44 protein-coding genes and 3 pseudogenes are annotated in these 85,487 nt (G+C 59.4%); 29 read left to right on the top strand and 18 right to left on the bottom strand.

Going from position 1 to position 85,487, the window contains the following annotated elements; translation table 11 throughout:
- Positions 1-562: 562 nt before the first annotated feature.
- Positions 563-829: a hypothetical protein gene (locus tag FJ404_03335; GenBank protein ID MBM3821917.1), complete on the top strand. Its 267-nt coding sequence runs from the start codon at positions 563-565 to the stop codon at positions 827-829.
- On the opposite strand, the gene FJ404_03330 is transcribed toward FJ404_03335, so the two are convergent.
- Both FJ404_03330 and FJ404_03325 read right to left on the bottom strand, forming a co-directional pair.
- Positions 818-1,369, bottom strand: a complete 552-nt coding sequence (locus FJ404_03330) for a hypothetical protein (protein MBM3821916.1) — start codon at positions 1,367-1,369, stop codon at positions 818-820. The two genes, FJ404_03335 and FJ404_03330, sit on opposite strands and share 12 nt — an antisense overlap.
- 1,104 nt (positions 1,370-2,473) lie before the next feature.
- Complete coding sequence (locus FJ404_03325; GenBank protein ID MBM3821915.1) at positions 2,474-8,824, bottom strand: tandem-95 repeat protein; 6,351 nt, start codon at positions 8,822-8,824, stop codon at positions 2,474-2,476.
- 870 nt (positions 8,825-9,694) lie between these two features.
- On the opposite strand from FJ404_03325, the gene FJ404_03320 reads away from it, so the two are divergent.
- The 6 genes from FJ404_03320 (at position 9,695) to FJ404_03295 (ending at position 38,920) form a co-directional block, all read left to right on the top strand.
- Positions 9,695-27,271 carry a hypothetical protein gene (locus FJ404_03320; GenBank protein ID MBM3821914.1) on the top strand — a complete coding sequence of 5,859 codons (17,577 nt, stop codon included), beginning with the start codon at positions 9,695-9,697 and terminating at the stop codon, positions 27,269-27,271.
- Entirely contained in the window at positions 27,268-30,987 is a 3,720-nt protein-coding gene (locus FJ404_03315) for an HYR domain-containing protein (protein MBM3821913.1), read from the top strand. Before FJ404_03320 ends, FJ404_03315 begins: the two co-directional genes overlap by 4 nt.
- A 510-nt stretch (positions 30,988-31,497) precedes the next feature.
- Positions 31,498-35,628 carry a hypothetical protein gene (locus tag FJ404_03310; GenBank protein MBM3821912.1) on the top strand — a complete coding sequence of 1,377 codons (4,131 nt, stop codon included), beginning with the start codon at positions 31,498-31,500 and terminating at the stop codon, positions 35,626-35,628.
- 92 nt (positions 35,629-35,720) lie between these two features.
- Positions 35,721-36,038 carry a hypothetical protein gene (locus tag FJ404_03305; protein MBM3821911.1) on the top strand — a complete coding sequence of 106 codons (318 nt, stop codon included), beginning with the start codon at positions 35,721-35,723 and terminating at the stop codon, positions 36,036-36,038.
- A gap of 33 nt (positions 36,039-36,071) precedes the next feature.
- Complete coding sequence (locus tag FJ404_03300; GenBank protein ID MBM3821910.1) at positions 36,072-36,563, top strand: cyclic nucleotide-binding domain-containing protein; 492 nt, start codon at positions 36,072-36,074, stop codon at positions 36,561-36,563.
- Positions 36,564-37,531: 968 nt separating this feature from the next.
- A complete protein-coding gene (locus FJ404_03295; protein ID MBM3821909.1) occupies positions 37,532-38,920 on the top strand; it encodes an aspartate aminotransferase family protein in 1,389 nt (462 codons plus the stop codon).
- 13 nt (positions 38,921-38,933) lie between these two features.
- On the opposite strand, the gene FJ404_03290 is transcribed toward FJ404_03295, so the two are convergent.
- From FJ404_03290 to FJ404_03265, 6 genes are all read right to left on the bottom strand, one after another.
- A complete protein-coding gene (locus FJ404_03290; GenBank protein ID MBM3821908.1) occupies positions 38,934-39,641 on the bottom strand; it encodes a DNA alkylation repair protein in 708 nt (235 codons plus the stop codon).
- Between the two features lie 1,218 nt (positions 39,642-40,859).
- The gene (locus tag FJ404_03285) at positions 40,860-42,161 is read right to left on the bottom strand and encodes an MFS transporter (protein ID MBM3821907.1); all 1,302 of its coding nucleotides are present in this window, start codon (positions 42,159-42,161) and stop codon (positions 40,860-40,862) included.
- Positions 42,162-43,562: 1,401 nt separating this feature from the next.
- Positions 43,563-45,101: a hypothetical protein gene (locus FJ404_03280; GenBank protein ID MBM3821906.1), complete on the bottom strand. Its 1,539-nt coding sequence runs from the start codon at positions 45,099-45,101 to the stop codon at positions 43,563-43,565.
- Between the two features lie 1,274 nt (positions 45,102-46,375).
- On the bottom strand, positions 46,376-47,866 hold the full coding sequence (locus FJ404_03275; GenBank protein ID MBM3821905.1) for a sulfatase: 1,491 nt from the start codon (positions 47,864-47,866) through the stop codon (positions 46,376-46,378).
- Between the two features lie 39 nt (positions 47,867-47,905).
- Positions 47,906-49,297 (bottom strand): adenosylmethionine--8-amino-7-oxononanoate transaminase, encoded by a 1,392-nt coding sequence (bioA, locus tag FJ404_03270; protein ID MBM3821904.1) that lies wholly within the window; start codon positions 49,295-49,297, stop codon positions 47,906-47,908.
- An 82-nt stretch (positions 49,298-49,379) separates the two neighbouring features.
- Positions 49,380-50,831, bottom strand: coding sequence for a DUF1501 domain-containing protein (locus tag FJ404_03265; protein MBM3821903.1), 1,452 nt, complete (start codon positions 50,829-50,831; stop codon positions 49,380-49,382).
- A gap of 276 nt (positions 50,832-51,107) precedes the next feature.
- Here FJ404_03265 and FJ404_03260 point away from each other — a divergent pair, with 276 nt between their 5' ends.
- From FJ404_03260 to FJ404_03205, 12 genes and pseudogenes are all read left to right on the top strand, one after another.
- Entirely contained in the window at positions 51,108-51,554 is a 447-nt protein-coding gene (locus FJ404_03260) for a flagellar assembly protein FliW (protein ID MBM3821902.1), read from the top strand.
- A gap of 24 nt (positions 51,555-51,578) precedes the next feature.
- Complete coding sequence (csrA, locus tag FJ404_03255; protein ID MBM3821901.1) at positions 51,579-51,869, top strand: carbon storage regulator CsrA; 291 nt, start codon at positions 51,579-51,581, stop codon at positions 51,867-51,869.
- 15 nt (positions 51,870-51,884) lie between these two features.
- Complete coding sequence (locus tag FJ404_03250) at positions 51,885-52,166, top strand: hypothetical protein (protein ID MBM3821900.1); 282 nt, start codon at positions 51,885-51,887, stop codon at positions 52,164-52,166.
- Between the two features lie 123 nt (positions 52,167-52,289).
- Entirely contained in the window at positions 52,290-53,228 is a 939-nt protein-coding gene (locus FJ404_03245; GenBank protein ID MBM3821899.1) for an NAD(P)-dependent oxidoreductase, read from the top strand.
- The gene (locus tag FJ404_03240; GenBank protein ID MBM3821898.1) at positions 53,221-53,973 is read left to right on the top strand and encodes a glycosyltransferase; all 753 of its coding nucleotides are present in this window, start codon (positions 53,221-53,223) and stop codon (positions 53,971-53,973) included. Before FJ404_03245 ends, FJ404_03240 begins: the two co-directional genes overlap by 8 nt.
- 7 nt (positions 53,974-53,980) lie before the next feature.
- Positions 53,981-55,037: pseudogene (locus tag FJ404_03235) on the top strand (kinase).
- On the top strand, positions 55,034-55,450 hold the full coding sequence (locus tag FJ404_03230) for a hypothetical protein (protein MBM3821897.1): 417 nt from the start codon (positions 55,034-55,036) through the stop codon (positions 55,448-55,450). The pseudogene FJ404_03235 and the gene FJ404_03230 overlap by 4 nt, the downstream one beginning before the upstream one ends.
- Before the next feature lie 30 nt (positions 55,451-55,480).
- Positions 55,481-55,906, top strand: a complete 426-nt coding sequence (locus FJ404_03225) for a hypothetical protein (protein MBM3821896.1) — start codon at positions 55,481-55,483, stop codon at positions 55,904-55,906.
- The gene (locus tag FJ404_03220; protein ID MBM3821895.1) at positions 55,903-56,826 is read left to right on the top strand and encodes a transketolase; all 924 of its coding nucleotides are present in this window, start codon (positions 55,903-55,905) and stop codon (positions 56,824-56,826) included. Before FJ404_03225 ends, FJ404_03220 begins: the two co-directional genes overlap by 4 nt.
- Positions 56,827-56,859: 33 nt before the next feature.
- Positions 56,860-57,378 (top strand): NAD-dependent epimerase/dehydratase family protein, encoded by a 519-nt coding sequence (locus tag FJ404_03215; protein MBM3821894.1) that lies wholly within the window; start codon positions 56,860-56,862, stop codon positions 57,376-57,378.
- On the top strand, positions 57,375-57,812 hold the full coding sequence (locus tag FJ404_03210; protein ID MBM3821893.1) for an NAD-dependent epimerase/dehydratase family protein: 438 nt from the start codon (positions 57,375-57,377) through the stop codon (positions 57,810-57,812). The genes FJ404_03215 and FJ404_03210 overlap by 4 nt, the downstream gene beginning before the upstream one ends.
- A 73-nt stretch (positions 57,813-57,885) precedes the next feature.
- The gene (locus tag FJ404_03205; protein ID MBM3821892.1) at positions 57,886-59,829 is read left to right on the top strand and encodes a hypothetical protein; all 1,944 of its coding nucleotides are present in this window, start codon (positions 57,886-57,888) and stop codon (positions 59,827-59,829) included.
- A 64-nt stretch (positions 59,830-59,893) separates the two neighbouring features.
- On the opposite strand, the gene FJ404_03200 is transcribed toward FJ404_03205, so the two are convergent.
- Together FJ404_03200 and lysA are read right to left on the bottom strand one after the other, a co-directional pair.
- Positions 59,894-60,784, bottom strand: a complete 891-nt coding sequence (locus FJ404_03200) for an SMP-30/gluconolactonase/LRE family protein (protein ID MBM3821891.1) — start codon at positions 60,782-60,784, stop codon at positions 59,894-59,896.
- A gap of 64 nt (positions 60,785-60,848) precedes the next feature.
- Positions 60,849-62,147, bottom strand: coding sequence for a diaminopimelate decarboxylase (lysA, locus tag FJ404_03195; protein MBM3821890.1), 1,299 nt, complete (start codon positions 62,145-62,147; stop codon positions 60,849-60,851).
- Between the two features lie 497 nt (positions 62,148-62,644).
- On the opposite strand from lysA, the gene FJ404_03190 reads away from it, so the two are divergent.
- Positions 62,645-63,517: an ABC transporter substrate-binding protein gene (locus FJ404_03190; GenBank protein ID MBM3821889.1), complete on the top strand. Its 873-nt coding sequence runs from the start codon at positions 62,645-62,647 to the stop codon at positions 63,515-63,517.
- A 34-nt stretch (positions 63,518-63,551) separates the two neighbouring features.
- On the opposite strand, the gene FJ404_03185 is transcribed toward FJ404_03190, so the two are convergent.
- Positions 63,552-64,685 carry a phosphatidylserine/phosphatidylglycerophosphate/cardiolipin synthase family protein gene (locus FJ404_03185; GenBank protein ID MBM3821888.1) on the bottom strand — a complete coding sequence of 378 codons (1,134 nt, stop codon included), beginning with the start codon at positions 64,683-64,685 and terminating at the stop codon, positions 63,552-63,554.
- Positions 64,686-64,876: 191 nt separating this feature from the next.
- On the opposite strand from FJ404_03185, the gene FJ404_03180 reads away from it, so the two are divergent.
- Positions 64,877-67,024, top strand: coding sequence for a DUF255 domain-containing protein (locus tag FJ404_03180; GenBank protein ID MBM3821887.1), 2,148 nt, complete (start codon positions 64,877-64,879; stop codon positions 67,022-67,024).
- A 288-nt stretch (positions 67,025-67,312) separates the two neighbouring features.
- Positions 67,313-67,681, top strand: a complete 369-nt coding sequence (locus FJ404_03175) for a hypothetical protein (GenBank protein ID MBM3821886.1) — start codon at positions 67,313-67,315, stop codon at positions 67,679-67,681.
- 684 nt (positions 67,682-68,365) lie between these two features.
- On the opposite strand, the pseudogene FJ404_03170 reads toward FJ404_03175, so the two are convergent.
- The 5 genes and pseudogenes from FJ404_03170 to FJ404_03150 all read right to left on the bottom strand — a co-directional run bounded on the left by FJ404_03170 (position 68,366) and on the right by FJ404_03150 (position 75,790).
- Positions 68,366-69,499 (bottom strand): annotated as a pseudogene (locus tag FJ404_03170) (hypothetical protein).
- A gap of 127 nt (positions 69,500-69,626) precedes the next feature.
- Positions 69,627-71,231 carry a Pyrrolo-quinoline quinone gene (locus FJ404_03165; protein ID MBM3821885.1) on the bottom strand — a complete coding sequence of 535 codons (1,605 nt, stop codon included), beginning with the start codon at positions 71,229-71,231 and terminating at the stop codon, positions 69,627-69,629.
- 157 nt (positions 71,232-71,388) lie between these two features.
- A complete protein-coding gene (locus FJ404_03160; protein ID MBM3821884.1) occupies positions 71,389-72,468 on the bottom strand; it encodes a hypothetical protein in 1,080 nt (359 codons plus the stop codon).
- A 10-nt stretch (positions 72,469-72,478) separates the two neighbouring features.
- A complete protein-coding gene (locus FJ404_03155; protein ID MBM3821883.1) occupies positions 72,479-73,819 on the bottom strand; it encodes a DUF1501 domain-containing protein in 1,341 nt (446 codons plus the stop codon).
- Entirely contained in the window at positions 73,820-75,790 is a 1,971-nt protein-coding gene (locus tag FJ404_03150) for a DUF1553 domain-containing protein (protein ID MBM3821882.1), read from the bottom strand.
- A gap of 161 nt (positions 75,791-75,951) precedes the next feature.
- Between FJ404_03150 and FJ404_03145 the strand changes: the two genes are divergently transcribed.
- The 4 genes and pseudogenes from FJ404_03145 to FJ404_03130 all read left to right on the top strand — a co-directional run bounded on the left by FJ404_03145 (position 75,952) and on the right by FJ404_03130 (position 78,714).
- Positions 75,952-76,347, top strand: a complete 396-nt coding sequence (locus FJ404_03145) for a hypothetical protein (protein ID MBM3821881.1) — start codon at positions 75,952-75,954, stop codon at positions 76,345-76,347.
- Complete coding sequence (locus FJ404_03140; protein ID MBM3821880.1) at positions 76,313-77,173, top strand: hypothetical protein; 861 nt, start codon at positions 76,313-76,315, stop codon at positions 77,171-77,173. Before FJ404_03145 ends, FJ404_03140 begins: the two co-directional genes overlap by 35 nt.
- Positions 77,174-77,600: 427 nt before the next feature.
- Positions 77,601-78,254, top strand: a complete 654-nt coding sequence (locus FJ404_03135) for a phytanoyl-CoA dioxygenase family protein (GenBank protein MBM3821879.1) — start codon at positions 77,601-77,603, stop codon at positions 78,252-78,254.
- Between the two features lie 97 nt (positions 78,255-78,351).
- Positions 78,352-78,714, top strand: a pseudogene (locus FJ404_03130) (hypothetical protein).
- Positions 78,715-78,978: 264 nt separating this feature from the next.
- Here FJ404_03130 and lpxA read toward each other — a convergent pair.
- Positions 78,979-79,755, bottom strand: coding sequence for an acyl-ACP--UDP-N-acetylglucosamine O-acyltransferase (lpxA, locus tag FJ404_03125; GenBank protein ID MBM3821878.1), 777 nt, complete (start codon positions 79,753-79,755; stop codon positions 78,979-78,981).
- Positions 79,756-79,762: 7 nt separating this feature from the next.
- Complete coding sequence (locus FJ404_03120) at positions 79,763-81,115, bottom strand: bifunctional UDP-3-O-[3-hydroxymyristoyl] N-acetylglucosamine deacetylase/3-hydroxyacyl-ACP dehydratase (GenBank protein MBM3821877.1); 1,353 nt, start codon at positions 81,113-81,115, stop codon at positions 79,763-79,765.
- A gap of 211 nt (positions 81,116-81,326) precedes the next feature.
- On the opposite strand from FJ404_03120, the gene FJ404_03115 reads away from it, so the two are divergent.
- From FJ404_03115 to FJ404_03105, 3 genes are read left to right on the top strand one after another with little or no spacing between them, the layout of a single operon-like run.
- Positions 81,327-82,433 carry a peptidase gene (locus tag FJ404_03115; GenBank protein MBM3821876.1) on the top strand — a complete coding sequence of 369 codons (1,107 nt, stop codon included), beginning with the start codon at positions 81,327-81,329 and terminating at the stop codon, positions 82,431-82,433.
- Between the two features lie 53 nt (positions 82,434-82,486).
- Entirely contained in the window at positions 82,487-83,704 is a 1,218-nt protein-coding gene (locus tag FJ404_03110; GenBank protein ID MBM3821875.1) for an N-acetylglucosamine-6-phosphate deacetylase, read from the top strand.
- Positions 83,705-83,731: 27 nt separating this feature from the next.
- Complete coding sequence (locus tag FJ404_03105; protein MBM3821874.1) at positions 83,732-84,688, top strand: acyltransferase; 957 nt, start codon at positions 83,732-83,734, stop codon at positions 84,686-84,688.
- Positions 84,689-85,487 lie beyond the last annotated feature (799 nt).

Below are 85,487 nucleotides of genomic sequence, written 5' to 3'. Positions count from 1 at the left end.
AGTGCCAAGGAACTCGTCTCGCTGCCGACCGCCCCCTGAAGGCGGGTTGTGTTCCAGACTTTGGAAACGCCTGCGTTGCAAATCAGGCACTTACGCATCCCAATGCCGCCCAGTTGCGAAAGACAGGCTAGACGACAAGGTCGTCGACCGGGAGCGACCCAAGCCGCACCAATTGCTGAGCGACGATGGCTTCCAACTATTCCGGTGGCGTCGCCTGCTTGGGCGGAGCGAAGCCATAAAGGCAAATCCCCGACTTTCGGGAGGACAGTTTATCGGCAAGGGAAGTCTTCGTGGTGTTTCAAATCGCTGGCCTGCCGGTCAACCGCCCAACGTCGCGGATCACCGATGCCGCACCGGGGGTGTCCAGAAAGAAACCGAGGCGTCATCGCGGCGTTCAGAGCATCTGCTTGGTTCGGCGATCGGCGCGCCCAGCCCTCGGGAAACTCCGAGTCCCTCCCTGGACGCACCGTTGGGACTGAGCACTCGACGACTCGATGCACTCTCAGCGACCTTCGCGTCCTTTGCGTGAGGAACCTCATCAGCCTCACCCAAAGGTTGCAAGGTGCGCGAAGGAAGAAGTGCGAACGTCACTCGCAAGGACAATTCGCTCACCGACGCCGAATCGAATTCTCCCGAGATGATGATCGAACTGTTTTGCCGTCGCCCGGTCAAGTCGGCGGGAGGCCTTCGACACGACCACACCACCATGAACTCCCACCCGCTCTTCGCTCTCGTCATCGACTTCGATCGCTCCGATCAGAAGTCCGACCTCCATTTTATCCGCACCGCCTACTTCCCATCTTTGTTAGGCGACGATTCATGCATTTGACAGAGTCTTTTTTATCCTCATAAAACACGGTTCGCACATCCCATGGGTAAGGGTCGGGAGGTAAGAATGTTCGAATAGTCGCAGCCGACGCGCGGCCTCTTCAACCTCGACCCAAACACCGTCTACCTCGATCGCGTTGCACCAGGCGCACATGCGCAACAGAGATTCCGAGGGGCCTGCGCGATGCTGAAGCAGCGCTTGCGTCGCGCGGGTTTCCTCGGAAATCGTGCGCGTTCTGAACTCCACGCCCCCATCCTCGACGGAAACGACAGTCAGTTCCAACTTGCGGCGGCAGGCGGGTGAGTCACAGCGAAAGGAGAACCGGATCGAGCGGTCGTCCCTCACCCTTTCAATTACTTTTTCATACAAGTGACGGGTCGTCGGGTCACTAATGAAATCCCAAATGGGGCGGTGGAGCACCGCAGCCGTGAGGGCTGCATTGCCTTCATTGGCTGCAGCAAACTCGTCATACTGCTTGTTCGTGAAGCAGATTTTGTCTGCTGCGTTCACTCGGTAAACAATGTCATTGTTTGCGAACATGCGGACTGATCTTTGCACGTTTGATGAACGATGTGTGGTCGCCGAACGACCCCATAGAGGCTATCCGAAGGGGTTCGCCGCTGGCGAGGTAAGCGGAGCGAGACTCACACCTCGCCAGTGGTGAACCACTTCACCGCCGAATCGTATTTTCCAGAAATGATGATGGAGCTCTTTGGACATCCTAGGCCATGGTCCGATCTGGTTTCGCGCGCCGGCAGGCCAAGTCTGCCCACGACAAGTCGCCTGAACGACGGCGTGTCTCGGCGAAGATTAGGGCGAAGCCGGAGGAGGCTTTAGCGACCGGCCTGCCGGATGCGCTTGGTCCGCTCGCGACTCCTCAGACACCATCTCTGCTGCGATGACGACTTTTCTCCATGGCCGTCGCCCGGTCAAGCCCATGGGAAGCCCTCAACACGAGCACTCCACCATGGACTCCCATCCACTCATCGCTCTTTTCATCGGCCGCGATCGCTCTGATCTGAAGGCCGACTTCCATCTAATTCACACCCCCTCTGTCACCGTCACCAAACCAATCATCGACACGTCCCCGGAGGTCCTTCACGACGGGTTGGCCAAGCCGCGCGCTGCTTGGCCGCAACAGCGTGATCAGGGACTCATTTAGAGGATACATGACGGCCAGGGTGGGTCTGCCATTTCGAGCGAAGGCGGGTCAATCCATTCAACCGCTGACACCAGCATGGAAAGACTTATCGCACCTTCGTCCCTAGTTGAATTGTGAGAGGCGACCCCTTGCGCGCACCGCCCGGGACCCACGAGGCGGACGGACAGTTCTCACGGAGGCATAGAGACACGGAGAGAAAGCATCCGAAGCCTGTGTCACTTGCGGGGTCACCGGTTCAAGCGTGCTTCTCCATCTCCGAAACATCTTGGCTCCGTGAGGGCCTTGAGGGTTACGCTGTTGACGAACAGCCTAAGGGCGCCTCGGAAGAATTCCGCTCCGTCCTTTGCGTCCTTCGAGAGATCTCTGCGTGATGAAAAGCGAAATGACTCACGCCAAGGAATCTTCAAGATTTCTGTCCCCGGGGACCATCCCATGGTCAGGATGCTGTTTCCAATCTCGCGTCTGGTAACAGCTTGAGCCTGTCACCGGGTATCGTTTCTCGGGCGCACGCGGAAGAACTGTTGTTGTGTCTCCGGCACGGCGACCCAAGGCTGCCGCGCTGAAGGGAGTGGGGTCCAGGGGCCGTCCAGGGATGGAGCCGACTCGAGGATCATGTTTTCCTCCCACTGGAGGGCGAAACCCTGCTTTCCTGTGAGGGGGTTGATAGGATTGATGGAAATCTGGGGGCATACGACGGTGACAAAGAAAGAGCAGGTCTGTCTCTTTCCGTTCTCGTCCAAAACACATTTGACCTTTGTTTTCCCGAGGGGAAACACACTGCCTGATGGCGGGTTGCATTCGACCGGGACCTTGGTTCCGCAGGGGGTCGAGGCGAAGGCGTCGAAGAAGACTTGGGCTCCGCTGCCCTTATTGCAAGTGACCATCCGATCGTTGGGGCACTTGATGGTGAGCGCTCCGGTGTCCACCACTTTGAGCAGGGTGGTGCAGGTGGCGGTGTTTCCCGCTGCATCGGTGGCCGTCATCACGATGAGGTGCTCCCCGATGCCGACGAATGTTCCCGGGCTGGGCGTTTGGTTGAGCACCCGCACGGTGGGCAACGGACAATTATCCTTGACCTCGGTCTTGGGACGGAGATCCGGCACCTGGGCTCCGCAGACGACCTGGCCGGTCGTGATGGCGACGCCGGTTCCCACCGAGACAATCACTTCGTCCGGACAGGTGACGGTGGGCGGAGTGAGGTCGCCGAAATGAAGTCCACCCGGATATCCATAAGAATCGTAGAGATCCCATCCATAGACAATCACTCCGAAATCCAAGGTGGCTTCCATCGCGTGGGCGCCGGTGGGAATCGCGACTCGTGCCCAGGAAAGTCCGCTCCCGGGGATGGCGGCGAAGGCGGCCACCAGCGGAGCCCCGTTCAGTTTGATGGCGAGTCCCGTGGGAGCGACGATGTTGATGTAGTGCGAGCCGAAGGGCGCTCCGGCGGTGCAAATCATGTGGTCCTTCGAGAAGAACTGCGTCGCCGGAACATGGATCATGAAGGGGTCGGCGTCGACCACGTCGTCCGCGTCCGAGCTGTTCGCGAACTGGGAGACGAGCACGGGTTTGTCGGAGGCGATGCGCGCGGGGGCTGAGGGATGAATGACTTTGGATTGCCCACGGTTGAGCTGCGCCAGGGGAGCGCCGTTGAGGAATACCGAGGTCTTGTCTTGGGCGGCCAGGATGCGGACCGTGTCGCCTCCGGATCGTGTGGCCAGGGGCGTGACGACGTAACTCTTGGCCCAGGCATTGAGCGGAGCGGTTTGTTCAACGAGATAATCGCAGAACATTTCCGTTTTGGAATCCACATTGGCGCATTGATGTCCGCTGAAGAGCGCGATGGGCTTGTCAGACGAAACCAGGGTCCCGGAAAGATCCGTAGTGGCGTCATGAGGATCTCGCAACTGGTAAGTGTCGCCCTCGTTCAGGATGAGTTCGAAGGGTTCGCCTTTGGGATAGCCGAGCAGGGAAGTCGAGGGCGTGATGATCACTCGTGTCTCGTCTTCGGTGGCCACGATGGCGAATTGGGTGCCGTTGAGCGCGCTCACTCCCTCGTGCACGTTCCCATAGCCGCTGACCATGTATTCGGTTCCGATCACGCCCAAGGGCAGCGCCAGGAATCCGTCCGTGGTATGCTTCCGATGGCTGTATCCATACACCGCAACCGGATCGGATGAGACGATATGGACGCCCTTTTTCCTGACGACGTCGACGTCCTCACCGAGATCGGACCCGGCGGGCAGGGTGATCTTGACCGACATGCTGGCCGGGATGGTGAAGGGCTGTTTGAAGTTGATCCGGTGATTGAAAGTGACTTCGCCGGTCGTGCCGGGTTCTCCGACGATGCAAAGGCTCACGGGTGAACTCGGGGACGGATGAGGGTTATAGTTCCCGGGGAAGGTCACCCAGAAATCATCGCCTTTGTTGCTCAGGTCGCAGCCCTGGCTCTTGAGGCTCACGCGGTAGTCCTCCACTTCACCGTCGAGGGCGGGTCCGAGGAAACGTAACTTGCCGGTGGAAGAGAACCGGAACCGGGCGTAAGAGGATCCAGAACGGGCACTCGGTGGAACATTGAACGACAACTTGTTGGCGCCGGCCGTGAGCATGGCGCTGTTGAAAATCTGCTCGCCTTGATCGGCCCAGGTTTTATTCCGGTTGAAATCGAGCCACGCATCAAGGCGTCCTGGTTTGGAAGCGATGACGAGAATTTCGGCGGTTTGGCCGGCCACGATCGGTGTTTTGAATTCCACACCATCTTCGTCGTCGATTGAGGCAGGATTGGCATCATCGCCTTTGGCGTCATTGGCCGGTTGCCCATCTGATTCGGGATCGACCGATTTACCGAGGAAGAAGCCCGCCAGGATGGCGTGTCGGGCGCCGTTTTGGGAAAGCAGAGTCGGGTAACCGCCGCCCACGGTGGCCGCTAGCACGGTGGGGGCATCGCCAAAGTCCAATTTCAATTCTGTCGTGGTTCCCACGGCGAACCGATGATCTTCCACCTCGCCATCTTGAGCGAGTCCTGTGGTAGCCAACCCGCCTTTTCGGCTGAGTCGGAATCGAGTGAAGGCGTCTCCGGTCTTCGCCTCCTTGGGAACTTGGAAAGTGAGAATGTTGGCACCGACGGCCAGGGTTTGGGCGGAGAAGATCCGTTCACCAGGCTCGCTCCAAGTTTGATCGCCATTGAAGTCCACCCACGCGTCGAGGCGGCCACCTTCTTTCGACGTGTCGGTTAGGGTGACTCTGATTTGGGCGCTTTGGCCGGGAACGAGGGGTGAGGTGAGAAGTTCCACACCGTCCTCATCGTTTCCATTGCCGGCCAGGTCGTCCCCGGTGGCCAAGGAGTTGGGTTGTCCGTTCGCTTCGGAATCGGCGCGCGTTCCCAGCAGAAATCCCGGCACGAGCCCGTGACGGGCTCCATTCGAGGTTATCAAAGTGGGGAAGGCTCCCCCCTGTTCTTTGTCAGGCGCGTCGCCGAAATCCAATGACACCACGTTGATCGTGGCGGGAGGACTCGACACACTGCCGGCGCTGTTGCTGACTTTGACCGTGTAGTGGCCCGCTTGCTGGGCCTGGGCTGAACGCACAAGGTAAGCAGGTTCGATCGCGCCCGGGATTTCGATGTTGTTGAAGAACCATTGATACTGGAGTGGAGCTGTGCCGGTGGCGTTGACAAACAAGGTGATGGATTCACCGGCGAGAACGTTCTGGCTGGCAGGGCCATCGACCAATTTGGGCGCGACCACCCCGACCGACACGTTGATGGTGAAAGTGTCCGAACCGGTCAACTGGCCGTCGCTGACTTTGACGGTGACGATGGCGGTTCCGGGGCTGTTGCCGGGAGGCGTGACGAGGACGGTGCGGGAAACGCCCGATCCTCCCAGGACCACGGCGGAAACCGGAATCAAGGCCGGATTGGAGGTGTCCACACTCAGGATCAAATCCTCGGCCGGAGTCTCGACGTCTGAGATCGTGAAGGGGATGGCCCCGCTGTTGTTTCCGGTTTGCACCTGGGCATCCGGGATGTTGGAAATCGTGGGAGCGTCATTCACCGGGTTCACGGTGATTTGGAAGGATCGGGTGGCCGAGCCCGTGCCATCGCTTACGGACACGGTCAGCACGGCGGCGCCATTTTGATTGGACGTGGGAGTGGCCTTAAGGGTGCGTTCTGATCCAGAACCACCGAGCGTGAAACTGCCGGGGGGGAACAGTGTGTTGGAGCTCGATCCGACAGAGACGGTCAAGCTCGCCGCTGGCGCTTCAGCGTCGCTGATGGAGAACGTGAGGGTGGGGGTGGAAGCGTCCTCGTCGATCGTTTGATCGGAAATGCTGGAAATCGCGGGGAGGTCGTTGACGGGGTTTACCGTGATCAGGAAGGAGTCCGAGGCGGACACGATTCCGTCGCTGACACTCACCGTGATGGTGGCGGAGCCGGATTGATTGGAGGCGGGTGTCGCCGTCAAGGTGCGGTTTGCCCCGGAACCACCGAAAACGACACTGCCTGGAGGAAAGAGGGTGGCCGAACTGGAAATGAAGCTGAGGATGAGGCTTTTGGCGGGCGTCTCGGCGTCCCCGATCGTGAAGGGTATGACCCCGGTCGGTGTGTCCTCGTTGACCGATAGATCCGGAATATTCGAAATCGTTGGCAAGTCGTTGACGGATCCCACCAAGAGGACGAAAGAGTCAGACGCCGAAGCGCTTCCATCACTGACGGTCACCGTGATCGTGGCCACACCAAATGCACCACTGGCAGGCGTGACGGTGACCGTGCGGCTGGAACCGGAGCCACCGAAGACGATGTTGGCCGGGGGAACGAGAGCGCCATCGCTGGACGTGGCCGAAAGGGTCAAGCTTGCGGCGGCGGTTTCAATGTCATTGACGGTGAAGGCAAGGGCGCCCGTGTTGGAGTCTTCGTTGATGGATTGATCGGCGATGTTGGAAATCGTGGGTGGATCGTTGACCGGATTCACGGTCACATTGAAGGCGGTGCTGGCCGTGGTCGTGCCATCGCCCACGGTGAGCACGATGTTCGCTGATCCGGAAGCATTGAGGGCCGGCGTGAGGAGCAAAGTTCGAGTGCCGCCGCTCCCGCCAAACACGAAACTGGACGGCGGGAATAGCACGCCATCGCTGGAGGTGCCGGTAAGGGTCAAGCTTCCGAGGGGAGTCTCCAAATCGGTCAGGGTAAAGGTCAGCGGTCCCAACGCGGTATCTTCGTTTGTGGTCTGATCGCCGGTTCGGGAAATGGTGGGAGCGTCGTTGACCGGTTTCACGGTCACGACGAACGTGTCGGTGCTTGATGCGCTCCCGTCACGCGCGGTGAAGGTGACGTTGACGACGCCATTTTGGTTCAGGGCCGGCGTGAGGGTGAAGGTGGCTCCCGTTTTGGCGAGAGTCACGCTGATGTTATTGTCAGGCAGGATGGTTTGGTTGGACGAGCTTGGAGTGACGGTGATGACGGGAGAGTCCACATCCGTGACCGAAAAGCTGACCGGGCCCAGGCTCGAGTCTTCATTGAGGGATTGATCGGCAATGGGGGTAATGACCGGTGGATCGTTGACGGCATTGACAGTATAATTGAACTCCTGGCTTCTGCTGTTGCTACCGTCGCTGACGGTGACCGTGATCAGGGATGAGCCGGAGGCATTGAGCACCGGGGTCAACGTCAGCGTGCGGCTCGTGCCCGAACCGCCGAAAACAATCCCGGAATTCTGAATGACGGAGGTATTGGCCGAAGTCACACTCAAGACCAAGCTGCTGGCGGGCGTTTCGAGGTCATTAATCGTGAAAGCAATGGGGCCCAAAGGGGTATCTTCGTTCCCTGTTTGGCTGGACAACCCTGTCACGGTTGGGGGGTCGTTGACGTTGTTCACCACAATCGTAAAAGAGCGGCTCGAAGAGGCTGCTCTATCGCTGGCCGTCACGGTGATGATGGCCGTTCCGAATTGGTTCGCGGCAGGGGTGGCGATCAGCCCCAATGCCGTGGTGGTGAAAAATACGACGCTGCCCGATGGGAAGAGAACCGGGTCCGAAGATGAGGCGGTGAGGATCAGCGATCCGATGGGCGATTCCGGGTCGGAGATGGAAAGCCCGATCAACCCCGTACTGGTGTCTTCTTTGATGGTTTGGTCTTCGATGCTGCCCACGGAAGGTGGGTCGTTCACGGCATTGACGGTGACCACGAAACGGTCTTGGACGGAAACGGTCCGGTCGGATACGGTGACCAGAATATCCGCTGTGCCGCTCTGGTTCAGGGCAGGGGTAAGGGTGAGGGTTCGGAGGGCGCCGCTGCCACCGAGAACGATGCTTGAATTGGGGATGAGGGTGGTGTTGAGGGATACTGCGGTTACGTCCAAAGAAGTTGCCGCCGTCTCCACATCTCCCACGGTGATGTTCAATGGGCCCAATGCGGTGTCCTCATTCGTGGTCTGGTCGGGGGTAGCGGAAATCGTCGGCGGGTCATTCACTGCGGTGACCGTGAGGACGAAAACTTCGGTGTCTGTGCCAAACCCGAGGTCGTCGGCGGTGATGGTAATCTTGGTCACTCCGAACGCGTTGGCAATGGGGGTCACGGTGACGGTGCGACTGCCTCCAGTTCCTCCGAAAACGATGCCGGCGGAATTGACGAGCGCCGGATTACTCGAAGCACCGCTCAGCGTGGGCGCTCGGGAGACGAAACTCGTAAGGTTAAAGGCAATGGCGCCGGTGTTGGCATCTTCGGCGATGGTGCGATCCACAATGGCGGAAATGATAATGGCCTGGAGCGAGATCGCGCCCTGGAAGATTACCAGGACCAGAACTAGGAGCCGGTAGACGGGGAAAACGATCGACTTCATCGAGGGTAAGAATAGTGAGGGGACGCGGTTTGGTGCGATGGAAACGTCGATCGCCGAACCTACAGAATTTTCACGAGGGTTATATCCGAAGGCTCAACGGAAAGCGAGCAAAGTCTTGAAGGAAGGAAATTTTTTTGGGCTGAATGGTTTGAGGTTTGACTTTGGATGTGGAATTTGATTCCAATCTCGGCCACGTCATTGATGCCCGGTCCAACACAAAGAAGTATTTCGTTGGAAATCCTGGAGCCTCGAGTTCTTCTCTCGGCTGAGGTTGGGCTATTAGCGGCTGAGTTCATCCCCGCTCAGGACCAGCCGATCCCCCCCTCGCAGGCCGTTTCGCTTTCCGTTCCTTCGGTCATTGGAGGTGAAATCGCTCCGGGTAGTCCAGCGGCATCCTTGGAGAAAATCTTCGGAAGCTTGGCCGTTGATGCGGCTGAGTTTTCGGCTGAGGAGTCGACTGACGCACCCTCCTCGGACAATCCTGATTCCGATGCTTTGGAGCGTCCAACCAAGGGGGCAGATGAAGGTATCTTTGGTTCACATGATCCCAAAACGGACATAGATCCTATTGGCCCTATTTCCATCGTCGCTTCAGAGACTCAAAATTCCGGACCTTCGTCGAGCATGGATCGAGTCGGAGGGGGCGGGATTGTCGCTGGGGGTTTTCATGATGGGGAGGTGGATCCGTTAGATCGCGGACAAGTTTTGCAACCGAGGAGCGATCCTCCGGAAGCGTTAGTTTTTCTCACCGAACGGTTGGTGGAGACACTGAGAGCTGCGAATGGTCCGCCTCAGGTTCAGGAGGGTTTGCAGAATCAAGTGAGGCTTCTAAAGGATGGAGAGATCCTTAAAGGCTCGGGTCAAAGTTCTTTGAACTTGATCAATGAGTCTGGCGTTCTCGCGCCCGGCTTTTCCCCTGGGGTCAGCAATTTTTCCAATTTTACGCAAGGTGTTGATGGCGTGTTGGAAGTGGAAATCAATGGCTGGAATGCAACCAACGCGCCAGTCGTTTACGATCAGGTTATTGCTTCGGGGAATGCCAGTTTGAACGGCAAGCTAACGATTTTACTTTCCGGGTTTACCCCGGTGGTGGGGCAAACATTCTCGATTGTTAAGTGGGGCGGAGTTAGGGTGGGGGAATTTTCCAAGTATTTCGGGACCACGATTCCTGGCAACAACCAACTGGCCCTTGTCCCGGAATACGATGATTTGGCGAAGGAGGTTCGGTTACGGGTCGTGAATACCCAGTTTGTCGTTCCCCAGGTCGAGAACGCACTCAACGATGTTGCCAACCTCGTCCAGAACCTTCTCAATGTCAGCCTCCCGGGTGAAAAGGAGCTAGGGCTGATTGGCCGTCCTATTGATGACCTGATCAACGCCAAGAACGCGATCCAGAATACCATTGCCAACGAAATTGGCAGCTTCGTCAATTCCCTGCCAACGCAGGCCCAGGTCACCCAGAAGTTTGAGGAATTGGATGGTGAGACGTTTGGGAATTTCCAGGTGCTGGTCGATTCCGTCTTGGGTCATTATTCCAAGCCCGGCGACCCGATTGTTTTCTATTCATGGGATCTGAAGATCATCATCAAAGAGGTCGAGTTGACGGCGTTGCTGGCGGATGGGTTGAATGAGGTGTTCGACATTGTTTTCGGTCCGGGGTCCAAGCTGACTCTCGAAAACACGGTCGAGCTCGACCTCACCATCGGGTATGACAGCGCACCCGGAATTCCAAGTCCTTTCGTTGATTTCAGGTCGGTCACCCTGAGGACCAAGGCGATCGCTGAAGGATTAGATCCTCTCCAGCTCATTCCGCCCTGGTTGGTCGGGAATCCGTTGGTCAATGTGGGGATGACCGGGGATGTCATCTTTGAGGCTTTTCTGACGTTTCAGGTGGATCCCAATCTTCCCGCGAACCCGGCGCTGACCTCTCCCGGGCCTGGTCATTGGCTGGCGGTCAATCCTCCAACCTTGCCCACTTTCGACAAGTTTGTGACGGTCAAAGGGAGTTCCCTGGATGCCACGCTGGTTTTGAACGCTTCCTTGAACGACCCCGTCAATTTGTGGGCTCCGTTCACCTTTGCCAAGTATGAAGGGGTTCACACGTTGCGCATCGTCGATCCAGATTTGTTTGATAGCGTGGATCCGGATCTGACGCTGATCATCGACGGTAAGCTGAAGGTCTTGAATCAAGAATTGAAAGGGGTGTTCACACTTTCCAAGGCGGGAGCCAGCACGGATATCGCGATCGATGCCGATGTTTCCAAATTGGATCTCAATATTTTCATGGGAGGTGGCCAGCCGATCCGGATTCTGAAGGCAACCGGGCAAGGGAACTTCCTCTTGAAAGGGAACGGAGATATGGCCGGGGAAATGGCCCTGACGATTGCCCCCGGCAATGGACCTGATTTGCCGAACATCGACAATCTGTCGGGAACGTTCAAACTGACCTTCAACAAGGCCAACACCCCGATCTCGGTCCCGCTGCCAGGAAATCAATCCGTGCTGATTCCGGGAGGAGGGCCCTACTATCGAATTGATGGGACCAACGTCGCTCTCGACTTGGGGATTCCGGACCTCGTCTTGCGCGCGAGCAAGTTCACCTTCGAGCCGAATGACGCCACCCCGGCCAATTTGGCTGATAACGAGCGAGATGTCGTCGTGGCAGTGGAGGGGCTTTCCTTTGACTTCGTATTGCCCGGGAACAATAAGCTCGTCAGCGTCACCAACGGCGCCGGTGTGCTGTTGATGACGAAAGTGGCGGGCGAGTCGGGCATGGTCGCCCAGATTACCTCGGCCAATGTGGCGGTGGATATCGTGGGGTTGGCGGGATTGACCGGGCAGTTCAGTGTGGGATTGAACGACTTCAATGTGCCGTTTTCAAGGCAAGTCAAAGTGCTGGGGACGACGAAGAATCTTAATCTCCCCAAAGGCAAATTTCTGAGAGTCGAGGCCACCAATGCCGCGTTGAGCTTGTTGGCGGGTCAAATGGGGGACGCCTTGACCCTCTCGGGCAATTTTGCCTTTGAGCGGCAGGAGGATCCGGACTTGGGCAAGTTCGTGACCATCGCTTTCAGCAATGTGTCGCTTCCTTTCCTGGATGGGGTCGATCAGCAGGTTTTGGTTCTGGACCAGATTTCGGGCATTTTTGTCAGCACCGATCAAGGGATCGCCGGTGAGGCCTCGGTTGGCAATTTCACTTTTGGAGCTCCCGGGGTGTTTAGTTTTACGACCAATCCAAACAGCGTCATTGGATTACAAATCAACACGACCACACAGGCCGTCAATCGCACCGTCATGCTGGGCGGCCAGAGCGTGAACTTGAACGTTGACATCGGCCCATTCATCAGGTTCCGCATGTTGAGGGTTAACCTGACGGTGGCGGACTTCGATGTGATTACCGGCGATTTCGGTGTCGAGCGGCGCCAGGCCGTGTCAGGGCAGGAAATGCTGACCGTCGCCGCGCGCAACGTGGATTTTAATTTGGGTCCGGTGGAGCCGTTCTTCGACATCCGGGATGGTAATGGGCTGTTTGTCATTAATAATGGCCAGTTTGCCGGCGCGGCTGAAGTGGTGGTGGATGTCATCAGCATTCCTTTTCTGGTCCTGGACGACGGGGATCCCGCCCCGGGCATCAAGTTGAGCTTCAATTTCAACAACAACGCGCTGAATGCGATCAATCAGGTGTTTGATTTCAGCGGGGCGTCCTTCTCCGGTGCTCCACCGGCACCACCCAGCCCGAGCTTCGCCCCGGCCCGTGAAGGCGCAGGACGATTTGCATTGGCGGATGACCCGCCCTTGCCTGTTCCGATTCCGATGGGGCAGGTGCCTTTGAGCATTCCCGCCGGTGACTTTTTCGAGGTCAAAGGGCCGCTCAGCATCGGGTTCAACGCTGGAGGAGGCGCCCAGAAACTCTCGGGTGTGTTCACTTTCACCAATGTCGATGCCAATGGTCAGAAGTTTCTCGGGGTTAAGGCTGAAGACTTGAGGCTGCAGATCAAAGCCGGGACGAAGGAAGTCATCTCCTTCCGCGAAGGGGCAGGGCAGTTCGCCATCAATCAGGTGGGATTCGGTGGGAAAGCCTCGTTGAAGTTTGAGTCGGGAATGATCGAGGTTGGCGGGGACATTGCCCTGGAAGTGAACACGACAGGGGGTCTATTCCAAGCCACGGAAGGCGGATACAATATTGTTCTAGCCACTCCGAACTACCTCAAGATTACGGTCAACGGTTTTATTGCCGTCGGTCCAGGTGCTTTCAATTTCAATTTCACCATCACGGTGGATTTTGCGGCCAACACCGTGATTTTCAGCGAAGTGGGCGCCTTGCCCGCGAACTTCCTGGTCAAGGTCGAATCCGATGGCGACATCATCCTGGGACCCGGTCTGCCCGATCTCCCTGACTTTTCCTCACTGGGCGAAGGCGACTTGCTGCCGATGGTCAAGCAGTTCATCAATTGGCTGGATCAGTTCCGGAATTCCTCCGTTTTCGACCTCCAGATTCCCTTCACCGGCGGCAAGAATCTTGGCGACGTGCTGGATTACGCCAATTGGTTCATTGCGAATGTTTATCCCAAGGTCGCCAGTGTGGAATTGCGGCCTGTGGCCGCTTACACCGACGCATCAGGAGCTCCACTGCCCCTGGCTCAGTTGCCCCTGGCTGGAAGTTACCCGGCCTTCAGTTTCAGCCTCCAGGTAGGCAAGTACGCGGCAGGATCCAACGAACCGGTTGTGATTGCGATGCCGGCCGGAGCGTTCGCGAATACGGCTCAGTTAGCCTCGAATCTTCATGCGAAAGTTTCGGCGGCGACGGGCGGGAAGGTCGTTGCCCGGGTGAACAAAAACGGCCAGCCGGTGTTCGCCTTGAGCGACGGTGAGATGCAGAAGCATTCGACTCTGGTTCTGACTTTCACCGGCGCGAATCATCCCCTGCAAAAAATGGGTTTCCGGACGAATCAGAACGCCGTGGAAGTCGAACGGGGCGCCATTGGTGACATGATCCAAGCGATTGGCGGCGCCCTGCTGGGGGTGAGTCCGCCACCCCTCGACCCCAACAGCAAGATGGTCTCATTCAACGCGACCATCAATAAGACGCTGCCGCTTTTCAATCTGCCCTTCAAATTTGGTGAGAACCTGGGTTTGATTGCCGAAGCCTCCCTCAACGGCAGTCTGAGCGCCTCGGCGCAACTGGGATTGAACCTCACGGTCGGGTTCGATTTCAGCGCGGTGGAAGTCCCGATGATCTTGTCCTCCCCGCTCGTTCCCATTCCTTCCAACGGCCGCCTCTCCGCAGACGCGCATTTCAGCGTCTTCCTCAATGGGGACACCATTGGAATTCCGATCACGCTCGCTTCCGCGGATACCGCCGCGTTCACCCGGATGGAACATCTGGTGAACTACGTGAACCAGAAATTCGGCGAGAAGAACTACCTCGGCCAGCCGCTCAACAAGTGGATCATTGCCCGCAAGGCCGCTCAGAGCATCGTGTTCATGGCGTTGCAGGAGGACTTGGACGGCGATGGGCATTTCGACAAGCTCAATGAGGACGACAACAACAACGGCAAGCTTGACGCGGGTGAGGACGATGATGGGGACGGCCGGCTCGACCTCAATGAGGACGCCAACAACAACAAGATTCTTGATGTTGGGGAAGACAAGGACGGAGACGGCATCCTGGATTCCGGGGAAGACCTCAACGGTGACGGGTCGTTTCAGAATCGGCTGGGAGTCATCAACCTGCTCGTCCTGGTCTCGCTCGCCAACGATCCGGCGGCCACCGAAATGGGGATTGGAACCGATCGAATTAATCTGGGTGGATTCGAATTTCTTGGCAGCGCGGCCAAGTCGTCGCTGAAAGGCCTCTTCATCGACAACGCCGAATTTTCGGCAACCTTGGACATCAACGGTCCCGCCACGGGGAAGGTTCGGATTGGCTTCCTTGATGTTGACATCAAACCCGGCAGTGGATTCCAAACCTCCCCGGACATCGGGCTGAGTCTGAAGATCAAGAACGGGGCGAACGGACAGACCCGCTTCTACATTCCGGAACTGATGAACGGGTTGTCCTCGCTGGATAACCTGGTCGCTGATCTTGAGATTACGGGAGGATTTTCGGCGCAGCTCAAACTCGGGATTGACCCGGCGCTGGGCTTGATTCTCCCGAGTGACGCCAACATCGGCATCCTCGTGCCGGACATCAAGAACCTGGCCTACAATCCGGAGCCTTATGCTCCAGGGAAGACGGGACTGTTCCTCACCTACACAGGGCTGAACGGTGTCCAGAATTTCAGCGACATCGGTTTCTTGCAGATCTTGCAAGCCCTCCGAGCCATCGTTTCCACCTTGTCCGAGTTTGAGGAGTTTGGATTCCTCAGCCAGGAGATTCCCTTCATCGAGATCAGCCTGGCAGACATGCTGAAGTGGGCGGAGAAGATTGCAGACGTCGTGGATGGAGTCGCTTCAGGCAACCCGAAGAGCCTTCAGAAGATGGTCGGCATCTTCCAACAGAAGATCGAGGAACTCTTCCACATCAACGGACGCAATCAGAACATCTTCAAGATCTTGGTGGAAGACACACCCAGCCCGGTGCCCACCGTGGTGTCGGGCAACGTGGAGGCTTTGTTCAATCCGGCTGGCGAACGAAACGGACTTAAATTCAAGGCCAACGGCACGGGTCTGGCCAATGCCCGCATTCAGATTGTGGGAAGCACCGAAGCGAGCGGGGGGCAGGCGCTGGCTGACTGGAATGCCGCGACCAAGGTGCTCACCATCAAAATCGATTCGGGAGCCACCACCGCCGATGTGATTCTGACGAAAGTCAACGCCCTGGGATCTCCCTGGACGGTGTCCCTCACGGAGGGGTTGGGCACTGGCTTCGTCCATCGCACCGCGATCAAGGTGCATCTCAATTTTACCACGGGCTTTGGCAAAACCATTCCCCTCCAGGTGAACTTGCAGAAACTGGTGAGCAAGATTGCCGGTGATAACAGTCCCGCCGCGGAGATTCTCTCCCAAGTCACCAGCTTCATCCATATCGAGGGCGATGGGCTTTTGACCGTGGGAGCCTACGCCGGAGTCGTCGTGGATTTCGGACTCGATATCACCAATCCCAAGGGCATCAAGCCATTTATCTACGACACCACCAAGGCTTCTTTGAAGCTGGAAGTTCTGGGAACCGGACTTGAGTTTGAAGCCTCCTTGGGATCCGTGGTTGGAATCTTTGTGCGCGACGGCTCGGTCACCCTCGACGCCGATGGGGATCCTGACACCGAAGGCAAAGCCGAACTCTCTATTGGATTCAAGGATAACAATGGCGACAATCGACACTACTTCAACGAGGACCTTTTCGATCCCGAGAGCTTTGGCATTACGGCCCGAGCGGGGTTGACGGCAGACCTCCCCATCTTCGCCCCCCTTGAAAGCAAACCGCTCGGCAGTGACGCGGATGCCGATGGGAACGGGTATCCCGACAACCATCTGGTGGTGGATATTCCGGATCTCGTCCGGCTTTTCTTCCCGGATCAGGCGAATAATCCGACCGCGACCGTCCAAGTTCGCGGCAATCACAACGATTTCATTGTCAGCACTTCCGATTTGGCCAAGGACAAATTCAAGGTTGCCTTGATCCACAACCCGGCGGTTGCTCCAAAAGCGAATTACGACGCGGGCAGCAACACGCTGAATTTGACCCTGAACAGCGGGGTCACGACGGCCCAGCAGATGATCACGGCGATCAACTCGCAAGCGCCCACCTTCACGGCGGTGGCGACGGCGGATGATGATGGCCAAGCAGCCACCACGACCAACAATTCGACGGGCAAGCTGGCCAAGACCACCATTTCGACCCCGGACTTCAGCCAGCTTTTCAACAATCTGGATTTGTGCGCGATCCTTGATGCCAGCGCCGGGCTGTTCCTTGATGGCTTGGACAGCGCGTTGAAGTTCATTCAGGACGGTCTGAACGACGCCGTGGGCGATCTCGATCTGCCGTTGATCGGGGACGGGCTGGCGGGAACCGCCAACTTCATCCAGGATTTCCGCGAGGGCTTGCTGGCGGACTTGCGCAACGCCATTGCTCAGAACGGAGGCAGCGCGATTGAGACCATCAAGAGCGCTTTGAAGCAGGTCATTTGGAATATCCTGGGCAAACCGGGAGCGGACCTGCTGGTGGATCCGGCCACCGGAGTTCCCTTGGAAACCTTCCAGCAGATTGATATCGAGCTCGATTGCGACAACGGGCTGGAGGTCAATTTGCGGCTGCACAAGGCCTTGTTCAGTTTGGACACGGGGGACGCCTTGAATATCGATGTGGGTGTTCCCGGGTTTGGACTTGAACTCGATGGCAGCCTGCAGTTGCAACTCGCTTTCGACTTCAAGTTCGGATTTGGACTTAACAAGAAGGACGGATTCTACTTCGTCACCTCCGGCACCCCCAGCCTGCCCTCGGTCAATATCAACGACGTCAATAGTTCAGCGAAATCGACGGGCGCCGAACTCTTCTTGGGCTTCAGCATTACTCCGAAGATCGCCGGCAGCGCCCAGCTCTTCTTCCTTCAACTGGATGTGAAGGACTTGGGAAGTTTCTTCAGAGGTGGTTTTGAGATCGACCTGAAGGATCCCAATAACGACGGCAAACTGACCTGGGCCGAGCTTTCCTCTCCAGGACTGGATTTTGGCAAAGTCTTCGTTCCCAAGCTTGGCGCGGAAGCCAACGTGGATTTGCAGGCCGCGTTGAGTTTTGGCGGAAACGCGAATTTCCCGAGAGTGCTCGCCAATTTCCACCTCGACTGGAGCTGGGACCTCAACGAAGGGCAGCAAGGACCCAATGTCTCCATCGACGAGATCTACCTCGATCTGGGTTCTTACATTTCCGATTTTCTGGGGCCGGTCTTGGGAAAGATTCGTGAATTCGTACAGCCGGCGGATCCGATTCTGGAAATGGTGACCACCCCGCTTCCGATCATCAGCGATTTGCTGGGCAAGCCGATCACCTTCCTCGACCTGGCGGAGGCGTTCGGTTACCTCGATCCCGGAACTCGGAAGTTCATTGAGGTCATCAAGCAGGTTGTCGACATCATTCAGTTGGTTGGAAACTACGACGGCAAGAGCCTGCTCATTCCGATGGGAGCGTTCGAGATGATCGCAGACATTGGGGGAGGCAAACCCAAGGTCAATCCGGCGGGTGAGCTGTTCGGGAATTTTCAGCAGGATTTGGAATCGATCCAAAATGCCAATCCGGGCGTGGGCGGGACGGAGACGAGCGATACCATTGGGTTTATGGGCAAACTGGATGCTTCGGTGTTCCATTTCCCCATTTGGGATAACCCGGCGGAGATCTTTGGATTGTTCACCGGCGAAGCGGTGCGTCTGATCGAGGTGCGGCTGCCGACCTTCAAGTTCGAATTTACCTACGTTCAGAAGATCCCCATCTACGGGCCTTTGTATGCCCGGTTCGGCGGCACGGTCGGCGCCGAGCTTACCTTTGGGTTTGGCTACGACACCTTCGGGATTCAGAAATTCATCTCATCGGCGGAGAAGAACGTCCTGGATATTTTTGACGGCTTTTACATCATCGATTTTGACGAGGCAGGGAATGAGCGTCCCGAAATTCGGCTTTACGGTGAGATTTTCGCAGGAGCCTCCATTAACCTGGGCGTGGCAGAGGCGGGAGTCGAGGGTGGCGTCCGGGTCACGGTCGATTTCGACCTGAATGACTTCAACGACGACGGACGCATCCGGATCAGCGAGCTCATCGCCCTGGCGGAGATCGATCCGCTTTGCCTCTTCAATATTCACGGCAAAGTGGATTTGTTCCTCCGTGCATTCTTGCGAGTCGATCTGCTGCTCTTCTCAATCGAAGCGGAATGGGAGTTCCTCACCGTCACCCTGTTTGAATTCGAATTCACCTGCCAGTTGCCGGTCCCGGCCAGCAAGAGTGGGAGCACCCTGACGTTGCATATCGGTGATGACGCCGATAAGAGGCTCGCGCTGGACACGAAGGACGGTGCCGAGCGATTTATAGTCAAACACATCGCTGACGAGGCCGAAGGCGAGACCGTTGAAGTCAATTGGGAAGGCTTCGTGGAGGAGTTTAAGGGGATCAAGAAGATCTATGTGAAGAATGCCGGGGAAAAGAATGACTATATCGATCTTCGCGGCACGACTTCATCCGTGGATATTCGGCTAGGGGAGGGGAGTGACACCCTGTTGTTAGGAAGCGGAGGCGGATTCGTGGATGGCGGCACAGGCAACGACACCATCACGGGTGGAGGCACGGGCTTGGAGATCCGCGGCGGCGCCGGGGCGGACACCATCCTGGTTTATGGCAAGGCCAGAGTTTACGGAGATGACGGCGCGGATAAAATCACCGGCAGCGATGACGACGACACCCTTGACGGCGGGGAAGGCGCCGACACGATCTTATCAGGCGCGGGCAACGACGTGATCGAGGGCGGAGGGGGGAACGACTATATCGACGCGGGGTTGGGCAACGACATCGTGAAGGGGGGCGATGGAGCCGATGAGATTCTCGCCGGGGACGGCGATGACGTCGTCCGGGGCGGCGGTGGCGACGATCTCATCCTCGGCGGTTCCGGCCACGACGTCTTGATCGGCGACAACGGGAACGACCAGTTGTTCGGGCACAGCGGCATTGATTTGCTCGTGGGTAGTACCGTCAAGTCCTGGACACCCAACTGGGTATCCAACACAGCCCAAATCCTGGCCAGTGGGGTGAACCTGGAGGATATCGGATATCAGGATGATCCGGTTCAGTCGGACGATGATTTCATCATTGGCGGAGGGAATTACGACTTCCTGTTCGGGGGGCGGGGGGATGACTTCCTTTTCGGTGGCAATTTCTTCGTGAGCGGGCAGAGCGAAGTCATCGAGGAAGATGACAATGACTTTGCGGATGGCGGGACAGGGAACGATCAGTTGTTTGGGGATGACGCCCAAGGAAAGACCGGCGACCGGGACACCGGCATCGCCGTGCGTTCGGTGGTGTGGCTGGACATGAACGGCAACAGCATTCGGGACGAAGGTGAACAAGGCGTCGCCGGGATCATGGTCCAAATCTTTTCTCAATCCGATCCCAGCTTCGCCGACAAGACGACCACCAAGGAGGACGGATCCTTCAAGTTTACCGGACTGGATCCGGATAAGTACTGGCTCAAGTTCACCACGCCTTACAACACGGTGACGGGCAAGGGGCTGAAGTTGGTGACACCCAATGCCACAGGGAATGAGAATGCCGATAGCGATGCCGTTCCCATCAATGCGGCTAATCCGCACATTGGGCTCACGCCGACCTTTCAATTGCATGTGAACCAGACGCTGAGCACCATGAGCGCCGGGGTGATCGGCGAGGTGGTGCTGGCGATCGCTGAATCCTCCGTGGATGAAGGGGCCAGCGCGACCGGGGCCATGCCATTCTCGTTGAGTCTTTCCCGCGCGGTCCAGTCCTCCGTTTCGGTCCGATTCCGCACCTTTGACGCCACCGCAAAGTCCACCGGTGTTCATAAGGATTTTGTGGCCGTAGATCAGATCATCACCTTCGAGCCTGGAGAAAGAAACAAGACGGTCTCGGTCCCGATTTTGGGCGACACGATGTACGAAGGACGCTTTGAGCAGTTCAGCGTCATGCTCAGCCAGATCAGCTTCCCGAACCAGGACCCGGTCTTCTTCCAAAATGGCGGCCAGGCCAGTTTTACGGTGATCGGCACGATTGTGGGCGACGACGCTCCGCCCGAGTTGAGCATCAGCGATTACGTCGCCGAGGACAAAGCGAACAAGCCTGCGGTCGAAAACACACCGGCCACCTTCGTCGTACGGTTGTCGAATCCGAGCCATGATGTCGTCACCGTGAACTGGCAGACCGTGGACGCGGCAGCTTTCGAGGCTTCCGGCCAAGACCATTATGCCAGCACGGGCCTGGATTATCTTCCTGGAGGCGGAGTGCTGGTTTTCCTGCCGGGCGAGGTCGAGAAGTCACTTAAAGTGACCTTGTTGCAAGATTCGGTGGACGAGTACGAGGAACGATTCTTCGTGGAGCTGTACAACGCCCAGAAGGCGCTGCTGGCGGACAAGCACGGTGTGGGTGTGATCGCGGACGATGACGGTCCGGTGCGCGCCTTCCTGGCGTTGGATCCCATTTACCAAGTGGACGGTCTGCCCAATAAGACACGCGTCTTTGAAGGGGGAGCGGCCATCTTTGAGGTCAGGTTGCTCAATCCCAGCGAGAAGGACGTGTATGTGACGTACGCGAGCAATCAAGGCACCGCCGTTTCCGCCCTGCCTTCCCTGACGATGTTGTTAACCCAGGAGCGTCCGGACTTCATCTTCGCGCCGGATCCCAGTGCCCTGCCCAAGGACCAGAAGTTGCATTTCAAGCCTGGTGAAACCGTGAAGCATCTCCTGGTCGAGACGTTGAATCAGGATCTCCATCCGGAAGGCGTCGAGACCTTCTTCATCAATTTGACGGCGGCCGAAAATGCAGTCATTACCCGCAATCACGGTATTATTGAAGTCGTGGACAACGACTCGGGTTTGGAGGGCAACCATCCCATCAGCTTCGCGAAGACGAACTTCTATGTGCACGAGTATGAAGATTTCGCCGAAATCACGCTGATCAAGAGCGCGGGTGTTGGCGCCGCCACGGCAGTTTTCAATACTCAGGACATCACCGCCACCCATCTCGAAGATTACGAAGGCGGCACTTATATCGTGTCCTTCGCGCCTCACGAGTTCGTCAAGACCGTCGCGATTCGCGTCGGCAATTTCGACGATCACAAGTGGGAGGGCACGGAGAAGGTGGCGTTGAGCATGAGGGGCTTTACGGGCAAGCCCGCCAGTGCGGCGCCTTTCAAGGCCACGCTCCACATCTTGGACAATGAGAACAAGCCCGGAGTCTACCTCGTTGAATCCGAGGTTGAAGTGACGGAAGGGAACAATGTCAAAGTGGTGTTTCACCTGCGTTCCACCGACAATCTGACCGACATCAAGGTCTTCTATAAAACGGTAGATCTGACGGCGTTTGATGGTTTGGATTACACGGGCAGCACCGGCTCCGTTGTCTTGTTCCCCGAAATCGACGCCAACTATTCCTACGGCCAAATCGAAATTTTGGTGAAAAACGACGTTGCTCTCGAAGCTCCTGAGAACTTCGGCCTCTGGTTGACGGGCGTCGAACACGCAGAGTTACTGCAGACCAAGGGCATCGCCACCATCCGCGACGACGAACAAGACGAGGTGAAGGGCTATGTGTTCCTCGACGCCAATGGCAATGGATTCTTCGATTTCAACGAACGCGGCTTGGAGGGTGTGATCGTCGCGATCAGCGATGGAGACAACAATCTCTTTGAATTCGCGGAAACCGATCACGATGGCCTGTATATCGCGCATGCCTCGCAAGGAAAACTAGTGATCCAGGTCATCGAAAGCACCTTGACCATCAAAGATCCCAGCCAGACTGAGAAAAAGTTTTACTCTGGATTCATTCTGACCACCGACAATGATTCGCAGACGATTAACTTCCTGGGGGGTAGCGGATTGGAACTTTTTGAGCCGGTCGGTTACAAAACCAAGGGATTGCGCCTGGGGCGAGTTGATAATCCCGAACCCGTGGGGCGGGGAGGAACGGATGACACCCTGTTTGGCGGCCCCGGGAACGATCATATCGACGCCGGAGCGGGAGACGACCATGTGGTCGGGGGGCATTGGCAGACCGCAACGAACCACTGGTCGCCGATCAACCAAGGTGTTTACGATGCCAAGATTCGCGCGCTGGACCCGCTCAATCCTCCGCCCGGCCAGCAATATGAATGGTTGCGTCCATTGAACGGATTGATTTTCGACGTGAAAACGGCGGGCATGGGCAACAACGCCACCGTCTCAGGCCAGGTTTGGCTGAAGGACGGGGCCTTGCCGTTGATCCCCTACGGGGGCATGAACATCAATCTGTTGGATGACAAGGGCAACATTGTGGACACCGTGAAGTCCAGCGTGGCGATCAATGGCAATTATGCGTTCAACGGCGTGTTTCCCGGCAAATATCAACTCGAGTTCGGTCTGCCCCCGGGATATTCGACCGCGTCGGCTATCGATCCGGATGATTTCCGATCCGCCGTGTTCGATCTCAACGACACCCCCGCCAATCCTGACTTCAGTCTCAACGTGACCATCGAGAAGGGTCCGCAAGTGCCGGCGTCGGACGTGGTGGTGTTCCACAAGCCGGTCTATTCCGTGGGCCAGGCGGATGAGGACAGCCTCGCGGTCATTAAACTGGTGCGAGGGGAGGCAACGCGCAGGGAAGCGGTTGTCCTGTGGACGGAAGAACTTGTAGGCCCGAACGCGGCAAAGGAGAATGAGCATTACAAGCCAATCCGGAGGGTCGTGAACTTTGAGATCGGACAGTTCGAACGCACCCTTTCCATTAAAATTCTCGCCGCTGGGGAAATTGAGGAATGCAAATCCGTGGTTTTGCGCCTGAACCTCTACACGGCTCCGGGCGAGAAACTGGCGCAGGCTCCCCTTTACATCAAGGATGTGGCCGGAGCCATTGAGGACAATGACACCATTCAGGCTGGGGACGACTGGGATCTGATTTTGGGTGACTCGGGCTACATCCCACGGCACCTGCACCCCGGACGATTCTTGCAACCCGCCCCGGATGATCCAGCCCCACCTCCGGTTCTGAACCCTTACAACGAGCTCATTTTCTCCGGCGGTCCGGGTGATGACTCCATCGACGGGGGACGAAACATTGATCGCATCTTCGGCCAGGGCGGAGAGGATTTTATCACCGGGGGTTACGGCCTGGACATCATTGATGCCGGATTGGGCAACGACTTCATCGCCGTCAGTTGGGGCGACGATATCATCGAGGGAAGTTTCGATCGTGACATTTTGGAGGGAACGCGCGATGCGCATCACTCTGTGCAGCGAGGCGCCGGACCCGGCGGGGCTGATCTCCTGCACTTTGACCTCCCGGGAATCAACTTGGACACCACCATCACCTTTAAGGGCATCGAACACCTCAAGTTGGTGGGCGGCGTGGCGAGCAATCTCTTCACGCTGACGAATTGGAGCGGTTCGGCTGAAATCTTCGGCTTTTTCGGCGACGACCGGATTCTGGTTGATCACAATACCGACATGAAGCTGAAGGACGGAGTGGGCGAGTCCCTCACGCTCCTCTCGCCCGTGGCAAAATTCATTCTTCCAGAGATTTCGACCGCAGACGCCTCCGAGGATGGGCCGACGAAATCATTGATCCTGGCCAACGAGACCTCAGCTCCATTGTCCGACATGATTGGCGTGAGTCCCGCGAAGACCGGACTTGGGTTCCAGCAGATCGGGAAGTATCTCAATGGCCACGATCGATCGAGTCTGACACTCGGGAATGGCTCCCTCTATGTGATTACCGGGGTGGAGAGCGCGCACTTGGTCGGCGGTGCTTCCGACAATGTGCTGGATGCGTCGGGGTATTCCGGCGACGTCACCTTCCAGGGCAAGGGTGGCAATGACGAGATGATCGGTGGCAAGGGAGATGACGTATTTGTTTTCACGAATGCCGACACGGGAGTGGATACGGTCACGGGCAATGGCGATGGCGCGTCCGCCGCCTCGGACAAGGGATTTGACACCCTGGATTTCACCGCATTGAGCCACAATCTAACCGTGGACGTGCATATTCTGAACGTCGCCCGGGAGGTTTGGTTGGGGGGGCCGCTGTCTCTCATCTTCGGGGATGAGGATATTGACGCCCTGCTGGGAGGAAGCGGCGACGACCTCCTGATCGGCAACGCGCGAGACAATGTGCTATTGGGAGGGCTGGGGAACGACCGTCTTGAAGGCCGGGAAGGAAGTGAGACCTATCGTTTCGATGCCGACTTGCCATGGGGGGTGGAAACGATCGTCGAGAATCTCGGCGACCCGGGCCGCGATGTGCTGGATTTCTCCCTGACGAGCGGTGTGGCGGTGAATGTCGACTTGAACTCGCTGGCTCCGCAGCCGGTGGGTGGATTGACCCTGGTTCTTGGGGCAGGTGGTTTTGAGGAGATTCGGGGAGGGGACAAGAACGACACTCTCAAAGGTAACTCGGAATCGAATACCTTTTACGGGGGACCAGGGGACGACACGCTGATTGGGCGTGAAGGCGATGACATTTTCCATCCCGGCGCCGGATTCGACACGATCGGAGGCGGTGAGGGCGTGGATCTCTTGATCGAATCCGGTAATGTCCACTTCGTCCTCAACAACGCGAACCTCTTCAAGAGCAACGGCGAGATCGAATCACTCAATTCGGTTGAAGCGGCGGAGTTGAAAGGGGGCGAAGGGTCGAACACGTTCAATCTCACCGGCTGGAGTGGCAGCGCGAAGATTACCGGGGTCGGGCTTGGTGCAGACCAATTCCTCATGCAAGCCGCCGGGGACTTCAAGTTGCTGAACTTGGGCGCATCGGATGTCCGTGTCGAATTGGATCGCGCCGCTGTTGACGGAGTGGCCGATCAGGCATTCGAGTTGCTGGGCATCGAGAGGGTGGAGCTTACCGGCGGGGCCACCGACGATCTGATGGACGCCTCGGCATTGAGCCTGAATCCTCAAAGCCAGCCCAGGATCATGGTGACGCTCAAAGGCGGGGCCGGGAACGACACCCTGATCGGTTCGCCATGGGCCGATACTCTGAAGGGAGGAGAAGGCGATGATGTTCTGTCGGGTGGAACGGGGGATGATGTTCTCGATGGCGGAGCCGGCACCGGCGACAAAATTGACATCGTCAAAGACGCAAAGCTCTTCGTGCTGGTCAACAACGCGATCGTCATCGATGACGATCCGTTGACTCCGGAATCCGAGTTCGACCAGGTCGCTCAGGTGGAATTGATCAAAGTGACCGGCGGTCCGGGCGACAACGTCTTCGATGTGACCGGCTGGACGAACGGGCCTATTACCATCGATGGCGCGGGACAGATTTTCGGGGACACGGTGAAGCTGGAAGGGGACCATGATTTTACCATCACCGACGCGGGCATTCTCCTGGCGGGCGGTGCGGGACAGGTTGTTTTTACCGGCATTGAGCGCGCGCTGCTGACGGGGGGCGACGGCGACAACGTGCTGGATGCGCGAGGATACTCGGGGCAAGCGGTTCTCTTCGGCATGAATGGAAATGATGTGCTCTATGCTGGAACAGGGATCCATGCGCTTGCTGGTGGCGACGGCGCGGACACGCTGGTCAGCGGCCCCGGCAACTCAATTCTGCACGGCGGAGATGGAGACGATCTCTATGTCTTCGACGCCGACAGCGCCTTAGGACTTGATGTGCTTGCCGATTCGGGGGGCACCGACACCCTTGATTTCGGGAGCACCACCACCCTGGGAATCGCGTTGAACTTGGCGTCCAACGCGCTGCAGGTGGTGAACGCCCATTTGCAGCTTCAGTTGCCGGGACCGGCCTGGGTTGAAAATGTGAAGGGAAGCCAGAACAATGACTCCCTCACCGGAAACGATTTGGATAACGTCCTTGAGGGGAACAAGGGAGTGGACACCCTCAACGGAGGCCTCGGGAAGGACCGCCTCGAGGGCGGGGATGAAGCGGATGTTCTGGACGGGGGCGGAGGGGATGATTTTCTCGTCGGCGCGGGAGGAAATGATCAGCTCAATGGCGGGTTGGGAAATGACATATTCGAATTCGATGCCGATGACAACCTGGGCAGCGATTTCCTCGCGGATGATGGCGGCTTGGACACGATTACCTTCGCCAAGACTGAATCGAGAAGCGTCACGTTGAATCTTGGAGTCTTCGTCCCGCAGCCGGTGACGCCGAATTTTACGCTGCAGATCATCGGTCCGTTCATTGAGAGCGTTGTGGGTGGAGCCATGGCGGACACCCTGACTGGAAACAACCTGAACAATTTCATCATGGGCGGCGGCGGTTCGGACCTGCTGGATGGCGGCTTGGGCATTGATATCGTCCGTGAAACGAGGGATGCGGATTTTGTTCTGACCAATACCCAGCTCAAGATCGGTTCTGAAGTCGATACCCTGGTGGGATTCGAACAAGCCCTTCTGACCGGTGGTTCCAGTAACAACACGCTGGATGCTTCCGGGTTCGCCGGCCGGGTTGTATTGTCAGGCTTGGGCGGGGTGGACACGCTCATTGGGGGTTCGTCGAACGACATCCTGATCGGCGGGGACGATGCGGATTATCTCGAGGGCCGTGGCGGGTTTGATATTCTGCTGGGGGGCAAGGGTAACGATTTCTATCTCTTCAATCTTTCGAACATGCTGGGGATTGATTCGATTTTGGAAGCAGACGGCGAAGGGGTGGACACCCTGGTCGGGTTCAATCCAGGGCAGGTCAATCTTGCGAACAATGGCGTTCAGGTGATCAGTCCGAACCTGAGCCTCGTGTTGTCGAATCTCAACGTGGAGTTGTTGCTCCTCAGTCTGACGCCATGAAAACGATTCGGCACTTTTGCGGGTTCCTGCTGGCTTGGGCATCGCTGGCGTGGAGTGTCGAGGTTCAGGGGCAGCTTCGATTTGTGACCGTGGTGCCCGCGGCCGCCAACACGACGTTTGCGGATGAGGATGGAGATTTTCCCGCTTACATCGAGATTCGGTCGCTGGAAACCGGCATCCTCTCCGGCCATTATCTCACGGACGACCCAAAGGTTCCGAATAAGTGGCAGTTTCCGGCGGGGTATGCGCTGACCTCAGGCCAGACTTTGCGGCTGTTCGCCTCGGGTAAAGACCGGCGTCCCGCCGGGCCGAACGGAAAGCTGCACACCAATTTCGGCTACGATTGCAGCGTGCCTTACTCGGGATTGTTTACGATTCAACTGGCCCAGGCCCACACCTTCAGTGATCCGACCAATCGATGTTTCTGCAACGGGCTGCAACTGCTCCAGAAGGGAGCCGTGGCCCGGACGCTGATTCCAACCAACAACATGGGCATGGATTGGGTGCTCGCCAGTTTTTCGGATAAGCATTGGATTCGCGGAGTGACTGGAGTGGGGTTTGATGTCGGGGAGAACCCGTTTCGACAACAGGTGATTTTGCACCACACCTTCGACAAACCCGACCTCAATGCCACTCAGGTTCTGGATAAGAGCGGACCGTTGCTGCATCATGGCACGATGGTCGGGGGGGTTAGCCAAGGGGCCGGACGCATTGAAGAGGGATTCGGGTTTTCAGGGGATGCCGGGGACCAAGTCAGGGTCGCGAATCACGTGGAACTGGATCCCGGGGCCGGTTCGTTTACGGCCGCGATTTGGTTTCGCCCCACGCGAGAGCAGGCGAGCACCGTCGGGCAGACCTACACGGAAGTGATGGTTTCGAAGCAACCTGCCGGGGCGGCGACAGCGCTGCCTTCGGGATGGCGCATCTATCGCACGCAAGCCTCCACTTTCGTTCAGGTTGTGAGTCCCGCGGGTGCCAAGACGATCACTCTGGGTCCCACCGCCCCCAACACGTGGCATCATGCCGCACTCGTTGTGAACCGAAGTGCCGGGCAGGTCGTGGGTTACTTGAATGGGAAAAGAATCGGGATGGCCGCGTTGACTTCGCAAGCATTGGACACGATTGTCAGCCAGGCGGACCTCTTCGAGGGCAGAGATCTGGCCGGTCAGTTTCCTTATACAGGCCAGTTGGACGACTTCATCATTTGGGGAAAGTCACTGGAGGATTCGCAGGTTGAAGCGGTTTTTGCCGCAGGGATGCAGGGGTTGTCGGTTTTGGACGAGGATTTCAATGCGGGACCGGGTCCAGGCCAGCTTTATAGCGGTTTGATCGGGACCGACGTGCGTGTTCCCATGCGAGGCAAGAATGCTTCGGCCTTCATCCGGGTGCCGTTCAATGTGCCCGTTTCGCCCTCGCTGGCGACGGGCTTGAAACTGAGAATGCAATATTCCGACGGGTTCATCGCCTATTTGAACGGGGCTGAGGTGGCGAGGCGGAACGCGCCGGAAAACACGACGTGGAATAGCAAAGCTCCAATCGATCGACCGGATGCCGAGGGATTGGTGGCGGAAGACATTGATTTGAGCGATTACCTCGGTGTTCTGAAATCCGGCGGAAACGTGCTGGCATTTCATGGATTGAGCCATGATTCCAACGCCCGGCGATTCCTGATTCTCCCCACGCAGCTCTGCTTGGAATATGATCGGGGAGCCACCGGCGGTGATTGTGCCAAGCGGACGAATGGCAGGGACTTTTGGATCGCCTTTCCCGAAAACTACGCGCAGGAACCCGACACGCCCCTTGCCTTGAGTTTGATCATCGCGGGCCCACCCAAGACCGTGGGGGTGGTGGATCTTCCTGGATACTCGATTTCGGGTTTCCCAAAGAGTTTTTCCATCCCCGCGGAGGGCTCCCTCACCGTCGCGATTCCCTCGGTGCTGGAATTGAGAGGACCCGAGCAGATCGAGCACAAAGCGATTCGTGTCACGGCTTCCGCGGAGGTCGCCGTTTACGGGACAACTCGGATGGATTACACGACGGACAGTTTTTTGGCGCTGCCGGTGAAATGTCTGGGTTTGGAATATTGGATTTCGGCTTATCCGAACGTTTTTAACGGCATTCCGATTTTGAACGGCACGCAATTTGCCATCGTCGCGGTAGCCAACAACACAGAGGTAACCATCACGCCTTCCGGCAAGGTCGGTTCGCACCCGGCGGGAACTCCGTTTGTCGTCAAATTGAAGCGGGGTGAGACCTATCAATTGCGGAATGAGAACGGCAAGCCCGCCGATCTGACGGGAACCCGCCTTGTCGCCAACAAACCCATCTCGGTATTTGGGTCGCACCGCTGCGCCAATGTCCAATCGGTGAATCAATTCTTTTGCGACGTGGTTGTCGAGCAGTTGTTGCCGGTCAATTTGTGGGGGACCAGCTATCTGGTGGCTCCTCTGGCGACCCGCCTGGGCGACACGCTGCGCATCCTTTCGGCGGAGGATAAGAATCTCGTGACCTTGGCGAGCAGCGACGGAAATCAGAGTTTCAATCTCGACCGGGGTCAGTTCAAAGATGTGTTCATCAAATCCGCAACGCGTGTGAATGCGCGCGGGCCCGCTTTGGTGACCCAGATTTCATCCAGTTCGGACTTCGACCACGTGGTTCACGCCGATCCTTTCACGACCCTGATACAGCCGGTGGAGAGCTGGTTCTTTGATTACCGAATCCAGACCCCCAAGGCGGTGGATTTCGAGGCCAACTATGTCAATATCGTGGCCCGCAATTTGACGGAGCTGAACAGCACGACCCTCAATGGTCTGGGATTGGGGGCGTGGAATCCCGCGGACATCACCAAGGGAAGTTTTGTGGGTGGGGGGGCGGTCTATGCGCAGGTTCGGTTGCAACCGGCCACCGCCTATTTCATCCGCGGGAAAGGGCCCATCGGGCTGACAGGATACGGTTTCTCCGAGTTCGATTCGTATGGTTATCCGGGTGGAATGGAATTCACGAACTTCGATGGGCCGCTCATGAGTTGTCCGCCGGAGGTCACTTTGCACTGTCAGAAGCCGGTGAATTCAACCACGGGACAGTCGCCATGCGTCGCGTCGACGCCGGATTTCGTGTCGTCCATGGACTTTTTTGACGACTGCACGCCCGTGAACCGGCTGAAGATCACTCAGTCCCCGGCGCCAGGGACACCGCTGCCGATCGGCAAACATCAGGTGGTGGTTTCGGCTTCGGACTCCAGCGGCAATTCCACTCAATGCGTGGTGGTCGTCACCGTCGAGGGACCCTGGGAGGAGAAAAATTTTGGCGCTTCCACGGCTTCCAATCTTTCGCTGAAGAGCACGGTTTGGGGACCGGAGGCGGATCCGGACGCCGACGGCATTCCCAACGCGATCGAGCAAGCCACGGGAGCGGACCCAAAACTCAAGACGACGGTCTTGGATATCTTGAAACTCTCAATCGCCACGGAGGGGGGTGTTCAGTTCCTGAAGGTATCCTACAAGCGCCCCATAGGTGGGAATGGCATCGAACTGGTGTTGGAAGGTCGCACGGATGCCGAGGGAGCCGATTGGAAATCAGGTCCGGACATCTTCCAATTCTTGGGCGATGAGACGATCCCCATGGGAGCTTACGAGCAGGTTTTCTACAAGGCGGTTGAAACCGTTGGGAAGCTGGCGGAGCAGCTTTATTTCGTTCGATTGCGAACCGGACCGTGAGGAGCTTTTGAGCAAGGGTGGAGGGCGGTTGATGAAAGACGGTGTAGTTTGAAGCTTCAGACCTCCGAATCTCGAAGCGGAGGGAAGGGTGGGGAGTGGAACGAAAATGAGCCGGGAAGAGGAGGTCTTGGACTTTTCGGGGACGGCAGGGAGGGTTTGCTCTTCCAACAAACCTCGCACCTTGAACATGCCAAGCGCCCATGCCATCACATCCTGGAACGGCGTAAACGCCGCGCTCCTGATCGCCCGATGGGTTCCACTCGCTTTGATGCGTAAGAATACACCAGGACAGGCATGTCGAGCACCTCAAGCATCCCAACGGGATTCCGTCCGTGAGCCCAAGGTTGCGAGGAACGAGCTACCTTGGGTCACGGTTCGCCCATGGAAACCAAACCCAACGAGGTTGTGATGAAAACCTATTTCTGTTTGGCAGGTTAAAGCCACAACCGCGTTGCGGTTGAATTCATTCCAAGCGGCAGGAATTCCTTTCCAGGTTCGAGGAGTTGCCGGATGGTAGGAGTCATGCACGAGATGCGCGTCGCAACGGTGTCCTGCCTTCGTGAGGAGGACTCCGACTCGGACTTGAGTCCGCGGAACAAATCTGCCCGGGGAGGCCTGAGTTGGTTTCGAGTGTTCGCGTGGAGTTGGGTCCTCCTTCTCTTTCTGAGTTTTGATGATTACGCCGGGGTTTATCCTGGCGCGGGCGGCGCGCAAACTTTCGAGTATGCCGATGGCACAGGCGAACTTTCGGATGGTTCCTCGGTGACTGTGGAACGGAGGGATGGTGGGGCGGCGGTTCTCGGCAAAGTAGTGAATCGCGCTTTATGGCTCTCGCACCGGAGTGTGGAACATAGCGCTGCGGCGTTTCGACTGCCCGTGCTCGATCCCAACGGAGTGATGCGCTCTTTCGAATTGAGCTGCACGATCGGGATGAATCGTCCCGACGATCAGGAAACAGGGGAAGGGTGGTCCATCAGTTTGGGAAAATTGCCTCTCGACGCCGGCACAGGCGAGGGCGGATTCGCGCCCCTGCCGGGTGGGATGACGCTGGCTTTCGACCCTTTCGACGAAGAGACGGGGAACTCAGCCATCGTCGTCTCGGTTGGGGGCGTGCTCGCGGCCAAGTTTCCGCGGGTCTTCGTTTACGAGATGCTCTTCCGACCGCTTTCGATCCGGTGGGACGAGTTTGGATTGGATGTCACCTACGATGGGAAAGTGGTTTGCAGTGATTTGGTGCTGCCGGGGTTTAATCCGCGGCTCGGAGACCAATTCGGTTTCACGGCTCGCACAACGACTCGGACGATGGACTTGGCCATCGATAACCTGCGGGCGACGACTCAAGTCGTGCCGGTGGTGGACCGGGGAGGTCCCATCGTATCCGAACTCGCGGCGGTCAACTCGGATTTTGAGGATGAATTTGCGAAAACGCCTTCCTGGTTCGAGTTGCTCAACGGGTCGGAGTCGAGTGTGGACCTGACCGGTTGGTTCGTGACGGATTCCCGGTCCAACCTCACTCGTTGGAAAATACCGAGTTTGGTGATGTCGCCTTACAGCTACCAGGTGGTGTTCGCGTCGGGCAGAAACCGCAGTCTGGCTACGAATCGTTTTCTGCACGCATCCTTTGAGCTGTCTCCTCAGGGTGGGTTTCTGGCGCTGGTGCGGCCTGATGGGCAGACCATCCAGAGTTTCATGGAGTATGGGCCACAGGATCGAGGTGCCAGTTTTGGGGAGCACGCGAATTCGAGGCTGCGAGGCCATATGTTCCCCCCGTCTCCAGGGGCCGTTAATGTGTCAATACCTCAGGAAAAGGGATTTGCTCCCGAAGTTCAGTTTTCCCACGCCGGGGTACTTTTGGATTCAGCGGTCCACTTGGTCCTTGAGTCCTCTCCTGTTCCTGGATTGGTCATTCGCTACACCTTGGATCGAACAGAACCCGGTCCGTCCTCGGCGATTTATTCAGGGCCGATCGCACTTCAGCGGTTGACCATGGTGCGTGCCCGGGCTTACGCGCCCGGATACTTGCCGGGCAGGATCACGGGGAGAACTTTTGTTTTCTTGGACGAAACATTGACCCGCTATAACGGAAGCGAGCGAGTTTTCGACTCGAACCTGCCGCTAGTGTTTCTCGAATCGTTTGGTTTTGGAGTGGACGGATCGAGTGGTGGTTCGAATCCATTCCGACCGGTCTATGCCGTGGTGTTGAGTCCTGACCCTGTGACCGGGCGGGCTTCATTAAGAGGACCGCCGGATTACGCGGGTCCGGCGGGAGCGCACGTGCGTGGTGAAAGCTCTTCCGGCTTTGGCCAGAAGAGTTATGCCTTGGAGTTGCGGGACGAAGAGGGAAAGGATTTGGATGCTTCCCTGGCGGGCATGCCGGAGGAATCGGATTGGATTCTTTACGGTCCCTGGAGCGAGAAGACCTTGATGCGGAACAAGCTGGTGTTCGATTGGATGCGAAGCATGCGCGGACAGGATGGGACGGCGATGCGGACGCGTTTTGTGGAGCTCTTTTTCCATCAATCCAACCCGGCGAGCGGCAAGGTGGGTTATGGGAGTTACCGGGGCATCTATGTGCTGATGGAGAAAATGAAGCGCGGGAAGGATCGGGTTCCATTGGAGAACTTGAATTCGAAGACGACCGATCCTGAATTGATTACAGGAGGATACATTTTTCGAAAGGACAAGGAGGATCCCGTCAAGACGCGCTGGACCACGCCGAGGTTCAACATGCCGTTGCAAAGTTTTGATCCGGATCAGATCAATCCCGCTCAGCTCAATTATCTGAGAGGATTTTTGTCCTCGTTTGAAACGGCTTTGATGGGGTCCAATTTTCGTGACAGCACTGCCGGGTATCGGGCTTATCTAGACCCGGACACCTTCATCGACGCCCAGTGGATGCTCGAGGTGGCCAAGCAGGTGGACGGATACGTTTTCAGCACGTATTTCCACAAGGATCGCGCGGGCCGGTTGCGATCCGGGCCGTTGTGGGATTTCAATATTTCCCTGGGCAACGCGGATTACGCCACCGGCGATCGATTCTCGGGATGGCTCTACGATATCGCGGGCGGAGTGGGGCAGAATTATTATCCGAGGTTGCATAACGACCCGGAGTATCGACTTGCGCATTGGGACCGGTATTGGGAATGGCGGCGGGAAATCCTCTCCGAGGAACGGATTACCTCGACCATCGACGGATACATGAAGACGCTGTTGGACGGCTATGAGGGAGCCATCAGCAATCGGGCCCCGGCGAACATCCAAAACCCCGTGGCTCGCCATTTCAGGCGCTGGCCTGGTTTGGGCGTGAGGGATTGGCCTAATCCAGCCGCGGCCACAACCTTGAGGACGTGGCAGGCTGAAGTGGGTTATATGAGGAACTGGCTGCGGCAGAGGTTGGAGTGGCTCGATGATCAAAGCCTTCGCACGTTAAACACCGTGCTTCGTCCGCCGCAACCCAGTCGAAGGGGAGGCATTCTTGACGCGCCTGTGGAGATTTCGATCTCTCCATTTCAACGTGTGGCGGCTGGAGTGCAATACCCGCAAGGAACGATTTACTACACCCTGGATGGATCGGATCCGCGTCGTCCCGGCGGCGTGGTGTCCCCGGCCGCTACGCGATACAGCTCCCCGATCTTGCTGGATCGCTCGCGCGTGCTCAAGGCGAGGACCTTGGTTCAGAATCAGTGGTCTCCGCTGCTGGAGGAAGCGTATCTGGTCGGGCCTGTTCCCGCGAAGCGGGGGAACGTTGTTATTTCTGAACTGATGTTTCAACCCGCAGAACTGAGTGAGGAGGAGAAGCGCGCGGGACTGGTTGAAGCCTCTCAATTCGAGTTCCTGGAGTTGATGAATGTGTCGGTCCACACGGTCGATCTGAAGGGGGTTTCGTTGACCAAGGGCGTTTCGTTCGCCTTTGATCACGCCGCCGCGGGTGCTCGATTTCTCGGCCCGGGAGAATCCCGTGTGCTCGTAGCCGATCGGCGCGCTTTTGAGATGAGGAATCCGCACGTTCCGGCGGGAAACATTCTGGGGCAGTACGCGGGGCGGTTGGACAATGGAGGTGAGACTTTGATCTGGAGGGACGCCCGTGGGGAAGTGATCCAGGAGTTTCAGTACAATGACACCAGTTTATGGCCAGACGAGGCTTTGGCCGAGGGCAAGAGCTACGTCATCAAGCATCCCAAAGCGGGGGATGATTGGAACAACCCTGGGAGCTGGACCGCGAGCGCAAGATCGGGAGGAACGCCGGGAGTGTCCGGCACGGGATCTCCCCGATTTCAAGGTGAACCGGCGCGGGATGGTGATGGAGACGGGGCCACTGATTTGACGGAGTTTCTCTCCGGCACGGATCCGGAGAATCCCCATTCGCGAGACTCTGTTCAGGCCGTGGTTGTCCGGGTGGACGGCTTGCCTCATCTTGAATTGAGATTCGTGAGGCAACCGGGAATTCAAGGCGTGCGAATGGTTTGGGAGCACAGCTTCGACCTGTCCACCTGGTCATTGGCTGGCGCGGGGTTGAAACTGGCGGCCACAACCCCCTTGCCGGATGGAAGGGTGATGGATGCTTTTCGGGCGTCCGTCGATGCGTCCCCGGCTCCGGGAGCCCGCGCCGGTTACTGGCGCCTTCGGTTTGAGCTGGAGTAGAGGGGGGCTCGAAGGATCCCGCAAAATCCGGTGCATCCTTCCCAAGCTTTGGGAGGTGGCGGATACGGCTCGGTGGAAGGCTGCGGGCGGATATGAAACATGTGATCGACACGTGCGAAGCCCTTGGTTGCGTTCAGTTGAATGGCGAGACTTTCGAACTGGTGGCGGAGGCCCAAGCCATGCATGACGAACCGGGTCGCAGGCTTCTGGTGGAGCTCAAGTCATTCTTGCGGCCGGTTAGTTTGACGGCGAAGGAACGTCACGTCCGTGCCGACTGGCTGCCGGCAGATCACACCGTCAACGAGTCGGCGGAAGCCGGAGAATGCCGCGAAATGACCCGTGACATTTTCAGCCGTTGGGTGCGCAAAGTGCGGGAATCGTCCCCGGCGCTGCACGCGGTTTTACACTGAAATACACGATGGTCGTGAGCATGGAGCAGTCCTATGGAATCGAAAGGCCCCCCAATGAAAACCATGGCGGAAAGAATCGCGCAGCATCCGTTCTGCGCAGGGATGGATGCCCGGCTATTGCAAGAACTGGCCACCGGTGCGCGCGAAGCGAAATTCCCACCCAATCACGTTCTGTTTCGGCAAGGCGAGCCCGCGAGTTCCTTCTACCTCATTGAGAGTGGCAGGGTTTCCGTGGAAGCTCACCAACCCGCGGACGGGACGGTCACGATTCAAAATGTGGAAGCAGGCGAAGCCCTTGGGTGGTCGTGGCTTTTTCCTCCGTTCGCCTGGCAGTTTCAAGCGCGTGCATTGGAACCCGTCCAGGCTTTGATTTTGAACGGAGGACATTTGCTCGTGACCGCGGAACGCGATCATGAGTTCGGTTATGAGCTCATGAAGCGAGTGGCGAGGGTCGCGATGCGCCGGTTGCATGCCGCACGTCAGCAGTTACTGGCTCGGGAAGTGGAGTCGGCGCTGGACGGGTAGACTCAGACCGCATATTTCATGAACGGGACGCCCGGTGAGGACACCGGGCCTACAAACACAGAGGCAGGCGCGATTGTAGGCCGCGTGCCCTCACGCGGCACACTGTCGCGGATTCAAGCTCAGTATGAATTATCCGGATCAGACCTCCTGACCTCGAAGCGGAGGGAAGGGGGAGTGGAACGACAATGAGCCGGGAAGAGAATCCTTAGAACGACAGTTGTGCGAGGCAAAGATTTGAAAAGGCCTGGATGAGAAAGACATAACGAAGCACGAGGCCTATCCTTGATGGATCTGGTGAGTGAATCGAATTGGCTTTATCGCCAGGACCTTGCGAGGATTCATGAAGGGCAATTGCCGTTTTGAAGTTAAACCCTTTGCAACCGACGTAACGCAACTCAAACTCGTCCGGCCAAGAATCCCGAAGGGATTCCGTCCCGGAGCCCAAGGTTGCGAGAAACGAGCTACCTTGGGTCACGGTTCGCCCATGGAAACCAACCCCAACGGGGTTGTGACGAAAACCTATTTCCGTTTGGCGGGGTAAAGCCACAACCGCGTTGCGGTTGAATTGAATTCCAAACGGCAACCCAAGGTAGCTCGTTCCTCGCAACCTTGGGCTGGAGGACACAATCCCTTTGGGATTGAAGGCGGGCTTGCTTACCTAACCGAAACGATTCTTCCGATCTCCTGACCTCATCTACCGCCAAGCGGGCTCAACCCGATTCCACGACAGGTCAGGAGTTCTGAGATTGGGGAGGTTGTTTCCAGAAGTTGCCGTGCGTCCCGATGTTGTTGGTAGGGCGGGCCTGTCCCAGCCCGCCGCCCACTGGATGCAAAACATCATGCTCCGGCGGCGCGCCGGGACGGACGCGCCCTACCTGCATCACCGGCAACATCGGGATGCGCCGCAGAAGTTGCGGGGTTGACTTCCAGACTTGCCAAGCCTGGGTGGGATTCGGAGGGTTCGGCGTATGCACACCGAATCGTTTGCTGAGCTCCAGTCGGCGCATGTCATGCAGTGCTGGTCGCGGCAAGGGCAGGCGCGTCCCATCCCCGTGGCCAGTACCTCCGGTTGCTGGATCACGACCGTGGAGGGGCGGCGCATCTTCGATCTGCGCAGCGCCCACGAGTGCATCAATTTGGGATTCAACCATCCTCGCGTGTTGGAGGCCATGCGGCGCCAGATGGAGTCCGTGGTGTATGTCACGGATGATTTTGCCACGGAGCCCACCGCGGCTTTGGCGGCGGAATTGGCGCGGTTGACTCCAGGTTCACCTCGCAAGCGGGTGTTTTTTTCACAGAGCGGAGCCTCCGCGGTGGAAGCGGCGATCAAGGGCGCCCGCATGTTTCGATACGCGGAAACTTTTGGAACCCCTCCCTCGCATACGGACGCGTCGCTGCCGTATCCCTTTCCTTACAAAATTATTTCCCGCTATCGATCCTGGCATGGGTCGTCTTTCGGTGCCTCCTCCGCCAGTGGTGACCCACGCCGCTGGTTTTTGGAGCCGGCCGCCGCGCCAGGATTTGTGTTCGCTCCCGAGGCCGGAGATTACCGGCCTTACTTTGGTGAAGGAGCGGAAGGCGTCGAACGGCATTTGCAGTATCTCGATTACATGGTGGAACAGGAGGGAGGGAATGCCCGGGTGGCGGCCTTTCTGATCGAGCCTGTGGTGGGAAGCAACGGCATCATTCCTCCACCGGCCGGATATTTGCACGGGTTGCGGGACTTGTGTGATCGATGGGGGCTGCTGCTGATCGCCGATGAAACGATGACCGGCCTGGGAAGGACGGGCAAGTTTCTCGCGATCCAGCACGACGAGGTGGAGCCGGACATCATCGTGATGGGAAAGGCGCTTGGGGCCTACTGTCCTTTGGCCGCAACGATTTTCAGTGAGAAGGTCTCCAGGGTGTTCGAACGGCACATCTTCGGCCATGGGCTGAGCTTTTCCGGCCACGCGTTGTCCTGCGCGGCCGCTCTGGAGAGCCTCCGCGTGCTCTTCGAGGAGCGACTCGTGGAGCGGGCGGAGGAGTTGGGGCGCTACCTCGGGGAACGATTGCGAGCCATGGCGAGTCGGCATCCTTCCGTCGGTGATGTCCGCGGTTTGGGGCTTTTTTGGACCCTTGATTTGGTGAAGGACCGCAAGAAACGAACGCCGCTACGGCGGGCCACGGAGAAGTACCTGCCCACCGTGATGCAAGACATCTCCCGGTTTCTCCTTGAAGAACGCCGCATCTACGTGCCGTCGGACAAATTTGGCATTTGGGTTGTCCCGCCTCTCGTGGTCACGCGGGATGAAATTGATTTCATCGTCGAAGGCATCGACGCGAGTCTGGCGTTGGCGGATGCAGCTTTGGCCTGATCCGCACGATTCCCTAGCAACGCGTGGTCTTGCGTTTCGGCGCGATGGGCGCTCCTCGCCGGGACTTCAGAATGTAACTTTCCGCGTCGGGCACCTGACAGTCGGTCTGGCCCATGTCCACTTCCACCTGACCGATCTTGCGCGCGGTGGCGAGGGCCTTGTCACCCAATGGCTGCACGTAGGTGCCGACGCAGATCACGAAATGATTCATCGCGTAGCGGACCCGGTTGGGCGCGGTCTTGATGGACTTCGCGCATCGGTCGAGCGCGGCGGAGAGTTCCTTGATCGGAAGGCGTTCATCGGGCACGGTGGCCAGAACCGAACCCAGCGTGGACCTGCCCGCGATCGCGACGCATTCCTTGGGTGAGTCGATCCATTGGCTGGCGATTTCGACGGCCAAAGGGTGCTCGGCGGCGAACCACGCGACGGAATATCCGGCAATCATATGCCACGTCGCGCCGGACGCCCATCGGTCGAGTTGCTGGCGCGTCATTCGCGAGCCGTCGGCGATGAGGCCCGCCAGGTACATGGCGTCTGAATTCCCGGTGGCAAAAAGTTCCAGCGCGAGTTCCTGCCGGCCCTTCAGCTTCTTTTGCAACGGTTTGAGATCGCCAATGCGGACACCGAAGAGGGGCTCAGCGGCACCGTGACGCAGGTAGGTGCGCTTGCATTGGGGATTCGCCTTCGCGGCGAGCTCCTTCATCACGTCGTCGAGGTTCATCGCGCTGGACATGGGAGGATTCTGCCCGGGTTTCTCACTTTCGGCAAATCTTGAGGCCGAAGGGACGAGGGGCTCCGGATCCAGAGGAAAAACACGTTCAGAGGACATGGACCATTTCCGTTTTTCCCATCATGAACTCGGATTGGTCCAGCCTCAAGCCGCAGTCGCGCCCATAAAGGCCAGGCGGATACTGGCCCGGCTCCCTTGCGTAGGTTCAATGATCCTGCGATCAAGAACTCGCACGAGCTGCGAACAACCGGACCATCCCGAAGTGGTCTGTCGTGTGGCGCAGGCTACCCCGCCTGCCGTATGGCCGACGGCCCGTCGGCCCTGTGGGCCGGCGGGTGAAGAACGAGGCGATTCCATGCTCTCCACGCGCCGGGTTCCCTTCGTCGCCCCGCACGCTGGGCAGCCTGCGACACAGCAGACAGGGCTGTCTGCGGTAGCACGACAACCCGGTCACCGACATCCTCTGGATGTACGGATGGATCACCTTGTGTATCCACCTCAACTTTCGGCAGGTCTTTGCCAGTGAAGCTTTTGCGCATCTCGGCGCTGCTGAATTGCCGTTTCTAGCAAGAAAACTCCGCCGGGTCGGGGTGCGGAATGGTGAGGAACTTGGGCATCAAGTTAGTTGGGAGTCGGAGCTCAATCCTCACTTACCAGACAGCACACCTCTTTCTTGAAGCGACGAGGCGATATCTAAGACCGCCACGCCCCAGAGCGATGCGACGCAAAGCCAATTCAAAACTATGCGAGTGGAATTGGGATCCGAACGCGGAACAGCAGGAACAGCCATACTGCTCGCCAGCTCATAAATTATTTGAAGTGTACAGGACAGCACAACCGAGGCAACAGTAAGTGCCACGCCAGTCTTCACATCCATGTTTTTAGACCAGGAAAAGGTGATCCAGATTACCGCAGGGAAGCCGAAGACTGCGATTCCCTCTACCGGAATTACATGACACGCAAGCAACGTCGCAGGGCTCAACTTGGCACCCTTTAGGAGGAACTGCACGGAATCAGGCAACAGTGCCAAACACCGACAAAGAAAGCAGAATGCCAAAGTGACTAACACGGCGACGGCAACCCTAATCACGTATTTACCCAACCGTCTGATTTCCAACTGGTGTTGCACTGGAGTTTCTTGCGAACTGTCTGTCCATGGGTTTCTTAACATAGGGATGACCCTATGTGGAGGTAACGATGCAACAATTATTACCCTCTTCCGTTGCGCGAAGGGACGCGGACGAAGGCCGTGATGATGCCGCCGAGCAGGTAGCAGGCGGCGAGAAAGAGCAGGCACTGGTTCTCGGACGCCTGCTGGGAACGCAGCCATCCGGTGAAATGGTTGCCCAGGTAGCCGGCCAGATTGGCGCACATGTTGATGAAGCCGATCGAGACGGCCGCGGCGGAGGCCGTCAAGGTTAGGGTGGGCAGCGCCCAGAAGGGCGAGGGCCAGAAGTAGCCCGCAAATCCCGTCGCGCAAAGCCATGCCATGACCACCGGAAAGCTTTGTCCGGGAATCGCGCTGCACGCGAGGAAAACCCCCGTGGCGAATTGACCAGCGACACAGTGCCACTTGCGGTCACCAAGGCGGTCCGAGGAACGCCCTGACAAAAAGACACTCAACAACCCGAACGAATAGAAGAGTCCGCTGTAAAACAAGGCTGCCTGGTCTGAACCCCCGGAGACGTTTTTGACGGTGGTAGGAAGCCAGAAGGCGAGGGCATAGCCGCCGGTGTTGGTGGCAAAAATGCCCAGGGCGAGCAGCCACACATTCGACTGCTTCAACGCCTGCCTGATGGTCGATTTGCCGGAGGCTTCCTTGGCTTTCGCCTCCGCTTCCAGCACGCCTTCGAGGTAGTCTCGTTCCGCGGGGGTGAGCCATTGGGCGTGGCGTGGCCGGTCGGTCATGAAAGTCAGGGTCGCGATGCCAAGGGCCACAGCGGGCAAACCTTCCACGATGAACATCCACTTCCAACCGGCGAGTCCGAGCCAACCGACATCAAGCAGGAGCGCGGACACGGGAGCACCCATGGCCAGGCTGAAGGGCACGGCCATCACGAGGCCCGACAGAGCGCGTCCCCGCTCGGCACCGGGAAACCAGTGCGTGAAATAGACGATGATGCCCGGAAAGAATCCCGCTTCCGCCACCCCGAGGAGAAAACGCACCATGTAGAATTCCATCGGGGTGCGGACGAATGCCGTCAGTGCCGAGATAAACCCCCAAGTGATCAGAATCCGCGCGAACCACTTTCGAGCGCTCCAGCGTTCAACGAGCAGGGCTCCTGGAATTTCGAGGATGAGATAGCCAATGAAGAAAATGCCCAGCCCGAATCCAAAAACTTCCTCGGAAAAGCGGAGGTCCTCCTTCATGCGCAACTTGGCGAATCCGACGTTGGCGCGGTCCAGGTAGGCCACGATGTAGAGCAGAAACACCCAGGGCAGGATTCGCCAGGCGACTTTGCGACGGAGAGCCTGGGGGTCCACGGTGGAATTGGAATCGGCAGGCGACATGGAGTTGATTCAGAGTTTCAAATGGAAACAGGATAAAAGAAAGGATTCATCGCGGGGAACTTGGTGATGATGAACCGCCCGTGGGCGGGAGCAAAGTCCAAAGTGGATCGGAGAAGGTGTGGGTGTGGCGGTGCATCCACAGGTTGTCGGCGCTGCGCGCGGCAGCGCCGGGGCGCGGCGTTCACGCCGCTTCAGGGCGTGTCTTCAAAGGGGCATGGCAAGCTCAACATGCAAGGGTGCTGCCAGGGCGAAGGCATCCACCCAGGGCGGGCCATGGAACGGGAGGAGATTGCCGCTGCAGGTTGGCTCGAGCGGAAGCGCCGTGAACGGCGCGCCCCGACACGTTGCGGATGCACCGAAGCCGTAGCTTGCATGACAAAACAAAGGCGGAGGCGCTATGGCCGGGTAGGTAGCGAAATCCTGAACCGGTTGAGCAGAGTTGCCCCGGCAGCGGGAAGGCTCTCGCGGAGGCAGAGACACGGAGAGAAAGGATCCGAAGTCCGTCGCTCTCACGGGGTCATCGATTCAAGCAAGCCTCCCATCTCCGTGCCTTTGTGGCTCCGTGAGAAGTCATTCTTTTCCTTCTGACTGATGCCCTGTGCAGGCTGACAACACCCCTCTCTCCGGCTCTCTCCCCACTCGTGCCTCGCGGGGCGAGAGGGAAGGCGAGGTGATGCCCGTGTTATGCGAACGGCCTCCGGGCACCATGAACGAGCTCCGCTCCGTCCTCTGCGTCCTTCGCGGCCTCTGCGTGAGGAAAAGCAAGATGCCTCACCGCAAGTCCACAACGGCCCCAATGGAAACCAGGGCACTCTTCAACCGGCACACCTGGATATAATTCGAGATCTCTGTCTCCAAGGAATTTCTTCCTCACCCTGCGAAGAATGAGCGGGGAGAGGACCGAGGAGAGGGGTTGGCTGAGAATTCCCCTCTCTCCGGCTCTCTCCCCACTCGTGCCTCGCGGGGCGAGTGGGAAAGCGAGGTGGTGCCCGTGCTAGGCGAACGGCCTACGGGCACCACGAACGAGGTCCGCTCCGTCCTCTGCGTCCTTCGCGGCCTCTGCGTGAGGAAAAGCAAGATGAATGAGTGAATTGCCTCGCGCAGAGACGCAGAGGGCGCGGAGTGATGGAAAAGCTCTCGATCCGTCCCTCGGGGCGTCTTGAATTCTCTGTCCCTGAGTATTTCTCGTGAATGCTCTGTCCTTGAGTATTTCTCGCGCCTCAAACAATCCGCGGAATAACCATAGAATCGGTGACGTCAACGATGATCTCCCTATCCATTAGTGTTTCGCGAATGCGAACCTGGAAAAAACAACCGGCCTGCGAGGATTCTTGCCTCGCAGACCGGCTTACCACAATGCCACGATGACTCCAGGAGCGGAGCTCCGGGAGAGCCCGTGTCCTATTTCGATTTCAGGCGGAAGAAACCGATCCCCGAATTGATTTTCGCTTTGTAGCCGCTGGTGGCATTCGGAACCACGGTCCAACCCGACGGAAGACTACTGGTTGTCTCCAAGTTGTAATTGCTTCCCTCCCACGTCAACGTCACCTCACCACCTGCCGCGGCAAAGGCAATAGTGGGCGGTTTGGTCACGATATCACCCGACGTGATTCGGATATTGTCGAAGGCCACGATTTCGTTCCAGAAGGTCGAATTGGACTCAAATCGCACGACCAATTTTGTGGCGTCGGCCGGAATGTCGTAAGTGAAATCCTTCGCAACAATTCCGACCCTTTTCTTGTAGTCCTTGCTCTCCACTCCGTCCTTGAGCATCTCAATGTAAAACTTCTCAGAACCGGTGGGCGCCCCGTATCGAGCAAGCTCAACGAACTCAGAAGGCCCGGCGCCGTCCGGATCGATCTTGATGGAGAAGAAATCGTCCGCTCCGGCATCGAAATCCACTTCGGTCGCCGCCAAGGCGAAGGTCAACTTAACTTTCGGTTTGCCCGCGACGTTGACTTCTTTGAGCGTGAGACTCCGGGGCGTGTCAATGGTATTAAAGGTGCCGTCGGAAATATTTGGTTCGTTGAGGTCCGCTCCCGCCCAAAATGCGGTGCCTTCCATCCCGCTGATCAGACCTCCCAGCAGTTGCACCCCCTTCTCGGTGACCACCACGAACGGCCGGGTGCCAACAGTTCCGGTTTCCGGGTTGGTGTATTGATACGAAGCCACGACCACGGATCCGGGAGGCAGCCCGAGCCCAGGGGCATCAAACGGCTGTTCTTGGCTGACGAACTTAAACGTGGCGGGCAGACCCGCCGCGACGGGATGAGCCGCACTTTCAATCTTGATAACTCCGGGATCAAGATTGACGTCAATCAGTCCGCGCGTGGAGAGCAGCAAATCGCCCGTGAGATCGTGGGCGAACGACAACATAGGCACGGGTGCCGTGGCCAACCGGATCGGATCGCCGCCCGTGCTGGAGTTGATAATCAAATCCACCTTTTGGGCCGTGATTCGAGCCGCCAGCGCTTCGTTGGTGTCGTCGTCAATGACGGTATGCCCCGCAGCCGTCAACGTCTCGACGAGGTAGATATCTCCCAAGTCAGACTCACCGGTTCCACGTGGAGCGCTGAACATGATCACCATGTTCTTCTTGCCCGCGCTCAGCCAACCGATCACGGAATCGAGGAGTTTCTTGCCGTCCGAGGTGAGTGACGCGGGATCCAGCCGGTGGTTAAACGAGATGACGGCCCGCCGCGCCGGTGCGGGAAATGGGACGCCCACGACTTCACCCTTGGCCACCACTTCCGTGCTGCGATTCCAGTAGGAGGAACCCCCGGGCACCGGGTTGACTTGGCCGTTCTTCGGCACGAAACCGCGGCCTTCGACCGTGTAGCGCGTGCCCTCGCCCTCGGACTCAAATCCTTCCTGGTAGAGCACCGTCTGAGCCGATATGGATGAGGCTAAGCCGATGACGAGAAAAGTTAGAGCGGCCATTTGTGGCATGCGGCATTTGCGGCCGCACCGGACGGTTGAGCTGGGAGCACTGTCGTGTGAACCATTCATGACGAGTCTTGAGTTGAGTTTTGTTTTGCGACCAGGAATGCAGCAGAAAAGCCCGGCAAGAGACTGCTTGCAGGGCCGTCCAATTTATTCATGGGGTTAAGTCGAAATAACTACGCGGTGGGATCGCGCTAAGCAACCAAAAACAGGGCAGACCGTGCATCACACGAAGTGGTCTGTTGTGTAGCGCAGGCTGCTCAGCCTGCCGTATCGCGGACTGCCCGTCGGCCCGGCGGGTGAAGAACGAGGCCATTCCATACTCTCCACGTGCCGGGTTTCCTTCGTCGCCCCGCAGGCTGGGCAGCCTGCGAAACAGCAGACAGGGCTGTCTGCGTTACCCCGACAACCCGGTCAGCGATAACCTGCGGATGCGCCTGTCGTTCAGTAGTTCTCATTCTGTCCTGGAGCGCGGCGTTCACGCCGCTTCAGGGCGGGTCTTCAAAGGGGCATGGCAGGTTCAAAGGGCAAGGGTGCTGTCAGGGCGAAGGCATCCACCCATGACGGGCCATAGAACGGGAGGAGATCGCCGCTGCAGGTTGGCTCGAGCGGAAGCGCCGTGAACGGCGCGCCCCGAAAACGTGCGGATGCACCGAGGGCGTAGCCTGCATGACAAAACAAAGGCGGAGGCGTTATGGGCGGGTAGGTCGCGAAATCATGAATCGGTTGAGCAGAGTTGCCCCGGCAGAGGGAAGGCTCTCGCGGAGGCACGGAGACACGGAGAGAAAGGATCCGAAGTCCGTCGCTTTAACGGGGTCATCGATTCAAGCAAGCCTCCCATCTCCGTGCCCTCGTGGCTCCGTGAGAAGCCATTCTTTTCCTTCTGACTGATGTCCTGTGCAGGCTGAGAACACCCCTCTCTCCGGCTCTCTCCCCACTCGTGCCTCGCGGGGCGAGAGGGAAGGCGAGGTGATGCCCGTGCATTCCGAAGTTGTCTGTCGTGTGGCGCAGGCTGGCCAGTCTGCCGTATCGCCGACGGCCCGTCGGCCCGGCAGGTGAAGAACGAGGCCCTTCCATGCTCTCCACGCGCCTGGTTCCTTCGTCGCCCTGCAGGCTGGGCAGCCTGCGCAACAGCAGACAGGGCTGTCTGCGTTATCACGACAACCCGGCCATCGACGACCTGTGGATGCAGCGGCATGGGGGTTCGTTTCCAAGCCGCACCTGATACGCGAGACTTGCAAGCCGAATTCGTGATCGCGGGGTCGGGAAGATCAATCCGGCACGGGCGCGAAGGGCTCGATCGGGTGTCCTTCCCAAGTGGCGATGCGGCTGACAGGGTCGAAGGTCAGGATGCGATGAGCGCTGCCGGGTGCGGGAGGCAGATCCGTTTTGGGCAGCGCGCGCCGATGCTGTTCGAGAACGGGCGCAGACGATGGCCGATTTGCCAGGTTATGCCATTCATGGGGATCGGTCCGGTGGTCATAGAGTTCCTCGGTGCCGTCGGCGTACCGGATAAACCGCCAATGTTCGCTTCGAACCGCGTGATTGCCTTGATTATGGGTCGTGAGTGCAGGCCGGTTTCGAGGCGTGGCAGGATGGCGGAGTTGAGGGAGGAGGCTGAGTCCCTCCAAGTCGCCCGGAGCCTTCAGCCCGGCCAGTTCGGCGAGGGTCGGATAGAGATCCAGAAGTTCCACCGGTTGATGGCACACGGCGCCACGCCGGATGCCCGGCCCTCGAAAGAGCAGAGGAACGCGAGTGGACCGTTCCCACAGGGTGTTCTTTCCGGTAATCGCTTTCTCACCGAGATGATATCCGTGGTCACTCCACAGGACGACCCAGGTGTTGTTCGCGAGATTCGCGGAGTCAAGAGCCTGGAGGATTCTTCCGATCTGCGCGTCCACGAAACGGGTCGAAGCGAGATAGGATCGAACGAGGTTTTCCCACTGTTGATTCTCGCGGACCCAATGAAGTCGTGGTTCCGGCAGATTCCAGTGCAGATGCCAGGAAAAACGAGGTGTGTCCGCCCGGTCCGTCTTTAGGATCTCAGGCAGCAGGGGGATCTCCGGTGGATCGAGTTCCATCCAGGCTGGACTAACGTAGCACGGCACGTGCGGGAGGAAAAATCCGACGGCGAGAAAGAAAGGACGATCCCGCGCCAGGGATTGGATACGATCCACCGCCCAACTCGCGATTTGGTAATCTCCCTTTTCTTCGTCGCGGTGGGGGAAGGCGCCCCAATCCATGAGGGGATGATTGCCCATGGGGGTAGGTCCGATGAGTTTGGCGGGAGGACGTATGCCGATTCCTCCCTCGGGTCCCCACACATCAAACTCGAGTTTTCGCTGGGCGAGACCGCCTGGGCTTCCGTGAAAGATTTTGCCCGTGGTGAGGGTTTGGTATCCGTGCTGTTGGAAACACTGAGGCAGCGTGAGGCGGCCTTGAAGCGAGGGCACGGATCGAAACCAGGGTGACAGCCCGTAAATCCCGGTGCTGCTGGGACGCAATCCAAGCAGGAGGCTGGTGCGTGACGGATTGCAGAGAGGAGCGTTGCAATGAGCGTTGTGAAAAGTGACACCTTCCCGTGCGAGGCGGTCGAGATGAGGGGTTTTGGCCTGAGGGTGGCCGCGGAGTGGACCGACCCAGTCGTTTTGATCGTCGATGGCGATGAACAGAACGTTGGGTGGAGGTCGAATCGGAGCGGATGATGCGAAGACCGGCGAAAGCAGGCTGAGTGTGAATAGGAGTGTGGCCTGAGTGGGCATGAGGGAGGGGTTAAGCTGTTCCGAGGGTAGCGAGAAGGGTCAAGGTGCGAACACGCGGCGGATGGATCGGCCCAGGGTCTCGATCATGCGAGCGGCATCTTCTGGCCGGGTGGAATAGGGGGGCATGATGACGACCACGTTCCCAATGGGGCGGGTGAGGACGCCGAGTTTGGCCATTTCCCGGCAGACCCGGATGCCGGCCTTCGCCTTGAGCGGCCAGGGTTCGCGGGTCTTCCAATCGCGGACCAACTCAACGGCCAGGATCATTCCGATTTGTCGCACATCGCCGACCTGAGGGTGCCGCCACAAATCGGCCGAAGCCTCCTTGATGGATTGGGCGATTCGGCGTCGAGCCCGGGCGCAGCTCGGGCGGGAAAGCAGTTCGAGGCTGGCGCCCGCCGCGGCGGCACCCAAAGGATTCCCGGAATAACTATGACCGTGGAAGAAAGTTTTGAAATCTTCGTAACGACCCGAGAACGCGTCGAACACCTCCCGTGTGGTCAGCGTGGCGGCCATGGGCAGATAACCTCCCGTCAGGCCCTTGGCCAAAGCTGTGAGGTCGGGTTGGACGCCTTCCTGATGGCTGGCCAGGAGCTGCACCGGGTTGCCGGTCGCTTCTTCGGGATCCGAGGCGCGCGCGAATCCACTGAGGACTTCGTCTGTGATGAGGAGCGCCTCGTGCGCGCGGGCGATTTCACTGACCCGCTTTAACCAGCCGGGGGGATGGCCGATCATCCCTGCGGCTCCCTGCACCAAGGGCTCCACAACGAAAGCCGCGTAGGGATTTCGCCGCTTGCTCGCGGATTCGAATTGTCGCGCAACGTTGTCCACGCATTCCCATTGGCAGTTCCGGGATTGGCGGGCGTCAACTCGCTGCGGTGACGCGCGGTTGAAAGGACACCGGTAGCAATAGGGGGACATGACTTTCCCGGTTGGAAAAAGCAGTCCGCGAAAAGCGTCGTGGAAGAGCCCCAAGTGCCCCAGGCTGACGGCGCCCAGAGTATCTCCGTGGTAGGCGGAGTCCACGGTCAAGAAACGGGGATTGCGGTGGCCTCGCACCCTTTGCGCGAACACGTGGACCATCTTCAGCGCGGCTTCGATGGCGGTGGAGCCGTCATCCGAATAAAATACTTTCTGCAACGGGGCGCTTTGGCTGCCGCGAGCATTCCGGAGCGACTGTGGATTGGCGTGTTGGACCAGGTTTCGGGCGAGGTCGGCGGCAGGACCGTTGGCAAGACCGAGCGAAGAGCAATGCGCCACCCGGCTCAGTTGCCGGTGAATCGCCCGGTCGACGGATGGATGGCGATGTCCGTGGAGATTGGTCCAGATCGAGGCGTTCCCGTCGAGGTAGCGGTTGCCATGAGAGTCCCAAAGCCAGGAACCCTGGCCACGGACGACGACGATCGGATCGTGTCGAATCCAGTCGGCCATTTGGGTGAAGGGATGCCAGACGTGATCCCGGTCGAGCGCGACCCAGCGATCGTGCGATTTCCTCGAACGAAGTGGCACGACCTTATCCGATCAAGCCCGGGATGGGATCCCCGTGATAGAGCGCGTGGGGACGGCCCTGCTCATCGGTGTAGTTTGTGGAAGCCGGGATTCCAAGGGCGTTGAAGATGGTGGCCGCCAAACGCTCGGGCGTCTGCGGGTCAGACGCGGGGTAAGCACCCAGGCGGTCCGAAGATCCAATCACTTGTCCGCCTCGCACGCCGCCGCCCGCAAAGAACACGGATTGCACGGCGCCCCAATGATCGCGACCGGGCAGGCGGGCACCCTCGATCGTTGAAATCTTTGGGGTGCGTCCGAACTCGCCCGCCATGACGATCAAGGTTTCGTCCAGGAGTCCGGATTCGCTCAAGTCATCGATCAGGGCGGAGACCGCGCGGTCGGTGGGCGGCAGCAAGAAGTTCTTGAGATTGGGGAATGCGGCTTCGTGGGTGTCCCACGTTTCGTCATTGCCCAGGTTGACTTGAACGAGACGAACGCCTTGTTGGACGAGGCGGGACGCGAGGAGCAAGGACCACCCGAAGGAGTTTCGTCCGTAGCGTTCTTGGATCTTGGGGTCCGCGCGGGTGACATCGAGGGCGGAGGCGACTTTGCCGTCGAGGAGCAGAGCGGTGGCCATTTCCCAGTAGCGATCGAAGGACTGCACTTCGGCGGCGTGTTCGATCAGGCCACGCTGGCGGTCGAGTACTCGGGAGAGTTGGACGCGATCTTCGAGTCGGCCCTGGGCGAGCCATTGGGGGACGGAGAGGTTGGGGGACGCGTAAGCGAGAGCCGGATCGGATCGTTCGCCCTCCCGATGGTGGAACAAGAATTCCGGGTAGGCTCCGTAGCTGGCTGGATGAAACCGGGAAGCTTCGATGAACCAGGGATCGCGGCGCTTGCCCAGAATGCCTCCGAATTGGCCCGGAATCACCCGTCCGGTCATGTGGACGAGCTTTTCCGGGAGCACGATGGCAGGAGGAAGATTATGGCCCGGGGGCAGGAGGTGATTGGCGAGGGAGGCGATGGATGGCCAATCGGAATCCTTGGGCTTGGACGGGTCGAATCCGGTGGGGAGGTCGGAACGACCGGTCAGCATGATGTGGTGGCCGGCGGAATGGTCATTGGATCCGTGGGTCAGGGAGCGACAGACCGCCCAGCGTTCGCTGCGTTGAGCCAGCATGGGCAAATGCTCGCAAATGTGCAGACCCGGCGTCCGGGTTCGAAGAGTCTTGAACTCGCCCCGAATCTCCAGCGGAGCATCCGGTTTTGGATCGAAGCTCTCGTGCTGAGCCAAACCGCCCGAGAGGAAAATGTAGATCACTGACTTAGCCCTGGGCTTGGCAGGAAGGGGAACCGTGCCGGCCAAGGAAGTGAGGGCCGGCAGCGTCTCCATCCCGAGCCCGAGGAGGCTGATCGTTCCGGCCTGGATGGCGGTGCGTCGGGAAACGCGGGTGGGATGTTGCCAGGATGGAGGCATCGAACCGATATTTCCCGATTCCGTTGGTAGCGGAAAGCAGAAAGATCGCAGCTTGAGACCCGAACCCGAATCGCAGCCGCGTCGTCCTCTTCGCGCCGGTCAATTCTTGATTGACGTACGGCTAATTCTGCCGGGGCCAATCTTGCCGGGGAGTCGGGTCCAGGCGCAGGCATCCATGGATTCAAAATATGTAAATTATTGATTGTGATTATGTTGTGACAATCTCTGCAGGGTATCCTGAGAGGGTGGCACGGTCGATGCCTCGGGGGCCTCGGCTTGATGCCTGTAATGAAAACCGAAGCTGAACCTACGTCTGTTTCCGAATCATCCGGCGAGCGACCCAGCGTGGTTGTTCAATTGCCCTTAGGGTTGATCGGTTTCGAATCGATCAAGCGTTACCAGCTTTCGAGCCAACCTGATGAGGCTCCGTTTGCCTGGCTCCATGTGGAAGGGGAGTCTGACCTGGCGTTTATTGTCGTTTCTCCGTTTGAAGTGACTTCCGAATACGAGCCGCAGATTGGGGAAGAAGATTTGAGGTTTCTCGGTTTGCCAAGCGTCGATGACGCGGTGATTTACAATATTGTCACCCTCGACCGGAAGGGGGGCGGCACGATCAATTTAAAGGGACCCATCGTCCTTAATCCGCGCACGTTGGTGGGCAAGCAGTGCATCCCACTGAACGTGTCCCAGCTTTCCGTGAAGCATCCGATTCCCGCGGTTTAGCCACCCAACACCCCAAAACACGTCATGCTGATTCTATCGCGAAAAAGCAACGAGAGTGTGGTGATCGACGGGAGAATCCTCGTCAAGGTGATCCGGCTTGACGGAGACGTCGTCAAACTCGGGATTGAAGCGCCGGCCGATGTGCCCGTGCATCGCCAGGAGGTTTACGACGAAATCCAGCGGAGCAATCACGAGGCCTTGACCACCGGCAAACCCATTGTGCCCCGGTTGACGAGGCGGGAACATCGGTCCGCCCCTGAGGCGGCCCTCGTTGTTCCCAGAGATCAGAACTACACAAGGACAGTGACACACTAATCCACAAGGACATATATGGTTATCAATACGAACCTCCAGGCTCAATCGGCCGCTTCGAACTTAGCGGCGAGCTCCACGATGCTGGCCAAATCGCTTTCCAGGCTCAGCACGGGATCCAAGATCATCAATCCCGCCGACGACGCCGCCGGCCTGGCCGTGGCGTCGCGTCTGGACGCGCAGATCCGCCGCCTTGATGCGACCGAGTATGCCCGCTACGGAATTCTGGTTCAGTCCGGCACCGCCATGCTGGCGCAGGCGAATCAATTGCCTCAAAGCGTGCTCCGTCTCCTGAACTAAAAATCCGGTCGAGCGGATCTCGAGGGCCGGCCGTCTGTCTGCGAAAGGAGAAGACGCTGCGCCGCCGGACGGCAAGACCGGTCCAGGCGGCTGGACTGAGCAGGAAACGGATTTCCCATCATCATGAGCGCCACGGTTTTGATCACAGGAGCGGCGGGCTACATCGGCTCGGTTTTGTGCGGACGATTGCTCGAACGAGGCTTTCGAGTCGTGGCGCTGGACAATCTGCTTTACGGGGAACCGTCGCTCTTTCCCTATTGCGCGCATCCCCGATTCGAATTCGTCCTGGGCGACGCCCGCGACGAGTCGCTGGTGAAACCCTGGGTGGCCAAGGCCGATGTGATGATTCCGCTGGCCGCCCTGGTCGGAGTTGGAGCCTGTCTGAAGGATCCGGTTGCCGCGCGCACCATTAATTATGAAGCCGTTCGGATGCTGGACGCGATGCGTTCTCCGACCCAGCTGTTGATTTATTCCAATACCAACAGCGGTTACGGCGCGAGCAGCGGGGAGGTGTATTGCACGGAAGAGACCCATCTCCAACCCATCTCGCTCTACGGGGAGACCAAGACGGCCGCGGAGCGCGTGGTTCTGGACACCGGAAACGCCATCGTCTTCCGGCTCGCCACCGTGTTCGGCCTTTCGCCGCGGATGCGGATCGATCTGCTGGTGAATCATTTCGTGTACGCGGCGGTTCACGACGGCTACCTGGTGTTGTTCGAGAAAGACTTCAAACGCAACTTCGTGCATGTGCTCGACGTGGCGGATGGCTTCGTCCACGCGTTGGAACATGGCGGTCGCATGCGCGACCGGGTTTACAATCTCGGCCTGGAAGACGCCAACCTGTCGAAGTACGAGCTGGCGCTCAAGGTTCAGGCCCAAGTTCCCCGATTCTACCTGCACGCCGCGGAGATTGGTTCGGATCCCGACAAGCGCAACTACATCGTCTCGAGTCAACGGTTGCGCGAGGCGGGCTTTGCGGCCCGCCGCAGTCTGGACGACGGCATTCGCGAATTGATCAAAGGGTACCGCATGCTTGGGCGGTCCCGCTTTCACAATGTTTGAACCCCACATCCTTGAAGGTGGATCGGCCACCGAATCGCTGCCGGAGGTGATGATTCTGGCCAGCGGCTACGGCACGCGGCTCAGGCCGATCGTGGGAGACCGTCCCAAGGTCCTTGCGGAAGTCGGGGGGCGACCCTTTCTGGAATGGTGGCTCCAAACGCTGGCGACTCAGGGCATCCGGCAGGTGACGTTGTGCGTGGGTTACAAGGCCGGCATGATTCGAGACCATTTTGGTTCCCGCTGGGGAGAGATGGGGATTCGTTATTCGAAAGAGGACTCGCCCCTGGGCACGGGGGGCGCCTTGGCGAGGGCGGCACAGCAGGCCCGCGGGGAATGGATCCTGGCCCTCAACGGCGACTCGTTCTGTGAGATCGATTTGCGTGTCATGTGGGAAGCTCATCGAGCGAGAAGGGCTCTCGTGACCCTCGCCGTGACCCGCAGCGCTGATACCCGCCGATTCGGCCGAGTGCATTGGGAACGGCCGGGCCTTGTGACCCAGTTCGAGGAAAAATCGAATCAAGGCGGATTTGGTTGGATCAATGCCGGTGTGTATCTCCCGCCTCGCGAGCGCCTCATGGCAGACGCCCAAGGCGGCGCGTGTTCGCTCGAACGTGATTTGCTTCCGGCGTGGATCGAACCCGGACTGCGGGTCGAGAGCCGGACGGGGCGTTTCATCGACATCGGCACCCCCGAATCCTATCTCGAAGCGCAAACTTTTTTCGATCCCGCACCGGAAGCTGCTTGATCCTCGCATGATCATTACCCGCACGCCCTATCGCATTTCGTTCTTTGGAGGCGGGACGGATTATCCCTCCTGGTACCGGGCGCACGGCGGGGCTGTCTTGTCCACGACCATTGACAAGTACTGCTACATCTCCTGCCGCTATCTCCCGCCATTTTTCGACACCGCCTGTCGCGTGGTTTATTCGCGCATTGAGAACTGCCGCGCGGTGGACGAGATCGTTCATCCCGCGGTCCGCGAAGGGCTCAAGTTCCTTCGCGTTGAAGGAGGGGTGGAGATCCACCATGACGGCGACCTTCCCGCCCGAAGCGGCATGGGATCGAGCTCCTCGTTCATGGTCGGGCTCCTGCACGCGCTGCAAGGAAACATGCCCTCCAAGCATGAACTGGCTGAGGAGAGCATCCGGCTGGAGCAGGACGTGCTGAAGGAGAAGGTGGGTTCGCAGGATCAAACGTCCGTTGCGCACGGCGGGCTGAATCACATTGTTTTTCAACCCAGCGGTGATATCTCCGTCCGCCCCGTCACGCTCCGCACGGAGCGGCGCCAGGAACTCCGCCAGCATCTGATGCTGTGCTACACGGGCATCAAACGGACCGCGTCGGAGGTGGCTTCGAGTTATGTGGAGGACATGGAAGCCCGCCGCCGCCAGCTCCGGATCATGAAGGATTTGGTGGAGGAGAGCCTCGCGGTACTGGGCGGGAGTGGAAGCCTCGCGCCGTTTGGGGAGTTGCTCCACGAGGCCTGGGTCGCGAAGCGGGCGATGAGCCAGGTCGTGACGAACTCGAAGGTCGAGGCGATCTATCAAACGGCCTGCCGGGCCGGGGCGCTCGGTGGCAAGCTGCTCGGGGCGGGTGGAGGGGGGCTTCATGCTGTTGTTTGTGGAGCCCGGCCGCCAAGCGGGAGTCAAAGCGGCGTTGGACCAGTTGATTCACGTGCCCTTCGATTTCGAATCCAGCGGCAGCCAGGTGATCTTTTACAATCCCGAAAAATCTTACAGCCGCGAGGCGGAAGACCGGGCGGGAAGGTCCATCGAGGCCTTTCGTGAACTCGAGGAGGCGGCGGCGTGATCGCATTGTGGCAGGATCGCGAGGTGCTTGACCGGCTCGAGGCGAAGGCGCGGGTGGTGCGCGCCACGTGCGTGCGCATGGCCCACGAGGGCAGGGAGAGCCATCTCAACGGCGCCCTCAGCTGCGCGGACATTCTGGTCGCCCTGCATGGCCACTGGCTTCGCGCCGGACTGCGCGGGGATAAGGATCCCGATCGCGACGTGCTTCTTTTTAGCAAGGGGCACGCGTGCGCGGCTCTCTATGCCACCCTGGCGTTGGAAGGCGATATCCCGCTGGAATGGCTGGACCGTTACGCGCGCGATGAATCCCCGCTTCCCAGTCATCCGTGCATCCATGCCTTGCCGCTCCTCGAATGCTCCTCGGGCAGTCTGGGGCACGGACTCGGCATTGGGACCGGACGTGCTTACGCCTAGCGGCTTCGCCGGTCGAAGGGGCGCACTTATGTGGTGCTCAGCGACGGAGAATGCAACGAGGGGAGCACCTGGGAAGCCGCCCTGTTCGCGGCGGCGCAAGGCCTGGAGAATCTGGTGGCCATCGTCGATTACAACCGCATTCAGTCGGTGGGACGCACCGACGATCTGAATGGTGGAGCGTCGTTCGAGGATCAATTTCGAGCCTTTGGCTGGGGAGCCCGCACCGTCGATGGACATGATTTCTCCGCGTTGCTGGAAGGGTTGCATCGGATGCCCTACCGGAGCGGTCGTCCCAGCGTCTTGGTGGCTCGCACCACCGCGGGCAAGGGTGTTTCCCGCATGGAGGATCAAGTGCTCTGGCATTATCGAACCCCATCGGGGGACGATTTGCGCGCCGCGCTGGAGGAGCTGGGTGTGAGCCCCCTGAAATCAAAAAATGAACGGCTGGCGGCATGAGGAAGGCGTTTTCCGAAACATTGACCCGGGTGGCGGAGGCGGATGAACGGTTGCTCTTTGTAACCGGCGATCTGGGTTTTCAGGTCTTCGATGAGTTTGCCCGCCGCTTCGGTCCGCGGTTTGTGAACGCGGGCGTGGCCGAAGCTCAAATGATCAATTTCGCCGCCGGGTTGGCGGCGGAAGGGTGGCGTCCGGTCGCCTACTCCATCGCCTCATTCGCGACCGCCCGGCCCTTCGAGCAAATTCGCTACTGCGTGAGCTACCCCGGACTGCCTGTGGTCGTGGTGGGGGCGGGGCGGGGACTGACCTATGCCACCAGTGGCGTGTCCCATCACGCACTGGATGATGTGGCCTTGATGTCGAGCTTGCCGAACATGACGGTGGTGTTGCCGGGAGATCCCAGGGAAATTGAGGTCCTCTTTCCTCAGCTCATGACTCTGTCAGGGCCGTCCTACTTCTCGGTGGGACGTTTTGGTGAGCCGCGCTATGAGGCTGAAGAACCCGCGGTCCTGGGTCGCGCGCGCAAGCTTCGCTCGGGCGTCAAGATCGCCATCCTGACCAGCGGCGAGGCGGCGCAGGAAGCACTCGCGGCGGTGGAACTCTTGCGCCCGGATGCCATCACTCCCGCCGTCCATCAGTTCCACACCGTGAAACCGCTCGACGTCGCGCAACTCGACGCTTTGGTCGAACAAGGTTACCGGCTCCTCGTGGTGGAAGAGCATCTGCCGCAAGGGGGACTTTGGGCGGCGATAGCGCAGTGGAACATGGGACGCCGAGTCCCTGTCCGGATGGAGCGACTGGGTCCGCCCGATCAATTCGCTCTCGGGAATCTGCGCCGGGAAACTTTTCGCGAACGGATGGGATTTGATGCGCGAGCGATCGCCGGCCTGTGCCGGAGACTTTGGTTCGGCGCTCATTGAAGCCGCAGGGCGCGGGAGAGGGAATCCGAAGGGATGATGAATCGATTTCGAAAAATTCTGGTGTTCGGCGCGACGGGATTGACTGGACGAGGACTCCAAGCGATCGCCCCGCAGTGGCCGGATCGCGAGTTTATTTGGCTGGGATCCCGGGACTGCAATCTCACGGACGCCCAGGCCGTGTTGCATTGTGTCGGGCACCACCGGCCTGATGCGATTATGAATCTTGCCGCGGTGAGCGGAGGGGTGGGGTTTAGCCGGAGCAAACCCGCGACGATGCTTCGTGACAACGTGTTGATGAATCTTCACCTGCTGGAAGCGGCCCGCCTCCTCGGGGTGCCGAAGTCGCTGCACATGCTCTCGGTCGGAATGTATCCGCCTTCGGCTCCGCTGCCCCTTCGGGAAAGTTGCCTTCACGACGGACCGGCGCATGAGTCGAATTACAGCTATGCCTATGCGAAGCGGCTGATTGAACCGGCCATCTCGGCCTACCGGGCTGAATACGGGTTGAATGTGGTCGGAGTCGTGCCCAATGGCATTTTGGCGAGAACATGAACTTTAGACGCGACGAGTCGATCATGCTGGCCGCGCTCACCCGCAGGTTCTTTGAACAGCGGGAAAGCGGAGGCGATTTGGAAGTCTGGGGAGACGGCACCGCCTTGCGCGAATACACCTACAGCCGCGACATGGCACGGGCCTGCCTGTGGTGCCTCGATCACTTTGACGGGGAAGGCATCTTGAACATTGGATCCACCGAAGAGAATTCAGTGGCGACCATCGCCAGCCTCGTCGCTGAATCCTTGGGCCTCGATCCTGACCGCATCCGATTCGATCGAACCAAGCCCGGCGGCATTCACCGGCGCCCCACGGACAATTCGACCTTCGTCGCTCTCTCGGGATTCCAATACACCCCTTTCCGCGAGGCTTTGCAAGGAACGGCGAGATGGTTTGAGGACCATGTCTCCATCCCGGGGGCCGTTCGACTCTAACTTTGGGATGCGCATGCGGCTATTTGACACTTCCCCTTTAAGCCGCTTCGGCAATAAGCCGAAGAGCAAGAATATGAAATATCGCAGCCTTGGACGCACCGGCGTTGCTCTCTCCGAGATCGGTTTCGGCGCCTGGGGTTTGGGGGGCGAAGCCTACGGCCCGACCGATGATTTCGTGAGTGAACGCACGCTGTTCGCCGCGCTGGATGCCGGAATCAATTTTTTCGACACTTCGGATCTTTATGGCTCCGGTCGGAGTGAGGAATTGATCGGACGCGTGGCGGCCGGACGTCGCAGCCAGCTCCTGATCGCAACCAAAGGGGGCACGCTTCCACATCGCGGATTCCAAATGCCGCAGGATTTTTCGGCCAGGCATCTGCGCGGGGCACTCGAAAGCAGCCTTCGCCGCTTGGGAATGCAGGAAGTGGACCTCTATCAATTGCATAGTCCAACCCTCGAGGCATTGAAGGAGTCCGACGCTTTTGAGGCGTTGGTCCAATTCAGGAACGAGGGGATGATTCGATTCGCGGGTGTTTCCGCTCGCAGTCCATTGGATGCCCTCTGGGTGGTCGAGAACGCGCCGGTGGAAGTCATTCAAGTGAATTTCAACCTCATCGACCAGCGGGCGGTGGAGTGCGGGTTGTTGCAGGCCGCGCAGAGCGCCGGGATTGGAATCATCGCACGCACGCCCCTTTGCTTCGGTTATCTCACCGGCACTCTGACGGGAAACGAAACCCTCAGTCCCGGGGATCACCGAGCCCACTGGCCCGCCGCTCAATTGCAGCGCTGGGCGGAGGCACCCGGATTGTTCGACAAGCTCATCCGGCGTTCAGGCCTGACGCCTGCGCAGTTCGCGCTTCGGTTTTGCCTGAGTCACTCCGCGTTGAGCACCGTGATCCCCGGCATGCTCACGCAGCCTCAAGTGGAGGAAAACGCCTTGGCGTCCACGAGCCCCGCGCTGCCGCCGGAGATCCTGGCGGAGATCCGAGACATCTACCGCTCGCATTCGTTCTACGATCCTGAAATCAAACGCGCCGCGCTCGCAGCGAGCCATTCATCCCCCCCCCCAACACCTGGCCGCCGTATGATTGCCACCGTCCCCGCTGACCCCGCCGTCCTGTCAAACCTGTTGGGGTGTCCCTTCGAGGAATTGCCGCCCCGGTTGAAAAGCGAGGCGATCTCCCTCTCGACCGAATGCGCGCCGCTCGATCCCGAGGCGCGGGATGCCCATCTCCTGCACGTGTTGCAGCGCGTTCATGAAACGCGGATGCATCGCAACGACGAGGAGAATCGCCAGGCGTTCGAGCGCGGATGGAGCGAAAACCTGCGGGCTTCTCTCGAAGGCGGGATTTCTGTTTCCGCGCTCACCCCCCGGTATGTGCGCCCGCACGGAACGATTCGTTGGAGGGGTGGGCTGGTCTCTCCCCGTGATCCATTTCTGGCGCACAAACTTCTTCAACTATCCGTCCAATGGACCTTCCATCGATATCTGGAGGGCATTTCGACCGCGTATGAATTTGGCTGCGGCAGCTGCCAGTTTCTCCACGTCTTGAGCACGCTGCGTCCGGATCTTCAACTCTATGGGCTTGATTTCACCCAAGCCTCGGTCGCGATTGTGGAACGTTTGGCGGCCTACGGCGCGAGAGTGCGAGGCCAGGCCTTTGACATGCTGAAGCCGAAGAAAGGCTTCCTGCTTCAACCGGGCTCGGCGGTATTTACGGTGGGCGCCCTGGAGCAGTTGGGTTCGCGGTTCGAACCCTTTCTGGAGTATCTCATTGAACAAAAACCCCGCGTGGTCATTCACCACGAACCCATCCTGGAATTCTATAATCCGGACACCCTCGTTGATTACGCCGCGATTCTGTGGCACCGGAAGCGGGACTACTTACACGGATACTGGCCGGCGCTGAGGCACGCCGCTCGGCAAAAGCGCGTTGAGATCCTGAAAGCCAGACGTCCCGGCTTCGGCGATCCCTACCACGAGTCCTCCTCCGTCATCGTCTGGCGTCCGCACTAAGCCACCGTCGCCAGGGTTGCTGACGCACAGGCGGGGGAACTCCAGACCGAAATCGGACGGTGCTTCAACGTGCGCCCTTGGTGTCCGTCTCGATGGCGTAGACCGAAGTGCGGGCGGTGATGAAAAGGGTTCGTCCGTTCTTGCCGCCAAAGCACAGATTCGCCGGGGACTCGGGAGTCAGAATTTTTCCGATCAATCCGCCGCGAACGTCGAAGATCTGCACCCCGTCGCCCGCGCTCGACCAGATGCGTCCCTCGCGGTCCGCGCGGATCCCGTCCGGACCGCCTCGGTCGATCTTGCAGAAGATCCGCCCGTTGGAAAGGGTGTTGTCCCATTCGACGTCGAAAACCCGGATGTGGCGGGGGGATCCCGAGTCCGCGACATACAATCGTTTTTCGTCGGGGGAAAAGCAGAGGCCGTTCGGTTTGTCGAAATCGCGCGCCACCGCGTTCAGTTCCTTGGTCTCGGGATGGAATCGGAAGACAAAATTGGCCTCCTGCTCCCGCTGTTCGCGCTGGATGCCATAATCGGGATCGGTGAACCAAATGGTCCCGTCGCGCTTCAAGACCACGTCGTTGGGAGAATTGAGACGCTGGTTGCGAAAACGTTCCACCAGCGTGACCGGCGCAGCACCGGGCGCGGTCCTGGTGACTCGGCGAGCCCCGTGTTCGCAGGTGTAAAGAACCTTGGCTTTGCGGTCGGTCGTGTTGCCGTTGGCGTGATGGCTTGGATCGCGAAACTCCTTGAGTCCGCCATCCGCGCTCCATTGATACATGCGGTTGGCCGGGATATCGCTGAACACCAAAATCCCCCCGTCGCGATCCAGCCAGACGGGTCCCTCGACGAACTTCAGGTCACCGGCAATCTTGGCCAGCTTGGCGTCCCGCGGAAGCAGTTTCCGGAACTGGGGTTCTTGCGCGACTTCGAACTCCGCGGCCCCAAGGGACAGCGACATCGCGAAGCAGAACGCGAACGAAAGACGAATCCTGTTCATGCTGAAGGAGGTGGAGCAGGTCGTGCTATTTCAGCCAGGCCGGGATGGATTCGTCGCGCCAAAGATCCTCGATGGACTGGCGTTTTCGGACCACCGCCGAGCGCTTGCCATCCACCATGATCTCCGCGGCCAAAGCGCGCGAATTGTAATTTGAGGCCATGACAAAACCATAGGCACCGGCGCTCAAAAGGGCCAGATAATCGCCCTCGCCAACTTTGGGCAAGGGCCGGTCTTTCGCGAAGTAGTCTCCGGACTCGCAAATGGGGCCCACGACATCGGATGAAATGGGGCGGCTCCGCATTTGGCGCAGCGGGACAATTTCATGGTAGGAATCGTAAAAGGCCGGGCGGATCAGGTCGTTCATGGCGGCGTCCACGATCACGAAGTTCTTGCGTCCAGTTTTCTTCACGTATTCCACCCGTGTGACCAGGATGCCGGCATTGCCGACGATGAATCGTCCCGGTTCGACCAGGATGCGAAGTCCCAGCGGCTGCAGCAAGGGCACCAAGGTGGCCGCATAGAGTGCCGGCGTGAGCATCTTTCGCCCATGCCCCGATTGCCACCAGTCGGTGTTCCCGCTCGCGAGTGCATTTTGATAAATGATGCCGATGCCTCCCCCGATGCTGAAAAACTCAAGCCCATGCCTTGACGCCAGTTGTCGTGCCAGGGGCAGCACTTTTTCCACCGCCATCTGGAATGGGCGCACCTCGGTGAGCTGGGAACCAATGTGCATTTGCAATCCGCGCAAACGGATGTGCTTGCGGCGGGCGGCGCGGGCGTAAACGGCAGCCACATTCTCGAAGGCTACCCCGAACTTGTTTTCATAGGTCCCGGTGGTGATTTTGGAATGCGTGTGGGCGTCCACGTTGGGATTCACCCGAACGGCGATGGGCGCCTTCTTGTTGAGCCGCTGCGCCACTCGGTCGATGCGATCGATCTCGGGTTCGCTTTCCACATTGAAGCTGTAGATGCCCTGGCGGAGGGCGAACCTGATCTCCTCCTCGGTCTTGCCCACGCCGGCAAACACGCAGCGGGAGGGATCGCCACCCGCCTGGAGAACGCGTTGAAGCTCCCCGGCGCTGACGATGTCGAACCCGCCTCCCAACCGGGCAAGGGTGCGCATGACGGCCGCGTTGGAGTTCGATTTCATCGCGAAGCAGATGAGATGATCCAAGGGCGCCAGCGCGTGATCGAGCCGCCCGAAATGGTCCTCCAGAGTGCCCCGTGAATAGATGTAGAGGGGCGTGCCATGGCGGCGGGCCAGATCCTCAACGGACACGGACTCGCAGTGCAACTGGCCTCGTAGGTAGTGAAAGCGATGCATGGCGCGGTGTTGTGCCAGACTCGCACTGCGAATTCAAACAAGGAGTTTGGATGAGGGCTACTCCCCGTGTATCCCGATGTTGTTGGTAGGGCGGGCCTGTCCCAGCCCGCCGCCCACGGGATGCAAAACATCATGCTCCGGCGGCGCGCCGGGACGGACGCGCCCTACCTGCATCACCGGCAACATCGGGATGCACCGGGCTACTCCCCATGCCTCCATGAGTCGACTGTCGTGTGGCGCAGGCTGCCCAGCCTGCCGTATCGCCGACGGCCCGTCGGCCCGGCGGGTGAAGAACGAGGCCCTTCCATGCTCTCCACGCGCCGGGTTCCCTTCGTCGCCCTGCAGGCTGGACAGTCGGCGCCACAGCAGGCAGGGCTGTTTGCGTGACCACGCCAACCCGGTCACCAAAAACCTGTGGATACACGGACCCCGAGGTCTTGGGCTCATTCCACAGTGACAACCCTGAATGGCCTCTTTAGGCTGGCTGGACGCGACGCATGCAATCGACCTCGAGTTCGGATCAGACGCTTCAGCTGTCCCTGGGACATTCTCCGGATCCCGACGACGCATTTATGTTTTACGGCATGGCCAGCGGACGCCTGCCCACTCCGGGTTATCAATTTCAGCACATCTTGCAGGACATCCAAACGTTGAATGAGCGGGCCACCCGGGGCGAACTTGATATCTCGGCGGTCAGCATCCACGCCTATCCCCATATCGCCTCCCAATATGCGCTTTTGCCGAGCGGGGCGAGCATGGGGGACGGCTATGGCCCGATGGTGGTAGCCAGGAGTCCACGCACGAAATCCGAGGTGGCTCGCGGTCGCATTGCCATTCCCGGACGCCTCACGAGCGCTTTTCTCGCCTTGCAGCTTTGGCTGGGCAAGGGCGGGGATGAATTGGATCTGATCGTCGTCCCGTTTGACGAGATTTTTACCGCGGTGAAGGAGGGCCTTGCGGAGTCTGGACTCATCATTCACGAGGGACAATTGACTTACGAAAGGGAGGGCATGGTGGTTTGTGTGGACTTGGGGGTCTGGTGGGGAACCCAGCAGGAGGGGCTCCCGTTGCCTTTGGGCGGGAATGTCATCCACAAGCGGCACTCGCCCCAGGTCCGGTCCGAAGTGTCCCGCCTCCTGACCTCAAGCATTCAGTTCAGCCTCGATCACCGGCTGGATGCGGTCGCGCATGCGTTGCGTTACGCCCGCGACATGGGGATCGATCTGGCGGATCGCTTCGTCGGCATGTACGTGAACCATTGGACCCTGGATTATGGCGAAAAGGGCAGGGAATCCATCCGGCGGTTTTTGGGAGCCGGGCAAGAGCGCGGGCTGGTGCCCCAAGTGCGTGAACTGGAGTTTGTGGTTTGATATTCGCTCGCGGGGCGAGGGTCTTCGGTTCCGATCATCCGCTTCGGCGCCACATTTTCTTGGCGAAGTAGAGGTCGATTCGTGAGAGGAACAAGTAAGACCAAGCCTGATGCCAGCGCCGGTACCAAGGCCGTTCGCGCCGCCAAGTCTTCAGTTGCACCCGGCGACTGTGGAGCAGGGCTCCATCAAAGAGCGAGCGGGCCTCTTCCACCAACCGGCGATCCGTCATTCGCAACATCACCTCGTAATTGATGTTCAAACTCCGGGTGTCCAGATTTGAAGAGCCGGCGTAAACGACGTTGTCGATCAGGATCAATTTACCGTGCAGAATTTGGGGTTGGTATTCGAACAACTCGACGCCCGATCGAAGCAATTTGTCATAGAGGAACATGGTGGCGGACTGGGACATCGGCACGTCGGAGATTCCGGGCACTAGCAGTCTGACGCGGCCGCCGCGACGCAGGACGCGCCAGAGCGCCCGGCGGATTCTGAGCGTGGGGAGGAAGTAGGCGGACATCAGGCGGACATCTTGCGCTTGATCGAGATCTTCCAGGAGCGCTTGTTTGAAGGGGTGCGTACCCCTCCCAGGGAATCCCCACAGCACTTCGTGGCGATGCGATTGTGGAAACCGGCGGGTTAACGATCGGCGCCAGCGCATGAACCGCGGATGGCGCAGCAAGGAAGCTTCCCACATGGCCTCGAATCCCTCGCCCAACGATTCGACCAGCGGCCCTTCGACGCGCAACCCCACATCGCGCCAGCCTCTTTTCACTCCGTCCCCTTCATATTCCGGAGCGATGTTGAATCCGCCCGTAAACGCGACCCTCCCGTCGCAGAGCAGCAGCTTGCGATGGTCTCGAAACGTGAGCCCCGCCAGCGCTCCACGGTTGAACCAGCGGAAATGGCCCCCCGCGTCCTGAAACGGTTCCCAATAGGCCGGATCCAAGTCCTGCGATCCCCACGCGTCGATGAGAAGGCGCACTTGGACACCGCGATGCGCGGCGAGGACGAGGCTGTCGCGCAACTGATTGGAGAACGGGCCGGGCGCATAAATGTAGGTTTCGAGTTCGATCGAGCGACGGGCGTCCTGCACCGCCTTCAGCATGGAGGCAAAGGCTTCATCGCCTGTCCGCAGCCACTGCAGTGTCGCTCGATCAGAATCGCTCATGATTGCGGGAATAAAACTCCAACATGCACCTCTGGTTTGGCAAGGCTCGCGCTTGGCAAGGCTCGCGCTGAGCTCGCGTGAACCACGCCCTGGCCCGTCCGGTTCCCCGGCGAGCCGGCGAGGCAGTGGTTGCGATCGAGTTTCCTGAGGTCGGGCGAGAAATCGCTTTTTTTAACAAGGCCAGTTGAACCATGATCCCACCCATGAATCCGTTTGTCGCGAGCCTGTTTGCGTTCCTGGTGCTGGCTTCGCAAGGGAGTTTTGCGGCCGAGCTGTTTGGGCAGAGCCGAACCAAGACCAAGGCCCAACTTGTTCTGGAGCGGGACATGATTCGTCCTGGCGGCACGGTGACGGCCGCGGTGGTGCTGACGATGCCGCCGGGTTGGCACACCTACTGGCAGCATCCCGGCGAATCCGGCGGGGCGACGGAGATCGCCTGGGAACTACCGCCGGGAATCACGGCGGGGAACATCCAGTGGCCCACGCCCGAGAAGTATGTTGATTCCGACATCACGACCTACATTTATCACGACGAAGCAGCGCTGCTGGTTGAGTTGCGGGCGGAAGACGCGATCGCTCCGGGCGAGTACCCCCTGAAGGCCAAGGTCAACTGGCTCGAGTGCGAGAAAGTGTGCGTGATGGGGAGTGGCCGGATCTCCGGGAGGCTCGTGATCGGGGCCGCCGACGGCGAGGCCAGGCTCGGATCGCGATTTGAAGTTTGGCGACAACGTCTTCCCTCCAAGTCGAGCGATGCTGCGGTTGAAGCCGGATGGGAGGCGCGGGGAACGAACCGCGTGCTCCATATCGATTGGTCACCTCCAACGGGCGTGGAACAATTTGATTTTTATCCTTTACCCCCCCAAGACGTTGAAGTGGCCGGAGCCACTTCGCCTGCCGTCAAGCAGGGCCGGGGGCTTCGGATTTCCAAGGAGATCAAGACCGCTCGGGGCCAATGGCCTGAAACGTTGGCCGGGGTTCTGGCTTGGAAGGAAGCTTCGGGCGGAGTTCGTGGATGGAGCGTCACGTTAACTCCCAAAGGGATCAAATCAACTGGGGCAGGGGGTCCAGCAGGGGGAGCGAACGCGGATCGAGCTGGATCGAGCCGGGGATTGCCGGTGTGGATGGCCTTTGCGGTCTTGGGCGGGTTCATCCTCAATTTCATGCCCTGTGTACTCCCGGTCATTGCGCTCAAGGTATTGGGTTTTGTGGGACATGGCGGCGCCTCCAAGTCGGAGACGCGCAAACTCGGGCTCATTTATGGATTGGGGGTTTGGGTATCGTTTCTGGTCTTGGCCGGAGTTGTGATTGCCGTGAAGAAGGCTGGCATGGCGGCGAGTTGGGGCATGCAATTTCAGAATCCCATCATGCTCGTGTGCCTGACCACGCTGGTCATGCTGGTGGGACTCAACCTCTTTGGGGTTTTCGAAGTCACCGTGGGAGGCGGAGCCCTGGGCGCGGCCGGCCAGCTGGCTTCCAAGGAAGGCTCCGTCGGCGCGTTTTTCAACGGCGTGCTGGCGACGGTGCTGGCGACGCCCTGCACCGCACCGTTCCTGGGCGCGGCGCTCGGATTCGCCTTTACTCAGCCTTCGAGCGTGACCGTGTTGATCTTCTCGTGTGTCGCGCTCGGTCTGGCTGCGCCTTATGTGGCGCTCTGTTGGGAGCCCGCCTGGCTCAAGTTTCTGCCGAAGCCGGGCCTGTGGATGGAGCGTTTCAAGATCGCCATGGGGTTTCCCATGATCGCCACCGCCGTGTGGCTGTTCACGCTGGCCGCTGATTTCTACGGTGATGGAGGAGATTTGTGGCTTGGTTTGTTCCTGGTGCTGGTTGCGTTGGCCGCGTGGATCTGGGGCGCGTTTGTGCAAAGGGGCTCCTCCCGCCGAAGTCTGTCCATGGGCCTGTCGCTCCTGATTGCCGGTCTCGCCTGGGGCTGGATCCTGGAAAGCGAGATCCAATGGAGGAAGCCCGCGTCCCGGAAATTAACCGGCATTCCCTGGCAACCGTGGAGTCACGAGGCCGTCGCGCAAGCCCGCCGCGAAGGCCGTCCCGTGTTCGTGGACTTCACCGCGAAATGGTGCCTCACCTGCAAGCTGAACAAGCGCCGCGCCATCGAAGTGGACGCCGTTCGGAAAAAGCTCAAGGAAATCAACGCGGTGGCCCTGGCGGAAAACAGCCCTGAAAAGTCCGAGGAAATCGTGGCGGAATTGAACAAGCACGGCCGGGCGGGTGTTCCGCTCAACCTCGTCTATCCGAAAGATGCGTCCAAGCCGCCGATCGTGTTACCCGAGCTGCTGCTCACCCCGGACGTGGTGCTGCAAGCCTTGGATCAAGCTTCGAAATAGTGTGCTGATCATGAATTGGGTGGACATTTGTTGCGCTGCTTTGGCGGTTCTGTCTCGGCGCGACGAGGGAGCATACCCGCCAGCGGTCTGTGACCGAGGAGCAACAACGCCAGAACCGCCCAAGCGGCGCAACCCTTCGGGCGGCGAGTCTTTCGGCCGTGAGCTTCGTTGCTCCTCCGTCACGTATCTCTGCGGATAGGCTCCTTCGTCGCGCCTCGCCCACGGCCAAAACCCTTGACCGCAAAGGCCCACCCAATTCATGAACAGCACACTAGACCGGGAAATGACATGACGACTCAACCTGTGGAGTGGCCGAAGTGGCAGCGACCCTTGATCCTGCTGGCGATCAATTTGTTGTTCCTGACGGTGTGGGGAGTGACCGGCTGGGACAAGATTCGAAGCGGCATTCCTCCCTGGTTTGGGGATAAATTCGGTGCTACCTGGCTTGCGGTTTTCCCGGGCTTGAAAGCGTCCCTCTGGATCCTCGCTGTTTCTGAAGTGGCCGCGTTTCTCCTCGCCTTGGGTGCGTTGGTGAAACTGGAGTTCGTGGGTCGAGCACGGCCTGTGTGGCTGGCGACCATGCTCGTTTTTGTGCAGTTGAGCTTGGGCCAGTGGGTTTCCAAAGAATACACCGGCAGCCACATGATCTTCATGTAATTCGTCGGAACCCTCGTGGCACTTCGCGAGGTCGTCTCTCCGGCTGCGGCGGCCTCAAGCCAGCCTTCGGTTTAATCAAGCCGACTTGTCCATTCGGCGGGCGCGCACTTCGCGGAATTCGACTTTGCCGGTCTTGTGATGCAATTGCAGCAGGATGTAACCGGACTCGAACCGGTTTTGAGGATCCACACAGTCCGCCGCCAGAGTTCCGTTCACCCACGAACGCAGCGAGTTGCCCTTCGCCCGGACGCGCAGCGTGAACCAATCGCCGTCTTGAACAGCCGGTTTGGGCGCTGCAGCGCCGGGCACTCCCAGGTTGTAAATGCTGCCGGTGTAGTTGCGCGTGTCCGAGTGATCGCACTGGACTTCATAACCAGGCGGGTATTCCTGCGACCGGTTCAAGTGAGGCTGGCAGCGCACGTAGATCCCGCTGTTGCCGCGTCCACCCGCGGTGTCGGTGATCCGGACCTCCGCGAATAATTCAAAATCCCCGTAAGATTCCAGCGTGGCCAGATAGCCCTGGCCTCCGTGACCGGTCAGAACGCCGTCTTTGACCGTCCATCGGGGTTCGTGTTTGAAGCGATTCTCACGCCACCCGTCGAGGTCCTTGCCGTTGAACAGTTGAACCCAGCCGCCATCGCGTGGGTTCGAAGCCTCGGTGTGGCGGTACGCTCCCAGGGCGTGGTCCACCGGTTCGTAGGGGATCTTGAGATCCGGAGTTTCAATCCGCCGATGACGCTCGAAGCGTGAGTCCATCGCGGTCGAAAGCATGCCGGTGGTCAGCACCGTACGCTCGACTGGATACGGCGATTTCCCGGTCCGGACCATGGTCATGATGGCGTTCGACAAGTAATCGAAATGTCCGAAGGTGGGTTCTTGAAGCCAGAACTGGGTCGAAACGAAACCTGCGTCGCCCTGCAACTTCGCGGCGAACAGGAATTGCCGGGCCACCCCGTTGAGCATGAGGCATACGGACTTGAAGCCATCGGCGTGCTCGATGAAGTAGGCGGCAGGCTTCGGGCAAAGCTTTTCGATGTCCCCTTCCACTCGGGGCTGGTTGCGGCTCAACGCCGCCATGAGCAGATCCCGGGAGAATCGTCCGGCGCGCATGGCTTCCCAGACCGCCTTGTTTTCAAGGCACTGGACCGCGACCACGCCGGATTCGCCGCCCTGCCGCCGTTCGATCATACACTGGAGTGTTTCCAGGGCATGGAACCCATACGATTCCAGGCCGCCGTATCCGACCGACAAGGCCGATTCCATCGGAGTGCCGACGGGGATTTCCAGCCAGGGTCTCCGCCACGTCAGCGGGAGAGAAGATCCCGCCATGAACGGAATCTTCATCTCGCGCGCCTTCTCGTACATCCACTTGCCGTCCTCCCATCGCGCTGCCAGGTGTTTGTCGTTGAACACCGGCACCACTTGTCCGGCCCTTTGAAACGCGGCCACGGTTTCCTCGAAGAAACGGCGGCGAGGATAGAGATGTTGTTCGCGTTCGTTGGAAGGATAATCTCCGTGCTCGCCGATCAGAAGCACGCCGTCCACGGCCAATTTTCCTTTCTCATCCAGAATGGCCTCCTCGATCGTCTTGACGATGGGGAATCCGTACTGGCGCGCCAGAGCCCGGCTCATGTCCGTGGCCGGGAATTGGTCCACATACATGGCGCGTACGGGAATCGGCGTCCAACGCGGCGACAGGTCCAATTTGAGGCCTTGAATGAATTTCCCGATGATGACGTCGGCGTGCGACCAGGGACGGTATTCCGTCACAATGGCGGCGATTTTGAGCGGCCGAGAATCCTGGGCGAAGGTCCCCATGCGCGGGGCCGCTGCGGCGCCCGCGGCCAGACAGAGGGATCTTCCCAGGAAATCCCTGCGTGTGATGACGGGAAGGCGCGCGGGAGGATGTAGGCGATGCATAGGGCAGGGCGGGGGGATGGGAACTCTATTTCGCGATGCAGAAGAGGTGCTTGTCTCCCCGAATGAAAAGGCGGTCCAAAGCCGGGGTGGGGGTGGCGAGCACCCTTTCCCCCATCGGTTGTTCGCCGAGGAACTCGAAGCTGTCGCCGACTCGAGCCGAAAAAACGACGCCATCCTCGCGCGCGGCATAGAGGATGCCATTGGCGACCACGGGCGAGGCATAATAACTCGCGGTGCCTCTGGGAAACTCGCCGGTCCAGCGGGTCTTGCCAGTGGCCGGGTCGAGGCAAACAACTTCGCCGCGATGACGCAACAGCAGCACGCGTCCGCCGAACTCCACCGGCGTGGCCACAAATACACCCACGTCGTCGCGTTTCCACACGCGATGGCTCCCGCTGACGTCCCCGGCGCCGTCCAAACGAATGGCGTGGACGCGAGCTTGTCCGGGTCGATCATCCCGCCCGACCGGCACGATGGCGAGTTGGCCTGTCAAAATAGGGGAGGCGATGGCAGGCCAGTAGCCCGTGCCCTCCGGGTTGAACTGGCCGCACGACCAAAGGAGTTTGCCGTCGTCAGCGCTGTGGGCGGTCAAATGATCGGCTCCCCAGACGGCGAAGGCCTTGCGTCCGCGGTGTTCGAAAAACACCGGAGTGGTGTAGCCATTGTCGTTCTCGGCCGGAACCTTGTAGTTCCGTTTCACCTGCCACTTCATCTCGCCGGAAACTTTGTCGAAGCCTGCCACCCAGGAGTCTCCCTGGTGCATTCGCGCGAGAATGACCTCGCGCTCGGTCAGCACCGGCGAGCTTCCTTGATCCCAGAACAACTGTTCGGGTCCGAATCGAGCAGACAAGTCTTGCGACCACTTCACCGAACCATCCAAACCGAGCGATACGAAGCGTCCGCTGCGGAAATACGCGAAGATCGAGCGACCGTCGGTGGCGGGCGTGGAGTTGCAGCTCGAGCCCAGGGTGCGGTGTTTCGGCGGGCTTTCCTTGCCGAGTTTCTTGATCCATCGCTGCTTGCCCTCCAAATCCAATGCCAGGATGGCGTCTTCGCCTTCGGCTGGAGTGGCGAGGAAGATGGACTGGTTCCACACGATGGGACTGGATCCCCCTTTCCCTGGGAGTTCGAATTTCCAGCGCACCTGGTCGGCAGACCATTTTGCGGGATAATGGCCCTGGGTGAGGCTGCCGTTGGCGTGAGGTCCGCGCCACTGCGGCCAATGCGCGTCAGCCCTGGCATGGGTGGCAAGGAACCACCCCGAGGCTGCCAGGAAACTCAGCGCGACCATGGCGAGACGATGTTCTGGCCAGGCACAAAGGAAGGGGCTCCTTCCCTTGAACCGGGGTTGTTCGATTCTCGGTGAAGTTTTAGCGGGCCCTTGGGGGTTCTGATCCGGAACGGCAAAGGTACGGACGATGGAGAGAAATGGGGCGGTCATGATGAGCCCATTCTTCTCAGAGCGAACCGCGCTGGCAATCCTCAAAAAGTGAGGAGTCCTCGAACCGGTGCCTCCAGAGGTTGTCGGTGACCGGGTTGTCGTGGTGACGCCGACAGCCCTGTCTGCTGTGGCGCAGGCGGCCCAGCCTGCGGGGCGACGAAGGGAACCGGGCGCGTGGAGTGCATCCATGGGCCTCGTTCTTCACCCGCCGGGCCGCCGGGCAGTTGGAGATCGCGGCGTGCGGGCTTACGCGTGTGGAAGCGCCGTGATCGGCGCGCCCTTTCAAAGCAAGGGTGAGGATGGCGGATGGACTCGATGCCGCCCAGAAAATCTCGATCGACCTGGATCAAGAGGCTTGGTCCAGCCGATAGATTTTGATCCGTCCAAACGGCAGCTTTTCGTTCTTCTTTTTTTCTTGTCCCACGGCCCCGCAGAGCATGAGGCGGTCGCCCGAGCGATTGAACAAGGCGCGGGTGACTCGCATCTTGGCGTCGAGGCTGTGCGCAAGGGCGCCGGTCATGGCATCGAACAGGGCGACATTCCATTTGCCCTGCGCCAGCCTTCCGGCCATGGCGAACCATCGGCCACTGGGATGGAAGGCCAGGCATTCCATGAGCCCGTTCCCCCGATCTTGATCCGCGATCTCGCCGGTTTTCCGTGGGGGATTCTCCCGCCAGGCGAATTTCTGCCAGGTTTGTTTGCCGTTTCCAGCCATGGGATCCCGCATGGGGCCCATGCCGCAGGCGAGCACTTCACTTCCATTGGGGGCGAAGGCCAACCCGAAGATTCCACCGACATAGTGATGGCTCTTGATCATCCCCCAGGAAGTGAAGTCCGGAGTGGTCCATCGCGCCTGCTCACGGCCTGAGGCCGTCTCCCAAACTCGAATCTCACCCATCATGTTGGCGGCTGCGACATGATGGCTATCCGGGGAGAAGGCCACGGACAGCACCGGCGGATGGTGGGAGAAGGCTCCGAGTTCTTTTCCGTTTGAGGCGTCGTAAAGGCGGACGCTGGGTTCCGTTTCCGGGGCGGGCTCGTATTTTTCTCCTCCCGCCAGATACTGGCCCGTGACGCTCGCGACCCTCCGGCCATCGGGCGAAAGCGCGAGCTGCCAGGACCAGAAACGATGAGCCTGGACGCGGTGCGAGACGCGCCGGTTCCTGAGATCGTGCCAGAGGATGGTTCCATCGTAGCCGCTGGTGATCAGGACCCCCGGTTTCAGTTTCGCGCCGCTGGCGTAGCTCTCATGCGCGCCGATCTTTTCGAATTTCGAGGATTCGAGATCGATTTCGTAGCAGCCGCGATCCAGGCAAGCCGCGTAGAGCCTCGTTTCATCCAGGTCCGCATCGAGCACCGCCGAGGGGAGCTTGATTTCCTGAACGAGCTCGGACTTGAAGGTTGTGGGGGTCGCGGATTCAGCCATGACGGCAGGTTCAGATTAGGATTTGCCTGATGGGTTCGGCCTTGTCCTCGACACGATGAAACGTGGGCAAACCGGGGAGGTCATAGAGCGCATAAGGGTCGATGCCCAGCGCTGTGAAAATGGTGGCGAACAAGTTCTTCTCATCGAAGGGATGCTCGACCACTTCGACTCCGTCCGGGTCGGTGGCACCGACGACGGCACCCTTCTTCACGCCCAATCCGGCCATGGCCAGGCTCCAGGCATCCGGATAATGATCCCGTCCCCGGCTCGAGTTGATCCATGGGGTTCGCCCGAATTCTCCCATCATGACCACCAAGGTTTTGTCGAGCAGTCCGCGTTCCTCGAGATCCGTGATTAACTGGAAGATGACGTTGTCGAGTTCCGGCACGAGCATTTGGTAGATTTCGTGGTGAAACACGTGACAATCCCAGGTCATGCCGTTGGCGACCATGACGAAAGGAGCCCCGTTTTCAACCAAGTGGCGGGCGAGCAGAGTCTGTTGCGCGAACATTCCAGGTCCGTAACGCGCCCGGTCTTTGGCGGGGATCTTTTCCAAATCGAACAAATGGGCGCAGCTCATCAAGCCCTTCACTCTGGCAAATGCGGCGTCCTGTGCCCGGGCTGACGCGCTTCGGCGCTCATTCTCAAACTTCTTGGAAAGGAAGCGCCGCAAAGCCTCGCGCTCTTCCTGATCTTCGGTCGTCATGTCGGCCAGCCGGTTGACATCAGGAATTTTGAATTCGCCTCCGGCGCGGACGGGTCCGTATTCGGCTCCCAGCCAGCCCGCCCAATTTCCCGCTTTGAACGCTTTGAACTCGTTCCCTTCGGGGCAGGGGTCGAGCAGAATGAAATTGGGTATCGGACTGTCGAGTTGGCCGAGCTGCTGCCCCAGCACGGCACCCAAGGTGGGGCGGATGAATGGAGCGCGTGGATCCGCCCCGCGATTCAACAGGTCGATGGCCTGAAAATGCTCGTTCGGGCGCGTCTTCATCGACCGCACGACAGACAACTTGCCGGCGATGGAGGCGGTGCGCGGCATGAGTTCGCTGAAATGCACTCCGGGGATTGGGGTGGGGATGCTTCGAAACGGCCCGCTGTAAATGCTGGCGGGCTTGGGATCCCAAGTTTCGAACTGGCTGGGAGCGCCGCAGAGCCAGAGCAGAATGCAGTGCTTCTGCTGTTTGCGGGCCGATTCGGCAAAAAGCGGCTGGTTGAAAAGTCCGCTCCAGCTCAAGGGCGAGAGCATCCCCGCTCCCGCGAGCCCCTCCAGGAACAGTCGTCGATGAAAACGATGCTCTGCCACCGGGCAGTGGCCCGGCTTGGTTTCCGCAACTTGTCGTCGTCGGGGCATTTAGTGATTCAACAAGAATTCCGGGCTGGTGGCGAGGGCCCATTGAGCTCGAGCCATGCGCCGGCTCGGGTCCGGGCCGCCCCAGCGCAGGACGGCCTGAAGTTCTTCGCGCGAGGGTTCGCGGCCGACCATGCGCCGAAAAAGTTCCGGAACCGTCTCACGCTCCCCGGGTCCAGACCGGGTGAGGAGGCGATGGAAGTCGGGGTTGTTCGAGAGAAACATGGCTTGCTGCAAGGTGAACTGGTAATCGACCGGCATCACTTCAGGGAACCGTTCCGTGAGGACCGGGAGGAGCCGGGTCTCTTCATCTGAAAGCGCCTGGTTCCACGTGCCGGCCAGCACGCGCAACGAGGAGAAAAGTTGTTCGGCGGTCAGAGGCTTTTCCAGTCCGGTCGCGAAGGCTTCGGCCGCCGACGGGGGCCTGGAACCGGACCGTTTCGAATCAAGCCGGTAGGGGAGCGACAGGGTGATGCCGCGAACCAGACGCTTGACGTCGTACCCACTTCTTTCGAAATCCCGGCTCAGCCAGTCGAGGAGTTCCGGATGACTGGGAGGATGCTTGGAATCCATGAGGTCCACGGGATGAACAAAGCCCCGTCCCATGAGCAGAGCCCAGATCCGGTTGACGAAAGCGCGCGCGAGGAGTGGATTGTTGTCACAGATCGAGCCGGCCAGCGCTTCTCGCCTCGAGATGATCGGAACCGAGGGGCGCTCGGGAGGTTGTTTTTCCGGGGGTGGCGGGACGAGATACAATTCGTTGCGGTCGACTTCCTTCTCCTGGGCCTCTGGACGGACCTCCGCGACTTCGCGGCCATTGGGAAAAACGAGGAGGGCCGGTTGCGATTCCTTCTTCAGGTTCGAGAAGTTTACGAAACCGCCGATGGCGGACTCCGCCACGCCGGGTCCCGCGGCGCTGTCCACATTCTTGCTCCGTTTCAAGGCGGCGACCATGCCCCAGTAGTGCCGTTGCTCGATTTCCCACGAAAGCGGATGGTTATGGCATTGGGCACAATCGATGCGCATCCCGTAGGCGACGGGAGCAAGGGCTTCGACCGCGGCTTGGTGATTATCCCGGCGTTCATAGAGAAACCAATGCGCGCCACGGTCCGGAGCTTGGGTGGGACGGGCGAGGACCATGGCCCGCACGATCTCGTTCCACGGCCGGTTCGAGCGGAACGAGTTTTGAAGGAATTCGTGCCATTGAGAATCGGTCCGGCTCTTGGTCGAGGCCGCGGTTGCGCGCGACATCAGGGTGACATCGAAGACGTCACGCAACCGGCGGGCGTAATCCTCGCTTCCGATCAGCGAGTCGATGAGCAACTCCCTCTTGTTGGAGGAGCGGTTTTCCAGATGGCGCCGCAGCTCGTCCAGGGTTGGGATGCGACCCGCCAAGTCGAGGTAGGCGCGGCGGACAAACGCGGCATCGGGCGCGACCCGGGCCGGCACGACGTCCCGCGCCTTCCAGCCGCGCCTGACAAAACCATCGATGACCTCCTCGATCGGCAGCGACGGATTGGGACGCCAGCCGGGTTTGGATTGGGTTTTGAGCCAGTTGACATACGTGGAAGCCTGTTCGGCGACGAGTCCGGGGGTCTGGGCGGGAACTGGGAGATGGTCGATCCAAGACCGAATCTTTTCCCGGTCGCTTGGTGAAAGCCGGGGGCGCCCGTCCGGCGGCATGACTGTGTCCGCGTCGGAATGGGTGAAAAGATAAAGGCGGCTTTGGGCAGATTGGCCTGGAACAAGCGCCGGACCTTGATCCCCTCCGCGGAGCAGGGTTTCGAGGGAGCGAACATCGAGTCCGCCTCGTTGTCGGACGCCCCCATGGCACTTCACGCAATGCCGGTCGAGAATAGGGTCGACTTCCGTCAACCATGTCTTTTCCCAGTCCGCACCGTGCCCCAACGAAAGAAGCAGGCACCCCAGCGCCCCAAGGGTGAATCGCTGGAGGCATGGGAGAATCGGGAGCATTTTGACCGTTGAGTGGACTCGATTTTCCCTTCTTGATCAAGCGGTTCTATGGAAACTCTGATCCACGGAGGCGCCTCGGCGAGTGGTCGGGAGGCGGGGGAGGCCTGGGAGGGGTGAAGTCCGGCTTGGACGCGGACAGGGCTGTGTCACGGTGCATCCCGATGTTGCCGTTGATGCAGGTAGGGCGCGTCCGTCCCGGCGCGCCGCCGGAGCAAGATGTTTTGCATCCCGTGGGCGGCGGGCTGGGACAGGCCCGCCCTACCAACAACATCGGGATACACGGGCTGTGTCAACGCGGGCAAGGTTGCCGTTGCCAGGCGCCCCTTTCCTTAGGAACATGGGGGTGTGGTTGGCGTTTTGAACAGAACAGAGGATGCGTGGCGCGAACGAGAGCGCCGGACGTTGACGCGTGCCCTGTTGATTTCGGTTTTGATCCATTTGGTCCTCTTCGGAGTGATGGAGTGGGCCTACCACGCCGGTTTGACGTCTTTCAGTCCGGCTCGATCTCTCATCGAAAACGCGATGAACTTGCCGATGGAAGTACGACCCTCCGCTGAGACTGCTCGGGAGGAGTACCGGGAGACCCCGCTGTTGTTTGTCGAGGTCGATCCCGCACAGGCCGAGGAAACGCCTCCGAAAAGCGCCTTGTATTACTCGAGTCATTCCACGAAAGCCGCGAATCCCAACCCGCGGCCGGTTTCGGAATCGCCGCGCATCGAGGGCACGCAGGACAAGGTGATGAAAACCTTCGAGACCTTGAAACTCGATGCCCAACCGTTGGTGCCTGCTCCCGTGGCCGCCGCCCCGGTGGAGACTTTGAAGCCGGTGCCCGAGGTTCGTCCGTTGCCCCGTCCCGCCCTGGACGCGGGAAACTTGGAATTTGCCAAGGCCGCTCCGCAGGTGAACGCGGATCGCGGGATGGGCGAGTCAAGCGCTCCATCCCGCCCGCCCCAGAACAAGGAGCGCCCGCGCAATCTGGCGGAGGCGCGACAGCGCCGCGGTTTGATCGAGGGTAATGCGATTCAACAAGAGGGCGGGGTGGATCGGGCTTCTGAAGTCTCGTTGCTCGATGTCAGCGGACGATCCTTTGGAGGTTACGACGCGGCGGTGGTCGCAGCCGTGCAGCAGCGATGGTATGACCTCCTGGTAGACCGCCAGTATGCCTTGGAACGTTCCGGCCGGGTAATGCTTGAGTTCCGGTTGCATCACGACGGACGCATTACCGATATGCGCGTCAGGGACAACGACGTCGGCGATTTCTGGGCTTTGATCTGCCAGAAGGCGGTCGAAGATCCCTCCCCTTACGCCAAGTGGCCGCCTGAAATGCGCCGGGAAATTGGACGCGACTACCGAGACGTTCGATTCACGTTTCACTATCATTAAGCCGTCCTCTCGGCCAGGGATCATCCGGGTAAACTCGCGTGCGAGTTCGCTAGGGACAGAAATCTCTGATTTGCTCCCTTGGTCGTCTTGGGTGGATTCCGGAGCGCGCCGCGTTGCGGGTCGGGTGTGAGGCCTTTTGCTTTTCCTCGCGCAGAGGCCGCGAAGGACGCAGAGAGAACGTCGAGGGCATCGTATCACGGACAGTTCAGTCCTGCGATACGTTCCAGTTCGACGCTGGGCCAGATCTTGGCATCCCGATGGGGTCGGCAGAGTGGCTCAGCCACCAAGACGACTCGGGGCTTACCCTGGGCTGGGTTGGGACGTCCTGTTGGAGCGGAGAACACCGAACCAGGCGGCTCCAGTGAGCGCGCCGGAGCCGCTTCCAGTTCGCGCGATTTACTTCGACAAGTCGCCCGAGACAAATTGGATGGTTCCTTGGCACCAAGACTTATCGCTGGCGCTTCGCGCCTGCGCCAACGTGCCCGGCTTCGGCCCGTGCAGCACGAAGGATGGCATTCCGCAAGTCCAGCCGCCGGTCGATCTTCTCCAGCAAATGCTTGCCGTGCGACTTCACTTCGACGACGCCAACGAGTCCAACGGTGCTTTGCGTGTCCTGCCCGGCTCGCATCGGCTGGGTCGTCTTTCAGCCGAGCGCATTCAGCAGCTACGCGCCGAGTGCCCGGAGTTTCTTGGTAAGGTGTCCGCTGGCGACGCTCTGCTCATGCGTGCATGGCTGCTCCATGCGTCCAGTCGCTCCACCCGCGCGGAGCATCGCCGCGTCTTGCACATTGAGCATGCAGCGTTCACGCTGCCCGAGAACCGAACGGGCATGATGCAGCTCGATCCCATTCGACGAACGCCTAACCAGGACGCTGGAAACGAGAACAAAACACGAGATGTTGCGCTTCACGAAAGGGCGAACCGCCTCTCGGCCGTGCGTTCGATTGTCGCGGGAGTTGGACTCGCTCGCGCCCGCTCGCTCGGCCCTTCGGCTCAATTCCTTTCGCGGCTTCTTAAGCCGCTCAAGTGTGAGCGCAACGTGCGCCCCAACTCCACCACCGGGGGCGTCGCTGGTCATTAATTAGGCCACTGCTCACGCTCTTGTTGAACACAACACGAAACGGAAACAGCTTATAGCCCCATTCAACAGAACCAAAGACAATCCATTGCCACTCAAGATGCCTCCCGGCACAGCGTAATTTACCATGCACACGGACACCAAGGATGGAATGCCGATTCTCGTCTGTACCGTGGGTAAGACCGTTCTTCATTATGATGCCCGATGTCTGCAAGACCTCCATTCCATGCTCAAGGCCCACGGCGATTGGATGGACTTGGGCGGGGCGGACGAACAGAAACCCGCCAAGGAAGGGACCGTCGAGGCCTGGGGCCGCTCCCCGAAGAACCCGGTCGGAGGCTGGTATGGACTCAAGAAAGGGTTGCGTGGCCGCTTCGACGTGTATGTCCCGCCACTGATGGAAGCGCTCGGCTTGTGTGAGTTGGAGCACAACCCGAAGAACAATCGAATCCGCGTGAAATAGTGCTCATTCCACTATGCCTTCAAGATGAAACGAACAAGCGAAGGCCAAGCGGTAAGGGTTCGTTCCAGCGATTCTCCTGCGGATGTAATGCTGGCGCATCGGGAGGCAAGGGCGCCAAGTGCATGGTCGGCCGCGGCGGCTGGTGCTCCGCGCACGGCCTCGCTTCGCATCTTGAGCAGTGCTGGGAGGCTCGATCGTGCAGTCGGAAACGCGAGTGCGAGAATTCGATGTGGAAGTCCCGGGCGCGACGAACGTCGCGGAGATTCAGCTCCGCGAGCGGCACAGACCCCGCTGGGAGGAGGTGGCAAATTGCAGCAACGATTCGACTTCGGGGCGGACCGTGATTTCGGCGCGAATGCGGGCGATGGCGTTGCCTAAGGTCAGGCCTTCCCGGAACAGCAGCTTGTAGCACTGTTTGAGCGCTGACGCGGTCTCCGCATCCACGCCGCGGCGTTCCAATCCCACTTTGTTCAGTCCGCGTGTTTCCGCTGGATTGCCATCGGCCATCATGAATGGCGCCACATCCTGCACCACCTTGGAGCAACCTCCCACGATGGACAGGCGTCCAATGCGGCAGAATTGATGGACTGCGGCGAGTCCTCCGATCACGGCATGATCCTCTACCAAGACATGGCCTGCCAGCGTGGCCACGTTCGACATAATCACGTGGCTTCCGAGGACAACGTTGTGAGCCAGATGGCAGTAGGCCAGGATGTGATTATCGCATCCTACCACGGTCGATTCGCCGTCCCCCGTGGCACTGTGAACCGTGACGTGCTCGCGGAAGGTGTTCCGATCCCCAACCCGGGTCCAGGTGGTCCCACCCTTCCATTTGAGGTCCTGCGTTTTGAGGCCGATGGAAGCGAAAGGGAAGAGTTCGTTATCCGCGCCAAGGACCGTATGGCCATCGAGGACGACGTGGGAATGCAAGCGGCAGCGGGGTCCGAGTTCGACATGCTCGCCGATGATGCAGTATGGGCCGATCTCGCAACCATCGCCGAGGCGGGCGCCGGGGTGAATAACCGCGGTCGAGTGAATCATGCGAGCGTCAGCCCTCCACCAGCATGAAGGTCACCTCGGCCTCGCTCACGGCCTCGCCGGCCACGGAGCACACCCCTTTTGCGCGTCCGATTTTTCCGCGCGTTTTCGTCAACTCGACCTCGATGACCAGATGGTCTCCGGGCCGCACGGGTTTTCGCCATTTGACGCTTTCGGCCGACATGAAATAGGCCAGGCGGCCGGTGTTCTCGGCCTGGCGCAGCATGAGGATCCCCGCGACTTGCGCGATCGCTTCGAGTTGAAGCACGCCGGGCATAATCGGGTGGCCCGGGAAATGCCCCGCGAAGAAAGGTTCGTTTATGCTGACGTTCTTGAGGGCCTTGATCCGGTTGCCTTCGACCTCGAGAATGCGGTCCACCATCAGGAAAGGGTAGCGATGCGGCAGCGTTCTCATGATCGCGTCCACGTCCATCACGCAACCCGCGGGAGGAGGCGTGGCGGGCGGGGTGTCTTTGGCTGTGGGCGGCACGGCTTTCTCGGGGGGGGCGAAGGCTTGGGCGGCGGCTTTGGGTTTTCGCGCCTGTTCTAGGAGGAGCTTGGCCAATTCGCAGTTGGCGCGATGGCCCGGTCTCATCGCCACGACATGTCCCAGCATGGGGCGCCCCATCAAGGCGAGATCCCCGACGATATCGAGGATTTTGTGGCGAACGAATTCCTCGGGAAAGCGCAGGGGTTCCGTGGTCAGCACGGCATCATCGCGGATGACGATGGCATTTTCGAGGCTGCCTCCTTTAATCAACCCGTTTTTGATCAAGAACTCGATTTCCTCGTAGAAGCAGAACGTCCGGGCATCCGCGATCTCCTTCCGCCAGGTTTCAGGCGTGACGTCGAGGGTATGGAACTGGGTGAAACGCCCGGCCTTGTCCGAGCTGGTGCAGGAAATGCGGAAACGGTCCGAGGGAAATACAGTCATGAGCGAATCGCCGCATTGCATTTCCAGCGGAGTCGAGACCACCAGTGGGTTTCGCTTCTCGGGTTGGGCGATGACTCCGGCCCGCAGCAAGGCCTCCGCAAACCAGCGTGAACTGCCATCCCCGATCGGGGGTTCATTGGCGTCCAAGTCCACGATGGCGTTGTCGATGCCCAGTCCCGCGAACGCCGAAAGGACATGCTCGACCGTGTGGATGCGAGCGTTGCCTTTGGCGAGGGTGGTGGAGCGGTTTGTTTCGCCCACATTGTCCACCGACGCCTCAATTTCCGGTTTGCCCTCCAAATCGACCCGGCGAAAGCGAATGCCAGTGTCCCCGGGCGCGGGATGAAGTGTCATCTGCACCTTGTTGCCGCTGTGCAACCCGATGCCGGAGAGCGAAGCGGATTCGCGCAAAGTTTGCTGCTGTGACACGCCCGGATTAAAAGCGGGCGGGCAAGGCAAGGCAAGTGCGGTCCTCAATTTCTGGAACCCGGTGCCCGGATGCCGTCGCGGTTCGAAATCGAATCGAGCGTGGGCTGGGGTCTCTCCAAACCGGAATAACCGGCCGGGTCCACTCTTTGAGGGTGAGGCAGGCTGATTTTCTCCACTCGACAGCGCGCTTGTCGAAGCCTAAGAGTCACCCATGACCACGCAACCTTCCACTCAGACCCGGCGAGCTTTCGTTCAGACCAGCGCGGTTTCGGCTTTGGCCGCGATGTCGGCCCCTTATCTGCGAGCGCAAGACAAGAGCAGGAGCAAGCCCGCGATCATCGGCAAAGGGGAGCACACGTATGAATGCCATCACGGCTGGGGCGAACTTCCCTCGCATTTGAAGTGGGGAGAGACTCACGGTGTCGCGGTGGACGAAGCCGGTTTCATTTACGTGAAGAACAACACGGGCCCGTCCGGGCTGCGCCATCAGGACTGCATCGTGGTCTTCGATCCCCAGGGCAAGTTTGTGCGGAGCTTCGGCAGTGAATACAGCGCCTTCAACATCCACACCGTGGGCCATGGCATCGACATTCGGAAGGAAGGGGGGACCGAGTATCTTTATCTCACCCACACCTGGGCGAATCTCGTCACCAAGACGACGACCAAGGGGGAGATCGTCTGGGCGCTGAGCACCCCGTGGGAAGCGGGAGTTTACAAGAACCGGAAAGAATTCATTCCCACCAACGTCGCGTTTCACCCGTCGGACGGCAGCTTCTACATCGCCGACGGATACGGCACGGGCTACATTCATCGTTACAGTGAGGACGGCCGGTTTCTCTCCACCTTTGGTGGCAAGGGGGGGCGTGAACAGCATGGAAAATTTCAAACCCCGCACGGTTTGTGGGTGGACAACCGGTCCGGGCGCGATCCTCTGATTTGTGTGTGCGACCGGGCCAACGCCCGGCTCGAGAATTTTACGCTGGATGGAAAATACGTTTCGACGGTGGAAGGACTGAGCTATCCGGCGCATTTGGACACGCGAGGCGATGTGCTCATGTGTCCCGATTTGCACGCGCGCGTTTCGCTTTTCGACAAAGACAATCGATTGATCGACCACCTGGGTTACGACCAGGCATGGACGGATCGCGTGCTCAACAAAGGCGGCCAGGGTGGTTTCATCATGCGGACCAAGCCGGAGACCTGGGAGGCCGGGCGTTTCATCCACCCCCACGACGCGTGCTTCGACCGGGATGGGAACATTTTCGTTGTGGAGTGGGTTTCGGTGGGGCGCGTCACCAAACTGCGCAAGGTGAGTTAAAGCTGGGATTGGCCCGGCCCGGCTCAGCTTGAGATCGCCGAAACACTCCGTTCATGGGGGAATCCTGGCCCATCCTGCGAGCACGCCGACTGGACAACCGGGAAACGGTTTCGATTTCCAGGGACGCGGATCATGTTCGAGCCATCGAGCCCGCTCCTTCGTCCGGTGACGACGAATGGTGGCTGGCGCCAGTACTCTGCGATTTGCAGGTGAATGGTTTCGCGGGAGTCGATTTTCAAAGACTTCCACTCGAGTCCGAGCCGGCGGTGAAAGCCACGGAGGCCCTGGCGAGGCATGGATGTGGGGTCTTCTTGCCGACGCTGGTGACCGATGCGTGGCCGCGGCTGTTAAGCAAGCTTGGACGGCTCGCCACACTGCGAGCCTCGCACGAAGCGCTCCGCGCCGCTTGGGCTGGATGGCATGTGGAAGGGCCCTTTCTTTCGGACCAACCCGGATTCCATGGCGCGCACGATCCGGCCAAGATGGAGGATCCGAGTCCCGAGAAGATCCGTGAGTTGCGCGATGCCGCCGGGGACCTGCCGGTGCTGTTGACGCTGGCCCCCGAGCGTCCCGGGGCGATCGCCTCGATCCGGGAAGCGGTTCGGCTGGGCATGCGCGTGAGCCTCGGGCACACAGACGCTTCGGCCCGACAGCTCGCGGAGGCGCGCGCGGCTGGCGCCAGCCTGTTCACCCACCTTGGCAATGCGATTCCCAAGGAACTGGACCGGCACGACAATGTGCTTTGGCGGGTCTTGGATCAGGAGGGATTCAGAGTGATGATGATACCCGACAGTGTTCACGTTTCTCCTCCGCTCTTCAGGCTGGCTCACCGCTTGCAGGGGGAGCATGGGATCGGCTACGTGACGGACGCCATGTCGGCCGCGGGAGCGCCGCCGGGACGGTATCCATTGGGAAACCTTGAACTGGAAGTGGGGTTGGATCTCGTTGTGCGCGAACCGGGCAAATCGAATTTTTCGGGATCCGCGTTGACACCCGTCGAGGGAGTGCGGCGTGCGGCCATGATGTTGAGGGGTTCATGGCAGGAAGCCTGGGAGCGATTCTCGACCTTGCCGGCGCGGTGGATGGGATTGGATCTGGGCTTTGGCCCGAGTCCGCGGGCCGACTTTTGCCTGGTGCGGGCCGATGGCGACAATGCTATTTTGGAGGTGGAGGTTTTTCGCAAGGGCAGGCGCTGCGGAGGTGCAAGTTTTCCCGATGCTCCGGAGCCGAAACCCTTTCGATTGATTCGCCCGGAGGACCGCGGAATGTGAGCGTGTCACTTGGTCATGGAACATCCTATGAAGAAAAAATTGAAGGCCTCGGCGGTGCAAATGGAGAGTGCGCCGGGAGATAAAGAGTCGAACTTCCGGGTCATGGAAGAATTGGTGAAGGACGCCGCGGGTGAGGGCGTAGAATTGGTGGTTTTTCCGGAGTGTTGTGTGTCCGGTTATTGGTTTATTCGAAACCTGAAACCGGAAGCTTTGGACGCTCTCTCCGAACCGATTCCGGGCCCGAGCACCGAGCGATTGAGGAGGCTCGCCGTCCAGTTTCGGATGACCTTGGGGGCGGGATGGGTGGAACGGGGAGAATCCGGCCAGTACCACAACAGTTATGTCGTGGCGCTCCCTGATGGACGATGGTTCCGGCATCGCAAGATTCACGCGTTCGAGCATCCGTTGATTCGGGGCGGATCGGAATTGACGGTCTTCGATCTGCCCGGGGGATTTCGTGCCGGGGTGCTGATTTGCTATGATTGCAACTTAATCGAGAATGTGCGCATGACGGCCTTGCGGGGGGCGGAAGTCCTTCTGGCACCTCATCAGACCGGGGCCGTTCGCAGCCGCAATCCGCATTTGATGGGAATGATTGACCGCCAGCTTTGGGATCAGCGGCGGGAGAATCCTGAGGCGATCGAACGGGAGTTTCGAAGCGACAAGGGCCGGGGTTGGCTGATGCGCTGGCTGCCCAGCCGGGCTCACGACAACGGGCTGTTTCTGATCTTTAGCAATGGAGTAGGGGTGGACGACGACGAAATCCGGACTGGAAACGCGATGATCTTGGATCCCTACGGACGGGTTCTGTCGGAGACATGGAAGGCGAGCGACGAACGCGTGACTGCGGACTTGGATGGATCGTTGCTGGATGAGGCCACCGGTCGAATATGGATTCAAGCGCGGCGTCCGGAGCTCTACCATCCGTTGACCGTGCCGCTCGGGATTGAAAAAGAGACCCGTGCTTTGAAGTTTCAGGAATAACGTCCCTGACTGGAAAGTCCGGGGAAGTCTCGACGAGAAAGACGAGAGCGTCCGGGTGTCGGTTCGTCTGCGGGTGGGCTTTCCGAGAGCCGCGGGAAAGCCTTACTTCCCTTTTTTCTTTTGGGCGGCTTGGTCTTTTGCCTCCTGGACGAACCAGACCGCGAGGGCGGGACCGAAACAAAGAATGACGCCAATGGGCACGCAGAGAATACTCCAGAATTTGTCCATATCAACGCGGCCAATTCTGCCGAAAGCTTGCGGGAAGTAAAGCCTCGACCTGGAATTCCAACCTGTGCCGGTGCATCCCGATGTTGCCGGTGATGCAGGTAGGGCGCGTCCGTCCCGGCGCGCCGCCGGAGCATGATGTTTTGCATCCCGTGGGCGGCGGGCTGGGACAGGCCCGCCCTACCAACAACTGATACGGTTTCCAAAGTTATTCATCCGCGGGGGAGGAGAGCCAGGAACAGCTTCGGGATGCACGGAACCTGTGCACCCGCAAGTTGTCGGAGCGCGCCGTTCACGGCGCTTCCGCCCGCGCCAACCTGCCGCGGCGATCTCCTCCCGCTGCACAGCCCGCGATGGGTGAATGCCTTCGCCCCTGGCAGCACCTTTCTTTGCCCGTTGAACCTGCCCCGCTTCTTTGCAGACACGCCTTGAAGCGGCGTGAACGCCGCGCCCGTGTGCCCGGCAGGAGCTTGGTCTATCGGGATGAAAGGTTCCCGACGGGGGCTGGTGACGCCTACCGTAGCCGAACCGCCAGGTCGTCTCCGCAAGGAGTCGACGCGAAAGGGCGGGAGGC

It is taken from the genome of Verrucomicrobiota bacterium, from assembly GCA_016871495.1.
In the GTDB taxonomy this organism is placed as follows: Bacteria; Verrucomicrobiota; Verrucomicrobiia; order Limisphaerales; family VHDF01; genus VHDF01.
This window is presented reverse-complemented; position numbering and strand designations above follow the sequence as displayed.

What these genes read in the sequence shown, in the direction of transcription:
- FJ404_03330 (MBM3821916.1), bottom strand. Translation starts at nt 1,369, where the DNA reads ATGTTCGCAAACAATGACATTGTTTACCGAGTGAACGCAGCAGACAAA.
- FJ404_03325 (MBM3821915.1), bottom strand. Translation starts at nt 8,824, where the DNA reads ATGAAGTCGATCGTTTTCCCCGTCTACCGGCTCCTAGTTCTGGTCCTG.
- FJ404_03315 (MBM3821913.1), top strand. Translation starts at nt 27,268, where the DNA reads ATGAAAACGATTCGGCACTTTTGCGGGTTCCTGCTGGCTTGGGCATCG.
- FJ404_03310 (MBM3821912.1), top strand. Translation starts at nt 31,498, where the DNA reads ATGGTAGGAGTCATGCACGAGATGCGCGTCGCAACGGTGTCCTGCCTT.
- FJ404_03305 (MBM3821911.1), top strand. Translation starts at nt 35,721, where the DNA reads ATGAAACATGTGATCGACACGTGCGAAGCCCTTGGTTGCGTTCAGTTG.
- FJ404_03300 (MBM3821910.1), top strand. Translation starts at nt 36,072, where the DNA reads ATGGAATCGAAAGGCCCCCCAATGAAAACCATGGCGGAAAGAATCGCG.
- FJ404_03295 (MBM3821909.1), top strand. Translation starts at nt 37,532, where the DNA reads ATGCACACCGAATCGTTTGCTGAGCTCCAGTCGGCGCATGTCATGCAG.
- FJ404_03290 (MBM3821908.1), bottom strand. Translation starts at nt 39,641, where the DNA reads ATGAACCTCGACGACGTGATGAAGGAGCTCGCCGCGAAGGCGAATCCC.
- FJ404_03285 (MBM3821907.1), bottom strand. Translation starts at nt 42,161, where the DNA reads ATGTCGCCTGCCGATTCCAATTCCACCGTGGACCCCCAGGCTCTCCGT.
- FJ404_03280 (MBM3821906.1), bottom strand. Translation starts at nt 45,101, where the DNA reads ATGGCCGCTCTAACTTTTCTCGTCATCGGCTTAGCCTCATCCATATCG.
- FJ404_03275 (MBM3821905.1), bottom strand. Translation starts at nt 47,866, where the DNA reads ATGCCCACTCAGGCCACACTCCTATTCACACTCAGCCTGCTTTCGCCG.
- bioA (MBM3821904.1), bottom strand. Translation starts at nt 49,297, where the DNA reads ATGGCCGACTGGATTCGACACGATCCGATCGTCGTCGTCCGTGGCCAG.
- FJ404_03265 (MBM3821903.1), bottom strand. Translation starts at nt 50,831, where the DNA reads ATGCCTCCATCCTGGCAACATCCCACCCGCGTTTCCCGACGCACCGCC.
- csrA (MBM3821901.1), top strand. Translation starts at nt 51,579, where the DNA reads ATGCTGATTCTATCGCGAAAAAGCAACGAGAGTGTGGTGATCGACGGG.
- FJ404_03250 (MBM3821900.1), top strand. Translation starts at nt 51,885, where the DNA reads ATGGTTATCAATACGAACCTCCAGGCTCAATCGGCCGCTTCGAACTTA.
- FJ404_03245 (MBM3821899.1), top strand. Translation starts at nt 52,290, where the DNA reads ATGAGCGCCACGGTTTTGATCACAGGAGCGGCGGGCTACATCGGCTCG.
- FJ404_03240 (MBM3821898.1), top strand. Translation starts at nt 53,221, where the DNA reads ATGTTTGAACCCCACATCCTTGAAGGTGGATCGGCCACCGAATCGCTG.
- FJ404_03220 (MBM3821895.1), top strand. Translation starts at nt 55,903, where the DNA reads ATGAGGAAGGCGTTTTCCGAAACATTGACCCGGGTGGCGGAGGCGGAT.
- FJ404_03215 (MBM3821894.1), top strand. Translation starts at nt 56,860, where the DNA reads ATGATGAATCGATTTCGAAAAATTCTGGTGTTCGGCGCGACGGGATTG.
- FJ404_03210 (MBM3821893.1), top strand. Translation starts at nt 57,375, where the DNA reads ATGAACTTTAGACGCGACGAGTCGATCATGCTGGCCGCGCTCACCCGC.
- FJ404_03205 (MBM3821892.1), top strand. Translation starts at nt 57,886, where the DNA reads ATGAAATATCGCAGCCTTGGACGCACCGGCGTTGCTCTCTCCGAGATC.
- FJ404_03200 (MBM3821891.1), bottom strand. Translation starts at nt 60,784, where the DNA reads ATGTCGCTGTCCCTTGGGGCCGCGGAGTTCGAAGTCGCGCAAGAACCC.
- lysA (MBM3821890.1), bottom strand. Translation starts at nt 62,147, where the DNA reads ATGCATCGCTTTCACTACCTACGAGGCCAGTTGCACTGCGAGTCCGTG.
- FJ404_03190 (MBM3821889.1), top strand. Translation starts at nt 62,645, where the DNA reads ATGCAATCGACCTCGAGTTCGGATCAGACGCTTCAGCTGTCCCTGGGA.
- FJ404_03185 (MBM3821888.1), bottom strand. Translation starts at nt 64,685, where the DNA reads ATGAGCGATTCTGATCGAGCGACACTGCAGTGGCTGCGGACAGGCGAT.
- FJ404_03180 (MBM3821887.1), top strand. Translation starts at nt 64,877, where the DNA reads ATGATCCCACCCATGAATCCGTTTGTCGCGAGCCTGTTTGCGTTCCTG.
- FJ404_03175 (MBM3821886.1), top strand. Translation starts at nt 67,313, where the DNA reads ATGACGACTCAACCTGTGGAGTGGCCGAAGTGGCAGCGACCCTTGATC.
- FJ404_03165 (MBM3821885.1), bottom strand. Translation starts at nt 71,231, where the DNA reads ATGGATGCACTCCACGCGCCCGGTTCCCTTCGTCGCCCCGCAGGCTGG.
- FJ404_03160 (MBM3821884.1), bottom strand. Translation starts at nt 72,468, where the DNA reads ATGGCTGAATCCGCGACCCCCACAACCTTCAAGTCCGAGCTCGTTCAG.
- FJ404_03155 (MBM3821883.1), bottom strand. Translation starts at nt 73,819, where the DNA reads ATGCCCCGACGACGACAAGTTGCGGAAACCAAGCCGGGCCACTGCCCG.
- FJ404_03150 (MBM3821882.1), bottom strand. Translation starts at nt 75,790, where the DNA reads ATGCTCCCGATTCTCCCATGCCTCCAGCGATTCACCCTTGGGGCGCTG.
- FJ404_03145 (MBM3821881.1), top strand. Translation starts at nt 75,952, where the DNA reads ATGTTGCCGTTGATGCAGGTAGGGCGCGTCCGTCCCGGCGCGCCGCCG.
- FJ404_03140 (MBM3821880.1), top strand. Translation starts at nt 76,313, where the DNA reads ATGAACTTGCCGATGGAAGTACGACCCTCCGCTGAGACTGCTCGGGAG.
- FJ404_03135 (MBM3821879.1), top strand. Translation starts at nt 77,601, where the DNA reads ATGGTTCCTTGGCACCAAGACTTATCGCTGGCGCTTCGCGCCTGCGCC.
- lpxA (MBM3821878.1), bottom strand. Translation starts at nt 79,755, where the DNA reads ATGATTCACTCGACCGCGGTTATTCACCCCGGCGCCCGCCTCGGCGAT.
- FJ404_03115 (MBM3821876.1), top strand. Translation starts at nt 81,327, where the DNA reads ATGACCACGCAACCTTCCACTCAGACCCGGCGAGCTTTCGTTCAGACC.
- FJ404_03110 (MBM3821875.1), top strand. Translation starts at nt 82,487, where the DNA reads ATGGGGGAATCCTGGCCCATCCTGCGAGCACGCCGACTGGACAACCGG.
- FJ404_03105 (MBM3821874.1), top strand. Translation starts at nt 83,732, where the DNA reads ATGAAGAAAAAATTGAAGGCCTCGGCGGTGCAAATGGAGAGTGCGCCG.